Annotated in this window: 104 protein-coding genes, 6 pseudogenes and 1 riboswitch; of the genes and pseudogenes, 31 read left to right on the plus strand and 79 right to left on the minus strand. The window is 36.8% G+C overall.

From position 1 onward, the window contains the following. Positions 1 to 5: 5 nt before the first annotated feature. Complete coding sequence (locus tag MKX57_RS13615; protein WP_342529639.1) at positions 6 to 851, minus strand: alpha/beta hydrolase; 846 nt, start codon at positions 849 to 851, stop codon at positions 6 to 8. Between the two features lie 317 nt (positions 852 to 1,168). On the opposite strand from MKX57_RS13615, the gene MKX57_RS13620 reads away from it, so the two are divergent. Continuing rightward, positions 1,169 to 1,654 carry a tetratricopeptide repeat protein gene (locus tag MKX57_RS13620; protein ID WP_008177214.1) on the plus strand — a complete coding sequence of 162 codons (486 nt, stop codon included), beginning with the start codon at positions 1,169 to 1,171 and terminating at the stop codon, positions 1,652 to 1,654. 38 nt (positions 1,655 to 1,692) lie between these two features. On the opposite strand, the gene MKX57_RS13625 is transcribed toward MKX57_RS13620, so the two are convergent. From MKX57_RS13625 to MKX57_RS13645, 5 genes are all read right to left on the minus strand, one after another. After that, a complete protein-coding gene (locus tag MKX57_RS13625; RefSeq protein WP_164908723.1) occupies positions 1,693 to 1,905 on the minus strand; it encodes a DUF3955 domain-containing protein in 213 nt (70 codons plus the stop codon). Positions 1,906 to 2,246: 341 nt separating this feature from the next. Beyond that, entirely contained in the window at positions 2,247 to 3,290 is a 1,044-nt protein-coding gene (locus MKX57_RS13630; RefSeq protein ID WP_008177211.1) for a phosphotransferase family protein, read from the minus strand. A 12-nt stretch (positions 3,291 to 3,302) separates the two neighbouring features. Continuing rightward, entirely contained in the window at positions 3,303 to 4,079 is a 777-nt protein-coding gene (locus MKX57_RS13635) for an SDR family oxidoreductase (RefSeq protein WP_008177207.1), read from the minus strand. Then, a complete protein-coding gene (locus MKX57_RS13640) occupies positions 4,076 to 5,311 on the minus strand; it encodes an acyl-CoA dehydrogenase family protein (RefSeq protein ID WP_089987412.1) in 1,236 nt (411 codons plus the stop codon). Before MKX57_RS13640 ends, MKX57_RS13635 begins: the two co-directional genes overlap by 4 nt. A 158-nt stretch (positions 5,312 to 5,469) precedes the next feature. Then, positions 5,470 to 6,363, minus strand: a complete 894-nt coding sequence (locus MKX57_RS13645; protein ID WP_008177197.1) for a LysR family transcriptional regulator — start codon at positions 6,361 to 6,363, stop codon at positions 5,470 to 5,472. Positions 6,364 to 6,503: 140 nt separating this feature from the next. On the opposite strand from MKX57_RS13645, the gene hutG reads away from it, so the two are divergent. Both hutG and gltS read left to right on the plus strand, forming a co-directional pair. Next, positions 6,504 to 7,472 (plus strand): formimidoylglutamase, encoded by a 969-nt coding sequence (gene hutG, locus MKX57_RS13650; protein ID WP_342550359.1) that lies wholly within the window; start codon positions 6,504 to 6,506, stop codon positions 7,470 to 7,472. Next, positions 7,469 to 8,653 carry a sodium/glutamate symporter gene (gltS, locus tag MKX57_RS13655; protein WP_008177195.1) on the plus strand — a complete coding sequence of 395 codons (1,185 nt, stop codon included), beginning with the start codon at positions 7,469 to 7,471 and terminating at the stop codon, positions 8,651 to 8,653. The genes hutG and gltS overlap by 4 nt, the downstream gene beginning before the upstream one ends. Before the next feature lie 203 nt (positions 8,654 to 8,856). On the opposite strand, the gene MKX57_RS13660 is transcribed toward gltS, so the two are convergent. From MKX57_RS13660 to MKX57_RS13700, 9 genes are all read right to left on the minus strand, one after another. Continuing rightward, a complete protein-coding gene (locus MKX57_RS13660; protein ID WP_090003299.1) occupies positions 8,857 to 10,125 on the minus strand; it encodes a polysaccharide deacetylase family protein in 1,269 nt (422 codons plus the stop codon). Positions 10,126 to 10,413: 288 nt separating this feature from the next. Next, entirely contained in the window at positions 10,414 to 10,809 is a 396-nt protein-coding gene (locus MKX57_RS13665; RefSeq protein WP_107922744.1) for a VOC family protein, read from the minus strand. Between the two features lie 43 nt (positions 10,810 to 10,852). Next, positions 10,853 to 11,302, minus strand: coding sequence for a GNAT family N-acetyltransferase (locus MKX57_RS13670; RefSeq protein ID WP_107922743.1), 450 nt, complete (start codon positions 11,300 to 11,302; stop codon positions 10,853 to 10,855). Between the two features lie 108 nt (positions 11,303 to 11,410). Then, the gene (locus MKX57_RS13675; protein ID WP_096365451.1) at positions 11,411 to 12,247 is read right to left on the minus strand and encodes a serine hydrolase; all 837 of its coding nucleotides are present in this window, start codon (positions 12,245 to 12,247) and stop codon (positions 11,411 to 11,413) included. A gap of 100 nt (positions 12,248 to 12,347) precedes the next feature. Further along, positions 12,348 to 12,959 (minus strand): histidine phosphatase family protein, encoded by a 612-nt coding sequence (locus MKX57_RS13680; protein WP_008177182.1) that lies wholly within the window; start codon positions 12,957 to 12,959, stop codon positions 12,348 to 12,350. A 56-nt stretch (positions 12,960 to 13,015) separates the two neighbouring features. Beyond that, complete coding sequence (locus MKX57_RS13685; protein WP_174804748.1) at positions 13,016 to 13,438, minus strand: DUF3995 domain-containing protein; 423 nt, start codon at positions 13,436 to 13,438, stop codon at positions 13,016 to 13,018. A gap of 100 nt (positions 13,439 to 13,538) precedes the next feature. Further along, entirely contained in the window at positions 13,539 to 14,045 is a 507-nt protein-coding gene (locus MKX57_RS13690) for a TetR/AcrR family transcriptional regulator (protein WP_043990266.1), read from the minus strand. A 272-nt stretch (positions 14,046 to 14,317) separates the two neighbouring features. Further along, positions 14,318 to 14,809: a DinB family protein gene (locus tag MKX57_RS13695; protein WP_008177176.1), complete on the minus strand. Its 492-nt coding sequence runs from the start codon at positions 14,807 to 14,809 to the stop codon at positions 14,318 to 14,320. Positions 14,810 to 14,956: 147 nt separating this feature from the next. Continuing rightward, positions 14,957 to 16,645 (minus strand): AAA family ATPase, encoded by a 1,689-nt coding sequence (locus tag MKX57_RS13700; protein ID WP_089987358.1) that lies wholly within the window; start codon positions 16,643 to 16,645, stop codon positions 14,957 to 14,959. A 93-nt stretch (positions 16,646 to 16,738) separates the two neighbouring features. Between MKX57_RS13700 and MKX57_RS13705 the strand changes: the two genes are divergently transcribed. Continuing rightward, the gene (locus tag MKX57_RS13705; protein ID WP_089987359.1) at positions 16,739 to 17,170 is read left to right on the plus strand and encodes a hypothetical protein; all 432 of its coding nucleotides are present in this window, start codon (positions 16,739 to 16,741) and stop codon (positions 17,168 to 17,170) included. A 645-nt stretch (positions 17,171 to 17,815) separates the two neighbouring features. Here MKX57_RS13705 and MKX57_RS13710 read toward each other — a convergent pair. Genes MKX57_RS13710 through MKX57_RS13720 form a run of 3 tightly spaced genes read right to left on the minus strand, consistent with a single transcriptional unit; the run spans position 17,816 to position 19,066 of the window. Further along, positions 17,816 to 18,130: a YbjQ family protein gene (locus tag MKX57_RS13710; RefSeq protein WP_008177171.1), complete on the minus strand. Its 315-nt coding sequence runs from the start codon at positions 18,128 to 18,130 to the stop codon at positions 17,816 to 17,818. Between the two features lie 17 nt (positions 18,131 to 18,147). Next, entirely contained in the window at positions 18,148 to 18,621 is a 474-nt protein-coding gene (locus MKX57_RS13715) for a nucleoside 2-deoxyribosyltransferase (RefSeq protein ID WP_008177169.1), read from the minus strand. 10 nt (positions 18,622 to 18,631) lie between these two features. Continuing rightward, on the minus strand, positions 18,632 to 19,066 hold the full coding sequence (locus MKX57_RS13720) for a GNAT family N-acetyltransferase (RefSeq protein ID WP_090003305.1): 435 nt from the start codon (positions 19,064 to 19,066) through the stop codon (positions 18,632 to 18,634). Positions 19,067 to 19,305: 239 nt separating this feature from the next. Between MKX57_RS13720 and MKX57_RS13725 the strand changes: the two genes are divergently transcribed. Continuing rightward, a complete protein-coding gene (locus MKX57_RS13725) occupies positions 19,306 to 20,340 on the plus strand; it encodes a YdcF family protein (RefSeq protein ID WP_089987361.1) in 1,035 nt (344 codons plus the stop codon). 128 nt (positions 20,341 to 20,468) lie between these two features. Here the strand turns inward: MKX57_RS13725 and MKX57_RS13730 are convergent, their stop codons facing one another. The 8 genes from MKX57_RS13730 to MKX57_RS13765 form a co-directional block, all read right to left on the minus strand. Then, complete coding sequence (locus tag MKX57_RS13730) at positions 20,469 to 20,900, minus strand: hypothetical protein (RefSeq protein ID WP_090003306.1); 432 nt, start codon at positions 20,898 to 20,900, stop codon at positions 20,469 to 20,471. Between the two features lie 312 nt (positions 20,901 to 21,212). Continuing rightward, the gene (locus MKX57_RS13735) at positions 21,213 to 21,575 is read right to left on the minus strand and encodes a hypothetical protein (RefSeq protein WP_342529658.1); all 363 of its coding nucleotides are present in this window, start codon (positions 21,573 to 21,575) and stop codon (positions 21,213 to 21,215) included. A gap of 176 nt (positions 21,576 to 21,751) precedes the next feature. Then, positions 21,752 to 22,552, minus strand: a complete 801-nt coding sequence (locus MKX57_RS13740; RefSeq protein ID WP_089987363.1) for a hypothetical protein — start codon at positions 22,550 to 22,552, stop codon at positions 21,752 to 21,754. A gap of 16 nt (positions 22,553 to 22,568) precedes the next feature. Continuing rightward, the gene (locus tag MKX57_RS13745) at positions 22,569 to 23,264 is read right to left on the minus strand and encodes a DUF4274 domain-containing protein (RefSeq protein ID WP_342529659.1); all 696 of its coding nucleotides are present in this window, start codon (positions 23,262 to 23,264) and stop codon (positions 22,569 to 22,571) included. A gap of 13 nt (positions 23,265 to 23,277) precedes the next feature. Further along, positions 23,278 to 24,936, minus strand: a complete 1,659-nt coding sequence (locus MKX57_RS13750; protein WP_089987364.1) for a DUF6138 family protein — start codon at positions 24,934 to 24,936, stop codon at positions 23,278 to 23,280. Between the two features lie 60 nt (positions 24,937 to 24,996). Then, positions 24,997 to 26,058 (minus strand): suppressor of fused domain protein, encoded by a 1,062-nt coding sequence (locus MKX57_RS13755; protein WP_008181442.1) that lies wholly within the window; start codon positions 26,056 to 26,058, stop codon positions 24,997 to 24,999. A 251-nt stretch (positions 26,059 to 26,309) separates the two neighbouring features. Beyond that, complete coding sequence (locus MKX57_RS13760) at positions 26,310 to 26,858, minus strand: hypothetical protein (RefSeq protein ID WP_008181440.1); 549 nt, start codon at positions 26,856 to 26,858, stop codon at positions 26,310 to 26,312. Between the two features lie 567 nt (positions 26,859 to 27,425). Further along, on the minus strand, positions 27,426 to 27,713 hold the full coding sequence (locus MKX57_RS13765) for a hypothetical protein (protein ID WP_089987365.1): 288 nt from the start codon (positions 27,711 to 27,713) through the stop codon (positions 27,426 to 27,428). A gap of 405 nt (positions 27,714 to 28,118) precedes the next feature. On the opposite strand from MKX57_RS13765, the gene MKX57_RS13770 reads away from it, so the two are divergent. After that, entirely contained in the window at positions 28,119 to 28,568 is a 450-nt protein-coding gene (locus MKX57_RS13770; RefSeq protein ID WP_089987366.1) for a GNAT family N-acetyltransferase, read from the plus strand. Between the two features lie 720 nt (positions 28,569 to 29,288). Here the strand turns inward: MKX57_RS13770 and MKX57_RS13775 are convergent. From MKX57_RS13775 to MKX57_RS13790, 4 genes and pseudogenes are all read right to left on the minus strand, one after another. Beyond that, positions 29,289 to 30,056: pseudogene (locus MKX57_RS13775) on the minus strand (GNAT family N-acetyltransferase). A 574-nt stretch (positions 30,057 to 30,630) separates the two neighbouring features. After that, positions 30,631 to 31,062 carry a hypothetical protein gene (locus MKX57_RS13780; RefSeq protein WP_089987368.1) on the minus strand — a complete coding sequence of 144 codons (432 nt, stop codon included), beginning with the start codon at positions 31,060 to 31,062 and terminating at the stop codon, positions 30,631 to 30,633. 38 nt (positions 31,063 to 31,100) lie between these two features. Next, a pseudogene (locus tag MKX57_RS13785) lies at positions 31,101 to 31,326 on the minus strand (phage portal protein); the annotation flags it as partial. A gap of 71 nt (positions 31,327 to 31,397) precedes the next feature. Continuing rightward, positions 31,398 to 31,508: pseudogene (locus tag MKX57_RS13790) on the minus strand (phage terminase small subunit-related protein); the annotation flags it as partial. On the opposite strand from MKX57_RS13790, the pseudogene MKX57_RS13795 reads away from it, so the two are divergent. Then, positions 31,502 to 31,633: pseudogene (locus MKX57_RS13795) on the plus strand (spore coat protein); the annotation flags it as partial. The pseudogenes MKX57_RS13790 and MKX57_RS13795 overlap by 7 nt on opposite strands. Before the next feature lie 310 nt (positions 31,634 to 31,943). On the opposite strand, the gene MKX57_RS13800 reads toward MKX57_RS13795, so the two are convergent. Both MKX57_RS13800 and MKX57_RS13805 read right to left on the minus strand, forming a co-directional pair. Next, on the minus strand, positions 31,944 to 32,054 hold the full coding sequence (locus MKX57_RS13800) for a RusA family crossover junction endodeoxyribonuclease (protein ID WP_309598893.1): 111 nt from the start codon (positions 32,052 to 32,054) through the stop codon (positions 31,944 to 31,946). A 226-nt stretch (positions 32,055 to 32,280) separates the two neighbouring features. After that, positions 32,281 to 32,646, minus strand: a complete 366-nt coding sequence (locus tag MKX57_RS13805; RefSeq protein ID WP_008181425.1) for a hypothetical protein — start codon at positions 32,644 to 32,646, stop codon at positions 32,281 to 32,283. A 751-nt stretch (positions 32,647 to 33,397) separates the two neighbouring features. Here MKX57_RS13805 and MKX57_RS13810 point away from each other — a divergent pair. Further along, positions 33,398 to 34,348 (plus strand): annotated as a pseudogene (locus tag MKX57_RS13810) (SDR family oxidoreductase). Positions 34,349 to 34,641: 293 nt separating this feature from the next. Here MKX57_RS13810 and MKX57_RS13815 read toward each other — a convergent pair. Both MKX57_RS13815 and MKX57_RS13820 read right to left on the minus strand, forming a co-directional pair. Then, positions 34,642 to 35,199 (minus strand): GNAT family protein, encoded by a 558-nt coding sequence (locus tag MKX57_RS13815; protein ID WP_089987371.1) that lies wholly within the window; start codon positions 35,197 to 35,199, stop codon positions 34,642 to 34,644. Between the two features lie 105 nt (positions 35,200 to 35,304). Further along, on the minus strand, positions 35,305 to 35,604 hold the full coding sequence (locus MKX57_RS13820) for a CD3324 family protein (protein ID WP_089987372.1): 300 nt from the start codon (positions 35,602 to 35,604) through the stop codon (positions 35,305 to 35,307). 270 nt (positions 35,605 to 35,874) lie between these two features. Between MKX57_RS13820 and MKX57_RS13825 the strand changes: the two genes are divergently transcribed. The 4 genes from MKX57_RS13825 to MKX57_RS13840 all read left to right on the plus strand — a co-directional run bounded on the left by MKX57_RS13825 (position 35,875) and on the right by MKX57_RS13840 (position 37,507). Further along, positions 35,875 to 36,099, plus strand: coding sequence for a hypothetical protein (locus MKX57_RS13825; protein ID WP_025117363.1), 225 nt, complete (start codon positions 35,875 to 35,877; stop codon positions 36,097 to 36,099). A 188-nt stretch (positions 36,100 to 36,287) separates the two neighbouring features. Next, positions 36,288 to 36,347, plus strand: coding sequence for a YjcZ family sporulation protein (locus tag MKX57_RS13830; protein WP_272898258.1), 60 nt, complete (start codon positions 36,288 to 36,290; stop codon positions 36,345 to 36,347). A 312-nt stretch (positions 36,348 to 36,659) separates the two neighbouring features. Then, the gene (locus MKX57_RS13835) at positions 36,660 to 36,938 is read left to right on the plus strand and encodes a hypothetical protein (RefSeq protein ID WP_008181928.1); all 279 of its coding nucleotides are present in this window, start codon (positions 36,660 to 36,662) and stop codon (positions 36,936 to 36,938) included. Between the two features lie 92 nt (positions 36,939 to 37,030). Further along, positions 37,031 to 37,507 (plus strand): GNAT family protein, encoded by a 477-nt coding sequence (locus MKX57_RS13840; protein ID WP_036126585.1) that lies wholly within the window; start codon positions 37,031 to 37,033, stop codon positions 37,505 to 37,507. Between the two features lie 88 nt (positions 37,508 to 37,595). Here MKX57_RS13840 and MKX57_RS13845 read toward each other — a convergent pair whose 3' ends face one another. Continuing rightward, positions 37,596 to 37,952: a YolD-like family protein gene (locus MKX57_RS13845; RefSeq protein WP_089987373.1), complete on the minus strand. Its 357-nt coding sequence runs from the start codon at positions 37,950 to 37,952 to the stop codon at positions 37,596 to 37,598. Positions 37,953 to 38,243: 291 nt separating this feature from the next. On the opposite strand from MKX57_RS13845, the pseudogene MKX57_RS13850 reads away from it, so the two are divergent. Next, positions 38,244 to 38,777: pseudogene (locus tag MKX57_RS13850) on the plus strand (cupin domain-containing protein); the annotation flags it as partial. Positions 38,778 to 39,025: 248 nt separating this feature from the next. Beyond that, complete coding sequence (locus MKX57_RS13855; protein WP_008178489.1) at positions 39,026 to 39,502, plus strand: DUF3231 family protein; 477 nt, start codon at positions 39,026 to 39,028, stop codon at positions 39,500 to 39,502. A 149-nt stretch (positions 39,503 to 39,651) separates the two neighbouring features. On the opposite strand, the gene MKX57_RS13860 is transcribed toward MKX57_RS13855, so the two are convergent. From MKX57_RS13860 to MKX57_RS13870, 3 genes are all read right to left on the minus strand, one after another. Continuing rightward, positions 39,652 to 42,258, minus strand: a complete 2,607-nt coding sequence (locus tag MKX57_RS13860) for a cation-translocating P-type ATPase (RefSeq protein ID WP_342550360.1) — start codon at positions 42,256 to 42,258, stop codon at positions 39,652 to 39,654. Positions 42,259 to 42,507: 249 nt separating this feature from the next. Further along, positions 42,508 to 42,795: a hypothetical protein gene (locus MKX57_RS13865; protein ID WP_008178492.1), complete on the minus strand. Its 288-nt coding sequence runs from the start codon at positions 42,793 to 42,795 to the stop codon at positions 42,508 to 42,510. A 90-nt stretch (positions 42,796 to 42,885) separates the two neighbouring features. Next, the gene (locus MKX57_RS13870; RefSeq protein ID WP_025117356.1) at positions 42,886 to 44,076 is read right to left on the minus strand and encodes an MFS transporter; all 1,191 of its coding nucleotides are present in this window, start codon (positions 44,074 to 44,076) and stop codon (positions 42,886 to 42,888) included. Positions 44,077 to 44,281: 205 nt separating this feature from the next. Further along, a riboswitch (purine riboswitch) is annotated at positions 44,282 to 44,381 on the minus strand. Between the two features lie 160 nt (positions 44,382 to 44,541). Here MKX57_RS13870 and MKX57_RS13875 point away from each other — a divergent pair. After that, positions 44,542 to 44,778 carry a hypothetical protein gene (locus MKX57_RS13875; RefSeq protein ID WP_008178497.1) on the plus strand — a complete coding sequence of 79 codons (237 nt, stop codon included), beginning with the start codon at positions 44,542 to 44,544 and terminating at the stop codon, positions 44,776 to 44,778. A gap of 7 nt (positions 44,779 to 44,785) precedes the next feature. Here the strand turns inward: MKX57_RS13875 and lepB are convergent, their stop codons facing one another. The 3 genes from lepB to MKX57_RS13890 form a co-directional block, all read right to left on the minus strand. After that, on the minus strand, positions 44,786 to 45,346 hold the full coding sequence (gene lepB, locus MKX57_RS13880; protein ID WP_036126595.1) for a signal peptidase I: 561 nt from the start codon (positions 45,344 to 45,346) through the stop codon (positions 44,786 to 44,788). Between the two features lie 151 nt (positions 45,347 to 45,497). Next, on the minus strand, positions 45,498 to 45,608 hold the full coding sequence (locus tag MKX57_RS13885) for a hypothetical protein (RefSeq protein ID WP_008178501.1): 111 nt from the start codon (positions 45,606 to 45,608) through the stop codon (positions 45,498 to 45,500). A 345-nt stretch (positions 45,609 to 45,953) separates the two neighbouring features. Next, entirely contained in the window at positions 45,954 to 46,892 is a 939-nt protein-coding gene (locus tag MKX57_RS13890; protein WP_089987376.1) for an LCP family protein, read from the minus strand. Positions 46,893 to 47,194: 302 nt separating this feature from the next. Between MKX57_RS13890 and MKX57_RS13895 the strand changes: the two genes are divergently transcribed. Next, on the plus strand, positions 47,195 to 48,280 hold the full coding sequence (locus MKX57_RS13895; protein WP_008178505.1) for an aminopeptidase P family protein: 1,086 nt from the start codon (positions 47,195 to 47,197) through the stop codon (positions 48,278 to 48,280). A gap of 14 nt (positions 48,281 to 48,294) precedes the next feature. Continuing rightward, entirely contained in the window at positions 48,295 to 49,509 is a 1,215-nt protein-coding gene (locus MKX57_RS13900; RefSeq protein ID WP_342550361.1) for an aminotransferase class V-fold PLP-dependent enzyme, read from the plus strand. A gap of 23 nt (positions 49,510 to 49,532) precedes the next feature. On the opposite strand, the gene MKX57_RS13905 is transcribed toward MKX57_RS13900, so the two are convergent. The 3 genes from MKX57_RS13905 to MKX57_RS13915 form a co-directional block, all read right to left on the minus strand. Then, complete coding sequence (locus MKX57_RS13905) at positions 49,533 to 50,306, minus strand: IclR family transcriptional regulator (RefSeq protein ID WP_008178508.1); 774 nt, start codon at positions 50,304 to 50,306, stop codon at positions 49,533 to 49,535. Between the two features lie 318 nt (positions 50,307 to 50,624). Next, positions 50,625 to 51,026, minus strand: coding sequence for a MarR family transcriptional regulator (locus MKX57_RS13910; RefSeq protein ID WP_008178509.1), 402 nt, complete (start codon positions 51,024 to 51,026; stop codon positions 50,625 to 50,627). An 80-nt stretch (positions 51,027 to 51,106) separates the two neighbouring features. After that, positions 51,107 to 51,862, minus strand: a complete 756-nt coding sequence (locus MKX57_RS13915; protein WP_008178510.1) for an SDR family oxidoreductase — start codon at positions 51,860 to 51,862, stop codon at positions 51,107 to 51,109. A 216-nt stretch (positions 51,863 to 52,078) separates the two neighbouring features. Here MKX57_RS13915 and MKX57_RS13920 point away from each other — a divergent pair, with 216 nt between their 5' ends. Beyond that, positions 52,079 to 52,447, plus strand: a complete 369-nt coding sequence (locus MKX57_RS13920) for a hypothetical protein (RefSeq protein WP_008178511.1) — start codon at positions 52,079 to 52,081, stop codon at positions 52,445 to 52,447. Positions 52,448 to 52,660: 213 nt separating this feature from the next. Here the strand turns inward: MKX57_RS13920 and MKX57_RS13925 are convergent. From MKX57_RS13925 to MKX57_RS13935, 3 genes are all read right to left on the minus strand, one after another. Continuing rightward, a protein-coding gene (locus tag MKX57_RS13925; protein ID WP_085961709.1) for an IS3 family transposase occupies positions 52,661 to 54,018 on the minus strand; the annotation gives its coding sequence in 2 pieces (ribosomal slippage) (positions 52,661 to 53,565 and positions 53,565 to 54,018; 1,359 coding nt in all). A gap of 110 nt (positions 54,019 to 54,128) precedes the next feature. Then, a complete protein-coding gene (locus MKX57_RS13930) occupies positions 54,129 to 55,862 on the minus strand; it encodes an ABC transporter ATP-binding protein (protein WP_090002630.1) in 1,734 nt (577 codons plus the stop codon). Further along, entirely contained in the window at positions 55,859 to 57,601 is a 1,743-nt protein-coding gene (locus MKX57_RS13935; RefSeq protein ID WP_008178515.1) for an ABC transporter ATP-binding protein, read from the minus strand. Before MKX57_RS13935 ends, MKX57_RS13930 begins: the two co-directional genes overlap by 4 nt. A gap of 1,004 nt (positions 57,602 to 58,605) precedes the next feature. On the opposite strand from MKX57_RS13935, the gene crcB reads away from it, so the two are divergent. From crcB to MKX57_RS13950, 3 genes are read left to right on the plus strand one after another with little or no spacing between them, the layout of a single operon-like run. Beyond that, on the plus strand, positions 58,606 to 58,968 hold the full coding sequence (gene crcB / locus MKX57_RS13940) for a fluoride efflux transporter CrcB (RefSeq protein ID WP_008178520.1): 363 nt from the start codon (positions 58,606 to 58,608) through the stop codon (positions 58,966 to 58,968). After that, entirely contained in the window at positions 58,965 to 59,294 is a 330-nt protein-coding gene (locus MKX57_RS13945) for a CrcB family protein (protein WP_008178522.1), read from the plus strand. Before crcB ends, MKX57_RS13945 begins: the two co-directional genes overlap by 4 nt. Positions 59,295 to 59,308: 14 nt before the next feature. Further along, entirely contained in the window at positions 59,309 to 59,656 is a 348-nt protein-coding gene (locus MKX57_RS13950; protein ID WP_089986375.1) for a hypothetical protein, read from the plus strand. A gap of 317 nt (positions 59,657 to 59,973) precedes the next feature. Here MKX57_RS13950 and MKX57_RS13955 read toward each other — a convergent pair whose 3' ends face one another. From MKX57_RS13955 to MKX57_RS14010, 12 genes are all read right to left on the minus strand, one after another. After that, the gene (locus MKX57_RS13955) at positions 59,974 to 60,729 is read right to left on the minus strand and encodes a class I SAM-dependent methyltransferase (RefSeq protein ID WP_036222005.1); all 756 of its coding nucleotides are present in this window, start codon (positions 60,727 to 60,729) and stop codon (positions 59,974 to 59,976) included. Positions 60,730 to 60,743: 14 nt separating this feature from the next. Next, entirely contained in the window at positions 60,744 to 62,132 is a 1,389-nt protein-coding gene (gene ablA, locus MKX57_RS13960; RefSeq protein ID WP_089986374.1) for a lysine 2,3-aminomutase, read from the minus strand. After that, positions 62,122 to 62,910, minus strand: coding sequence for an alpha/beta fold hydrolase (locus MKX57_RS13965; protein ID WP_008178530.1), 789 nt, complete (start codon positions 62,908 to 62,910; stop codon positions 62,122 to 62,124). Before MKX57_RS13965 ends, ablA begins: the two co-directional genes overlap by 11 nt. A 2-nt stretch (positions 62,911 to 62,912) precedes the next feature. Further along, entirely contained in the window at positions 62,913 to 66,110 is a 3,198-nt protein-coding gene (locus MKX57_RS13970) for a condensation domain-containing protein (protein ID WP_342550362.1), read from the minus strand. A gap of 22 nt (positions 66,111 to 66,132) precedes the next feature. Continuing rightward, entirely contained in the window at positions 66,133 to 70,989 is a 4,857-nt protein-coding gene (locus tag MKX57_RS13975; protein WP_342550363.1) for an amino acid adenylation domain-containing protein, read from the minus strand. A gap of 22 nt (positions 70,990 to 71,011) precedes the next feature. Continuing rightward, positions 71,012 to 72,265, minus strand: coding sequence for an ACP S-malonyltransferase (fabD, locus tag MKX57_RS13980; protein ID WP_342550364.1), 1,254 nt, complete (start codon positions 72,263 to 72,265; stop codon positions 71,012 to 71,014). Positions 72,266 to 72,306: 41 nt separating this feature from the next. Then, entirely contained in the window at positions 72,307 to 76,155 is a 3,849-nt protein-coding gene (locus MKX57_RS13985) for a beta-ketoacyl synthase N-terminal-like domain-containing protein (protein WP_239355157.1), read from the minus strand. Next, positions 76,133 to 77,446 (minus strand): MFS transporter, encoded by a 1,314-nt coding sequence (locus MKX57_RS13990; RefSeq protein ID WP_008178539.1) that lies wholly within the window; start codon positions 77,444 to 77,446, stop codon positions 76,133 to 76,135. The genes MKX57_RS13985 and MKX57_RS13990 overlap by 23 nt, the downstream gene beginning before the upstream one ends. Beyond that, a complete protein-coding gene (locus tag MKX57_RS13995) occupies positions 77,443 to 84,840 on the minus strand; it encodes a condensation domain-containing protein (RefSeq protein WP_342550365.1) in 7,398 nt (2,465 codons plus the stop codon). The genes MKX57_RS13990 and MKX57_RS13995 overlap by 4 nt, the downstream gene beginning before the upstream one ends. Then, positions 84,833 to 85,555, minus strand: a complete 723-nt coding sequence (locus MKX57_RS14000) for a 4'-phosphopantetheinyl transferase superfamily protein (protein ID WP_043990493.1) — start codon at positions 85,553 to 85,555, stop codon at positions 84,833 to 84,835. Before MKX57_RS14000 ends, MKX57_RS13995 begins: the two co-directional genes overlap by 8 nt. 504 nt (positions 85,556 to 86,059) lie before the next feature. After that, a complete protein-coding gene (locus MKX57_RS14005; RefSeq protein WP_008178546.1) occupies positions 86,060 to 86,653 on the minus strand; it encodes a TRIC cation channel family protein in 594 nt (197 codons plus the stop codon). A 241-nt stretch (positions 86,654 to 86,894) separates the two neighbouring features. Next, positions 86,895 to 87,815: a helix-turn-helix transcriptional regulator gene (locus MKX57_RS14010; protein WP_008178550.1), complete on the minus strand. Its 921-nt coding sequence runs from the start codon at positions 87,813 to 87,815 to the stop codon at positions 86,895 to 86,897. 158 nt (positions 87,816 to 87,973) lie between these two features. On the opposite strand from MKX57_RS14010, the gene modA reads away from it, so the two are divergent. Next, entirely contained in the window at positions 87,974 to 88,759 is a 786-nt protein-coding gene (gene modA / locus MKX57_RS14015; protein ID WP_107922485.1) for a molybdate ABC transporter substrate-binding protein, read from the plus strand. Between the two features lie 3 nt (positions 88,760 to 88,762). Continuing rightward, complete coding sequence (gene modB / locus MKX57_RS14020; RefSeq protein WP_008178554.1) at positions 88,763 to 89,419, plus strand: molybdate ABC transporter permease subunit; 657 nt, start codon at positions 88,763 to 88,765, stop codon at positions 89,417 to 89,419. A 36-nt stretch (positions 89,420 to 89,455) separates the two neighbouring features. On the opposite strand, the gene moaD is transcribed toward modB, so the two are convergent. Genes moaD through MKX57_RS14045 form a run of 5 tightly spaced genes read right to left on the minus strand, consistent with a single transcriptional unit; the run spans position 89,456 to position 92,966 of the window. After that, positions 89,456 to 89,689: a molybdopterin converting factor subunit 1 gene (gene moaD / locus MKX57_RS14025; RefSeq protein ID WP_008178556.1), complete on the minus strand. Its 234-nt coding sequence runs from the start codon at positions 89,687 to 89,689 to the stop codon at positions 89,456 to 89,458. Then, the gene (locus MKX57_RS14030) at positions 89,686 to 90,162 is read right to left on the minus strand and encodes a molybdenum cofactor biosynthesis protein MoaE (RefSeq protein ID WP_342550366.1); all 477 of its coding nucleotides are present in this window, start codon (positions 90,160 to 90,162) and stop codon (positions 89,686 to 89,688) included. Before MKX57_RS14030 ends, moaD begins: the two co-directional genes overlap by 4 nt. Beyond that, positions 90,159 to 90,683, minus strand: coding sequence for a molybdopterin-guanine dinucleotide biosynthesis protein B (gene mobB / locus MKX57_RS14035; protein ID WP_052301741.1), 525 nt, complete (start codon positions 90,681 to 90,683; stop codon positions 90,159 to 90,161). The genes MKX57_RS14030 and mobB overlap by 4 nt, the downstream gene beginning before the upstream one ends. Beyond that, on the minus strand, positions 90,647 to 91,936 hold the full coding sequence (gene glp / locus MKX57_RS14040) for a gephyrin-like molybdotransferase Glp (RefSeq protein WP_008178562.1): 1,290 nt from the start codon (positions 91,934 to 91,936) through the stop codon (positions 90,647 to 90,649). Before glp ends, mobB begins: the two co-directional genes overlap by 37 nt. Before the next feature lie 13 nt (positions 91,937 to 91,949). Continuing rightward, on the minus strand, positions 91,950 to 92,966 hold the full coding sequence (locus MKX57_RS14045) for a thiazole biosynthesis adenylyltransferase ThiF (protein ID WP_089986383.1): 1,017 nt from the start codon (positions 92,964 to 92,966) through the stop codon (positions 91,950 to 91,952). Positions 92,967 to 93,141: 175 nt separating this feature from the next. Here MKX57_RS14045 and MKX57_RS14050 point away from each other — a divergent pair, with 175 nt between their 5' ends. The 3 genes from MKX57_RS14050 to moaC are packed head-to-tail and all read left to right on the plus strand — an operon-like array spanning position 93,142 to position 94,698. Then, entirely contained in the window at positions 93,142 to 93,636 is a 495-nt protein-coding gene (locus MKX57_RS14050) for a MogA/MoaB family molybdenum cofactor biosynthesis protein (protein ID WP_089986366.1), read from the plus strand. Beyond that, positions 93,633 to 94,223 carry a molybdenum cofactor guanylyltransferase gene (locus MKX57_RS14055; protein WP_089986365.1) on the plus strand — a complete coding sequence of 197 codons (591 nt, stop codon included), beginning with the start codon at positions 93,633 to 93,635 and terminating at the stop codon, positions 94,221 to 94,223. The genes MKX57_RS14050 and MKX57_RS14055 overlap by 4 nt, the downstream gene beginning before the upstream one ends. Next, complete coding sequence (gene moaC / locus MKX57_RS14060) at positions 94,216 to 94,698, plus strand: cyclic pyranopterin monophosphate synthase MoaC (RefSeq protein WP_008178569.1); 483 nt, start codon at positions 94,216 to 94,218, stop codon at positions 94,696 to 94,698. Before MKX57_RS14055 ends, moaC begins: the two co-directional genes overlap by 8 nt. Positions 94,699 to 94,744: 46 nt before the next feature. Here moaC and moaA read toward each other — a convergent pair whose 3' ends face one another. From moaA to MKX57_RS14075, 3 genes are read right to left on the minus strand one after another with little or no spacing between them, the layout of a single operon-like run. After that, positions 94,745 to 95,761, minus strand: a complete 1,017-nt coding sequence (gene moaA / locus MKX57_RS14065) for a GTP 3',8-cyclase MoaA (protein ID WP_043990494.1) — start codon at positions 95,759 to 95,761, stop codon at positions 94,745 to 94,747. Further along, complete coding sequence (fdhD, locus tag MKX57_RS14070) at positions 95,762 to 96,580, minus strand: formate dehydrogenase accessory sulfurtransferase FdhD (protein ID WP_342550367.1); 819 nt, start codon at positions 96,578 to 96,580, stop codon at positions 95,762 to 95,764. A gap of 13 nt (positions 96,581 to 96,593) precedes the next feature. Further along, positions 96,594 to 96,941 carry a DUF2294 domain-containing protein gene (locus MKX57_RS14075; protein ID WP_008178574.1) on the minus strand — a complete coding sequence of 116 codons (348 nt, stop codon included), beginning with the start codon at positions 96,939 to 96,941 and terminating at the stop codon, positions 96,594 to 96,596. Positions 96,942 to 97,520: 579 nt separating this feature from the next. On the opposite strand from MKX57_RS14075, the gene fdhF reads away from it, so the two are divergent. Genes fdhF through MKX57_RS14090 form a run of 3 tightly spaced genes read left to right on the plus strand, consistent with a single transcriptional unit; the run spans position 97,521 to position 101,999 of the window. Next, entirely contained in the window at positions 97,521 to 100,457 is a 2,937-nt protein-coding gene (gene fdhF, locus MKX57_RS14080; RefSeq protein WP_089986363.1) for a formate dehydrogenase subunit alpha, read from the plus strand. A gap of 4 nt (positions 100,458 to 100,461) precedes the next feature. Next, on the plus strand, positions 100,462 to 100,941 hold the full coding sequence (locus tag MKX57_RS14085; RefSeq protein WP_089986362.1) for a DUF1641 domain-containing protein: 480 nt from the start codon (positions 100,462 to 100,464) through the stop codon (positions 100,939 to 100,941). 11 nt (positions 100,942 to 100,952) lie between these two features. After that, positions 100,953 to 101,999 (plus strand): Mrp/NBP35 family ATP-binding protein, encoded by a 1,047-nt coding sequence (locus MKX57_RS14090; RefSeq protein ID WP_342550368.1) that lies wholly within the window; start codon positions 100,953 to 100,955, stop codon positions 101,997 to 101,999. Between the two features lie 94 nt (positions 102,000 to 102,093). Here MKX57_RS14090 and MKX57_RS14095 read toward each other — a convergent pair whose 3' ends face one another. The 4 genes from MKX57_RS14095 to MKX57_RS14110 form a co-directional block, all read right to left on the minus strand. Continuing rightward, entirely contained in the window at positions 102,094 to 102,381 is a 288-nt protein-coding gene (locus MKX57_RS14095) for a hypothetical protein (protein ID WP_008178582.1), read from the minus strand. 126 nt (positions 102,382 to 102,507) lie between these two features. Next, complete coding sequence (locus MKX57_RS14100) at positions 102,508 to 103,620, minus strand: PA2928 family protein (RefSeq protein WP_043990496.1); 1,113 nt, start codon at positions 103,618 to 103,620, stop codon at positions 102,508 to 102,510. A gap of 27 nt (positions 103,621 to 103,647) precedes the next feature. Continuing rightward, the gene (locus tag MKX57_RS14105; protein WP_342550369.1) at positions 103,648 to 104,478 is read right to left on the minus strand and encodes a CbrC family protein; all 831 of its coding nucleotides are present in this window, start codon (positions 104,476 to 104,478) and stop codon (positions 103,648 to 103,650) included. A gap of 35 nt (positions 104,479 to 104,513) precedes the next feature. Further along, positions 104,514 to 104,816 (minus strand): antibiotic biosynthesis monooxygenase, encoded by a 303-nt coding sequence (locus tag MKX57_RS14110; protein ID WP_089986358.1) that lies wholly within the window; start codon positions 104,814 to 104,816, stop codon positions 104,514 to 104,516. An 86-nt stretch (positions 104,817 to 104,902) separates the two neighbouring features. Here MKX57_RS14110 and MKX57_RS14115 point away from each other — a divergent pair, with 86 nt between their 5' ends. After that, positions 104,903 to 105,589, plus strand: a complete 687-nt coding sequence (locus tag MKX57_RS14115; RefSeq protein ID WP_008178590.1) for a helix-turn-helix domain-containing protein — start codon at positions 104,903 to 104,905, stop codon at positions 105,587 to 105,589. 29 nt (positions 105,590 to 105,618) lie between these two features. Here MKX57_RS14115 and MKX57_RS14120 read toward each other — a convergent pair whose 3' ends face one another. The 4 genes from MKX57_RS14120 to MKX57_RS14135 all read right to left on the minus strand — a co-directional run bounded on the left by MKX57_RS14120 (position 105,619) and on the right by MKX57_RS14135 (position 109,808). Then, positions 105,619 to 106,491: a DMT family transporter gene (locus MKX57_RS14120; protein ID WP_008178592.1), complete on the minus strand. Its 873-nt coding sequence runs from the start codon at positions 106,489 to 106,491 to the stop codon at positions 105,619 to 105,621. A 144-nt stretch (positions 106,492 to 106,635) separates the two neighbouring features. Further along, complete coding sequence (locus tag MKX57_RS14125) at positions 106,636 to 107,577, minus strand: alpha/beta hydrolase (protein WP_089986382.1); 942 nt, start codon at positions 107,575 to 107,577, stop codon at positions 106,636 to 106,638. 201 nt (positions 107,578 to 107,778) lie between these two features. Then, on the minus strand, positions 107,779 to 109,137 hold the full coding sequence (locus tag MKX57_RS14130; protein WP_090002621.1) for a HAMP domain-containing sensor histidine kinase: 1,359 nt from the start codon (positions 109,135 to 109,137) through the stop codon (positions 107,779 to 107,781). Next, on the minus strand, positions 109,134 to 109,808 hold the full coding sequence (locus tag MKX57_RS14135; protein WP_089986356.1) for a response regulator transcription factor: 675 nt from the start codon (positions 109,806 to 109,808) through the stop codon (positions 109,134 to 109,136). The genes MKX57_RS14130 and MKX57_RS14135 overlap by 4 nt, the downstream gene beginning before the upstream one ends. Positions 109,809 to 110,018: 210 nt before the next feature. Here MKX57_RS14135 and MKX57_RS14140 point away from each other — a divergent pair, with 210 nt between their 5' ends. Beyond that, positions 110,019 to 110,903, plus strand: coding sequence for a hypothetical protein (locus MKX57_RS14140; protein WP_090002620.1), 885 nt, complete (start codon positions 110,019 to 110,021; stop codon positions 110,901 to 110,903). Positions 110,904 to 110,995: 92 nt separating this feature from the next. On the opposite strand, the gene MKX57_RS14145 is transcribed toward MKX57_RS14140, so the two are convergent. The 4 genes from MKX57_RS14145 to MKX57_RS14160 all read right to left on the minus strand — a co-directional run bounded on the left by MKX57_RS14145 (position 110,996) and on the right by MKX57_RS14160 (position 115,306). After that, positions 110,996 to 111,784 (minus strand): lipid II flippase Amj family protein, encoded by a 789-nt coding sequence (locus tag MKX57_RS14145; protein WP_090002633.1) that lies wholly within the window; start codon positions 111,782 to 111,784, stop codon positions 110,996 to 110,998. 189 nt (positions 111,785 to 111,973) lie between these two features. Next, positions 111,974 to 113,242 (minus strand): MFS transporter, encoded by a 1,269-nt coding sequence (locus MKX57_RS14150; RefSeq protein ID WP_090002619.1) that lies wholly within the window; start codon positions 113,240 to 113,242, stop codon positions 111,974 to 111,976. Positions 113,243 to 113,312: 70 nt separating this feature from the next. Beyond that, positions 113,313 to 113,963, minus strand: a complete 651-nt coding sequence (locus MKX57_RS14155; RefSeq protein ID WP_090002618.1) for a metalloregulator ArsR/SmtB family transcription factor — start codon at positions 113,961 to 113,963, stop codon at positions 113,313 to 113,315. 155 nt (positions 113,964 to 114,118) lie between these two features. Further along, positions 114,119 to 115,306 (minus strand): MFS transporter, encoded by a 1,188-nt coding sequence (locus MKX57_RS14160; protein ID WP_008178607.1) that lies wholly within the window; start codon positions 115,304 to 115,306, stop codon positions 114,119 to 114,121. Positions 115,307 to 115,343 lie beyond the last annotated feature (37 nt).

Raw genomic sequence — 115,343 nt, forward strand, 5'->3', positions numbered from 1 at the left:
TAAAATTATCCTTCGTTTATCCAATTAATGAGCTGTTCATCAAATGACTCTGGCTCTTCAAACATAGGGTTATGACCACTTTTTTCAAATATAACTTTCTTAACCTGAGAAGCATCCTCTGCTGCCGCCCATAATGAAACAGGGGCAACTAAAAAATCATACCTACCTAGTCCAACAAAAACTGGTTTAGGGAAAGATCGAGTTAGTGGTAAAAGATCCTGCTCAGCGAAAGCTCTCCCCCACAGATAATCTATGACTTCCATATTCGTATAAACGCCTTCCCACATAGCTGTAGCATTAAACGAATAATCATAGAAACTATGTGCACCCATACGAATACACATATGAACAAAACGTCGTTCAGGTTCCTTCTTTAAATCTTGCGCTAAGAAAGCAATCTCTTGTTCAAATTGTTTTTTTCGCGCGACACTGGCATTCGCATCAAAAAAGGACAGACTTTGCTGTTGTCTTTCTTGGCTATTTGTTGTAGCTGTATTTAATAGAATCACCTTCCGAACATGCTGAGGGTATGTGTTAGCATACGCCATCGCCATAAATGCATGCCCTGAGTGCCCTAAAATAATGAAATGTTCCACCTTTAACAATCGTCGAGCTTGTTCAATATCGTCGACAATTTTCTCTAAAGTATAATCCTCTTGTTTTAAAGGACGAGGAGGCTTCACAAATCCACGATGATCTAAAAAAATAAGCTTAAAATGCTGGGAAAGGTTTTCTGAGAACAATCGCGGGTAATACACACTGCTTCCTACGACTAAAATAGGCTCACCTTGTCCCTTTATACAATAGTGCAATTCAAATCCGTCACAAATAATCTTTTGGTCTCTTGTCATTTTTTATCCTCTTTTCTTATTAATCTATCACTCCCTTTCCTCTTTGCATTCCCGTGTCTTTTCCATCGAACGCTCTAGCATTCTATTCACCTCATGGATTTACTTTTACACAAACAATACCATTACTACTGGTTTCTAGCAAATTATTGATTATATAATAAGGGAAGCATCTAAAAAAGGGTGGGAGGAAATGAAAGAAAGTTTATTAGAACGTTTGAAGGTATTTCAACTCAATAAGAATCTTTCTAGCAGCTGTAAGAAATTTTTTTGAATGGTTACCATATGATGCGAAACATTACAAACAAGGGGTTTAATCAATGGATAAACAATTAGAGCAAGTTCTAATATTAAGAGAAAGTGGCCAGCTTAAGGAAGCCAACCAATTAATGGTGGCATTGGTCAAAGAAGAACCTGGAAATGCTTACTATCAATTTCAATGTGCCTGGACCTACGATTCTTTAGGACAAGAAAAAGAAGCTGTTCCCCACTATGAAAAAGCCATTCAATTAGGATTGGAGCCAGCTATTCTAGTGGATGCCTATCTAGGTTTAGGGAGCACGTATCGGACATTGGGGCTGTACGAACAAGCAAAACGGACATTGGAACAAGCTATACACGAATTTCCTGAAGCCGAGCATGTAAAGGTTTTTTATGCCATGACACTTTATAATCTTGGTGAACATGCAAAATCTATGGAAACATTATTGAATACTTTAGTCATCACAACCAACCATCAGGGCATTAAAGATTACAAAAAAGCTATTCATTATTACAGTGACAAGCTCGATCAAACATGGTCTTAACAAAAAAACAGGCTTCTATGAAAAGCCTGTTTTTTGCGTTATTTTGCGATATTTTGTTTTTTTAGCATAGAAAAAAAGATCAATGTTAGTATGCCACTAAAGAAAAATAAATAGCTCAATGGGATTAAAAAGAAGTTCTTCTCCACAATTACTCCGTTTGCTAGTACCTCATCACCAATAATTCCTTTTATAAATAAACATAAAACACCTATCATCATAGGTATTGTTGCTAATAAATATTTCTTCATCATCGTTTCCTCCATATAATTTGTCTATTGTATGTGATCCATTTCCAAGCATATCGTCTGATTTCCTATAGCTATAATAATACCCATCACATCTTAAGTCAATATTTTTTTATCGAAAAACAATAAATCGTTATTGTTTTCAGTTTTAGCAAAAAGATAGAATCTATGATAAAATAAGAACATACATTCCATCTCTCTTAATTCTTTTACGTGTGGTAGTTGAGTCATTTGAATAATCTTTGTGCGAGTGGCATTAAATAATACTATTATATAATGTCGGATAATCTGTTATAGGATTATAAAAAAACAGCTACTTCAATGAAAAGTAACTGTTTTTTAAACGGTTAAATAGAAGCTGAAGCTTGTTTTATTAAGGCAGCGACCATTTTATCCATTTGAGCAAAGCGATCATCCTGGGTTTGCCCTTTGGCATAACGATAATAGATTTGCTGACAAATGACTGCTAATTTGAAATAGGCAAATGTACAGTAATATTGAATGTCTGAAATATCTCGCCCACTTTTTTCAGCATAGCGTTCCATAAATTGCTGACGGGTATAAAATCCTGGCAATACCGTAACAGGTGGGTCGCCTAGTGCATGTAATAGCATTTTTGGATCATCCGCTTGCAGCCAGTAACTCATTGCGACACCTACATCAGCAAGTGGATCCCCTACTGTGGTCATTTCCCAATCAAATAAACCAATCATTTCGGAGTAGTCCTCAGAAAACATAGCATTATTCAATTTATAGTCATAGTGAATAATGGTTGCCTCCTCATTATGAGGAATATGTTTTTTTAACCAATCTGTTAGAGCTTTTACTTCAGCATACTCGGCTGTTTTAGCCTTATCATAGCGCTCGATCCAACCATGTACCTGTCGTTCCATAAATCCGTCAGGCTTCACCATGTCCTGTAACGGCGTGTCCTCATAAGGAATTGCATGGAGTGCTACTAATGAGTCAACCATCTTTTCAGACAGCTGACGGGCCAGTTCCTCCGTCGGTTTTATTCCTTTTGGAAAATAGGTATCGAGGACGATGCCTTTTTTTCGCTCCATTAAAAAGAAATCACTGCCAATAATGTCTAGGTCCTCCACATAAACATAAGGTTTTGGAACCACAGGTAAAAATGGATGCAAGGCCGATAAAATGGTAAACTCTCTCTTCATATCATGGGCCTTCTTAGCAACTGGGCCAAGTGGCGGTCTACGAAGGACCACTTCAAACTCAGCTATTTTCAAGCAATATGTTAAATTGGAATGACCAGCACTAAATTGTGAAATTTCCAATTGCCCCTGCGGTAGTTCAGAAAAATGGCTTTCTAAAAATGCGCGCAATTTGACTACATCTAGTCGTTCACTTGCCCTTACTTGCATTGTATCCATCTTATCCCTCCTTTAAATAATGGAGCTCATGCCCCCATCAACAACAATGACATCACCTGTCACATAATCTGATGCTGCCGATGCTAGAAATAACGCCACACCCTTTAAATCATTTTCGGAGCCAAGTCGTTTTAATGGTGTAGCGCCCATCAAATAATCTTGACCACGTTCAATTAATACATTGGACATTTTGGTTGGAAAAAACCCAGGGGCAATGGCATTGACATGGACACCATGAGGTCCCCATTTGACGGCTAAATCCTTCGTTAATGTTATAACAGCCCCTTTGCTGGCATTATAGGCAATGGTATCCATAAATGCAGGTAGTGTACCACCAAGCCCTGCGATAGAAGCAATATTAATAATTTTCCCGCTTTTCTGCTCTAACATGATTTTGCCGACGGCTTGGCTCATTAGGAATGTTCCATTCACATTGACATCAAATACTTTTTGCCATGCTTCATACGGCATATCGATAGCAGGTGTTCCCCATGAGGCCCCACTGTTATTGACTAAAATATCAATTTTACCGAACGTAGTCATCGTTTGCGCCACAACATTGGCAATATTCTCTGGTTTTGTCACATCACAGGCTAACGCTAATGTTTGAACCCCTAATTTTTCAAGAGCTGTAGCAACCTCCTCACATGCCTCCACTTTTCGCGAGCATAAGACAACATTGGCTCCAGCCTCGGCAAAGCCTTGGGCAATTTGTGCTCCGAGTCCACGTCCCCCACCTGTCACAATGGCTGTTTTCCCCTGTAAGCTAAATAACTCCATTACAGTCATTTCACCAGCTCCTTATGTTTTTTCGCATGCTTTTTTAATTCCAGCTTGGCAACTGTATTACGATGTACTTCATCTGGCCCATCTGCTAAACGCAATGTTCGAGAATTTGCCCACTGTGCAGCAAGTGTTGTATCAGGCCCTACACCAGCAGCTCCAAATGCTTGAATCGCTCTGTCTATAACTCTCAGTGCCATATTTGGCGCAACTACCTTAATCATTGCAATTTCTGCTTTTGCCTCTTTATTGCCAACCGTGTCCATCATATAAGCAGCCTTTAATGTTAAAAGTCTTGCTTGCTCAATATCAATACGTGACTCGGCAATACGTTCACGCATCACACCTTGATCTGCTAGAGGTCGATGAAACGCATGACGCTCCTGTACCCGTACACACATTTCCTCTAATGCTCGTTCAGCTGCGCCAATAAGACGCATACAATGATGAATTCTTCCTGGGCCTAAGCGACCTTGGGCAATGGCAAAGCCTTTTCCCTCTCCCCATAAAATATTGTCTACAGGTACGCGTACATTCGTAAAGATAACCTCTCCATGTCCCTCTGGTGCATGATCATAGCCAAAAGCCGTTAACATGCGCTCCACTTTTACTCCTGGCGTATCCATTGGTACAAGAATCATAGATTGTTGCTCATGAATAGGCGCCGTTGAATCTTTATGTTTGCCCATGAAAATAGCTACTTTACAGCGCGGGTCGCCAGCACCAGTTGTCCACCATTTATGACCATTTAAAATATATTCATCGCCATCTCGTTCAATACTTGCCTCAATATTCGTAGCATCACTCGACGCGACTGCAGGTTCAGTCATCGCAAAGCAAGATCGTATTTCCCCTCGTAATAACGGTTCAAGCCATTGCTTCTTTTGCTGTGTGGAACCATAGCGAACTAGTACCTCCATATTACCTGTATCAGGTGCATTACAATTAAACACTTCTGGTGCCAAAAGTGAACGTCCCATAATTTCACATAATGGAGCGTATTCTAGATTTGTTAAACCCGCTCCGTATTCACTATCTGGTAGAAATAAATTCCATAAGCCTGCTTCCTGCGCTTTCTGCTTTAGCTCATCCATAATGGGCGGAATCGCTCCCCAACGATCCTCCATCGCCTCGATTTGTGCAGCATAAACGGCCTCATTCGGGTAGATGTATTGCTCCATAAAATTCGTCAGCTTGTCCTGTAACTTCACAACTTTTTCACTATAGGAAAAATTCATTGGAAGAAACCCCCTTTGCTTGAACTCCGAAAAAAATGAATGATTGTTCATTTTTATTCTTACATTAAATGTTACCGCTATTTTTCTAGTAAATCAATTCCATTTCATGAATTTTCTAATTAAAAGGAAAATTTCATGTATATAGCAATTGGATTAGTTTACATTGGTTTCGTTTCGAAAAATTGCAGCACATCTTTCAGTAATTGACGGATAGCAAATGGTAAATGGCGATTTTTTAAGTACACCAAATAAACATTCCGACATAGATTCGCTCCTTCAATTTCCTTTTTAACAATGGTTTTAGCTGTCGGACCTTGTAAATAGTTTTCTGGTAAGATGGTTATCCCTAAATTTTCTCTTACAAGAGATACAGCCGTTTCAAAACGTTCAATTTCAAATTGAATATCAATGCTCTTCCCTGCTTGTTCAAAAGTATTCAAAATATCACGTCTTGTTTGAAACCCCTCTGTACTTATAATAAAAGGCTCTGCACTAATGTCTGAAATCGATAAAGTCTCTTTCTTTGCTAACGGATGATGGAGGGGTAAAACAGCTACTAAACGTTCCTCATATAAGGTCTTAACTTCAAGCTCAGGATCATCCATTAGCTGATTGGTAATAATTAAATGGGTTTTATAGCTTTTCAAGGATTTTTTTACACGTTTACTGCCTAAAATATCTACTAAATGGATCATCATTTGCGGATAGTCTTTTTTATAGTTAGCAATTACTTTAGGAAGCCAATGCTTGATTGATTCCATCACACCAATGGTGATTTCACTCGTGCCATGTACAACGACTTCATCCATTTCTATTTTTAACACTTCCATATTTTTCACAATAACTTTTGCACGTTCAAATAGCACCTCACCAGCTTCCGTTAACTGCAGATTTCTAGTATTTCTGTCTAACAAGGGAGTGCCAATCTCATGTTCTAATTTTTTGATGGCATTGCTTAAGGAAGGCTGCGAAATATGCAGTCTTTCTGCGGCTTTTGAGAAATTCATATGCTCTGAAACAGCAATAAAATATTGTAATTGTTTAATATCCAATACGGTGATCCTCCCTCATTTATAGTTTAAAGCTATAGATTAATATTAATTATATATTAGTAAATATAATTATGTGAATATATAATGAATTACAACAATATTTTTTCTACAATAATATTTGCAATGGGGATGATAAGATTATGTACACAATGACAGATCAAAAACAATGGAAAGGCCGTATAGACTCAACAACCAATAAAAGCAGTTTCCGTTTACATCAACAAGTAAAACGAATCGCGATTAATGATGTAAGCGCTTCAGATAAGAAAAGTGCTGCAATGATTGGCTTTATTTGCGATGAGGGTGTACGTCGAAATCAAGGTCGAGTAGGAGCAGCAAGTGGACCAAACGCACTACGTGAAGGATTATCTAGTTTACCGTGGACGTTTGAGAAGGAGCAACAAATCATTGATGTAGGGAACATTATTTGTCTCAATCACGCCCTAGAGGAGGCACAGCGAGAGCTTGGTGATGTTGTTAGCACCCTCCTACAAAAGAAATTACAATGTGTCGTGCTCGGTGGTGGTCACGAAACACTGTATGGTCATTATTTAGGTGTTCGTGCGGCATTACCAAAGGAAGCGAAAATCGGCATTATCAATATCGATGCTCATTTTGATTTACGACCATATGACGAGCAGCCTTCTTCGGGTACAATGTTCCGTCAAATTTTAGAGCAAGACCCATATGTCAATTATTTTGTTGTTGGCATACAACGCTATGGCAATACAAAAGAGCTGTTCGAAAAAGCGGATGAGCTACAAGTGAAGTATGTAGTAGAAGATGACATGACATCATCGGTCAATCTTCAACCATTATTGGATGATTTACAAAATTATATGGATCAACACGATTATGTGCTTTTAACATTATGTATGGATGTATTAAATGCAGCATCGGCACCAGGCGTAAGTGCACCTTCACCGTTTGGACTTGAACCGACAACTGTGCGTACAATTCTTCAAAAGGTAACTTCGCATCCACATACACACTCTTTTGATATTTGTGAGGTTAATCCGTCATTAGACGAAAACGGACGTACGGTGAAATTAGGTGCTTATTTTGTCTATGAAGCACTAAACAACTTACTTGGGGGGCAAGGTTCATGATCGAAATTAATCAAATTACAACGGTGTTTCTAGCCGTTGCACTCTTTGCATTAGGTGGCTTTCTCATTAATAAAATTGGATTCTTAAAACGTTTTTGTATTCCAGCACCAGTGGTCGGTGGCTTGCTGTTTGCTGCACTTGCGACCATTTTAAAGACTACAGGAACTTTAGAAATATCACTGGATACATCATTACAAAGTTTATTTATGATTACGTTTTTCACAACTATCGGCTTAGGAGCAAGCTTTAAGCTAGTTAAGCTGGGCGGAAAATTACTTATTATTTATTGGCTAGCATGTGGCTTCCTTGCCCTCATGCAAAATGTTATTGGAGTTTCTCTTGCGTCACTGATGGGGATTCATCCTCTGATCGGTATGATGGCCGGTGCCGTGTCCATGGAAGGCGGCCATGGTGCTGCAGCAGCATTTGGACAAACATTAGAAGATTTGGGTATTTCCTCAGCAATGACAATCGGTGCTGCGGCTGCAACTTGTGGTTTAGTAGCTGGTGGTTTAATTGGTGGGCCAATCGTTAAATATTTAGTTGGTAAATACAATTTAACACCCAATGAACAAGAAGCTGAAGAAATCGAATATGAAAATAAACATGAACAAATTACATCTGATTCATTCTTTACACAAGTCTTATTAATTACTTTCTGTATGGCTGTGGGTACCTATGTTGGAACATTATTCTCAGAAGCGACAGGCTTCGTTCTGCCAGGCTATGTAGGAGCTATGTTTGTAGCTGTCCTAGTCCGAAATATTATGGATAAATTTAAACCAGAAGCAATCAATATGAAGAGTATCTCATTAATTGGAGATGTAACATTAGGTGTTTTCCTTTCAATGGCTCTAATGAGTATTAAATTATGGGAAATTGCAGATTTAGCGCTTCCATTATTTATCATCGTCTTTGCGCAAGTATTCTTTATTGTTGTATTTAGCACTTTCGTCTTGTTTAAATTACTCGGCAAAAACTATGATGCGGCCGTGATGGTTGCTGGTTTCGCAGGACATGGTCTAGGAGCAACACCGAATGCCATGGCCAATATGTCAGCCGTTGTCCAACGCTTTGGTCCTTCTAAAAAAGCCTTTCTCGTTGTACCAATTGTAGGCGCCTTTTTAATTGACGTGTTTGGTATTCCTATTATTATTACAACTATTAATTTATTTAAATAAAAACAAGCCGTACTTTGGTCTCTAAAAGACTAGTACGGCTTTTTCTATGATTATTCCACTTCACGTAAACTCGACTCTAAAAGTTATTACAGCTGAAATAACTAGCTGCGCGTCGCCCCTATTGTATACAAGGTTCACAGAAAGGATTTCATCGAAAAAAATCTAAGTCAGCAAAATATCAGACTTAGATTTTAGGTCGTATATTATTGTAAAATCTCACTAACCGTAACAAATTCATAGCCTTGCTTTTGTAAGTAGAGAAGGACATTATCTAAACCATTGGCAGTCGTTTGATGGATATCATGCATTAAAATAATACTGCCGTCTTTTACAGATGCTTTCACATACGCTAAAATTTTATCTGGATTATGATGCTTCCAATCAAGCGTATCAATTGACCATAAGATCGATGGAATTGTCATTACCGAACGAACTTGATCATTTGTCGCCCCATATGGTGGACGGAAAACAGTCGGATACTGACCAATTGCTGCATAGATGGCATTGCTTGTGCCATTTACTTCTTGTTTGACACCAGCGATGGATAATGCAGTTAATTTTTTATGGTTGGATGTATGATTGCCAATTTCATGCCCAGCGTCATAGATTTGCTTGACGATTGTAGCATTTTTTGAAACATTTTTCCCTACCATAAAAAATGTTGCCTTTGCATCGTATTTTTGTAATGTAGCTAAAATTTGTGGTGTTACTTTGGCATCTGGTCCATCATCAAAGGTTAAAGCTACTCGTTTTTTTGAACCCTTTGGTGCTGACACCCCTTTATTATAAACTTTATTATTAGTAAGCTGGATATTGGCTAATTCAGAAGCTTTGACATACCCTTTTTGTTCGCCCGCTTCTACATAAGCCCAGCCAGCCAGCGTTATGTAATGCTGCACAGTCATCTTATTAGCAATTGTTCCTAGAACTTCTCCATTTGGACTAGCCGTCAAGCGTAACTCAGCACCGTTTGGAGCATTAATTTGTTTCTTTATTGGTACAGGTTTCTTTAGTGCAATTGTTGCTACATAGCCTATATCCTCTCCATATTGGACGAAAGACCAACCACCAGGTGCTGTGCCATAGACATAGACCATGCGTCCTTCATATAGTTGACCAATATGCTGAGCATTTTGACTTGGTGCCGTAAATAAAGTTGTGCCACCCTTCTGAATAACTAAGTAGCCCTCCGACTTTACCTTCACTAAAACGTCAGATGTTACATAGCCTGCCAGCTCTGGCGTTTGAATATGTGTCCACCCTTTACTTGCTTGTGTCACTTTGAGGAAGCTCCCTTTCGCAACTTCACCGATTTCCGCGCTATTTGTGGATGGCTCCTCGTAAATAACCGCATCTTTATTGATCTTTTGAATCTTCACTGATCCTTCAGCACTTGCTGACAGCTGCCCCACCATTAAGCCTAGTAAAAACGTCAAGCAAAAAGCATAAACATAAGGTAAAAATTTTTTCATTATTCTACACCGCCCTTGATGTCTTTCCATGTCTGTAAATTGCTAAGATTTAACTTTAATTATAGAGGAATCGTCTATACCAGAAAATAGTTATAATCAACCAGATTCCAAATTCATGTTTTTTAGAAAGGCATGGATACAGTACTACTACCCTATTTTCTATAAAACTAGTCATCAATCAAGTTGATTTCAGTACCATGTGTGTTGCTTCGATAAAGGATAGTGATTGCCTATTATAGTTGCGCTTTAACAATTCGAACAAACGATCGCCTGTCTTGCGCACAACAATTACGGTGCTACTAATTCAACCTTTATTCTATCAGGGTCCTCAAAATAAACAGCGTAATGCTCTTCTCCCCCTCCAAATGGATGCTTATTAGCATAAAGAATAGGAACGCCCTTTTCTTCTAATTGCTTTGTTATACCATCAACCTGTTGCCTCGAATTTGCGTGGAATGCCAAATGATTTAAACCTACACGACTTCGATGATAGGTGATATCCATAAACTTTTCGTTCGTTTGGACAAAAACAATATAGGTGTCGTCTATTTTCCAGCTCCGACCACTTTCCCATTCCTGATAAGGTTGATAACCTAATTCCTCTAAAAACCATCCCCAAAAATGTATGGTGTTTTTCAGATTAGAAACATTTATTTCTATATGGTGAATAAGTCCTTGTGACAAATGGATAATCTCCTTTTCAACAAAGTTTTGAACTGCTAAATATTCATTTATCTATCCATTCATATTGAATATCTGGTAAATTCTCTTCATTTTCATGTCCTTTTCCAATGATGGTAAATCCATTCTTTTCATAAAACCGCTGTGCGTTTTTATTTACTTCGAACGTAAATAGCGTTAATCTTCCACTTGATTGTTTTTTTACATGGTCTAATAATGTTTGGCCTACTCCTAATCCTTGATAATCAATATGAATATATAGCTGACTAATCTCCTTCTCATTATAAGCAATCATTCCGATTACTTGATTATCCATGAACGCTAAATCGATTTGAAATTCTTCAAGTAATATATGGTTTAAAAAATAAATGTGGCTTTCCATGCTATGCCGCTCTTCCTGCCCAATAGCCTGTTTCTTGCTGTCTCGCCACATCACCACTGTTTGTTCCGCATATGTGGGATCATATGGGATGATTTTAAATGGGTGTTGGTTCACTACGACTCTACCTCCATGGCATTTGGTCACTGCTAGATAATTTCTTCCATTCCTTGCAAACAAGTATAGCTTAACATAAATAGCCAATCATTCGTGAGTTAAGCCCTATTAAAGAGCATCGTAGGCTGTCAAAGCATCTTCGATATGTGGGGGTGGTGTCCAAGCATAACCTGGAGCATTTGTCGTAATGAATAGAAATTTACGTCCATCTTTTTCCATTAATGATGCTAGACATAACCCTGCTTCTGGCGTATATCCCGTTTTTCCACCCAAAATAGTTCCATCCATGCTAGGCATTCTCGTAAATAATGAATTTGCTATTAGCAATTCTGTTGGAACATGTGTCGTGTAAGCTTTCGAAGTAAAAATTTGATAAAAGGTCGGGTTTTCTAATGCATAACGGAGAAGCTTACTCATATCCTGTAAGCTTGATACATGTGCCTCATCATGTAGGCCGCTTGTATTGATAAAATGCGTAGCGTCCATGCCAAGTTCCTGTGCCTTATTGTTCATGTAAGTGACGAATTCATCCTCGCTGCCAGCAATGGCTTCAGCCAGTGTAGCCGTTGCATCTGCACCTGATGCTAGCAATGTGCCGTATAACAAATCTTCAATCGTGACAAAATCTCCTGCATGAAAGCCTGCCATAGAGGCATTTTGAGCAGTATATTTGGCGATTGTTTGAGGTTTGACGATCGTTTGCATTTGTAAATCATCCGTCATTTCAATTGCTACAATAGCGGTCATAATTTTTGTTAATGAAGCAGGATATATGATGGCATCCGCATTTTTTTCATATAATACGTCGCCCTGTTCATTAAGTAGCAAAGCATTTTGACTATGTAAGGACGGCAGCTCAAGATGTGCAAACTCTTGTGTTTTGTTTGTATCATATAAAACGAAAATCACGATAACCAAACAGCAAAATAAGACCCATTTTTTCATAAAAAAACGCCTCCTACACAATTATAATAGGCGGCAATTTTGAATATTCCTTAAGTTTGAATAAAAGCAAAGAAGGTAAGGCTCCATACGCTTTAACCCGTTAATAGATATCTTCGAAATTAGAACAAATTCTTGTCACTTCTTGATTAGCTAATTTAAAAAACACATCTTGAGAAACCTCTAATTTAAGTGCATCTTCTTTATGAAGCCCTGCATAAATCCCCCGTAAAATACGACCCGTTAGACCGTGTGAGACAACGATCACCTTTGGATGATGTTGGATTTCTTTAAGCCAAGAGGACAGTCTGCTCACTACTGCTTCATAACTTTCCCCATCTGGCGCATGGAAATACCAATTAAAAGCATCTGTGTTCGTCAATAAATCTGGCCACGTTTGCTGAATGTCTGACATTTTTAAACCAGCCCATTGCCCAACTGCCACTTCTGTTAATCGTCGATCAAACTCCACCTTATTGTAATTGTAGCCGATCGTTTCACAAAGTATTTCTGTGCTCTCCACGGCTCTTCCGAGTGGGCTTGATATAATTTTCCAATCATGAGCATGATCAATGAAGGTTTTCAGCATTCGAGCATTTTGTTGCACTTGCTCACGACCAAGCTCCGTTAGTGGCGAATCTAGTTGTCCTTGATATCTTCCCTGCGTATTATATTCAGTCTCGCCATGACGAAGTAAGTAAATCATTTGCTGCATTAATTGGTTCCCCCTATTCATTAGCTTACTCTCATCATGTTAGAGGATTCATTCTTTTAAAGCAATAACATGATATAGACTAAGCCCAAAAACAAACATAAGGGGCTGTATAGCTTCGTATCATTTCTAGCAAATTGAGAATGCTTGATTGTTTTAAAAAACCCAACATATTTAAAATCGCCCATTGCTCGTATACTAAAAACAATGGCACAGGCGATACATCCTACTTTAGAATAGGTAGAGGCAGGTAAAGCTGTCATATAACCCCCTTGGACAAGAATGATAACACTCGCTGATAGAAGTAGCAAAGCCACACAGAATGTCCCCCATTTCCTAGGACTGAAAACTTTTTGTTGACTGCCATCTTTAATGGGTATAACTGCTCCAGTCCCCCATTGCCCACCGAATGCCCAATACACATGAATGATACTAATCAACCATAATAGACACACTGAAACTAATGATAAAATAAACATAATCAGTTCCTCCTTTTCCATCAATAACATACGCCACCGTATGTTTAGGGGATAAATAGGGTCCCTAGAGATTTGTTTCACCCTCTTAGAGACATATAAATTTCTATAACAGCAGCTTCACCATTTTCTCTAAATCAAAATGGGGGTTGGCTTCATATCGAGTCATCCAGCCAACATAGGTTAAATAAGCTAGCCTTGCTCGATCGATTGATTGTTCTCCATCCATCCCTTTTTTTTGATAAAGCTTGGCGACACAGTCAATTCGTTGTTCTTCAATTTGAACAATTCGAGTAGCGACATGCGCATCATACTTAGACCAAGCATAGATACCCATTTCTATTTTTTTATCTTTATGAAAGCTTATGCGTAAGAGCTGCTCTAAAGTAGCCCCTTCCTGCTCTATACTTTCAATAATGGCTTTTGTCGCATGTGTTTCCCAATAATCAAGGATGGCATCTAATAGTTCTTGATGATCACGAAAATAATGATAAAAGCTACCTTTACTAATGTTTAAGGATCGAGCTAGTGCCTCGATACGTACTTTATGTATGCCGTCTTCCCCTAATTGTTGTAGGCCTGCTTTTATCCAATCATCTCTCGTTACTTGCATGATCATTCTCCTTAAAAATACGATGGCGTATGTTTTGTCTTATATTACCACCTTATTTTTAATTCTTCAACTTTTCTCTCCTTTATGATGAACATTGATATGATTATTCACTGTAAAGTTGATGGTGATTACACGTGGTAAGATAGCACATACTAGCATAATAGCTATGAGCTTTTTCATTCATTTCCCCCTTTTTTTCGGCATTGTTATTGCTCTGGTATAAAATATAGGAACATCCGATTTGGACATTCCTATTCTCTACAGAATCCTTTTTAACAGTCGTGTTGCCCTGGCCAAACATCCTGCATTTTACTTAGAAAGACGATTTGCCCAATATGATAGGCGTCATGCATGGCTATACTTTTCAGCTCAAGCACTAATGTTCGTTCTCCACGGACCTCTCTATCTAAATCCTCTTGTGCTGATTTTGCTAGTATTTTTTCAAGTTCGCGGTGTACATATAAATATTCCTCTTTCGTTTCCTTCCAATTTTGCAACGTCAAAGTTGGTAAACGGAAAGTAGCATCATTATTTTCTGCCTGCGGTTCATTCTCTGTTTCATCAAGATATCGCACGAGAAGTCGCTTTTTATAGAAAAGTAAATGACAAACTATTTCCCAAATGGAATTCGTTGTCCCCTTAGTTGGTTTCCAAGTCGCCTGTTCAAGCGTAATATCCTCTAGCACTTTTTCAAGCGGTGGAAACCAGTCTTCTTGATCTAAGCAGCTTGTCCATTGTTGCAATAAAAGTGTCTTCACATCCATTTTCTTTTCCCTCCCATTGGGTGTTTAGTATAAGTGACTATGAATATTTGTTTGCTTTTGCTCATCACACTTTACACTAGCTAAGGCTTTTAATTTGATTATCCGCTAGCCGACTTGCTCTAGAGCAGACGTACAACCATACTATCTTTAAAAAGTATTATCAAATAAATTTTCTGCCATGCCCAATAAGATATCATGCTCCTCAAATGTCATCAGCTGTTCTTTTGTTATCGATGCCTGTTGAATTAGTCGGTTTGATTGAATGGTTACCAGTTTTTCAAACAAGTTTCGAATATAACGACCGTTCGAGAAGTTAGTGATGCTTTCAATTGGTATTTGATCTAGCTGCCTTTTCATATGATGTGCAAAGGATTCACCATATTGATAGTCATTATTATGACAAAGCATAGCAAAAATCTCATAGAGTTCCTGTGTACTAAAATTATCAAATTGTACAAAATGATTAAAACGTGATTTAAAGCCTGGGTTGGATTGTAAAAATTCCTCCATAAGCTCTGTATAACCGGCAACGATGATTACTAAGTCATCTCGTAAATCTTCCATAGCTTTTAATAAACTATCAATGGCTTCCTTGCCAAACGCATCTTGTTTATCATTGATCAAGGAATAGGCTTCATCAATAAAAAGAACACCTCCTTTTGCTTTATGGACCACTTCTTGAACCTTTAACGCTGTTTGTCCCACATATCCTGCCACAAGCCCTGCACGATCTGTTTCCACAAAATGACCGCTTGATAGGACACCCAGATGCTTATAAATTTGACCAATAATACGTGCAACTGTTGTTTTACCTGTGCCCGGATTACCAGAGAAAACAAGATGATAGGTAATAGGAAAACTTGTTAAGCCATGATCCACCCGCAAACTTTGAATTTTAATAAAATTGATTAAATTATGTAGTTCCTTTTTGGCATTTGGTAGACCTACAAGGCTATTTAGCTGCATTTGTAGTTTCTCTATCTCCTGCTCGATTTCAGGTGTAATCCGCAGCCGTTCATCATCGATAAATTCGCCACTGTAAATGATCTTTCCTTTTTCATTATAAAAGTCCCCACGTCCATGCTTTTTGCCATGCACGAGCTCTCCTATATAAGAGGCTTGTCCATTTGCATAATAAAGTACCCCTTGTCCGGTCATCGCATCCTCTTTAAATTGCCCCTCCGCTTCTAGAACCCCTTGCCGAGAATAGATTTTCCCTTTACCATGCTTCGTATCTTCAAAAAAGTAGCCATCATATCGGAGCGCTGTCACACCAATGGAAAGCTCCTCGGCTGTCGGTGATTCAGTAGGATAATAGAGCTTCCCTGCCCCCTGCATATGATGCCAAATAAAATCACCCTCGTATTGTAAAAAACCATTTGGATAGTATTGTTTGCCTTTGCCCTTTTTCATGCCATGAACAAAATCACCCTCGTATTGAGGCTGATTTAAATGGGGATATCGTTCGCGCAAAGCTTGATAAGGGGCAATAAGATCCTCTTCATAATATAAAATGCCGTAACCATCCATTAAATCATTCCGGAAATGACCTTCATAATGAATGGCACCGTCCTTATATAAAATGCCATGACCTTGTTTTTTATTTTGAATAAATTCGCCCTGATAAATAAGCTGCCCTTTTAAATACATAATGCCATTTCCTTGTTTCATATGATTGACGAATTCACCCTCGAATAATCGTTCACCATCTTGGTCAAATAATATGCCCTTGCCGTCATAAATATCGTGGCCGAAATCATTTTTTTTGACACCACCTTGATACATGATCGTTCCGTCTGGGTAAAAAAGTTCTTTTTCTGCATGATTATGTGTCATTTTATTGCCTTCCTTTATCATTTCAGTATATGCTCAATTATAGCGTGGATAAGAATACATATGTGCGAATTTTTAGAATTTAAGGAGAAGAGCATGAAAAAAAGATATAAAATACTTCTAGGCATTTTACTACCTCTACTTATTCTGTATATCTCTACAATGCTGTTAACGCGTGACACGGATTTTTCAAAGGAGGTTACGGAACGTCTTGATGTAGAGGCAATTAAGTCGATTGAAATTATTCGTGCCTCAGATGAAAAAACAATAACGATAACAGATGAAGCTGAAATGAATCAAATCATGCAGCAATTAAACGAGCAACCATTAAAAAAGGTATGGTTTACTAAATCTAATTTTAAAGAGGCTTATTGGATCACTTTAGCGATTAATGGCGACCGAGAAGTTGGCTTACGTTTAGATGATGCCGAGCATTTATTCGTTTATTTATATGAAGAAAATTACATGAAGGATTACAAGCTTACTAGTGATTTCGATACGTCATTCATTGAACAGCTTTTTCAATAAAATAAACATAGACACCACTCCATGCTAATGATGTTTCATGTCCATGATATACGTTCAAATACCATTTGAAGGATGTATAAGATAAGGAGTAAACTTTTTACTATTTCACCTTGTATGTTGTTCTTATCAGGTTGTAAACCAAAGGCTTTGACTTTTTCAGATGAAAATGAAAACGGGTACGTACAATTTGAGGTTACTTATGACAACAGAATCGATACCTTTAACAGGTAGGCACAAAACAAGAAAAAGAGAAATCGCAGTCCGATTCCTCTTTTTTGTTTTATCTACTTATATTCCATACAACGATAATTTTGCTGCATAGACAGAATGATCTCAATCAGCTCTACTCTAAGCTTAAGAGGATCCATTTCTTCTATATGAGCTCCTTGACTAAGCAAGTGAATCCAACATATATCCCACTCTTTCTTTCACGCCAAACTTTAAATAACCTTTACATATTTAGCCTATTTCACCATAAAATTTCTAGTTAATTGGTATAATTGGTACTATACGCCTTCTATCCGAAAACTTCATTAAACGAAATAGGTTGAATTTTTGACATAAATAACAAAATTTTCACATTAAATGACAGAAATGCGGAATAAAAAAGGACTTTAATCCATTCGATTAAAGTCCTCTTACTATTTATTTTAATCTGACAGCAGTGCCATATACTAATACTTCTGATGTGCCATCCATCACGGAAGACGTTGCATAGCGTACGCCAACCACTGCATCTGCGCCTAGTTGTTTGGCCTCTTCCTCCATTGCCTGTGTGGCAATTTCACGGGAGCGCACTAGCATTTCAGCATACTCTTTCATCTCTCCGCCCACAATATTTCGAAGTCCAGCCATCATATCACGCCCAATGTTTCTTGACTGTACAGAATTCCCCTTCACTAAACCTAATGTTTCAACCACTTCTTTTCCTGCCACCACATCGGATGTTGCTAATAGCATCGTTTTTCCTCCTCGTATTACAATTTTTGAATAGCTTCCACAGCCTCTTCAATAGAAGCTGTAATAACCCCATTACGTTTAATTAAGCCAATTACAAATAAATTACGGTAGACAAATTGATTCTCCAGCCCATCTCGTACCAATGCCTCTATTTTTTGCATATTGTCTCGCCCTTGTTGACGAACATCTGTCAGTACACCAATAATAGGACGATTCAGCATAGAAAACGCCCCAATTTCAGCGGCTACACCAGAATCAATCTCAACCCCATCTAATACAGCAATTAATACATCACTATTTTGTAGCATTTCTAAGTCTGCCTGAGCAATCGCTAAACTATCCGCATAAGCTGATTTATCATTGATAGCATCATTCTCCTGCGGAACATATAAGGCAATGCCTGGTACTGCTTCACGAATTGCTGCGGCTAGTTGTTCATTTACTAAACGATCCCCTAAAGAAAATAATCCATTTGCTAAATATGCTTTCATGTTGAACTCCTCAATCTATCGATTTTTCAAAAATGATTTTATGTCTTCCCATTTCATCCACAAATGTGGAAGCAATATCAAAACCATGCTTGAGATTGGTGATGAGCATGGTTTTGAATGTATTTCTGCCATATGTACGAACTTTGTCAAAGCCTAGTGTTTTAATATGTTCATGCTGTTTTTTCATTAATTGGCTAGCAATCCCCTGACCTCGCTTCGTGACATGAACACCACCCAACCAACTATAAAATACACCATCTGGATGTGGATATCCTAGTTTAAAGCCAATGACATTTGCATCCTCCACCGCCAAGAGGCAAAGGAGGCCCTCTTTCTTGGCTAGCTTTTCAACCGTTAGCTTAGCACCATCAAAGACATGGGCATGTAGTTCTTGCAATGAGCCGAGCCAATCATAGGGTAGACCTTCTATCGTCACAATATACATGTTCATCACCTCTATCTGTTTGATAGTATAACAGAAATACTTTACCTTCGTGATACTTGAACAAACAGAGCGAGAGCAAGAATCGTTTGTTGTGGATATACTTTACTAGAAATCAATGCTATGCCATTCCTTCATTGAAGGTCTAAGGCATTCCTCATGCTGGAAGTTAGTTGATTTCAGCTAATAATTCCTTATAATAGAAAGATACCATCCACAACATCACTAGAGGTGTATTTTTTATGTATTTTGGCATTATTCCACTAATTTTATTGTTCATTTTTCTATTTTCTTATTGGAAAGACCCAAGAAAGATGATTAACGGACTACTATTTAATATGTTTGTCTGTTCATTTCTGTTATTCTGCTTCATTGTTTCCTTTTCATCGGATCTTTACTTTTTAAGAATGGCTGTCGTTATTCCACTAATTGCCCTTTTTCTCCTTATTCCCTTTGCAATTATTGCTTTAATGTTTGGCCTATTTTTAAATGCTAGAGTTTTAATGAAACGGGAAGGTAGACGCTTGGCTAATTCATTAACCTTGCTAGTAGCCATTGGCATTTTATTATTTATGCTGTTACCGATAATCAATCCAGCTAGCTTGTTTTCAAGCCATCTCCAACCGATATTTGCAGGGGTATCCCTTATTACATTTTATTTCTTTATCCATTTATCTAATTTCTTATCAGCTTATTTTCTCTATCAATTTAATCGTCCCAAGTATAATCAAGATTTTATCATTGTACTGGGAAGTGGCTTAATTAATGATAAGGTACCGCCCCTGTTAGCTAGCCGCATTCAAAAAGCGATCGATTTCTATCATAGACAAGCTGCAGTAAGTACCCCTCCAACGATCATCTTGTCTGGTGGTCAAGGATCTGATGAGAATCTACCTGAAGCAGAAGCCATGCAAAGGTATGCGATTGAAAAGGGGATTCCCATTGAGCATACGCTACAAGAAAATCGTTCTGTCAATACGTATCAAAACATGTTATTTTCGAAACAAATAATGGACGATATTAAACAAGGCGAGGCATATAACAGTATCTTTACAACCAATAATTTCCACTTATTTCGTGCAGGAATTTATGCCAGACTTGCTGGCTTAAACAGTCAGGGCATTGGTTCGAAAACGGCCTTTTACTATTGGCCTAATGCCATGATTCGTGAATATGTAGCGATTGTTGTTTTAGAACGGAAACGACATATGAAACTGATTGCCCCTATCATTATTATGACCATCTTATTAGCTCTATTCAGCTTTTTCTTTGTCTAAACTGTTGAAAGGATTCAATACATTTACGTATTTGAATCCTTTCATTGTGTTTATAGCCAGGACTTCTAGATTTTTTTATCTCAAGTAAATGGCGTTTGTTATCGGTCATTCACTATTTAATTTTGGGCTTATTCAGCAGCCTTATACGACCTTGTAGCTGTTTTATCCTCAAAAACGGTCTTAATGCGTTGGCTTGTTCTTAATTGCACTAAAACATTTATTAAAATAACTAATAATGGATGCAGAATAAAGACTATGGCTATTTGAGCATATGAGGCATCAAAATATTCAGCATCCGTATTGAAAAGATAAATATTCAGCACCATAAATACCGTTAATACAGCTATTACAGTGTATCGAATGGTATTTCGAGAGATAATCATTGAGCCACAAATATATAACATTGTAGAAATAAATATGAGTACATGTAGAGTAACGGCTTCATCTATTGCATATGAAACGGGTATATCAGAAGTAATCAATAACCGATAAGCGAAAGCCCCTAGTAAAATAAACGTGCCAAACAAAAGTAATAGATTAGAAATTAAACTTCTTCTCATGTTCTCACCTTTTTTTAAAATTTAGGTTGTTGTTTTGCTTTTAAATCTCCCTTTATAGAGAGATGCAATATTGAATTCGTAATAACAACAGTAGATGGCTAAAATAATACGTTTAATAAAAAGACTGCGTAATGAGTATTAAAAAACAATGCAGTGTTTTGCTGCACAAAATAAACTAGTGACACCAATTGCAGACAATAATAACGTAAGAAACACATACGCTTCCTGTAGTGGCGCTGTTTTAGGACTTGTATAAAAACAGAATCACAAAGCTTTTAGAATCTCACTTTACAATAGTAAATGGTGGACTCTTTATTTAGTTACCTTTTCTAATATGCTAAAAAAATCGTTATCGTTTACCATGGTATAATTTTCTTCCGTCCTATTAACGGTCAATGACCTTTTTTCTGAAACAAGGTACATAGTATAACCTGTATTTAATGAAATGGTGATTCGGTAATCGTAATCAACTGGATTTATAGTTGCTTTATCAAATTTTGCATTCTGAAAAGCTTGTAAAATCCTTTTTTGCGTTTCTTCTGGAATTTTAATTCGGGTATATATATCTTCTTTGTCTGTATCTACGGTATGAATGGTTATAGATGGATTTTCAACAGTAAAATTAGCGTTCTCTAAATACGTCTGTTGCAGAGTATCCTTCGTCTTACTTTGCAATCAAAAAGCCAATAGCGATGACGATTATAAGTAAAGACAAAATAATTTTGATTTTTTTCATATAGCCCCTCTTTAATTGTAATGACGTGAACTTTTGAGTCATATGTAAAAGGTATTACAGCTCTGCTGACGCCATTGCACGAACCATTCTATATTCATTGCAAAAAAGCTTCTTTTTATAAATAAGAGCCAAAGTAGAAATTCACTTTTTCTTCTGAATAGCCGTCCTGACCTCTCCAAGTTGCCATAGACATAAAATCAGTTCCCCGCCCGCGTTCCTTGCGATAATCGTTTGTCGATTCTAGTAGGCGAGCATACCCCCATATTTCCATAACGGCATCTCGCTCATATTGATTGGACTTGAAAACATCCTTCCAACGCTTTTCTAATTGTCTAGCAGCATCCATATCTTTACAGGACTTTATAGCCTCTAGCATCTGTTTGAAAATCTCTATATCTGCCTCACAAACGATTAATGACTCTTGTTCTTGTATTAAACATTCAAGATCGAGCAAACAATACACTAGCCAGTTTAAGCGAACACCTCCCCACTTCACTCGTTCAAAATTAAGGACATTTAGATCTTCGTTTATATAGTTTTCATTCGACATTATTTTATGTTCATTACAATAGCCACAGGCACTGTAGGATACTAACTCTTCAGGTCGCTCATGATACGTATGGATCGGTAGTTGTGCAGTAAGAGCCCAGCTTGATAACGCACTCCGTAAATATACTTTACGGGTCGAGAGGCTGTGCAAAAAAGCCTTCACCACAAGATCCTTAGTTAGCCTGTCATCATGAAGCTGTCGCAGTCTTTGTATACATTCATCATGGGAAATCGTTAAACGATCAAACATCAAGCCCATCCTTTTCGCATACTGAAAATCCTCCTCTGTATACGTATACTCCCCATCTCTCCATCTACCAGATTGCCAAAATGTTTGCATTAAAATTTTCTTTGCCTTTTGATCCATTAAAAATTTCCTCCTACTAAAGTTCTAACTTGACCTGTAGTTTCTCCGCCATCTCTCTCCACTGCTGCTTCCAAGGCAAGCCATCCAGTTCCTCTTCTGTTTGCGCGAGCCAATAATCACCCTCCATTAACTCAAACATGTCCATAAAGGTTATCACCGCACATACTGGATTGTTTAATGCCTCTAGCATCGGCTCTGGCCCATCATCCCAGTTGTAATGATTGACAATGGCATGCAAAATAATAGACGAGGAAACCTTGCTAATTTGTTGACACATCTTCTCGAGATTTTCTTCATAAAGGATGGTATCCACTTGTCGCTGTTCTTCCGAATTCAAGGTCAATCTGATGGCGCCTGGTGTATCCAACAATAAATCGGCTATTTCGCTTTGCGCTCTTGCGGCATACCAGGCAGTGGCTGTCATTCCTTCTGTAGCCTGTAAAGAAATGCCTCTAGCAAGGAGTAATGAAATAACTTCTTTTCGCTTAAATTTCACGGCTTTTTTAAGTGCTGTATCACCCAGCTTATCTCGTACCTCCAAGTCTATATTTTGCGCAAGCAGAAGCTCAATCCCTTCCATTGACATTCGATTTGTGATGAAAAGCATTAACGGTGTTCTTCCTCGCGCATCGCGTTCATTTACATCCAGCTTGCTCACAGCTTTTCGCACCGTCTCCAGATTTTTAGATTTGCTAACCTCTGCCCATTCCATTTGGCTTCCCCTCCTAATTGACCCATTGTTGTAATTTTTCTAGCACTTCCTTCCTTTCTGAGGTTTCTTGTTTTATACGCTGTGCAAGCTTCTTAGCACCGCCAAATATTCGGTACAAAAGAAATTCACGCTCATAGCTTTCTTTCGTTTCTAACTCCTGAACAAGTGCCTTTAGTAGTTCTACTTCCATATTTTCAATCCCTTTTAGCGGCTTTGCTGATTCATTAGCACCAAGAAGAATGCCTACAAACACAGGAATAAGCTCTACCGATAAGCCGTGAGCTTCAATAAAAGCCTCCCCATAGGAATCCTGTACAGACTGATGCTCAGAATCGACCAGGGTCATGTAGCTTTGCACAAGCGGAAAATAATCCTTACTATATAGCCCTAAGCCCAAAACCGCATAGGTTCCAGGCATGGCTGATTTTTCACTTGGCTCTACATCCTGGTACCATGCATATTCCTTCATTGCCACCTGAGCATAGTCTGCTAATAAAGGAAAAAGGCTAGGATAAGCTAGGCAATTAGCAAAAAACTGATGAAGCTTCGATTTGGCTAGCTTTTTAAGCGGAAGGAAATTTTTCACTTTCGTCTTTAAAGTCATTTTATAGCCCTTCGGAAAGCCTTCCTGTAAAAGATGAATGATATAATGAAGCGCTTCACGATAAGCCGCTTCCTCTTCCTTTTTTATTTGTATATCAATCGTTTGCAAAATATCATTTGCTCTCCCCTCAATAAAAGCACTTTTGCACTTACTTTCAAAACGACCACTCCCATTTCGTAAATACTCTGTTGCCTGCTGTGAGCCAAGCTCTTTAGCTAGAGTAAGGTATTGTAAACGAGTAGCTGGTTCTTTATAACCGATTTTGACCGCCACATAGAGAAAGAAATCTAGCTTTTCCTGCTCCATAGAAGGTTCTATGTCTTCGTTTTTAAGTAACCACTCATTGGTGTAATCATCTGTTTGCTCAAAATAGCTCTTTAAAAAGTGGTCTTCTGCCCAATGTTTAAAAGCATTTGTAAAATAATAGCTCCACTGATTTAAACGCTCTTTATTCGCCAGATGTTTTTCCTGTAGCTGACGAATAATCGGTTCGATCTCCTCTGCTGTTTGTTGGAAAAAATGTGGATTGACTAAATGCTGTGCTAAGAAAAACTCATCATTGTCGCTTGGAAGCACAGGAAGCTCTGCCATAACTTTCGTTTCCATAAAAGACGCTAATTCCTGTTTCATGAACGCTAGCTTCTGAACATTAAGCAGCTCCTTTTGAAATGCCCACATCGTCTCACCATACTCAAATTCAAGCAACACCTGAAAATGATAATCAAAAAATCGAGGACCATATGACTGTGCCTGAAACATTTGCTCCATCTTCGTACATAAAGCCGAAAAAAGATCCTCCACATAGTTTTGTTCTATAATTTCCTGTATGTATGTCCCTGCATCCACCTTATAAGCACTATCACTCCAGCTAAATGGTTCATAGACATCTATACAAATAGTCCCGTATTGACTTTTGCCTTTTTTCCATGTGATTTTTAAATAGTTAAAGATACCTGCTTGTAGTCGGCTTTGATGTTGAATACCATCAAGACGTTTACTTTCTTGCTGATAGACTTTGGTAAGTTGATCCCACACATCCGCTAAAAAATATTGTATAGACTGCTGCATCTGCTCCATCCTTTCTTAGAGAAAAATCTCTCGCCAAAAAATATTTAGCGAGAGATTACCTTATCCGATTGTTTTCACAACCGCTCCTTCTTGATTCTTTATATGTGTTTTCATAATTTGGAAACTTATACCTTCTAATGAAGATAGGGCAAACCGCTTTTCTTGCGGCACTAAATTTTGACTTAACTCCTCAGCTGCCTCTTTGTTCAATGTAATGGTAATTTCCTGTTCATTTTCCTGATAACCCACTTGATGATCTGGTTTAAATACTATAGTTAAATCTTGACCGACTAAGCTAAGATTTCTTTCCTTTACTATTCGCCCACGTAATAATTTGCCGATGACATCGGCCTGCTTCGCCCCTAATTGAATAACATGGGATTGTTTGTTAAACCAGCCCTTTTTCCCTACCTGCCAAGCCAGCTGATCGACAAATAAAAAGCCTGTACTTGAACCATCTTCCATCATTCCTCGCTCTACCGCCTCTACAATCTCAGGGCTTTGTAATAGTGAGGGGCGTGTTAAGTCCGTTATATAGCTTGGAATTTGGTTAATACCAGCCTGTAGTACACCAAGAGTTTTCCATGTCTGCATTGCTTCTAGTTCATCCTCTGTAATGCCGACCATTTGGATAAACTCCACCTTGCCATTCGGCGTATCCATTTCAGCAAGCTCAGGATCATGCGTAAAGGCTAGCGCTGTTAATTGCGTATCAGCATCCAGACAGATCGGACCATTTGCATCTAAATAATCACCCGCTCTAAAAACATTCCCACTATTAAAAACATATCTACCCATATTCTGTAATAGATTCAACGCCCACGCTGGTGGTTCATCCTCCTCTTCGGAGCGCACTAAGCGAAACGTCAATTCAAATCCATAACCACTATAGTCTTTATTTTCAAGCTCTTTTTCATATAGTTCCGAGAACCCATATGTGACAAAATGCCAATGGGGAACTGGAGTTTCACTTTTATAGGCACTTATACCATCCAAAGGGTCTTGTCCACCTAATGAATAAGGAATCATGGTGCCGTAATGCTTTGGCTCCTGCTCCCCATGTACCTGTGATACAGCTTCATCAATCGCATCCCAGCCTACCGCCATAACCTCTTCACTCATTTACGTTTCCTCCTTGCAATTGTCGCTATCGACTCTACTAACCTATTCATTATGATACCAATTTTATGGTAGCTCATTAACAGCATTAGGACTCATTTTCACTTATCGTGCAACTAGGTTTATTTTCATTCTACATGAGGAAAATATTACTAACGCAAAAAAATCAGGCCATCTTCTGGATTCCAAAAAGATTGCCTGAATAGCCTTCTATTCTGCCATTTAAATTTATACGTTCTATCAATCGGAATAGGTTAGCCATACATCATAGCTGGCTCACGCACAACATGTAAATAATCTGCCAGCTTCCCTACAAATACTTGCTCTAAATATGGTAATTGTCCTAGGCAGTGAGGCGTCATTAATGCTGGATTTTGATAAATCTTTAAACCTCCCACCTTTAATAGCGTCGCTACAAACTGGGAACAAAAATAAGCGCGTTCTCTTCTTACCTCCTTTTGCATCATCACGCCAAAAAGCCCGATAAAGTTGTATTTATAACGATCTCGATTCCAATACATATAACGCACGATTTTAGCCATTTCTAAATATTGATAATGAGAAATTCTACAACGATAAATGACACAATCCGCTGACTCAAATAGCCCTCTTTCCGCATCCTCTCGCAAAAAGCCACCACTTAAAGGATTGTTTAATTGCCTACGTCCAAAGCTAAACATTTCGTATAGCCTCTCATCAAATGCGATTGACGCATGATTCATCTCTTTACCAGTATACATACCTATCGCTTTCGATAATAATGTCCCTGTTTTAGTTAATACTATGTAAATCGTATGTGCCACTTCTTCACCTACTCCAATATTCTTTCTACAACTACCAATACGTTTTAAAACTTCAAATGGTTTCGTGAATTTCCTTTTTTTATAAGTATATACTATAAACTTAAATATTTTCTTAGTAGAACCTGAAGAATTTCTTAAGATTTAGTTTTATTTACTAGTATTTTAAGTTAGTGAACTATCATTAAATCAACGTTCTGAAAATTTTATTTTTGAACTACCTTTATTTATATGCCGTTAATTGTATTCTTATGTGGGGTACAAATGGGGTACAGAAGATTTTTTACTGGGGTACTTGGGGTACAGAAAAATAAATGGACAGATAACTAGAAAACGATAATAATAGTCACTTAGTTTTCCTGAATGACTAAATATTTTAATTTCTTTATATATTTATTACCCTGCCAACGGCTTAGAAAGCTGTTTATAGATTTTCTAGTTTTGATACATTTCTATAGAACCCTATCCTACAGGCTCACTAAATCTTTCTCTCTATTTATCTACTTTTATATTTATTTGGGCACCAGTTGAATTCTATACTAACAACACCTACCCAGTATTGATACAATTTTATTGTATTGCATTTGGAAGGAGGAATTCTGCTGTAGCTACATACACATCACTAAAATACTCGTCAATCTTTTCTACTTTGAATAATCTTATTTTCTCTTTTGCCAACAACCTTTTTGAAACGTAATAATCTTGGCCTATGTCTTTGAATAACTTATCGAGGATTGGTAAATAACCTTTACTCATTTTTAAATTTTCTATTACTGAGAAATCACTTTGCAATGATTGAACTGCCATTTCTAGAATTAAAAATTCATGAAATAGTCGCCGTTGCTCAGGATTCGACATACAACTCCATCCCCTCGATAAGAACATTCGTTTGTGTAATTACATAACAAACGTTCGTATTTTTACGAGTGTTAATTTATAGAAGTAAAAAAAGCACAGAATCAAACCTCAAGAGTTGAGGAACGGATTCTTCTTCAACTGACGGAGCAGGTTAGTGAAAGAAGGTGTTATTTTCCGCTATAGACAATGGTATAATTTGGGTAGGAGGTGAGATAAATAAGTCTTATTCTTTTTGCTTTTGTATTTTTACTATGAGTTTTCTTTACTAGGGAGTTGTTTTATTAAAGTAACGGTGCAGGTTAGTAAATAACTTAATGCAGTTTAGTTTAATAAGAACGAAAATGATTAGAATTAATTATGCTATAGAGCTGGTCAGTTATAATTTTATAAAGGAGTTGTGAGAAGTTGAAATATCGTAAAGCAAATGTCGATGATATTGATAAATTGGTCGAGTTAAGAAAAAAGCAATTAGTTGATGAGGGGATAGAACCTAATATAGATATTGATAGAGAACTATTTGTTTTCTTTAAAAATAAACTAAGTGATGGTACTTTAATTCAATGGCTAGTGGAAGATAATGAAGAAATTATAGCTTGTGGTGCAGTAATTTTTTATGAATTTCCACCTTGTTACACCAATAAGACTGGAAAAAAGGCTTATATCACAAATATGTATACTAATGAAAATTATCGTGGGCAAGGAATCGCAACAAAGCTGTTAACTAAATTAGTTGATGAAGCTAAGATTTCAGGTATTTCACAAATCTGGCTTGGGGCTTCAAAAATGGGTAGACCAGTGTATAAGAAGTTTGGTTTTATGGAAACTGATGACTTTCTAGAATTAAATATTTTTTAATAATTAAAGCCCATTACCAATTAAGGTAACGGGCCCGTAATGTTAAGCACTATGCTGTACAATGCTGATCTTCAAACCTTCAAAATCTCCACCTGTTAATGTGCCAGTGTCAAATTTATCTAGGTGTGACTTATCAAAATTTTTTATCTACTGCTTGTTTGCTTTAGTTGTATCGTTAGTGAATTCATTGTGCCATCATCCTTTTCTGTTGGTTTCTGTGTTTAAAAATATTGAACCGATTCAAGTGTCAACATAGCCCCTTGACCGTTTCCTCCTGGTGCTGGCTCCGATGTAGGTTCAAGCGGGCTCTGGATTAGGATTACCTTCTCCTACAAGCATCTGAATATCTTAAGGTATAAAAGTTTTTAGGTTAAATGGATTGGGTCTCATGTTTTCCTTCTTGCCCAATTTAGTTATTCGATTGACTAAATTGTTCGAAAATATTTTTGTGCCCGTTCTTTATAGCGTCTACGAGAAAAAAGACAAAAATAAAAAAAAGCCACTCAAAATGAATGGCTTAATCACAAATTTATCATTAACTTCACATACGATAAATTTGTAAAAAACTTGGATTAGATTAACCGTATAAACTTAATAAGATAACAAATCTACAAAGCATGTTTTTGAAATGTAAGATTGTCCAAATTACCCTATTATAAAATGAAGAAATTTAAAATCTTTGTTGCATAAAAGTGCCCTTTTGCTTAACAAGAAAACTATTTATTCAAAAACAACCATTTCTCCGATTTCTATAAAACCAAATCGCTTATAAATATTTTTCCCATCATTGGAAGCCTGTAATACAACCGGTTTTTGTTTATCCTTTGTTTGATTTAGAAGAATTTGAAACATTTCACTGCCATGTCCTTTACCTCTAGATGTTTCTTTTGTCATCACATCATAAATACCATAACTATCTTTGCTTTCTATTAATAAACCGGTAGTTACAGCCATTTCGTCTATACAACCAATAAACATTTGAACTTCTGAACCTAATTTTTTTAGTGAAAACTCGTTAAAATAACTTTTTAGTGCCTCTTCTTCTGGTGTACCTTCAAATAAGCTCTTAAATACCTCTATATATTTTAAAAGATCTTCATTATTTTTCACACTAGTAATCATAAGTTGATGGGAAATTCTTTGACCTATATTAAGAGTATTTTCAAGTTTCATCATTACATTACGTTCTGCTTCTTTTAGGTCATATTCTTCCATCAGGTCTTGCCAGCTTGCGTTCAAATACCGAGAGTCAATCCACGTACTAAAGGGATATTCTTTAAGAGTCATACTTTCGATGCTACTTCTAATGTTAAATTCATTTTTTATCTGTGAAGATTTCGGCAAAAGTATATTAAATGTATCCGTGGGTATTTCTGTATTCGTAAAAATGAAGTCCTCTTCATTGATAAGCTTTCAATTAACTGTGTGAGTGAATATTCTTATTTTTTCTTCAAGATTGTTTATAACTAATTGTTGATCTGCAATCATTTCGTTGCTCCTTCCAATTAAATACAGCGCGCACTCTTTTTATTATAGAAGCAATTCATTTAAAATTAAACATTGTTCACATTTTTTATATCCTCCCATAATTTTCAGAAAACTTAAAGCACACTTGTTTATTCACTCACCCTTCACCACTAAACTGTTGTCTCCATTCCTCAAAGCTTATGAATGGCACTGTGACCCTAGGCGGTTTCACCTCTTTGTAAGCCTTATTTAAAGCTTGTTTGTAGGTCAATCCTTAAGCAGACATGTAAGCTTCAATTAGAGTAGCTAATTTCTTTTGGTAAGTATCATCCATATAATCTCTGCCTCGTCTGTACTCAGGGAGTTTGCCATTGATTATGTAAAATTGTATGGCAGCGACACTGAATATCCATCGATGCTATGCCCCAAAGCCGTGGAGCTTTTGATTTCCACTTGCCATAATGATAATAGCCGTCTTTATCAGCTCTTTGCCCGTCTAGCTATCTATGAGACTTGCGAACTGTAGTATCAAGTGATGACATCCACACCTTGGTTAGCAGTGCTGTCTTGCTAGCCTGTTCCTCAATAGCCAAATCTACTTGTGATCTAACTCGACCACCCTCTGTACGAGCAACAAGGATAGCTTTCTTCCTCGTTCATCCCATAGCTTGCTCAATTCGTATTGCCATGTCTGTATAACCATTTCCTCGCCAGTAGACTGTTGTAAGAGGTAAGCTATCAATAAGTATCTCTCGATGTAAAGACGCTCCAGTGACGCTTGTATGAGCTTAATAACTTCTTTATAAACAGCATTTAACTGTTGAGCAATTAACTTCATCTCTTGATTAAAGCGATTGTACTTGTTAACGTCAATCCAGGTAGCTTGGCCGTTCTTACCAAACTTACGATGCCCCTCTAACATATGAGCGAGAATAGACTTTAAACTTCTTGCAAATACAACTTCAATATCCCTCTCTGCTTTAGCTCCCAGTTCATCTAAGATTTGATTGATTTCCTGTTGATTCATGACTCATCAACTTCTTTAGGATCAAGAGCAGTAATGAACTTTCGCTCCATTGTTTTGCAATTGTTCTCGAGCCGCATAAGCTTATACTTCATTGCCACACCTGTAGAATTACCTGCAAACGATTCATCACTGAAGTTCACGCTTTTGGCTATACGCATGATGTTCGCTTCTAAGCGATTCAGGTGTTTCTCGATCATTTGATCATTAACATCTTTTGTTAGATATTTAATGTCATCATCTTCACCCCATCAATTCAAAGATGCCAGTTTGAGCAACTTTCTTCGCATCTTCGTCATCCATCCCCATACATTACCTTTCGGAGCTCCTGCTTTATTCGGAGTACTCCGTTCTTCTGATTGGAGTACTCCATTAAGTTTCTCATTCCAATTATCCTTTGATTTCCATGAACCAATTGTTTTTTCTGGAACACCAAACATTTTCTTACTTTGTCATCTATGATTTAGAAAATGGCACTGATAACAATGTTTTATTAAGAATTAGTGCAGCTTTATTTAACTCATTAAGAAATTCTGGTGTTCGTGAATGCGTTCCTCAAGATTTCATTAATTAATAAATAATCCAACCTTCAGTAAAATTATTATCATCATATTTAAAATAATGTTCAGCAAGATTCCTCCTTCCTTGCTGAACATTTTCTTTTAACTACCACCTTCTTCTTACCTAACAACCCACCAGCTCTTGGCCCAATCCGTCCCGCCAACACAAGGTCCATAACAATTAAAGCTACATTAGCGTTACTGATTAAAAACCTTTGAGCTATCTTGTTGATTAAAAGCCCTAGATTCAAAAGTGCAATATGCTTTGCTGTAAAATCAAACTTAACCGTTTCATGAGCATCACCAGTAAACAAAATGTATTTTTCATTTAATCGTCACCTCTGCTCTAGACTGCTCTGAATAAAACTTCCGTACATTCATCTCAACTATTTGTGAATCATCATTCCAAATGATTTTATTGCACTCACCCTTAATGTTTTAAATCAAGTTATCGAGATCCGGCTTTTTAGTTGGACATAATTCACCACTAGCTAAAAGCTTTCTCTTTGGCCCTGTACAAAGATTCTGTGGTGGCGAATTCTGAAAAATAAAATATTTGCAATGTTTGCAATTTTATCCTAGCTTCTTTAATACGATTTTTCAGCTTGGTTATACTGTATTAGTAATAAAAAGACACTCCTTCATAGGAATGTCTAAACATTTATCTATAAATATCTAATAAATTTAATAAGTACATTTCTGTTTCATTAATCGAAAGCATTATTTCTTTATGCAGTTGATCCTCCATACTATCTTCAGAAATAAACTGTAAGTATTTATTTACTTCTACAAAGAATTTTTCAAACTCTTGTAAGAATTCATCAATTTTTTGATCGCCAGGTGTTACAGATAGATAAATAGTTTTGAATAAATTAAAGTCACTATATGCATTACTTAAAAAATAGATAGCCAATATTTTATCGCTAGTGACATATGATTTTACAAAGGTCAGATTTTGTTTTAATTTATTCAATGAATTTATAAGATTTGTTGTTTGTTTTATCATATTTGCAGTATTACTATACATCTACTAACCACCTCCAATTTAATAATAAGCAAAAAATCACCAAATTGGAATAATATTCTGCATTTTTCATCTTTTAAAAACTTTATAGAAACTGCCATTGAATGAAGACATCGGTCCAAACACCAATAATCAGTAATACAAATACCCATCCTACCAACTGGATGTAGATTTTTAATAATGGGCTTTCCGCAAATCCTCTTGAAAAGGGGCTCACCTTTAAAACATCATGAGGATATTTCAACATTATATATGAAAAACTGCCAAAAATGAACGTTACCCATACAGCGGTCATGAACATTTCCTAGTGTCACTCCTAAACATCAAGATTCAACAATCGCATACTTATTATATTGATCCCCCTACACTCTTGTGCCATCGATGCTATTATGTCAAATTCCTCATTTATAACAAAATAAAAATGAGCTCGATCAAAACGTGAGCTCATAGACTCCTTTATCCTAATGGATAATAAGGTTCGTAAATGGGATGCCAATAATATGGGGGTCTAACACCAATACTCGGTGTAAACCAGCTGTAATTTAAATAATGAATGTTTAATTAATATACGTTATTTTCTAGTAACCGTGTCACTTCTGGGAAAAATTCAATCTCCATTCTAACCATCCCCCTGCGATGATGGTCTTTTTCTTGCTTTAACATACGAAGGTAATCAATCATAGTATATGTTGAAAAGGAGGGATTGGTTATTAACAATCCAAGTGACGGGCCAGCTCAAGATAACCAAGATTTAATGGAACAAATTCGTTTTTATCAAAAATGGTTTGAGGACAGTAAAAAAGAAGATCCATACCCTCAATATCCTGTCTATGGAAAGATTACGCAATATAAAGAAGTACCTCTTACCCAACCTGAACAAAGGCAGCTTCGTCAACCAGGGCTCGAAAGCTTAATGGTGCCGAAGCCTATCATTGAAAACCCTCATTATAAAGGTAGTGGAAAATTAAAAGGGAAAGTAGCCCTTATTACTGGGGGTGATAGTGGGATGGGTGCAGCTGCTGCGATTGCCTTTGCGGAAAGAGGAGGCCGACGTAGCAATTGCTTATTTAGATGAGCATAGGACGCTACTCGAACTAAAAATAGAATTGAGGAACTAGGAGAAAAATGTTTACTCCTTCCTGGGGATCTCCGTGAAAAAAAACATTGTGCAAATATTGTTTATGAAACCATTCATACGTTTGGACGCTTAGATATATTATGTAACCATGTTGGCATTCAGTTTCAACAAAATGACCTGACTGACATTACAGATGAACAATTCGATGAAACGTTTAAGCTTAATATTTATTCACATTTTTATACGACAAGAGCGGCCCTCCCTTATTTACAGGCTGGTAGCTACATAATTGGTACCGCATCTGTAGTAGCTTATGCTGGTGAGCCTTTATTAATCGATTACTCTGCCACAAAAGCAGCTGTCGTCGGCTGGACTCCTTCTTTAGCAAAGAGCATGGCTAAAAAGCAGATTCGCGTCAATGCAATTGCCCCCGGTCGAATTTGGACACCATTAATCCCCTCCAGTTTTTCCTCTGACGAAAACGCATTGCACGGAGGGAATCTTTTTAACCGAATGGCACAGCCCTTTGAAGTGGCCCCGACATTCGTTTATTTAGCATCAGATGATTCTAGACATGTAATGGGACAGGTTTTACATGTGGATGGCGGAAAATCCACCAATTCGTAGCTACGTAAAGAAAACTCAGGCAACACGTAATTGTATGCTGAGTTTTTTTAATTTTTATTTTCAATTTTTTATAGATGGTTCAAAAAAGATGTTAACGATTCAACTTTGCCTCTTTATTTCATTTGCTTTTCAATTTATTGACAGTGGTTATGTTCATAACTACAACAACATACATTAATTGCGGGATAGCAACTTTAACATCGCCCCCAAGATGTTTTTGTACAACGCTATCCCAGCTTTACATCGTGGTTTTTGGCGATCATAATTCTCTCCTATCGGCTTTCTCTACGTTGTTATCCCTTCCGTAGTAAAGAATAAATCAACATATCTCTACATTCGCCAGTCACACTATGACATTCATATTGTCTTAAATAGCCCTCTTCTTTAAAATTGAATTTCGTTAATAACTTCCTTGATGCTATGTTTTCTTCAGCAACAATGGCTTGTATCCTCACTAACCCTAACTGATTAAATCCAATTGCCAATACTTCATTCATAGCTTCTGACATAATACCCTTATGCCAATATTTTTCTGATAACTCATAACCTATTTCAGCCCGTTTACCTTCAAATTCACTTAAAAATATAGTGCCTATCACCTCATCTGACATTTTATCAGCAATAGCAAAACGAATTATCCACCCCTTTTCAAAGCCCTCATTCCAAATATGAATGACCTCAATACTTCTTTCAATGGATTCTGGACCATTCCAATCCAAATAACGATAGATGTTTTCATTAGAATAATAATTGTATAATGATGGCGCATCGTCTCGTTTTAATTTTCTTAATCGAATTTGTTCTGTTTGGATGGTCTGAAATGACATGCCCAATAATTCAGTAAAATTCATCGCTCTCTCCCCTTTGGTAATTCTTGTTATACCTGTAATATAGCTGATTATTAATTTTGATAAAACCTCAATATTCCTTCATAAAAGAAAAAAAGCCATCGCGATTTAAAAACGCAATGACTGTTGATTTGCTGCTTTTCTTTTTTCATTTAAAATGATTCTCTGGATGCTCTTTAGTGATAAATAATATTTTTCAGCTAGCGTTTCTCTAACCATTCCAGATAAAAAATCATTATAAATATTGGCATTTCTCAAATCCAATTCAGCTTTTATAGTGGTACGAGATCCCCAGCTCATTTTATGTTGTTCTTTCCGCGGGATATAAATATATTCGCCATCCATATATTCCTGAATGGCCGCTAACAACTCTTCAGGTAAAATATGCTTTGCTTTTTTATAGCTCATGTTGCACTCCTAAATGTGTAGATTTTTTTAGGAAAAGCAACGGCTATGCTCAATATTTTTTTGCCATAGCCATTGCTATGCAAACATCATATATTTCCTCACGCAATTATCACCCCTTCATTCACGCCTTTTTATATCCATATTATAGCATATAAACCAATATATGAATGGTGTAATTAATAGTCCACTTTAAAGTGATCCCACCTTAGGCATTCCCCTATGCACCTTTGACCATTACATTCATATAATTAGATTGAAGGGAGTGGCATAGTGCCTTGGCAACATAAAATTTACTATTTAATCGGGCAACCGGTCGGTGTTTCATTGACGAATGGGCAAGGAACATCTGGTGTTCTTTGTGGCGTTTCAGGTGGGAAGCTTCTTGTCCTCGAATATTTGTATCAAAGTCAATTTGCTTTAAAGCAGTATGATTTTCATATGATTCAAGATGTCAATGGTTTTCCGCCTTGTCAAACGCGGCAGCCGTTATATTAAAAACATCCGTGTAGGATGTTTTTTTGATGGCACCATTTAATATTAGTTACTTAGATGATGATCGCTCCTCCATTTGAATCTGATACATACAATTGATATGGAGACCTTTGTGGGATACTGTGGAAATGTAGGCAATTTCAATAATTATTTGTGGCGGAAATGATGGCAGTGGTAACAGTTCAACTTTCGTGCTCATCGTTGTCCTATTCATTCTTCTCAATATTGTTGGTGCAAGCTTCATTTGCTAATGGTCATATGAAGGCTTTAGCTTCTGTTTATTTCTAATGATGAAAAAGCTTAAAGCCTTTTTTATTTCCCCTTCACCCAATTCTAACCTGTTATGAGATAATAAAAATATATTTCTTACACCATTGAAGATAGATAACTATCTCCAAATGATAACTTAACATAATAATAGTATTGTAAAGTTCTTTCTACTTTACATGACACTCCTTTATTGGTTCTAGGGGTCACTTTCATCCAAGTGGCCTCTTTTTGCATCCTTTTACTCTATTATAGATTTTCTAGAACTATCGTTTTAGTAGAGAGGAGGAAAACAAATGGGCATTAATTTAAATTTTTGGTCCTTTATTTTATCTTTAGGTTGCATCCTATTATTTTTTCTGTCCGGTTCCTTAAAAGACTTTTTTGTCACCTATGTCCATCTTCACCCATTGACACTGACAATGCTATTGTCAATCGTATGCTTCTACCTAAGTGTTGTAGGAATGAAAGATGTCAGAAATTTAGCGACCTTGCTGAGAGGCATTGTGACAATGGCTTTAACACTGATTCTAATTGTGAGTATTTCTTTTATTTTATTTTTTGGTAATTTATAAAGTAAAAGAACGCCAGCTTGCCTGATTATTAAACAAGCCTTCTTGACGAACATTTGTTCTATGTATACAATACTAAAAAAGGAGGCTTGTTTATGCAAGACACAATTAACATTGAATTAGTACATTTTTCAGAAGACTATGCAGACCAGTTAAATGAGTTTGAATTGCCCGTAGAACAGCACCAATTTACTGCCTTACCAAAAGAGATTACTATCGAAAAAGTGGGACAGTACCCTATTGTAATTTTAAGTAATAAAATACCTGTTGGTTTTTTCGTACTTCATACAACTGAAAGAGTACAGGAATATTCTAGCAATCCACAGGCGATGTTACTTACCGCTTTATCTATGGATCATAAACAGCAAGGCAAGGGTTATGCAAAAAAAGCAATGCTTTTACTGGCTGACTTTGTCAAGCATGAATTTAAAGAATTTAACGAAGTAGTGTTAGTGGTAAATCACAAAAATATCGCTGCGCAGAATTTGTATCTCAACGTAGGTTTTGAAGATAATGGTGAAAGACGAATGGGACCAATTGGTGAGCAAATAGTGATGCAATTGCACCTATAAGGAGACAGTCACTCATTTTCGATGTTCAAATGAGTGACTTTGTTATCCGCTGTCATTCGTACCATTCATTATTAGGCACTAAATTCACTCACTCGATTGTGCATTCAATACCGCTATTGCCATCCACCTCTATATAGCCAGCATAAATATATTTCAATGCGATATGTTTCGTTGTTGTAATCGTTTCTAGCAGAAGTTCCATCTCATTCATCTCTTTAATAATGCCACCATATTGAACAAAATTAGCCTCTTCCCAAATAGTTAACATAATATAGTTACGTTCTGCTAATGCACGTGTGATGGTTTGCTGTAATTCCTCCAGTTCCCATTCTGCACGTTCCCGTGGCGGTTCTGTCTGCACCTCTTGCTTCCACTTTTTCAAAAGCAGTAAATGTTCTGGAAGCATCATCGATGTCCATTTCATAGCTCCTCGATCTTTAATCATATTATCTCACCCTTTCAGCTCAGTTACGGGGGACGCTTGAGAAAACTAAAACGTTGAAAGTCATGACTGCTTTGCTAAGATTTCCACGCCGCCCTCAAAACAAAACATATGTTCTTTTTATTATACGCACATGCGTTCTTTAATAGCAGTGGTAATTTAATACAATTCCTCTAGCATATGCTTGCTACGAGTTCTAGACAAACGCTAGGCATTTGTATAAGTCTATAAACATTTCAATCATAATCTGTGATGATGATGAATATCACAATTTTAGTGAGAAAGGATGTAAGTATTAACACAAATGTCGATTATACATCGCCTTCTGCAGAGTTTACCTTTGATGTCAACAAAAGTACGCTTTTTAAAAAAGATGCACGAAATTACATTAATATCCTTGGCGTAGAACAATTAAATACATTAGAAAATACATCTTTACTGGATATTTTTTTAAGCAAAGATAATGTCATTGAGCCACACTATCACCAAAATGCAGCTGAGCTTGTCTATTGTATTTCTGGTGCAGCAACGGTTTCCCTATTAAATCCCTTTACAAAAAAACTTCAAAACTACCCGATTAAGCCTGGGCAAGTAGCTAATATCCCACAGGGCTGGTGGCATTATGAGGTTGCCACAGAGGATAACACCCATTTGCTTGCTATCTTTGACGCTCCAACACCAGAGGTTATTTTAGGATCCGATATATTGAAATTTACACCTGCCAATATTATGGCGCATACCTATTGTTTAGATGAGGAACAATGGAAGAAAACCATTGCACCCATTGTTCCATCTACTTATATTGGGCCACCAAAAGGCTGTAATCGAGTGGAATCGGCAACTGATAATTCTTCATGCAAACAAAAGAAGCCATCCATGAAACCATGTCCATACCCAAACCCATACCATTATCCATATCCATACCATTACCCTTCCCCACATATGTATCCGTATGGCACGTATTATTAAAATACCCCTTGTATTAAACTTTTATTGTAAAAGATGAATAGAATGTCATAAACTGTTCCATCCTAATCTTAGATAAATACTAGGAGTTAGGAAGTGTCACAATAACGATGATAAATGACAAACTAGCATCATTACAATTTAAGGAGATGTTTAGGCTTTGGTCGCAGCTCGGTGTCAATCAAAGCTATATTGCTTCAAGCCATGCCTTTTTTAACCATACCCGAGATAAAAAATTAAAGATTATGATTTTGGAATTCATTCAATGTTTAAAAGAGGAAAATAAACAGCTGACATTATTATTAAAGGAAAATGGTGTTCTTGCCCCCACTACAACTATGTCATACAGTAAAATGAAAATGACGGATATACGTGGAAAATCCATCATTAATGATAGTGAAATTAGTGCCATTTTATCTATGAATATTGCTTCCTCTTTACTTGCTGTAAGCCAAGCATTGGAATTGTCAGTAAAGAAAAAGCATCTTGCCAAATATGGTGAACTCCATATGCGCTATGCTATACTTGGGTCTAAGTTGATCGAACTGAGTAAAATTAAAGGCTGGCTTCTAGCACCAGCCCAATAAAAATGTTGGCTGAACAATCTAATCATTCATTACGTTGCACATTATTAAATCTACTTTTAATAGTGTGTTTTTTTGTACATTTTAAATATTAAACAATAGCAAAACCACCTACTCGTTATATGTAGGTGGTTTTAACATTCAATCATCTTCTATCGACTTCTTACAAACAGGAGCTTATACCATTGATTTACGAGGAACGGTAACACGGATAGACTATAAATAAAGCCTAATTGGGCAATTGTTAATGGAGCCACTTCAAAGACCGTTGTTAGCATTGGCATAAACAATACAATGTGCAAGCTTAGGACACCGATTAAAAATGCAATCCATGCATATTTATTCGAAAAGACACCAATCGTAAAGATCGATTGTTTAGCTCTGGAGTTAAAGCCATGCACTAATCTTGATAAACAAAGTGTTGTAAACGCCATTGTACTTGCCGTTAATGTATCGCCAGTTGATAATCCAATTTGAAAAGCAATGATGGTAGAGATGGCAATTAAAATTCCTTCTAGCACCACCTGTGTCGTAAATGATTTATTTAATAGAGGGGTATGAACATTTCTAGGCTTGTCCTTCATCGTTTTCTTATTATTCGGCTCTAATCCGATTGCGATTGCTGGAAGACTATCTGTTAATAGGTTGATGAATAATAGATGGACGGGTGCAAAAGGAACTGGTAAGCCGAGTACTGTAGCATATAGCACTACAAATATAGCTCCCGCATTCCCTGATAATAAGAACAAAATGGCATTTTTAATATTTGTATAGATGCTACGACCATTGGCGATCGCCTTGACAATCGTAGAAAAATTATCATCTGTTAAAATCATGGATGAGGCATCTTTTGCGACCTCCGTCCCAGTCACTCCCATTGCCACCCCGATATCTGCTTGTTTTAGTGCCGGCCCATCATTGACGCCATCCCCTGTCATCGCGACAACATGACCCTTATCCTGCCACGCTTTGACGATACGAATCTTTTGAGCAGGTGTAACACGCGCATACACAGAATAATCATCAACTTTTTCCTGTAGCTCTTGATCTGTGAATTTTTCGAGAGCATGTCCTTCAATGGCTTCATCTGGATTTTTTAAAATCCCAATTTGTTGGGCAATCGCTGTAGCTGTAATTTTATGGTCACCTGTAATCATAACTGGCTTAATGCCTGCCTTAATACAATTTTCTACAGCTTCTTTGGACTCTTTTCTTGGTGGGTCCATCATAGCCACTAAGCCGACAAATATTAAATCTCTTTCTACTCTTGTATCAATTGTTTGCTGCGGTAAAACATCTTTGTAGGCAATGGCTATCACCCGTAAACCATTCCTCGAAAAATCATGATTGACCGCTTCGATTTTTTGGCGATGCTGAGCTGTCATCTCAAAAATGCCTGTTGCCGTTTTTATTCTAGTCACTTTAGGCAAGAGAACATCTAATGCTCCTTTAGTAATCATAACAGGCTGTTTATCTATTTTATTTACAGTACTCATAAGCTTACGTGCCGAATCAAATGGAATTTCAGCTAGTCTTGGATATTGCTCGCGAATCATCAATTCATCTAAGCCGTAACGCTTTCCTAATTTCACAAGCGCTATTTCTGTCGGATCACCAATTTCCTTGTGCTCACGCTCGACAGCATCACTACATAAAAGTGCCTTTACCATCAGTTCTTTTTCCACTGAATTTGTTGGGTTTAGCCAATCATGAGGAATTTTTTTCTGATCGACAAAAACTTCCTGTACAACCATTTTATTTTCTGTTAAAGTACCCGTTTTATCAGAACAAATTACAGATACACTTCCTAAGCTTTCTACCGCATAAAGCTTACGGATAATGGCATTTTCCTTCGCCATCTTTTGTGTACCGAATGCTAAGACGATTGTAACGATGGAACTCAAAGCCTCAGGAATAGCTGCGACAGCTAGAGATACGGCAAACATAAAGGATTCTACTAATGCTCGTCCACGAATAAGATCAATTGTAAAAATGGCTAAGCAAATGATTGTAATACCTAATGCTAATTTTTCACCAAATTGATCCAGGCTAATTTGTAAAGGTGTTTTCTTTTCCTTAGCCGTATCGAGTAAATTAGCAATTTTCCCGATTTCAGTCTGCATCCCGATAGCTGTAACCATTACAATGCCTCGTCCATTGGTCACGAAGCTACCTGAATACACCATATTTTTCTTATCGGCAATCGTAACATTGTTTTTTCGAATAGGGTCAGTACTTTTGGCAACGGCAATTGATTCTCCAGTAAGAGAACTTTCATTGATATGCAAATTATGACTTTCCAATAGTCTGCCATCTGCATTGATGTAATCGCCAGCCTCTAACATAAGAAGATCCCCCACCACAATTTCCTCAGAAGGAATTTCCATAAGCTGATTATTACGCATTACTTTGGCAATCGGCGAGGTTAGCGCCTTCAGATTGTCTAAAGATTGTTCAGCTTTAACATGCTGTACCGTGCCTAAAATAGCATTTAGAAAAACAACAATCATGATGACAATTGTACTTTCTACCTCTCCAAGTAGAAAGGAAACGAAGGCAGCGACCAATAAAATAATGACTAATAAATCTTTGAATTGGCCCATAAAAACAGCCCATGTACTAGTCTTTTTACCTTCCTCTAATACGTTATAGCCATAGACTTGTTGCCTCTTTTGAACATCCCCATCGGTCAAGCCTTCTGTGGTGACGTTCAATATCTTCATGACTTCAGTAGACGATTGTTGATGATATTCAGTCATAGGGTTCTCCTTCCATTCACAAGATTTAAAGGTCACATACTATTTTCTGGAAAATAATAGGCACCATAAAATCTCAAACTTCATCAGTCTGTGTGAAATTCATTAACTACAACAATCTATTCCATAGTTAACTAGAGTATGATAATAAACTAGTGAGAAATTAATTTTTATAGAGAAAACTCAAATAGATTCACTTAGACAAAAAAAAGCACTGGGAATGTTTTATTTTCCCAATGCTTATAAAGGCAGTTATGATTGTATGGGTCTCTCTTTATGGGCCACTAATAAGTAATCCAAGGCACTCATGCGCGTAAGCTTGTGCGTGAACTTTATGGCATCTGCATGAGAGGCAAATGTAAAGTGTTCGAGTTCGTCTGTTGGTATAAAATGATCCACTGTTTTCCGAGTCAATTTTCGTACAGATAATGTGTGTGAATCCTCTTCATATAATATGATAGCACCTACATTTCTATAAAAAGTTTGATCAATCGTCGCGATGACTTTGACATTTTGAAAATCGGTTAAATCTACTTGCATCTATTACCAACCTCCTCTATCCTTACATTCGCTATCAGGCTGCTATTATCCTGCTATAGCAGGATCACTTTTGGATAATTTCACCATTTATTATGAGTGATGCTGCGCTGATGAATAATCCGCAGAATGCTCATGTGAGACAGGCGCTCTTTTAATGGAGAAGATAGCACATCCTAAAGCACAGAGAACTAATAGAGTTCCGAAACTTGCTAAATGCATGACAGAACCAGTAAAGGCAAATACGGCACCACCCAGCGCTGAGCCGATGGAAATCCCGATTTGAAGCGCAGCGGTATTTAAGCTTTGCTGTATATCGGATGATTGAGGATCTGCTTGAATTAAATAATTTTGTAATGGCGGTGTTAAAGCCCAGCTCAATGCTCCCCATAAAACGGTAAACAGTAAAAAGACCGGTAAGGCAATGACTGTATAAGGGATACTAAACAAGACAAGCGCAAATGTAGAGACGATTAAAATAAGGGCTTTACTTGTCCCGATTTTATCGCTCACCCAACCACCTACAGCATTACCGCTCACAGAGGCAATACCAAAGATTAAGTAACAAATACTAATCCATGAAGCATTCATATCAAAGGCTTCTACTAAAAAGGGTGTTAAATATGCGTAGAGCATATAATGACCTGCTAGCATAAACAAAGTCGTTAATTGCGCTGTAAGGATTTTTAAATTCGCCAATGACTTCATTTGCTTCTTCAGTGGTACGACTTCCCCGATTGGCATTTTGTCTAATAACAAAGCTATTAAAACCATTGAGATTGTTGAAAGAATACTAATGCCTAAAAATACGGCTCTCCAACCGAAAGCTTCCGTAATAAAAATCCCCATTGGAACACCGATAACAAGTGCAGAACTTACGCCCATAAAAACAAGCCCCAATGCTTTCGCACGGTGTCTAGGCTCTACAATTCTCGTTGTAATCGTTAATGATAGAACGATGACTAATGCTGTACTCATCGCTGTAAAAATTCGGGCAATTAGGACAACGGTGAACGTTGTACTAAAGAAGGTCATTAAATTACCTAATGTAAAAATAAATAAGGATATAAGGAATAAGCGTTTTCGTTCTACCTTCGCTGTCAAAGATAGTAGAACAGGCGCTGAAATCGCATAAACAAGTGCAAAAATAGTGATTAATTGCCCTGCTGTTGCTAAAGAAACATTCAAATCCTTTGCAATATTTGGTAGGATTCCACCTACGATTAATTCAACTAAACCTACTGCAAAGGTAGTCACCGCAAGAATATAAACTCTCCAATTCATTGAAATCTCCCTTTCGTTACATTTTCACTTTTATAGGAGATTTTTCATCAGCCATGATACCCCTGTCCAGATTTTGCAGAAGAACTTGCCACATAAGCTCTACTGCAAAATCTGTAACATATGTTTGAGGCTGCATGAGCTTGATTCAGCAGACATTTCTATTTCAACATCATGGGCTGCATCAAAATAAAAAAATCCTGACTACAAAAATGAAACAAAGTTTTGTAGTCAGGATTTTATGGTTCCTGGTAGAGACCCTCAATCCATATTATTGAGGTTATACAGTTCAAATATTTACTTTAGCTATAGTAGCACATGAAAAATTTATTGACAATATCTTTTTTTCATAGAGTTCATTTCATAAAAATTTCGTTTACTCGAGAGAAAATTTCGATTTTCTGCTTATATTTTGATGAATTTGACCATACATAATAACATACAATAACTATTTTACGAGGTGATTGTTTGCGAATAGTAGGATTTGTATGCTATTTTTTATTACTATTTTATGGTGTTGAATTAGTAGCCGAAGAGCTCACAATCGAAGAACCAGCTCTCAGTTCTCACATAAGAAGTAATCAAACCCCTATTAAAGAAACCGTTGAAAATTCAATGATTTGTGTTTATTATCCCTCTTATAAAATATGTAAAGATGTACCATCCCATAAAGAGAAAGAGGCCACTATTAAAGTAGCCTCTTAATCATTTCTTATTTTGAGCCAACGTGAAAATGCTTAAATGGATAGACGATTAATTTCGACTCGCCATAAACAGCATCCTCTGAAATTAAACCATAATGGCGACTATCACTACTTTTTAGGCGATTGTCCCCAAGCACAAAATACATGCCCTTTGGCACCTCTTTTTCATTCACTAATTGCTCTAATGTAAAGTTTTCAGTAATGCGTAATTGGTTAGGATCATCTGTTTCACGATTGACGTAATCTTCTTTGTAGGCTTTGCCATTCACATACAATACATCATCTTTCATTTCCACCTTATCACCTGGTACACCGATGACACGTTTAATATATAGTTCATCTTCTACAGGTGATTGGAAAACAATTTGATCAAAACGCTCGATTTTACTTGTTTTACTTACAATTATCACATCTTTATCATGGTAGGTTGGGTACATCGATGCCCCCTGTACTTTAATGGGGGCAAATAAAAATTGCTTACAGCCAAACACGACAATTGCTGTAATGACAATAATTTTGATGTAGGATAATAGTTCTTTTTTAAAGCTTGTTGTTTTTTCCTCTTGCATGTTCATTCCCCGATACTGTTTTTTTAATAGTATAACATTTTCTATACTTCATTGACGAATGAATCACACAAATTGTTTCATTCGCCATAAAAAATAGACAAGGCTACTATGTAGCATTGTCTAGAAATATCTGATTCTGTTTATTTGCCAATTAAGAATGGTTAGATTGTGGAGCAACCTGTTGCTGCTCGTTCAATAAATCTACTGCTAATACGATACCAACTGGTAATGCAATTGCTAATAAAATTGTGCCTATAATCATCACAATCACTCCTTTGAACCATTTCTAATATCAGTATACAGCGAATTTTCAGATATTTCAAGAAATATAGATAAATGATTCATGTCAAAAAAAATCATTCAACTAGGCATGCACCCTACATGAATGATTTTTTATGCACTACATAAATAATTTTAAACATAATATTTGTAGGCCTCTAATAGTTGAACGGACTGGATTTCTTCGCGTTTTGCGTTTAGGTACATAGCTTTGCATGCAATGATTAAGAGCTGTATACCTAAGGACCTGGGTCCTCCCATTCATTCATCTCCCTCCCTTCATGGCCAAAAATTTTACATATATATTATACTTGTTGTAAGCAAAAGCTTACTTGCTTTGTAAATGGTTTTTTAGATCGGCTTGTATTTTTTGAAGCTCTTCCTCGTTCGGAATGTAGTACCAAATGCGGTTAATCCTTTCACCATCACCTTGTTCAAATGATAATTGCTCAATACCCTTATCCATTTTCTTATAAATACCTTGAAGCTGAATAAGCTCTTTTACTGAGAAATTCATGCGAACGTTATCGCCTAAAACCGTCAGCATATCTGTTGCCTTTAATAATGTAGCCGGAGTTGAGGCCTTTTTCATAACCGCTTCAATAATTTGTCGCTGTCGAATTTGTCGTCCAAAATCTCCTCGTGGATCTTCATAACGAATACGGGAAAAAATAAGTGCTTCATTACCATCTAATGTGATTTCTCCTTTTGGGTAATGATATTCGTCATAGGTTAAATCCATATCATTGTTAATTGTCACGCCACCAAGCGTATCTATAATTTGTAAAAAGCCCTCCATATTAATAAACACATAGTAATCAATCGGTATATTTAGAAAATTTTCTACCGTATCTACAGCCATTGGAACACCACCAAAAGCGTAGGCATGATTTATTTTATCAACGGTATCATGACCGACAATTTCTGTACGAGTATCACGGGGAATACTAAGCATTTTCATTGTTTGCTTTTCCGGATTCACAGTAATCACAATCATCGTATCAGAACGTCCACTATCATCTTTTCGTTCATCTACGCCTAGCATCAGAACCGAGAAAGGTTCTTTTTTAATCACTGTTTTTTCTTCTAGCTGTGCTGCATCTGTTGTTTGTAAAAGTGGTGTATTTATTTTGTTCATTGTTTTTTGGATGGTAAAGTAGGCAGTTCCTATAAAAATTAAAAAAATAGTTAGTAGGCTACCAACGATCCACAGCCATAATTTTTTCTTGCTCTTTTTCTCTTTAGAGCGTTTCATGTTTTTTTCCATACGTTAGTCCTCTCTTGCTTAACAATTTTGCCCCTCTTTTTGACGTATTAAGTTGGAAAAAAGTTTATCTAGTCTACTTATATGCATATTAGACGAAAAAAAGACGTACACTAGTATTTACTTTATTTACCCCAAACTATTCCCACATTTGTTATTTCATTTCCTTTACTATTGTATGTTTCTCCGCTTTAATAAATTGAAAATTCATTATTGTTGATTTATACTATTTTTAAGATACAACGTCTCTATATTAGAAACGTTTTACCAACTTATTATTGCTTACCTTTAGGAGGAATCACCCTATGTTTCAAACAAGAAGAGAGAAGTTAGTTTCCCGTATGCAGCAGCATATGGATATAGCTATTTTGGTACCAGGGCCAAATATGCATTATTTTACTGGTCTTCATCTAAAGCAAAGTGAACGTCTAACATTTGCTGTTATAACGGCTAATAATGATTTATATTTTATTTTGCCACAAGTAGAACTAAATAAAGTTGATCTTAGCAATGGTGGCGTTATTTTATCCTATTCTGATGAGGAAGGGCCTACACTGGCGATTCAGCGACTAAAAAAGGAAATGGGAACATTGCAGACCATTGGTGTAGAATTTGACACTATGCGTGTCCATGAACAGAAATCGATTGAAATGCTTACATATGAAAACTTATCTGATATTGGCGAGTCCATTCGCGAATTACGCATGAAAAAAGATCTGCAAGAACTAGCCTACATGCGACAGGCTGTACAAATTGTCGAGGAAAGTCTTGCAGCTACTTTACCGACGATACAAGTGGGTGTGACCGAAATGGAAGTAGCAGCTCAATTGGAATATGAAATGAGACGTCGTGGTTCAGAAGGAACACCATTTGGCACTATTGTTGCTTCAGGTTATCGTGGTGCACTCCCACATGGCAGAGCAAGCACTAAAAAAATAGAAGCAGGCGAATTCATTGTCATTGATTTTGGTGCTATTTATAAGGGCTATGTGGCTGATATGACTAGAACAGTAGCTTTAGGAGATGTATCTCCAACGTTACAAAACATTTATAGCCTTGTTAAACAAGCCAATGAAGCAGCGATAGAAGCTATTAAGCCAGGGACGACTGCCCAAAGCCTAGATAGCATTGCAAGAGAAATTATTCGCGATGGTGGTTATGGTGACTATTTCACACATCGACTTGGTCATGGCATTGGTTTGAGCGCTCACGAAGAACCTTACTTAATGCAACGTAACTCACTTGTGTTAGAAGAAGGCATGGCATTTACTGTGGAGCCCGGAATTTATATACAGGATGTTGCCGGGGTTCGGATCGAGGATAATCTCATAGTTACGAATAATGGTTACGAGAATTTAATGACCTTTTCAAAAGAATTAATCATTTTATAAGGCTGGTGAATGCAATGATGGATATGATGACCATTCAAAAGGATATGCCCCTGCTAGAGCAATATATATATTTGAATACAGCTGCCGCTTCGGCCATGCCTCAGCCTGTAGTGAATGTTATGATAAGTTATCTTCAAAAACAGGCGAGTATCGGCCCTTATTTACCTTCTTTTCGTAAAGAAACGTATGAACAGGTAGAGCAAATTCGGGAAAAAACGGCTTTATTTATCGGTGCCAAAAAAGAGGAAATTGCCTTTGTACCAAATGGTTCAATGGCTATTAATTATATTTCAGGTGGCATAGATTGGCAATCAGATGATGAGGTGATCATACTTGATACAGAAATGTTAAGTAATTATGTACCTTGGCTTGCCCTTCAGCAACGAGGAGTTCACTTAAAAGTTTTGAAAACCAATGCGGACTATATAGTGGACTTACAAGAGCTTGAACAGCTCATAACGCCTCGTACAAGATTAATAGCCTTTGCCCATATGTCAAACGCTGCAGGTGCCCTTCAGCCAGCAAGGGAAATCTGTCAGCTTGCTCAACAATACAACGTGCTTACGTTCATTAATGCCAATCAAACAGTCGGTTTACTCCCTATCCATGTGGAAGAGCTAGGCTGTGATTTTTTAGTCGCTAGTGGGCGAAAGTGGCTACGTGGTCCAGAAGGCTCTGGTCTTTTATATGTGCGACAAGCCTTGATTCCAACCATTACCCCTATCATGATCGGCTGGGGTAGCACGAACTGGAATTATGAAAACAACGATTACTCATTCGTAGAGACAGCTAAACGTTTTGAGCCAGGCTGTCCTGTCATTCCAAGTATATTAGGGTTAGGGGCGGCCATCGATTACGCAAATGCGATTGGTATGCAGCCAATATATGAGCGTGTTCAACAGCTGACGAAGTATTTAATCGAGCAGCTTAAAACGATTCCAGGCATTGTCCTCTATGGCCCACAAAATAGCGAATATCGATTATCGGTTACACCCTTTAATATTGAGGGACTTGCTCCAGATGATGTTACTAATTTTTTAGCAGATCGAGGCATTATTATAGAAGCTGGTACTTTTATGGCTAATACTATCATGGAGCGCAATCATATTCGTAAAATGGCTCGCTTTTCACCTCATTATTTTAATACATTCGAAGAAATCGATAGCGCGGTAACCAGCATCAAGGAATTCATTGAGCTAACCATAACAAAGGCCCCAGATAGTCATTAACTATCTCGGGCTTTTTTACATCCTTATTCTTGGTACAATTTAAAGCTATATTGATCGAAATATCGTTGAATATTCATCGCGCCGTACTGAAGAACGTTAATCATTTCAGGTAGCTTCTCCTCTGTTGGTTTACGATAAATTGGACCCGCAATGGTTAGAGAAGCAATCACTTCTTTTTTGCTATTAAAAAGAGGGACCCCTACCCCAAATACCGAGTGAGAATATTCTCCCGTAGTAAAGCACCAGCCTTGCTGTTGAATTTTCTCCAAATCGGCTAACATTTGATCAGGGTCTGTAATCGTTTCTGGGGTTACTTTTTTCATGCCATGGTCCATAATCTCTTTTTTCTTCTCCTCTGGAAGAAAAGCCATGATTGTTTTACATGATGCCCCGATATGTAATGGGGTGCGTGTGCCAATTGACACAGAAAACTTAATAGTTTGAGAACTCTCTGCAATCTCTACTGTCACGCCATCTGTGCCATCTAGCCATGTTAGAAATACGGATTCCTTAATGGCTTCAGCCAGATTTTTCATAATGGGTAATACAAAATCAGAAAGGTTTAATTTATCCTTTACCATCTGACCGTACTCTAGAAAACGAAGCCCAAGTTCATACTTCTTTGTCTCAGGGTGTTGAATTAGAAAGCCCTGATTTTCAAATGTAGCTAAAATCCTATAAATAATAGAATGGCTAATGTTCATTTCTTTCGCTAATTCTCGAACACCCCATGTAGGATTTTCTTTATTAAAATATTTTAGAACCTCTAATGAGTTATCTAGTGTTTTTAATGTCATCTTACACCTCATATGTCTCTATAATAGAACCGTAATTGTATTATAAAATGAAGGCGGACAATTTTCAATAAATTCAACTATTTTACAAATTGATGCACATATTTTTTCTGCAAAGATACAACAACATTTAGTAAATGATCAGATGTACCTCTAGCTCGCTTTCCTGTTTATGGTATTTGACTAGTCTTGAGGCTATGCTTTCATTCCTTCTTGTTAGTTAATCAACAAATATACAATAAAAAATCAACCCACCTCTAAAAAATTGATCGAGGTGAGTTGATTTGGATAGGTCATCTTCTTACATAAAATAAATTTTAGTTATTCATTTTTATTTTGAATGCCCTGTACTAGCTTCTCTTGAATCTGTAAATATTGGGCAATTTCTGTATCATCTAATACTTCAAAAAGTTGTACAAAGACTTCTTTCCCTATAGATTGAGCCTTTGATAGGGCTACTTTTCCCTCATCAGTAATGTCCAGGCGAATGGTACGGCGATCAGATGGATCATACAGTCTTTCAGCTAATCCAAGCTTGACTAATTTTTCAGCAATGCTTGTCATTGCACCTTTTGTATAGCCAATGGTTTCAGCTAATTCTGCCTGTTTTTGAGGGCCTTTAACATGCAGCTCATTTAATACTAAAATTGGTGAAATTCCTAATGGATAAGGAAACGCTTTTGTAAAACGTATAATATTGGCGTTATTCACCTGTTCAATCATATGAATCAGTTTAAAAATACTTGTCTGTTTCAAAAAAATCCTCCTCAAACGCCTAGCATTAATGAAGCATTAATGAAGCATTAATGAAGCATTAATGAACCACCATCTACCATAATCGTTTGACCTGTAATGTATTGCGAATCGTCGGAAGCTAAGAAGACAGCTACTCGTCCGATATCCTGCTCAATATGACCAAAACGACCTAGTGGAATTTTATTTCTCACTGCTTCATAATACTCTGGCTGTGCTTTTGCCCATGCTTGTACACCTGGTGAATCTGCAAGTGGGCTAATGATATTGACGTTAATGCCATATCTGCCCCACTCATTTGCAGCAACACGAGAAATGCCTCGGATTGCTTCCTTAGCTGCAGCATAGGCTGCCTGTGTCTCGTGGCCTTGGATACCTGCTCCAGATGCAAAGTTAATAATATTACCTTGTGTTTCTTTTAAATGTGGTAATGCAGCCTGCATTAAATAAAATGTCGGATAGAAACCTGTTCCAAATGATAAGTCAAGATCCGCTTGTGTTGTTTCTTCTATTGTAACTTGTTTCGCAGCATGAGCGTTATTAACTAGCACATCTAGTTTACCGTATTTTTCTACAACTGTATCGATAATTTTTGGTAATTGATCTCGTTCCATTAAATTCGCTTGCAAGAACATAGACTTTGGAGAAATTTGTTGTAAATCTTTCTCCATGGCTTCGCCTGCTTCTGCATTTAAGTCAACAATCGTGACAATGGCTCCTTCCTTTGCCATTGCTTTAGCCATACCACTGCCAATACCACCTGCACCACCAGTAATAATGACTACTTTGTTATCTAATTTACCCATTCATACACATCTCCTTCTAATCTATTCAAAAAATAGTTTAACATTAAACTATTTATATTTAAACTATTTTACTTCCGTCACAGCTCCCATTCTATTTCTGTTAGAAAAAACAACAAAAGACATATATTTTCAAATACATACAAGCATCATTTTTATTTGACACGAATATACTGTAGCAGCTAGCTAAATTCACTTTCAGGAAAGGAGTTGTTGAAAATGGGTGCTAAATGGATAAAGCTCTCAGTCTTCTATTTATTGATTGTTTTTGCTTTTGGACTGTTTATGCATTATACTGTTCAACTTCAATGGAAAGCGACACATGCTCATATTGGTGTGGTAGGTTGGCTGACTACTGGATTCATTGGTTTAATTTATTCAACTTATAAAGATGCTGCGGAAACAGGTCTCGCTAAAGCACAGTTCTGGCTTTATAATATTGGTCTTCCATTCCTATTAGTTGGAATGATGATGGTCTATCTAGATGTGCCACGGTGGTTATTTGAGCTATTCGTTTCAGGTGGCGGCATTGCTGTAGCCCTTTCCGTACTGTTATTCTTTGTCAATGTCTTTAAATATGTGAAATAAATAAAATGCCCTAATTTAGTAGAAGTGGGATTAGACTATAGATCAACTCTAAAACTTTTGAGTTGCCTATAGTCTTTTTTCATTTCCATGACAATCCATCAAGAGCAGTAAAATTCATGAAGAAAAGTACTAGTCACCTCGAGAGCGTCCAGAAGGAAAATGATAAAAGCCATCGAGATTATGATCTGACCCAAAAAAGTTAGACATATTTAGTTAAGCAACTGCTAAGACCTGAGTTCGGTACTCCACCGGGCTTAGGTCTTTTAATTTTTCTTTCATTCGTTTGTGATTGTAGTAGTGAATATAGTCATTGAGCTCCTGTTCAAAATGTGCCATAGATTCAAATTCTTGTAGATACAGGAGTTCAGATTTTAATAAGCCAAAGAAATTTTCGATGACTGCGTTGTCCAAACAATTACCCTTACGGGACATACTCTGCGTAATACCATGTTGCTTTAATGTTTGTTGATACTTTTTCATTTGATAATGCCAACCTTGATCTGAATGAAGAATAACTTGATCACTTGATTCAAGGCGCTCCAATGCTTGTTCTAACATATTATGGACTAGTTTATACACTGGACGCTTCATAACCGAGTATGCAATGATTTCGCCATTACATAGATCAAGGACGGGTGATAAATAGCGTTTCTCACCAAATAGATGGAACTCTGTCACGTCTGTTACCCATTTCTCGTTCATTTTTTCCGCTGTAAAATCGCGTTGTAATATGTTTGGGGCAATTTTTCCGACGTTACCTTTATACGAACGATATTTCTTCATGCGGACTTCACACTTTATGCCAATGGCATTCATCAAGCAGTTAATCGTTTTCGGATCATGATGAATACCAAATTTTTTTAGTTCTTTGGTGATCCGACGATAACCATAACGTCCCTTATGTTCATGATAAATGGACTGAATTGCGACTTTCACATCAGCGTATTTATCATGACGATTCAAACGCTTTTCCCAGTAATAATACGTACTACGTGGAATATCAGCGACTTTGATTAATTCCACTACTTCATAGATTTCCTTTAGTTCATAAATTACTTGCGCTTTGATTTGATTGGTAATTTTTCTTGCATTTGAACTAAAGTATTCAACTTTTTTAAGTACGCATTCTCCATTTCTAATTGTTTGATTCGTGCTTCTAACGCCTCAACAGATCCTTCAGCTGGTGTTGATTTCGTTGTTCTTTTTGTCTCTTTTTTCATAGATAGATGCCCCTTTTTCTTAGAAACAAGAGCATCATAACCACCAACTTCAAACTTCAACTTCCAATTCCGAATCATGCCAGGAGATGAAATATTGAATAGTGCAGCTGTGTCTCTCGAAGATGTACCTGTCTCGTTCATATAATTAAGTACATTCATTTTATAGTCAGCTGAATAGTTTGTATAGGACTTTAAGAAAGTCTCTACGCCATTTTTTTGATAACGGCGAACCCATTCACTGACAATCTGAGCTGTAACACCGATATCATTCGCAATTTCGATCAAAGTTTCATTTCCATTTAAATATCGTTGAACTGCTTGAATACGTTGTTCAACACTTACTTTTGTCATAAAAAAACCCCCGTAAAAGTTAGATTAATGTCTAACTTTTACGGGGCAGTTCATTAGTATTCTCAATGGCTCTTATCTGCGGTCTGACCCGTGTTATTTTATTATCTAAATTATTGTAAGGAATTGGCTTGCATTTGATACATTTTTTCATAAATTCCACCAAGCTCAAGCAATTCATCATGTGTGCCATTCTCGACAATTTCCCCTCGATCTAACACTAGGATTCGATCTGCGTTTTTAATCGTAGAAAGTCGGTGGGCAATAATAAACGTTGTTCGTCCTTTTTTCAGGACATCCATGGCATGCTGAATAATCTCTTCTGTCTCTGTATCAATATTAGATGTTGCTTCATCCAGTATTAAAATGGCTGGATCGAAGGCAAGAGCTCTTGCAAAGGAAATGAGCTGACGTTGTCCTGAAGATAATGTACTTCCCTTCTCGATTACAGGCTCATCATAGCCATTTGGTAAATTCGCTAAAACACGTTCTCCTCCAACAGCATTTAAGGAAGCCTTAATCTTTTCTGGAGAAATGTTTGGGTTATTTAAGCTCACATTGGAGGCAATGGTTCCCGTGAATAAATACGGGTCTTGAAGCACAATTCCCATATGCTCCCGCATTGTTTGACGAGGGACAGATGTAATATCAACACCATCAATGGTTATTTTCCCTTTTGATGGATCATAAAAGCGGAATAGTAAGTTCATAATCGAACTTTTCCCGGAGCCTGTATGACCAACTAAGGCGATGGTTTCACCTTGATGGGCCTTGAATGAAAGGTTCTTAAGTACGTATTCATTGTCTTTATAGGCAAATGAAACATCCTCGAAAAGCACATTGCCCTTATATCTTGGTAAACTTTTTTCTGATACAGGCTCACCATCTGTATCTAGCACCTCAAACACACGTTTCCCAGCAATAAGAGAACGTTCAAGCTGAGAAAATTGGTTCACGATATTCGTAATAGGATTAAATAGCTTTGTTAAATAATCGACAAACGCATATAATGTACCCGCTGAAATCACTTCAGTGGCTGTATAGGATTGTGTACCAAAATAGACAATAAAGACTGTAAACATAATCATCCTTAAAGTATTCACCAGGTTAAAGGATGTGGCTGAATCAAGAACTAAAAGCTTTCGCTCGTAAGCGTAATGCTCATTATTCATATCATCAAATTCCTTCGTCATTTGTTGCTCACGTCGGAATGCTTGAATAATGGTCATCCCTTGAATAGATTCATTAATCATGGCATTAATATCGGCAATTTTCGTACGGATCACATCATTATATTTGGAAGCAAATTTTCGATACAAAATCATCCATAAATACACAATAGGAATCATCGTTAAAGCAAGCATTGCCATTTTCCAATTTAAAATAAAGAGTGCTATATAAACTCCAAAGATGGATATAAAGCTTGTCACAAAATTGGAGAGCACCTGTACATATAAATTCCGAACCGCCTCTGTATCATTTGTAACACGCGCAACAATTTTGCCCGCTGGTAAATTATCAAAGTACTGGATCGGTAATGTTTGAATATGTTCAAACACATCTTTACGTAATTTTTGAACAACCCGATTCGCACCTATTTGTAAGTAAATATACATAAAATAGCGTAATATCGCTGTAGCAATAGCTAATAGTAAATAAACAATTAATAACCAAGTAATCGGTTTGATTTCAATATGACCAATCGTCATGTAATTATCAATAATATGTTTAGCAATAAATGGCCCAACAAGCTCCGTAAAAACGGCGATTGTTAAGAAGAATAAGCCTAGAAAAATAGGCTTTTTAAAATACATTGCATAGCGCATTAAACGTTGACTCGTACTCATGAGGCACCTCCTTCTAGCTGCTGACGGTCAAATTGCTCCTTGTACCATCCTTGTCGTGAAAGAAGTTCCTCATGTGTTCCTTGCTCAACAACTTGCCCATCATCCAACACGATAATAATATCAGCATGTTGAATACCCGATAATCGGTGCGTGGTAATAATCGTTGTTTTCCCATCACGCTCTCGCTGAATATTTTCAATAATTCTGGCTTCTGTCTTTGCGTCAACAGCTGACAGTGAATCATCTAGCATTAAAATTTCAGGATCTTTAATTAATGCGCGAGCAATGGATACACGTTGCTTTTGACCGCCCGAAAGAGATACACCTTTTTCACCTACAAGCGTTTCAAGACCCATTGATAGATTTTCTAAATCCTTTTCAAAATACGCCGCACGTATCGCCTGCTGCAATTCTGCCTGGGTCGCATCTTCTTTCCCGAATAATATATTTTCACGAATAGTCCGTGAGAATAACACATGGTCTTGTGGTACGTAGCCAATCCAATCTAGAATCTGCTCCTTCGTTTGAGCCGTAATGTCAATACCGTCAATAGAAAGCTGTCCCTGACCGATTGGATATTCACGTAATAATTGACGGAGGAAGGTTGTTTTCCCCGCACCTGTCTTTCCAACAATTCCAAGTGTTTGACCTTTTTTCAATGACAATGAAACTTGTTGTAGATTTTTCACTTGGCTCATTGGATATTGGAATGTTAAATCATCAAAACCAATCGCTTTAGGTGTCGCAATCATTTGGGGATTCGGAATATTTTGAACATCCGCCTCATAGTTTAACGTTTCCTGTACACGATCGAGTGATGCATTCCCTTGTTGCATGACATTGATCAGCTCTCCAATGGCAAATATTGGCCAAACCGCTAATCCTAAATAAACATTAAAGGTAACAAGTTGCCCTACTGTCATGGCCTCCGTTGCCACTAAATGAGCACCATATCCGAGCGCAACAACATAGCTGATTCCTGTGCCCACTTTAGTAATCGGGCCAAATAAAGCGTTAATTTTAGCCGTATGAATATTTTTCTCATAAACGATTTCACTCATATCCGCAAAATTAGCCTCATCCTTTTTTTCCTGCACATAGGCACGCACTACTCGCACACCTGCGACTGATTCAAGAACACTGTCGTTTAATTCTCCAAAAGAATCCTGAGCCTTCATATAACGTTCATGAACAATCTTTCCTAAATATTGAATGAGGATGGCCATAATAGGAACGGGTAGCATAGCAAAGAGTGTTAGCTTCCAAGAAATCATATAGCCCATTGCAAAAATGATAAAACCCATATAAATCGTTGAGTCAATCAACGTCATAATCCCAAATCCCGCAGTCGTAGAAACGGCATTTAAGTCATTTGTTGCCCGAGCCATTAAGTCCCCGGTGCGATTTTTTTCATAAAAGGTTGGAGTCATTCGTAAAAAATGTTGCATCAAATTACGACGTAAAATTTTTTCAAGGTTAATAGCCCCTTCAAATAGTCGGAATTGCCACACAAAATTTAGCAGATAACCCCCAATAATAATCCCGACAAAAATAAACACATACTTTGTTAAAATAGCTGGCGTCATTTCCCCTGCAGTCAATATATCAATAATTGAGCCCAGTAAATACGGAGGGACAACCTCTAACCCACTGGCAATCATCAATAGCACAATCGCGACTGTATATTGTTTCCAATATCGTTTGAAGAACCAGCCTAATTTACTTAAAACATCAAACATACATGATAACCTTCTTTCTTCCGTACTGTTGTAGCATGGCTACCCACTTTCTAGAAATTCCTTTTTGAAAATCATTCGTCGTACAGTGTTTCGCATAAACATACACTCCTTTTTTGGTTTTCACTATAACCTTTTTAGGCACCAAAAAAGACACATACCCCTCCAAAGAGCATGTGTCTCTTATAAAAGGCAGGAACAAATCCATACCTTTATGTGCAATCTTAAATAAGCGTTAGGCATGGACAATGTATGTAGCTGTGATTGAATATGATACTGATGAAATTAACATTGTCATGCCCTCCTTTGGTTTATTTGTTATAGTGTTCTTGAAGATTATCACACTATAGAAATAATTGTCAACTATTCCCCAGTTATTTTTTATCATTTTCAGGGAAATAGTTAGCGCTTTAAAGCACTAAAATACAATTTTATACCAAAGACCCAAAAGGAAAGCATGTTCGTCATTTATTGCTTTTAACATTACATTATTTTTTGATAGCTTACATTAACCTAAAGACTGAAATGAACTGGCTGTGAGAAAAATTTTGCTACGAGCTCAGCGATCTTTTAAGAAAGTAGCATTCTTCTTTTTCTTTCTAGCTGTCTATATATCATCATTATTATTTTTTAGTTATTTATTATTTAGTTATTTATTAATTAGTAGTGGCGGGTTTTCCGTTACTGGTTTAGCCGTTTACGGATAAACCGTAAGCGGTGATTTTTGCATGTATTGCCTGTACCTCTTTTTTAGCTAGCAACTAGACTCCAAATTTTCTCAAACCTACCAAAAAAAACTATGTTTATATACTATATTTATATATTATATCGTTACAGCATAATCATTCACCCCTTCTATAGTACGATCTATCAACTATATAAATAGTTAAACATCTTCTAGGGACATATTCGGTCATTTATTGAATTTCCCACTATCGAATATTCCTAAAATTTTCTTCTCGTGATACACTTTTTAATAATAGTCATTTAAGTAAGGGGTCTTTACGTTGAAATCATTTTTCATTGTAGGGATTGGCGGCATTGTTGGAGCCATTTGCCGATATGGCCTGAGCCTTGCCATTCCAAACTCGGAAGGTTTTCCATCCACAACATTATGTATAAATTTACTTGGCTGCTTTTGCCTAGCATGGCTTTTCACTACTTTTACAAAGCGCACACCCGTTGTACTTGGGATTGGCACTGGTTTTTGCGGAGCCTTTACTACTTATTCAACATTTTCCTTAGAGACATTATTACTCGTTCAACAAAATGAGTGGCTCCTAGCAGTTCTCTATGTTGTCATAAGTGTTGTAGGCGGTTTAATATGCGCCTGGTTGGGTATTCGTCTTGCAAGGGGGCGACTGGCATGATTCTTGTCGGGATTGGTGGATTTTTTGGCGCCATTTTAAGGTTTTATTTAGGCAAACTATTGGCCCATCCGTATCCGTGGGCAACTTTTATTATCAATTGTACAGGTTCCTTTGCACTCGGTCTTGTTTTTGCCCTCCATCTCAGTGATTGGTTATGGCAGCTGATTGGCATTGGTTTTTTAGGAGCTTATACAACATTTTCGACTTTTGGATTTGAATCATTACAGTTAATTGAACAGCGAAAATGGGGGCAAGTAATAAGCTATATCGCTAGTACCCTGCTGTTTGGCATACTATTTGCCACCATTGGTTATTTTGCCGTGTAAAAGAGGTGATAGGAATGACACAGCCATCCAATGAGCTACTACAAGAATTAGAACTTGAGATTGAACATGCACTCTATACCCTGATCGACCTAGAATTAGCAGAAAATTATGCGGCGATGAACACACAATTTGCTCAACTACTTGCAAAGGTTCAGGCAGCACAGCTCATCGACTATAAGCTTGATGTTCTCGTAGAGCCCCAAGCCTTTGCCACGGAAACTTGTATTCTACTACAAAGCTTAATTGAAGCGAAGACAAGGCCCAATAAGCGGCATCGATTATTAACACATCGGATGATATTAAAAATATGGTTACGGAAAAATCAACGCTTCATGAAAGAATTTTTACCGCAAATGTTTTAGGCGTCTCTTAGTTTTATAAGGGCGCCTATTTTAAATGTATAGGTTCTTTTATTTTCCCATCCTCTGTCGAATCAAATGCAGTTGTCTGTTGTGAATCTTAGCCTTTTTCCTTCTGTCATCTTGTGCAGTTAATTGATGTGATTTACCTCAAAACTTGACTCACCGTATTCTTTTGCCCTTGCCCTACTGAAAACGTGTCCCATACTACTTTCAACAAAAAAGGAAAAAGTTCGATTGGTAAACAAATCGTTTACCAATCGAACTTTTAAGGACTTGAATAACAAACACCTTTTATTGCGGGTTATCATTATTAAGTGCTATTCTTTTATTGCTTCATACGTAAATACCTGTGAACCATTTGTTGGATATTTATTATACTCATAATCTGAAGAAATCGTTACATCCTTAAATCCAATATCTTGTAAAATTCCTCTAAACTCTTCTACTCCATACCACTTTAACGGGAAGATCTCTAACTCAGTATCAATTAGTTTAGTGTTTTCCCATTTCTGATATTTATTGTGAGTAATCGTAAATTGATTAATGTAATCCACATCTACCAATACTTCTTCCAATGTTATAGAGTCACCGTCTTGATTCTTAAATACTCTAGTTGAAACATACCCCTTCTCAAACGAATCAGGAAGGAAAGTGTCTACTATTAAACGGCCTCCATCCTCTAAATGATCATAAAAACACTTTAAGGCTTTTAAAGAATCTTCTCTTTGATGTAATAATAGGAATGAACCAGTCGGAATAATAATCGCCTCATATTTTTGTTCCAAAGAAAAATTGCACATATTTAATGAATATAGATTTGGTGTAAGCTCACTTTCTGCACAATTTTTTTTGCATAATTGTAACATGTCATCAGAAAGATCAAAACCTTCAATATTTAGTCCTTTATGCAATAAAGGTATTAGGATACGACCATTACCAACGGCAGGCTCTAATATCTTTCCCTTTACACCTTCTAACCTTTTTGAATAATACTCTACATCTCCAAATGATTTACCAATATATTTATCTATATCATATAATTCTGTAGATAAACTACCATAAAAGCTTACCATCACGATTCCCCTATCTAACATTTATTTGTTTTCTGTGCTTGTAACATTTTCTTTTGTTTTAAAACATCTCTATTCTCTCTTTTATCCTTTAATGTCTCCACTCCCTCTTCTTTATATCTTTCTCTTAATTTATACCGTCGAAGATTTGTAGGTACTAAGCTTTTCGAAGGTTCAGTCTCTAAAAGCTTTGAAACGCCTGTTGAGTCATATGATTTTAAATCATAAACTTCAGAAAAATAACTATCGGCTGTACCTGATTCATAGTGCTTTATCTCTGGATAAGAAGAAATAACGCCTTCATAATTTCTTAAAACTACTTTCTCAGGACTCTGGGAAAGTATATAATTTGGCTGTAACGCTATCTTCCCACCTCCGTTTGGTGCATCTACCACGAATGTGGGCACAGCATAACCAGAAGTATGTCCTCTTAAAGATTCAATTATTTCCAATCCTTTAGAAATAGGCGCTCTAAAATGGCTAATCCCCTCAGACAGGTCACACTGATAAATATAGTATGGTCTAACTCTGATTTTCACTAAATCATGTACTAATTTTTTCATTATTGGCACACTATCATTTATCCCTGTCAGAATAACAGACTGGTTCCCCACTGGAACCCCCGCATTGACTAACTTCTCGCAGGCTTCTTTCGCCTCATCAGTTAACTCGATCGACGTATTAAAGTGTGTATTTAGCCATACAGGATGATATTTTTTTAGAATCGAACACAACTCAGTCGTTATTCTTTGAGGAAATACGACTGGTGCTCTAGTACCAATCCGAATTATTTCAACATGCGGTATATCTCTTAAACTGCTTAAAATATATTCAAGAATTTTATCGTTAATTAATAAAGCATCTCCGCCAGACAATAAAACGTCTCTAATTTCTTCATTATTCCTAATATAATCAATAGCTCTATCAAGCTGCTTTTTAGGTACTGCCATCCCCACCTGCCCAGAAAATCTTCTTCTTGTACAATATCGACAATACATGGAGCATTGGTTGGTAACTAGGAACAATACTCTATCAGGATACCTATGAGTTATACCTGGTACAGGGGAATCTTCATCTTCATCCAATGGATCCTCTAGATCATAATGACTCTTCATAATTTCAGCAGATAATGGCACTGACTGCATACGTATTGGACATCGTACATCATCAGGATTCATTAAAGATGCATAATAAGGAGTTATATTTAAAGGAATCGTTTGTAGAGAAATTTTGACTCCTTCTTCTTCTTCCTCAGTTAAGTTTACAACTTTCTTTAAATCATCTAAAGTTTTAATAGTGTTCGTTAATTGCCAATGCCAATCATCCCATTGCTCTTTGGTAATATCTTTCCAAAGTTCAATTTCCCTATAATGTCTTCTTTCACCTGGTTTAAGTTTAGTTTGCATGAATCACCCCTCCTTTGATGTTGGTATAAATATTCATGAGTTCCTGTCTCAATTCTTTAGCAGGCTCCTCATTCTCACTCAAGTAAAAATGACCACCATTAAAATACCTACATTTATAGTCATTGAGCGCCATTTTCTCCCACAGTTTAACTTCCCCATCAGGAACTGCTGAATCTTGTGTACCTAACCAAAGTTCCATTGGATAGTTGACCAATGCTTTATCATCGAATTTAAATGTATCAAGCAAATGAAAATCTCTGCCTGTAACATCCACTATTGAATTGAATAGTCTCGAGTCAGACTCAAGCTCATTTGGCACTCCACCTAGCCTTCTAATATCTGCTATAATACTTTCCCTCGTTCGCCTCGTAAACGGAGCTTCAGGATACGTCGCATGATTAGCTACAGTTATGGGGGACCTAGCAGCTGAAATAATTAATTTTTTAATATATTGACTTTTCTCATCCAGTAAACTTGATAAAGCATAGACAAATAGTCCTCCCAAACTATGACCAAATAAAACAGCTGGGCGATCAATATAATGAAATACCGTTTTAAATAGATATTCTTTTGCCTCACAAAATGTTGATAGGAAGGGTAAATCATTTGTCATTCCTCTACCAGGTAATTCAAACAAACATACTTCTACATCTTCAGGTAAATCTCTCACTAAAGGAACCATTGAAAGTGCTGAACCTCCAGCATGATGAAAACATAGCAATTTTAATTTTGCATGTGGACTTGGGTTATATACTAAATATCCTTTTTCTTGTTTCATCTTCACAATCTATGACCACCTATTATTTTCATAGCTTCCTCTACTGTAAGCTCGCCTTGTTTCACTTTTTCAAGTACTTCAATTTTGCTGTAAGATGGAATAGTACTTTCTGCAATAGGCTCTGCCTCTTTTCTAGCTGTAATTTCTTCTACAAACCGATTGATAGTTGGATATCGGAAAAGATCACCAACTACAAACTCATATGAAGGTAACACTTTTCGAAGTAAGTTATATAATTTCAGTACAATTAAAGAGTGGCCACCTTGATCGAATAGACTCCGATTCAACTGTACTTTTTTTCCTAAAACTACTTCCCATGTCTCTCTTACCCTATCAACCATATCGCCTGACATTGAGATAGTCGACGTAGCGGTTAATTGATTCAGTAATTCTTCAGCTTGTTTCCTTAGCGACACTCTATCAATCTTGCCATTCGTATTGCGAGGTAGCTTTTCTAATGGAACGATTACATTCGGAATAGCAAAATCCGGAAGTATCTTAGAAATCCTACTATTAATTGTCTCAATACTTTGGTCTGTCCCACTGATAAAGGCAATTAAAGTATTTTCACCGTTATTACTTGGAAGACAGCTAACAAAGCATTCCATACCAGGTTGAAGTGATAATAACGCGTTCTCTACTTCTCCTAATTCTAATCGATAGCCTCGAATTTTTACTTGCTGATCACTGCGTCCATAAAATTCTATCACTCCATTAGCATTTAATCTTACTAGATCACCTGTCCGGAAGTAGCTAACACCATCCAGAGTATAACAAGTGGAGGTAACTAAACCCTCCTCGGTTACATAGCCTTTTGTTATTTGTTTCCCTCCAATGTGTAATTCACCTATCATGCCAGGAGCTACAGAATTACCTGTTTTATCAACAATTCTCAGCATTGTTCCCGGTAATGGTTTACCTATTGGACAAAGTCCTGAGTTAGAACTATCCTGATTGTTATTACACATATAAACTAGAGACTCAATTGTACATTCACTTAGACCATAACCATTATAAAAATTGACGCCTTCCCAAAGCATGTCACATATTTCATTCTTTTCTTCAAGTCTGAACGTATCAGCACCTACTACGATTGTTTTTAAATCTTTTAAGACCCTATTTTCTTCATTTAAAAAGTGGATAAATTCCCTTACTAAAACAGGTGTTGACTCTAAAAATGAAACATTATATTTAGCTGCCATTTCTGCTAAATAGGCCATATCAATTCTTTTTTCTTCCTCGCAAACAAACAAATATCCATTCGTTGACCATGCCTTCAGCAAATCACCTAAAAAAACATCCGATGTCCAACTCCCTAGTTGAAGAACATACTGTTCACTATCAAGGTGATAAAATTGTTTCCAGCTTTGTATGATTTGTGACAACCCTTCTGCTTTTAATGAAACAATTTTAGGTTCTCCTGTACTACCAGAAGTAGAAATATAATAAGCCACATCTCCCGAGTTAAACTTGTAGGCCTCACTTATTATTTCTTTCTCATCCGTACTACGTTCAATAATCGTTGGAATGTTATCTAGGAATAATAATGTTTTAGGCTGCAATATCTCTAATATACGTTTAGTTCTTGCTTCAGGTATACTCGTATCAATAGCACACCATGCAGCGCCTATTGTCCAAGCAGCAAAAATACCGATTGCTGTTTCAATACATTTTTTTCCTACCAATGCAACAGTATCCCCACTCTGTACCCCTTCTTTGAGTAGTTCATTAGCCACAATATTGATATATCTTTTCACATCTTGATAACTTAAATTTCTTTGTCCATCTGAAATGGCTAAAGAATCTTCCCTGTAGTCTCCTAAAATAGATTGAATCGAAAAATTTTCAGACGTTGCAGAAACATCTGTTGTTAAAACATTTTTTAAATATAGCACTTCGATTTGTGTTAAGTTAATATTTTTAACCAACATATTATTATAGTTATCTATATTTTCAAATATATACTCAAGAGAATCTAGAAGTCTCAGAAGCTCTGTTTGCTCATAACGTTGTTGATCCCAACCTAATCGTAAGCATATGGAGCCTTGTGTAATATCAAATGTTACTGATAAAGGATCAGAGCTTGTTCCATACTGGTGAACCAAATCACCATTCTTTTTATTATTTAAGCTTCCCTTGAAATTTTGGAAAATGACAGAGGTTTTAAAGATTTCTGTATTTCCAGATACACCACCAAGCTGTAATAATTTAGAATACGGAATTCCGCTATTTTCAGATACATCTTGCAGATGATCCATTGTCTGGAGGCATACTTCTTTTAACGTTAGTTCATCTTCTATACCTATTTTGACTGGTAATGTGTTTATGAGCATCCCATTCATATCACTCGACTCTATTAATTGATACGGTCTTAATGCAAAAGTCGAACCTACGTATAGCTTATTCGTATGTTGATATCGATTAATTAACACGCCCCATATTGTTAAAGCGATGCTTGAAGTAGTCACTCTGTTCTTAATGCTATAGGCATGAAGATTTTCTGCCGCTCTCTTACTTAACTCTTTATCCAAATACTTAAATAATGGTTTTTGACCCCTATGTTGTGATTTTTCTATCGCTAATGTTTCTGCTTCAGCTAAATCACTTAACACATTTCCCCAATATTTTTCCAGCCCTTTTTGATACATTGGATCATTAATATAATGTAAATATGGTTCGATATCTGGACGAATTGCTAATGAAGTGACATCCTTATTTAAAAGCTTAAAGAAATCTTCAAGTGTCTGAGCAATTGACCAACCATCCATAATAATATGATGATGCACCCATACTAATAGATTTTTAGAAGGTTTCCAGTTTTGAATAAGGTAAAATTGTTGTGTCTTATTTAGCAACGTTCGCTGTAGCCTACCAATCTCACTTTTAAACCAATTCTCTATATTCATAAATTCATCTTGAATCCATAAATAATTAACCTCTAATACATTAATTTCTTCTACATTGCTTTGAATAATTTGGATTGGTTCTATCTCTTGCTCCCACTCAAATTTTGTTCTTAATGATGGATTGGCTCTGGCAGTATTTAACCAAGCTTCTTGAATCTCTTTGAATGTAAATGAGTTAGGAATTTCATAAGACAGAATTTGCCAATACGCTTCTGACGCTGGGTCTTTTAATGTTTCCATTAACATAACCAATTGCAATGGTGTTAACGGGAGTTTTTTTTCATTTTGTACCATTCTATGCTAACCTCCTTCCACATTATTTAAGTATGAGAGACATCTCTGATACCGTAGGGTGCTTCAAAAAGTCTTTCGGAGTAATGTCAATACCATTGGTACGCAATTTAGATACTATTTGAAGTGATTTAATGGAATCTCCACCGATTTCAAAAAAGTTATCATCGATACCTATTTCGTTAACCTTTAGCACTTCAGCCCAAACCTCTACAATTGATTTTTCCAGTTCGGTCGTTGGCTCCCTAAATGTATTTTGAGCACCGTCTGCAAGGTATTGTGAAGCTTCTAAGCTAAGTAGTTTTCTGTCTCTTTTTCCGCTAGATGTTAATGGTAATTTTTCTAACTCAACGAACATCGATGGGATATACGTTACTGGTAAGTCTTTAGAAACAGCTTTTTTCAAATCATTTCTGCTTAGACTATCTTTCACATTTAAAGTGTAGAAGCAGACTAAGCATGGTTTGTTATTTTGATCATGCCCTAATACGACTGCTGCATCGTTAACTTGTGATTGCTGTATAACACAAGCTTCAATTTCTTCTATCTCAATCCTTACACCATTTACCTTAACTTGTGAATCTTTCCTACCTAGAAAATCTAAACTGCCATTCGTTGAAATTTTTACCAAATCACCAGACTTGTAAAAGGTTTTTCCATTTCGCTTTACAAAAACTTTGTCCGTTTCGATTTCATTCTTGAAATAACCTTTTGCTAAAGAAGGTCCTCCAATCATTAATTCACCTGGAAAACCTTTTGGAACTGGTAGCCCGGCTTCATCGACCACTTCCATTTCTACATACGGTAATGGAAAACCAATATTATAATGATCTTTTGTTACCTGTTGAACCGTAACTTCAATTCCTGCCTCAGTTGGACCATATAAATTGAATGCTTCGACTTGTGGTAACAACTCATTTATTTTTTTAGCTAATGGAGCTGGTAGTGCTTCCCCACTTAAATGAAGATACTTTAATGGCAATTTGTAATCTTTTTGAGAGTCCATTTCATTAAGCATTAATTGCAACACAGAAGGGACAAAATGACACAAATCAATTGACTCATCACAAATAAATTTCAGTAAACCTAAAGGATCACGATGCAAGTCTTTAGGAGCAACAATTAACGTAGCACCTGTACAAAGGGTATAAAATATTTCCCAAACAGATACATCAAATGTATATGGCGTTTTAAATAACGTTTTATTACCAGGTTTAATCTTATTTTGTTTTTTTTGCCATTCGATGCGTAAAGAAGCCCCTAAATGTGGACATACTACACCTTTCGGCTCACCCGTCGAGCCAGAAGTAAACATAAGATATGCTGGATCATCGACAGAGATAGGTCCCATTACTTTTACATTATTTTTAACTATATTTTTTTCTAGAGTATTTACAATTTCCCATTCTCCATATGGTATTTCATCTATTGTATTTACCATTAAAACCTTTGGATTTAATCGCTCTAATAATTTCTGTGTTCTTGCTATAGGATGCTCCGTATCTAAAGGAACATATACTGCGCCTGCTTTCAGAACACCTAGTATTACTGCAATGGCATCTATTCCTCTGTCCATATACATAGGCACGTAATCGCCTTTTTCAATACCCATTGATAGCAGTAATGAAGAATATTTTTCTGCTTCTTGATTGAGTTGTTCATATGTTAATGCTCTATCCAGCTCTTGAATGGCAATATAATCCTTATATTTTTTCGCTGCCTCTTCAAATTGACAGTGGAGTGGCTTAGCCTTTTGTAATAGTTCCCCATTATCATTGGAGGATATAATGGAACCTTTAGTAAATGCAGTACCCCATAATTGATCTGGTTCATTTATTAATGAGGCAAGTAAACTCAAATAATTCTTCGCCAACAATTGAATCTCTACTTCTGTAAAATGGGCAAATGAATATTCTATATGTCCTTTTACTTCTCCATTTTCCACATTGAAGAAACAACTTAAAGGGAATCTTGATCCACCAGTATCTTGCTCGATAAAGCTTGTGTTGATATTCTTTAAATCCATTTCAAGATTCACTTTAAGACTGAATGTATTATTTACTACATCAAGATACTCTCTTTTATCAATGTTAGCCGCAATGTCAACAATTGAAAAATCTCCATGAGCAATATTTTCATGAACAGTGTTACTAATTTCAAGCAGGAGCTCTTTAAAAGAGGCCTTTTTATTTAATGAAAGCGTTAAAGGAACTAAATTAACAAACATTCCAACATCATTTAAACTTTCATTTGTTCTGCCATGATAAGGAATTCCTATCGTTATTGTATCTTGCATGCAATATTTTGCTAAATTTAGTGCCCAAGCAGTTAGTAATATTGTAAACTGACTCAATTTCATTTCCTGTGAAAATTGATCAATTTTTTTACCTAGCCCTTTATGGCTTTCAATCTCTAAAATCTTTCCAATTCTTATATATTCTTCGGATTTCTCTTGAATAGGTAGTTGAGCAAGTTTAAATGCCTTAGATTGCTCAAACCAAAAATCCTTCAAATTTTGATCCTGTGATTTTTTAACCAATTTATTGATATTCTTATATAAATTTTCAGAACTACTTGATTTTATGTCATCTATAGTAATTTCCTCATTATAAACTTTAGCTATATTTTGCAGTATATTTTTTAAAGATAAGCCATCACATACAATATGATGAGATACAAGTACAAAAACAGCTCCTGCATTCTCTGTATGAATGATTGCCCCTCTAAACAATAAATCGCTCTCTAACTGGAAAGGTTGATTATAAATTGTCTTTGCAAGTGTGCGCGCCTCCTCCATATTTTTCACCTGTAAGATTTGTATGTGATGATCCAGATGCTCTACTATTTCATCTATATTTCTAATTTTTTGTTCAATTCCATAGGAGGTATTTTCTCTAAAATTCACAAAAAAGGCGGCATTTTTCTTTATGATATTGACAAAGGCACTATAAAACTTATGTTCATCAAAAAGACCGTTAATCTGAAAAGTAGCGCCTACATTATAAAATGGATTTCCTTCATTTGTTTTCCACAAATACCAAAGACCTTTCTGCATACTCGTTGCAGGAAACCACTCGTTTTGATTAAACATAGTAGGTTCATTATTTGATGATAAGGCTGGTAAAGTAGAAAGAATATCCAATAAATTACATGGTTTTCTCTGCTGCTGTACTTGCCATGGTAAACAATCAACATTAAATGCTTTTGAAACATTCATAGCAATTTGTGCTGCGTCTAAGGAATTTCCTCCAACTTCAAATAAATCTGTTTGTGATGAGCATTTTAAGTTTAAGGTTGAAGAAAAAATATCAATAATCTTTTGCAAAGATTCACTTATATTCGATGAAGATTCAAGTAATTGTTTACTATTGAAATATTCTATATGCTGTTTGTTCAACAATTCACGATCTATTTTCCCGTTTCTAGTCAACGGTAAATGTTTATGAAAAATAAGTTGAACGGGTATCATATTTTTAGGCAGCTTCTCTTTCAAATAGCTAAATAGTTCAAGTTCTGAAATCGATGATTCCTCTTCTAAGACAATGGATGCTGTCAATAGCGTATTTGAAGCTATATGTAATGGTAGTGCTATAGCTTGACTTACTCTATTATGTTTTTGAAGAGTACTTTCAATATCCCCTAATTCAATTCTCACTCCATTAATGCTTAATTGAAAATCTTCTCTACCATGGAAATTAAAATTCCCTTGAACATCTCTACTTACGACATCTCCAGTGTTGTAGACTCTTACATTTTCACCGTCAATTTCTAACTGTTTAAATTTTTCATTTGTCTCATGCGGCAAATTAATATACTCTCGCGCTAATCCATCACCAGATATCCATAGTGTTCCTCTTCTATCTACCTCATGAATGATTTGTAAATTTCGATCTAAAATAAAACACTTTACATAAGGTAAAGCGGAACCAATATGAGGTAGCTTTTTCACCTTGCCATCTGCTCTCTCTACAATCCCAGAAGTACTTACAACAGTCCCTTCACTTGGTCCATAATTGTTAACCACATGAAAAGGTAAATCTTTTGAAGGGTATTTTGTTAGTTTATCTCCCCCTACTAAAAGATATTTTAAAGCTACGTGACTATTATCCCAGTCCAGTTCCATTAGTCGCTCAGCAATAGGGGTAGATACAAATGAATGCGTTACTTGGTGCTTTATCCAAGTATTTTTTAGAAGCTCTGGATTAAGTCTTTCATCTATTGTCGTCATATATATAGACGCTCTGGAAGCTATTGCACCCCAAATCTCCCAAATGGAAGCGTCAAATCCAGGTGAAGAGGTTAAAGATACTATTGAATCTTTTGTCACATCAAACGTTTTTGTATGCCAATCGATTAAGCGATTTAAAGAATTCCATTCAACGACTACACCCTTAGGTTTGCCTGTAGTACCTGATGTAAAAACAATATAAGCAGCTGATTTCAAAGAAAAATGAATATTTATGTTAATATCCTTATGGTCCAGATTAAAATGCTGAAGAACATCATCAAGCTTAAAAGTGATCTGATCTTGAAAAGCATTTGCCTTATAAATATCTGGATGGGTAATGATTATGCTAGGTTTGATATCGTCAATGATGTTGTCGATTCTGTCCCTTGGTGTTTCTGGATCAATACAAACAATAACCCCACCAGCAATAAATGTTGATAAATGTGCAACAAGAAGAGCAGGTGACCTCCTAAGAACAATCAAAACCTTTTGTTCACAGCCCGGTTTAATCCCCTTCTCTTGCATAGCGGTTGCTAATTTAAACGATTTATGAGTCAATTGTTTTAAACTGTATTTTTTTTGATTGAACCATAAGCTTTGTCCGTCATAGTAATCAATTTCTTCACTAAAAAAACTTTCATAGAAATTTGACATTCTATTACCCCAATCTAACAAATTATTTACAACTATTAATTTTTAGATATTTAGAATATAAATTCGGATTTGCGATTGATAACTTTAAAATTTCTAATGTTTCATTTTTATGGAATCCTTTATGCGTTAAAATAGAGAAAAATTGTTGAGATAAACTTGCCACTCTATGAGAATCTACTGTAATTTGTTTGCTCTCTTTCATCTCTTTCAATTCCTGTTTAATGAGCTGATAAGGAGAATGGATTTCTCTTTCAAAGTCTTGCTTATCGATTTTCGCTTTAAAAGGTGTCCCAATGATAACTCTTAAACAGGCTTGTAAAAAGTGGATAGTCTCTTCTACTTTTAACATATTCTCATTAAGATTATTTAAAATAGAATGGATGCCATTTTTCTCGTTAACCGGTATCGCTCGATAATCAGGATATTCCATCTTCATAATATCCGTTAGAATTGTTTTAGGACCCATCTCAATAAATGTGTCAACATCTTTATTAATGAGAACGTTCATAACTTTTGGCCATCTAACACTTTCGGTAAGTTGTTTACTTAATTGATCTGCTATTTCGTCAGCCCTACTGTATAGTTGACCTGTAGCGCAGGAAAATATAGGATATTGACAATCATTCATCTTTGTTTGCTGTAGAGCTGCTTTAAATCTTATTTCTGCAGGCTTCATGAGTCTACTATGAGCTGGAACACTAACAGGTAGTATCTTTGTAACGGCTCCCTTTTTCTGTAACTCAATGGATGCCTGCTCCAATGCGCTTTTATGACCACTTAGCACAATTTGATTTGTCGAATTAAAGTTTGCAACAGTTACATGATTATTGTCAGTATCTAATCTTTGACATACTTCCTCCACTTCTTCTCCACTAAGTCCAAAGCAAACAACCATACCGCCTTCTTGAGTACATTCACTCATAGCAGTTGCACGAAGCTTTACTAATTCAACGGACTTTGCAAAAGGGATTCCGTCGGCAGCAACTACTGCCGACAGTTCACCTAGACTATGTCCAGTTAAATAGAGTTGTTTTACATCATTATTCTTTTTAAATATCTCCCAGCAGGCAATACTATAAACTAGAATTGCAGGCTGAACTATTACCGTATTACGAAGCTCTCCATTTTTGTTTTCACAAGCTTTCAATAAATCGTAGCCCAAAATATCGCTAGCCTCATTATACAAATCGCGAGCTATTTGGTAATTCTCGCATAATTCTTGTCCCATAGAATCATATTGTGAACCTTGACCCGGAAATACAATTGCAGTGTTCAAACGATATCCCTCCAAATGTTAATAGTCATTTCCCTTTCAACTCAATGCTTATTCAATAATAGAGACAGTGCCTCTTCTGATGAAATATCATCACTTTCAAATGCATCTAGAATATCGCTTAATTCATCTTTAGCGTTATAAAAATGATCACAGTATACAATTTGGTCTTGGAATGTAGGATTGCTATATAAATCAGAGATTTCAAATTTTAAACCAATGAATTTATTTTTAAATAAATGAACAAATCTTAGAGCACTTAAAGAACTTCCTCCTAAACTAAAGAAATTATCAATTTCTTTAATAGTTGAAATGCCTAAAACTGTTTTCCAAATTTCACGTATACTTGCTTCAATTTCAGATAGTGTAAACTCACTTTTCACTACTTCTTCTTCCATTGAAATACTTTCGTTTTGATTATTTTTTGAATGATTAAAGTGCTCTACTTCGCTCCAGAAACTCTCACCAAATGGGATTTTAATGACTGGTTTAAGATAATGGACTTGCTCTAAATCAAAACGTGAAATTAGACTCCATTCATAGCCCTTATTGAAGAATAAGTTCAATGAATTTTGGAAATCTACAAAATCAATCGGAGGTATGGCCGTATCACTTCCAAAATCTTTTTTATTATCTAGTATTAACGTAAAGTTCATCGTTTTACCTTTTATTCCTTTTTGATTCAAATACCCAGCCATTGAGTCTAAATATTGATTCACAGCGCAGCATTCACTTGCAGATTTCGTTCCCATTAAAGAAGAGATTGAAGAAAATAGTATAAAGAAATCTAATGGTTCTGGATTTAATTCCTTTTCTACTAAATAGGTGCCGATTACTCTGTTATGAATGCCTTTTTTGAATTGACTAAGCTTTAACTCTTTTATCCATAGATGGTAAAGTTGTTTGACCAACATAAACGCACCATTGATTTCACCGAAATCTTGTCTAATTTTCGCAAACGTTTCTTTAACAGCGTGTTCCTCAGTCACATCACACTCCATGATTGTAACTGTAGAACCTCGACTTTCAATTTCCATAATTGACGTCAGCTTATAAATCAACATGTCATCTTCTTCTTGATTATTCTCAATAATTTTTTCCCATTCCATTCGGTCTGGTAATAAATTTCTAGCCAATAAAATGATATTGACGTTTTGCTTTTCACTTAAAAACTTTCCTAATTGAACACCTAAATATCCTGTACCACCGGCAATAACATAATTTCCATTCTCTCTTACTATAATTTCATTGCCATTAAAGTCATCGCTTTGTCTTTCAATAACTTTTGTATATCTTTTTGATTGTCTAAATGCCACTAATTCTGGTCTATGATCTTTATCTTGTTGTAACTCTCTTAATAATTGGGAAGCAATGTCTTGAGAGCTTCCGTCCAAATCATGATCGATAGAGTAGGATGAAATAGTCGGTTGTTCCTGCGAGATAACTTTCGCTAAGCCAAAGGTTGTTACCCTAGCAGGAATTATTTTTTCATTGTTCTTAACTTGCTCAGTTAATGATGATATGACATTTAATTGAATTGGATGTGTCACCTCAAACTCTAATAACATTTTTGTTATATTGAATAGTGAGAAAATACCTTCTTCTTGGGATTTTTCCATATTTTCTTTTGATTCCATTGTTTCATCTAAATGCTTAAATGTGTAAGAGTGGATAATCCCTTTTAAATTTCTTAATTCTTCCAGACCTATATTTTCAAACAGCTTATACATATCTTTTTCAGAATTGATGTCAATACCATATTGTTCAGGTGTATATTGCACAAATTTATCTGCTTCAAGTACTTCAATTATTTTTATACCTAAAGCAGTCATTCTATTCTTTAGTGCAACTATATTTTCATCATCTTTATTCATAAAGTATAGCCAAGTCGTTCCTTCTTTTAATGCTTCATGTGTAGTCTCATTATCATGAGGATAATGTAACCATTTTTTCTCAAAGAACAGGTCTTTCGTCTGATTTCGGAATGTCTCTTTACTAGATGGCCATATTCTTTTTGTATTAAAAATACTGACTGGTAACGGTAGTAACTTCCCATCTTTAAATAATTCGCGACACTCCTCCATAATATTGTTACCTTCTAGATATCGCTTAATAAGTGCTTTATCTGCTGGAGATGTAGCGGTAAATTCATCTAAATTTTTAATACTATCAACTTTCGTTTCATGTTCATCAGCTAAAAATATACCTTGTGTATAAAAATTCCTCGGTACCTTTTCAAATGTTCTTACATTTAATAATCTTTCGACTTTTCGAAGTAGTTCATGACAATTGCTTGCAAAAATACATACTCTAGACTGCTCATGGCTTCTTCTATTATTGAATGTATAGGCTAAATCTTGAATACTGTAATTTTCATTATTTTTAAGATGAATAGCTAAGGTTTTTATTTGATCCCAAAGCGCTCTACGAGTTTTACTTGAAATAAACAATGGTGTCAATTTTTCAGTTAATTGCTCCTGTTTATTGTGTCGATACTCCTCCAGTATGACATGAACATTCGTACCACTTATGCCAATAGAATTCACACCTGCGCTTAAAATTTTATGTTCATCAAACGTTTTATTTTCTGAGCTAACTTTGAACGGCGTTTCTTTGAAGTTTATTTTAGGATTTTCTGCTGCAAAATGATTAAGACCAGGAACTGTTCTTTTTTCTATGGATAGTACAGCTTTTATTAATCCTGCAATACCTGCTGCATCACCCATATGGCCAAAATTCGACTTAATTGAGCCTAATTGACATTCCGTTGTCTTAGTTGATTTTTGTAGATAGGCCTTTTTAAGCCCCTCTACTTCGAGTAAATCACCTACTTGAGTCCCTGCGCCATGTGCCTCAACAAAATCAATATCATTAAATGATAACTTTGCATCGTCCAGAGCATCCATTATTGCTTTAGATTGTGCGTCAGGATTAGGGACTTGCATTCCATTTGATGCACCATCACTACTTATACTCGAACCCTTTAACACAGCATGAATGTGATTGTTGTCCTTTATAGCATCAGATAATCTCTTTACAACAATAGCAGCAACACCTTCACCTCCGATAATCCCATCTGCACTTTCATCGAATGGTGAACATCTATATTTTGTGCTCCTTACAACATAATCAGGTGCTTCCTCTTCCCAATACGGAAATAAATTCAAATTCACTCCCGCAACTACTGCTAAGTTACAATCCCCCTGCTTAAGCGCATTTTTAGCAACATGAACAGCAGCTAAAGAAGACGAACAACTCGTATTAATGGTCATAACTGGACCTTTAAGATCAAATGCATATGATAAATGATAGCCCAGATTAGCAGGTATGTTTGAAATAAAAGCTCGTTCATCTTTTTCTTCAAATAAATTTAAATAATCAAATGCAGGATGAGGTGTGTGTGCTATAAATACGCCAGTATTTGAATCCTTTAGATGATTTTCCTTGTAACCTGCCATGTATAAGGACTCTAATGCCACCTGTAAAAACAGACGCTCTGCTGGCCCCATAAATTGAGCTTCATGTTCATTCAATCCGAATTGTTCAGGATCAAACTGTTCAATGCTAGATAGCCATGAGCCATAAGATCTTGGATCATTTGTTATATTATTTTTCAAATGGCTATACAATTCATGTAATTTAGGATTAGAATTAACAATCAATTCAAAACGCTCTTTTGAAAATTCAGTCACAAAATCCTTTTTATTTATAAGACCTGTCCATAAATCATCCAGATTGGAGACATTGGGAAATCTTAAAGACATACCAACAACTGCGAGTGGTTCACTTGTTTCTTTTTCTATTTCATCTAGTAAATTTAATGCTAAATTTGTATCTAATTTATTTTCTTCTACTAAACTTAATATTTTTTTAGACATTGTGCTGTACATCATTTTCTTCTCTCCTATCCAATTCTTTAATGTATTTTAGTTGAGCGAAAATTGCCACAGTTACTATAATTAAGCCTCCAGCTAGTAAGAGTAGCGTCCCATACACTCCTCGTTCTCCACTACCTAAATAAGGGATAATATTTACGTTTGAGGCAACTAATTTATCAGCAAGTATTCCTCCTAGAATATAAGCGAGGGGTAATGAAATCCAAGCGAATGTTCTAGCAATTGAAAAAACTCTTCCTAATAATTTGGGTTCTGTATGGAGTTGAATTAAAGTGAGTGTACCTGTATTAACCACTGGCAGTAATAACCCTAAACCACCCCAAAAAACTGCAATTAGCAGCATATTATTGAATAACCCTGTTAGCGTTATAAATACACCGATACCAAAATTGGAAATCAGTACTAACCATATTATGTGCTTCTTCAGCTTGATGAATGACATTAGTACCCCGCCTAATACCATTCCTCCGCCATATATAGAGCTTAGTAAGCCAAATTGTTCAACAGTTCCAAAGCTCAATATATATGGCTGTCCAACTACTTGATTGAACCCTAGTGCAAAATTTAAAACCGTGAATAATAGCACTAAAGTTAGAAGAGATTTATGCTCGATTAAATAATTGAAACCATATTTTAGATCACCTAAAATGGAGTTATTTTCATGGCTATCTTCATTGTCATTGTTCACTTTTACAGTTAATTTTGTCCAAAGTATTAAGAGAATAGGAATAGCAATACAATAAGTAACTAGCTCTGCACCAATGATATAGACAATACTTCCAAACCCCATTATTACACCACCAATTACAGGACCCAGAACATCACTAGTCGATGATGCCATAGAAAATACACCATTTGCTCTTGATAACATTTCTTTAGGCACTAGATTAGGTGCTAATGTTTGTAATGCTGGCGTTTGCATTGAGCTAACTATCGAAAGCGATATAGCACCTGCAATTACATGAACCATACTTATATTCCCTAATAAAAGGGAGGAGAAAATTATTGAAGAAATAATTAGTCCAATAATATCTCCTAATAATATTAATAATCGTGGACCTTTCCTATCTATCCATATTCCTATAAAAGGCGATAACACAATCGCTGGAAGAAATCCTGCAACTAAAACGACCGCAAAACTAGATACTTGACCTGTACTTTGGTAAGCCCAGACACCAAGCCCAAACCTTGCAACAGAAGAACCTAATAAAGATATAAAGTGAGTAGCTACAACCATTAAAAAGATTGTAAATCCTCTGTTTGTTTGTTTGCTAAAAGAAGTTATCATGTATTTTGGGGCTCCTTTGCATTTCCACTACATTCAACCAAAGCTTCTTCAAATTTTGATAAGAGAAGTTGAGCTTTTTCATTACTAATAACTTGTGTATCTACCTCTAAGCTTAGATTAAGTTTTCCATCCAAAATAAAGATGTTTATTTCCAAAATATTAGAAAGCTCATTATCAGGATGAATAGCAGGAGCCTGAGGAAGATTTGAGGAGTATTGTAGCACCCCGTCCCCTCCATTTTTACTATTTGTAGAAGTACTAATATCGTTATCAAAATCCCCTAAATAATTGACCAATATGGATGGTTGAATATGCGTAATGTTGTTATTTTCTTTGATCCATCTTGCTATCATAAAGTCCAATCCACTGCCTATTTCGCTCAATGATTGTCCAACTGTGTAAAGCATTTCTTCTAGCGTATTAATTGTCACCTGTAGTGGATACATCGTAGTAAACCAACCTATTGTTCTACTAAGATCTAACGCTGATTGGCGACTATTTCGTCCATGCCCTTCAAAGTTAAATAACACATCTTGTTGACCGAATAGTTGACTAAACGCTTGAGCAAATGTTACTGCAATCAAAACATCAGGTTTATAAATTTCTGAATGTTCTCTAGCATTTAAAAATTGCTTTGTACTTTCCTCACTCAGAGTTTTGGTTACATGATATCGATCCTTAAATAGATAATCTTTTCTGACAGGCTGAATGCATAATGGATGTACATTTTCCACATCTATATTTTCCCAATAAGAATGATTCGTGTGTAATTCTTTTTTATATAATTCTCCTATCCAATCAGAAAACTGCGTCATAAGGAAGCTGATTTTATCTTCGCCATTTACTATAGCTAAATAATTATTTTCTAATTCCTCTAATAAAACCCTCCATGAAACTCCATCAACAACTAGATGATGAATAAAGAATGTCAAAATAGGCTTCTTAGCTGTTAGGAACACTACTGCTCCTATTGGTAATACCTTTCCAAAATTAAAGTTATTTTGTAATTGGAATTGAATGTTCTCAATTTCCTCTTTTAGCCTACCCGGAGGTGTTAATTTTAGATCCTTCACAATGAGCTTAAATGTGTTTACTAAGCTTGGTTCAACAAAAGCCTTTGGTTTGCTCTCGTTCACATCGAACCATGTCATCAAGCTCTCATTAACCGAAATAATTGATTGGAAAGACTTTTCTAAAGCAGCTATATCCACTTTCTTAGGCAGTTCTACTGACATTAATAAGTTCCAATAGTGGGCATGTTTAAATGTTTGTTGGAAGAACCATCTTTGCATTGGAGCAAGTGGAATCTCCTTAGAACTTAATTCCTGCCATTCTTTTTGAATGTCCATTTCTTTAGTAGTGTTCATAGCTATTTTTCGAATACTTCTACAATTAAAGATATGGTCAATTTTCAAATTAATATTTTTTTCCTTTGCCTTTGAGATAAACTTTAATGCCTTGATGGAGTCCCCTCCAATTTTAAAGAAATCAGAATCAATGTTAAATTGACGGTCACTTAAAATCCCTTTTAGTATGGACAGCAATTCTCTTTCAATCTCTGTCAAACTACTAATATCATCTATCTGAACTATTCTATCGTCGTATAATTCAGGACTTGGCAGTGAAAGTCTATCTACTTTTCCACTATTAGACATTGGAATTTGTTCTATTTTTTGATAATACGTTGGAATTAATGATTCTGGTAAATATCGTAAAAGATGTTTTTCAAAATCCCTTTGATTAATCTCTTGTTGACTGACTAAGTAAGCACAAAGCTGTTCACCATCTTCATTTTTATATAGTTTAACTACGGCATCTTTAATACTTGGAATTTCTCGCAAATATCTTTCGATTTCTTCGAGTTCCACTCTGTGGCCTCGAATTTTAACCATATTATCTTTCCGTCCATAACAAACAATTTTACCGTTCGGCAATACTTGTCCTAAATCCCCTGTCTTATATAAATATCCTGATTGTAAATGATTAATATGGTTAGCTATAAACTTATTTCTAGTTAAATTAGGCTCTCCCAAATAGCCTAGGGCAACACTCTCACCACTTAATACGATTTCTCCAACCCCGTATGAAGGGACTAGCTGATTCTGATTATTCAAAATGTAAACAGACGTGTTATAAATCGGTAATCCGATTGGCGCATGAATATAATCTGAGTGTAAATCTTCCTCTGTTACTTCATGATAAATCGTTCCAACAGTAGCCTCAGTTGGCCCATATTCATTAATGATACGAGCATGAGGGAATTGATCTCTCAACGTTTTACATAAAGTTATATCTAAAGCTTCTCCCCCTAGAATGAAGCATTCTACATTTGGTGCAAATCTCTCATCCTCAATTAAATATTGGATCTGTTTAGGTGTACCCTTTATCGTTATGGTTTCTTTTATCTTGGCTACACTTTCAAAAGCCTGATCGATTTCCCCTTCACAGCAAATGATTTTTCCGCCCGTTATCAATGGAATAAACATTGAAGTAATTGTTAAATCGACAGATATGGAAGTGAAAAATGGCATATCTAACGATTTTCCAGTAGGTGAATAGTATGCAGTAGCCCAGTTTAAATAATTATTAAGATTTTTACCTGAAACAACTACACCTTTTGGCTTTCCAGTACTTCCAGATGTAAAGAGAATATATGCAGGGGAAGTTTTAGCAAAAGAATTTAACTCAATTTCCACATGCTTATCTAGATGAATACCTTCACTTAGCATATTTTTAGAGCTGCTTCGTTTATATTTTTCGCCCTTATCTTTAACAATGATCACAGCATCAAATCTAAATTGATTGAGCTCATTGCTTACAGTGTATGTCTTCTCCGAACATTCAATTTGTATATCTGCTCCTACATCACTGAGAAGCTCTTTTAAAATTTCTTCATTAATAAATAAATCTGTATCCCAATCTAATTTAGTATTCTTATCCATATTTTCTTCTTTAAATGCTTGTAAAGAAGAGACAAATTCATCTTTTGTATCAATATTTAATAAATCCCCCAAGAAAATTATTCCGCCCTCTTTTAAAGAGTCAATAGCTTTTTGAAGGACTACCTTTAAATAGCCATAGCTTGGGAAACAATGAATAACACTATTAATGACAACTGCATCTAATGCTGTTTCAAACTTCTTAAAGGCATGAGCCTTCGAAATGTCAAATTTAATATTGCTAAAGTTAGATTTCTGAGCAATCTGTTTATTTCTCTCGATAATAGAGGAAGATAAATCCATAGCTGTATACGTTTTTGTATATGGAGCAAGTGCAAATGTTGTCAAACCTGAGCCACAGCCAAGCTCTAATACATTTGAATCTTGAGGTAAATACTTTCTTATTTTGTTTACTGCGTTTTCCGCATACTCCTGCATTTCTAAGGCACTGAAAGCTTCACCTGTATAACTACTATTCCAACCACTAGCCTCTATTTCTGTTTTCTGTCCTTCTGCAAAATAGTTCCACAATGATTCGTTCATTAAATCACTTGAATCAACAACAGCACACTGATCTAAATCTGTTTCTCCTAACACCATAACCGTTTGAATATTCTTATTTTCAAATAACAGCCTATTACACAAGGAATAGAATTTCTTTTCCGAAATAATAAAGTTAGCTTGACTTTGTTTGATAATAGATTCAATTCTAGCTCTTGGGTTTTTAGGTGATACAGGTATAAATGTGACATTACTCATTAAACAAGATAAAATACCTAAAATAGCCGTTCTATTATTGTCAGAAATAATGACAGCATTTTTAACTTCACTGTTGCTGTTCAACAATTTTTCTGCTATTGATTTACTTCTATCTACTAACTCTTGATATGTTAATGAACCTGCGCTATCTTTCAATGCTGTTTTTTGTGGGTTCTTTTCTGCCATCATTAATATAGTAGTTAAAAAGTTTTTGCCATCCTCGACAAATTGACCATTTATAGCACTTTTACTTTTTTCTACATCAATATTAGTTAATTCATGCTCATGTAAAATCATATCTAGTATTTTTAAATACGTTTCAATTAATGAATCAATAAATCTAGATGAATAGACACCGTCGTAATACTCAAGATTACAGAATAGCTCTCCATTTGGTAATTCAACAAATTCGAATTCAAGATCCCATTTACTAGTTTTGTGTTCAGAAAGAATAGGTGTTAATTCTGCTTCATCAAAAGCTGACGTCGTATTTTTAAATTTAAAATTTTGAAGTGCCACGTTTATATTAAATAAAGGTGAACGACTAGTATCCCGAGGTAAATCTAACTTCTCCACTAATAAATCGAAAGGATATTCTTGGTGTTTAAAGCTATCCAATAACATGGTCTTAACATTTCTTAATAAAGTAAGGAAATTATCATGTTCTTCGTAATTAACCCTTAATGGGATAGTATTCGTAAATAAACCAATGATTTTTTCCAGTTCTTCATTTACTCTTCCAGATACAGGTGTACCGATCACCATATCTGTATCACCAGTCATCTGATTAATTAGTTTAAATACACTCGACACTAAAACCATGTATAATGTACTTTCATTTGTATTTGCAAAAGCTCTTAATTTATCTGCTAAGCTAGCACTAATATCAAATCTTGTAAGCCTTCCAGTATATCGGAAAGTGCTTGGTCTTAATTTATCGCCCGTTATTTCTGTAATAGGTAGACTTCCTCTTAATGTATCAAGCCAGTAATCTTCATGTTGTTTAAACCTACCACCTTCTATATTTTCACGTTGCCATGCAGCAAAATCTACATACGTATTTTCTATTTCCGGCAAGGTTTCATTATTACTACTATTGTACAAAGTGAAAAGTTCATCCGATAATAGTGATAATGACCAGCCATCTACAATAATATGGTGCATCATTAAAGCAAACAGACTTTTATTTTTTTCTGTTTTATACACAAATACTCTTAAAAGTGGTCCCGCTTCTAAATCATACGGAGTTTCTTTCCAACGATTTAGTTGATCCATTGCTTTTGCTTCTGCGTTATCTTCTATACTGAAATCTTTGTATTCAAATAAATAGTTTGGTTTTTGCAGTATTTTCTGTTTATTTCCATCCTCATGCTTTACAAATACTGTTCTTAAAGATTCATGTCTTTGTGAAAGTACATCAAATGTTTGGCGTAACCTCTCAATGTCAACTAACCCGTTAACTTTAAAAATAAATGGAGTATTGTAAACCATTTTTTGGTCTGTTAATTGTTCTATAATGCTCAATCTGTTTTGACCATATGATAATGGAAATTCATGGTTTTCTACACTAATTTGAGGTATGACCTCTGTCGATTCTGAATGTTCATTGTTTACTTGTTTACTTAGTTGTTCAAATGTAAGAAATACATCATCTAAGACAAAGTCCCTATTAAATTGTTTTTTCAAACGGGTAACAAATTGTAGTCCTGAAAGAGAGTTTCCACCTACTGAAATAAAACTATCCGTTTGCTTAATATTCTCAGTTTCTAAGATTATTTCCGCTAAACTAATGATTTCTTCAAGAGCTGTTTTTCCTTTTACCTCTATAGCTTTTACGCTAGCATCACTCTGTAACCAATAAGATTTTTCATCAAAGTAGTATGTAGGTAAAGAAATTTTATGATTATTCTCATCCTGAAATTGTTTATGCCAACTACATTTTTCACCTGTAATAAAATTTTCTGCTAATTTTTTGATAGTGTTATCGTCATCGGTTGTCATATCAATAATTTTTTCCCAATTAGTCATATCAAGATTGACTAAATTTTTACAGGCACCTATTAGATCGTCCATTGTCTCAGCTATAATAGCTAATCTTATTTCATGATGCTCCCTACCTGTACACATCGTATATGCTAAATTACTTAGATTAATCGTATCCCCAGATAAATTAGAGAAATGTTCAATCGTACCTCGCAAAGATAATTCAGATTTTGCTGAAAAAGGAATGACATATGCTTTTCTTTTATGATCTTTGTTATGAATTTCAGCCTTCGTTGGAGCTCCCTCTAATAGTAAATGAACATTTGTACCATTAAAGCCAAAGCAACTTACACCAGCTATAATAGGTTCATTTTCTTTTTTATTCTCTTTAATGTTAAATGGTACTGTCGGAATAAAAACTGGCGAATTTACAAAATCAATATGTGTATTTGGTTCAACTAAATTTATTGTAGGTGGAACTACTCCTTTTTTTATTACATGTAGCGCTTTGATTACACCCGATAAACCTGCAGCTCCATCAAGTAAATGGCCAATATTTCCCTTCACAGAACCAATTGGTAAGAATTGTTTATCGTTATTACTTCGTTCAACTGCTTCTTGAATGCCTTTTATTTCAATAGGATCACCTAAATGAGTACCTGTGCCATGCGCTTCAATGTAGTCAATTTGCTCAGGCTTAATGCCCGCTAAATCCCATGTTTCAGCTAATAAATCCGCATGTGCTTTAGGATTTGGCGCCGTAATACCCGCTGAAGTCCCATCATTATTTACCTTAGAGGCAATTATAACAGCGTGGATATTATCATTATCTTCTATTGCTTGATCTAAAGGTTTTAATAACAGGGCTACTGCCCCTTCTCCTCTTCCTATCCCACTAGCTGAGTCGTCAAAAGGTTTACACTTTTGTTGCTCAGACATAATACCCGCAGCATTCATAAACAGTTTTTCACTATTTATTGGATAAGGGAAAATATTAACACCGCCGACTAATGCCGTTTCACAATCATTATTCATTAAACCCACACAGGCCTCATGAATTGCCAACATGGAGGAGGCACAGGTAGCATTCACAACATAAGACGGTCCTTTTAAATTAAAAATATAAGAAATTCTTGAAGCCGTAAAAGCAGGAATATTTCCTGGAACACTTAATGGTGTGAATTCAGCCAATCCTTCAGAGTAATTGGTCATAGCTGCTGAAATGTAAACACCGGTATTTGAATTTTTTATTCGACTCCCTGCGTATCCAGCATCTTCAAAACATTGGTAGGCGATTTGAAGAAATCTACGCTGTTGTGGATCCATTACTTTTGCTTCAGCAGCTGAAATATTAAAAAATCCAGCATCAAATTTATCAACTTCATCTAGCCACGCTGCATCCCAAAACGGCTTCTCTTTTGAAATTTTAAGTTTTTCCATATTATTAACAAGGAACCCCTCACACAACGATCTCCTACTATCACTTAATTCTGTTATTTTGTCCTGTTCATTGCTTAAAACATTCCAAAATTCATCAAAATTTTTAGCACCGGGTAATTCTGCTGAAATGCCGATTATGGCAATTTTTTTATCCACTTTCGGTTTAGACTCACTTTTAATTTCATTCACCGATTCAATGATTTGCTTCGCTGCGTCTTTTGTTAGTTCCTTATTTTTAAGAAGATTTAAAACTTGAGGTATTAATTTACTCATAATATTTATCCTCCTCTAATATTAGATTATTCAAAAAAATTTTTTCTAAGGCCGAAAACTCTTTTATCTTTAGTTGTTGCTCTGATGGAAATACATTTACTTTACTACATACGGAAATTTTATAACCATTAATCAAGTTATATTGCTTGAAATAATAAGGATACGGACTAATATCTTGTACAATTGAAATTTCATTATGACTAGTCTCAATGCTGAAAGAATCTAAAGGAATGCTTAAACCTAGTCCAATATTTTTCACAAAAGCTTCCTTCAAAGTCCATAAGTCATAAAAACGTTCTTTTTTCATTTCAGTTGGTGTTTGATTGTACGAAGCGTATTCTATACTCGAAAAATAATTTTTAATTATTTCGTCTTCGTAATTATCTTTCATTTCTTCAATATCAATTCCTACATCACAATTGCCAATGACACCTATAACCCATTCACCTGAATGAGAAATGTTAAATTCATAATCCCCATTGATACAATATGGCTTCCCATATGTATTCGTTTGGATATTTATGTCGGAAGGATGACATTTCAAATACTTCATCAATAAATATTTCATCAACAATTCGGATAGTAAGGACCTATATGCATCTATTTTATTTAAGTAAGCTTCTATTCTTCTTGCTTTTCTTGTACATACAAAATTCATTAGTTCAGAATAATTTGAAATATGTACAGGTACTTTAATTAAACAAATTTCTATCACATATCACGCCCCCAAAATTTTATTCATAACCTCAGAGTGATAATTCCTTAAAATTACAATAAAGGATATTAACTTGTAAAAATAAAGCTATTTTCCATTTATAATATTAAACACCATGGAATAAATAGTCAATAAATTACCCACCAAAATTTATAAAAAATACCAATTCAGTTATATTTAACACTCATTATTCTTAGTCTACGAGTATTTCCATAGCGTCTTGTTAACACTTTAAAAAATCACAAAAAAAAAGGATTCTACCCATATAGAATTCCTTTTAAAACAAAATTATACTATGTTGATAGTTATAAACATGAATGTTTATTGAACAAATATTAGAATGTTCGATTACTAAGATCTATTACCAATCCAACACCAGCAGAGGAATATCCTTTATGATGAAAAACAACATCATAAATTAAACGTTTAAATTTCCCTTCTTAAAACCATTTGTACTAGATACAGCAAATATTCTTTCATTTAAAGTCCACAAGAGAATTTGGGTTAATGCAAAAATTTCAAAGGAAACTTCAATTTATTATTCACAGATAACATTCGAATGACCACAATGAAAATAACGATAACTGATAATTCAAGCGGACTGCTCCACCCTGCCCAAATACAAAGCCCACAGACAAATGTTAAGACGGCATGAATCTCTTCTCTTAATGCAAGAGGCGTTCTACCAGCCAATAAGTCCCGAATCATGCCACCGCCAACACCCGTAAACATGGACGCTATAATAATGATCCCTAGATCGTGATCTAGGCTTTTGGCTAATAATCCACCCTGTATTGCGAAAGAAGCAAGACCAATTGAATCAAAGAAATAGCCCCAGCGGTTCCAGTGATGTATCCAATTTCTTTTCACAAATAAAATAGTTGTCAGCGTCACTAAAACGACTAGTAAGGATTGTCGCTCCCATATATCGGACACAGGTATATCAAGTACAACGTTGCGAATAATGGACCCACCATAAGAGGTTGTTAGGCCAAGTACAAATATACCAATAAAAGAGTATTTGGCCTGTAAGGCGACAAATGCGCCGCTAATTGCATAGGCAATAATGCCAATAATGTGTAACACTGTCCACGTCATCTGATCCAACTCCTTTTGTTTACAGCAAAAAGCCCACCATAAAATAGTTGCGCATCTTTGACGCCAACTATTTTATGGTGGGCTAATATCCTAGCAGTTTTACCTACTAAATTATCCATCTCACCAAATCTTCATTTGAAATTTCATAGACGTTCTGCAATGTACAGAAAACACAACGACCATAAAATTTCCAAGTAAAATTGTAAACCATTTATGCTAGAAATACAAACGATAATTTGAGTTACAGTGTTTCATAGATGACCTGACCCATTTGAGAAACATCATAATCTCCTAATGCAGCCACTTCAGATTGGAAATCTGCTGAAGTCAAAATCTCCTTCACCGTATCAATTAATTGTTGATTGTCAGGTGTTTTTAACAGCACAATATCATAGCGCTCTCTAATAACAGGAATAAAATCAACGTTTACTAGTTTAGCAATTTTCTCAACCCCTATGCCAACATCTGCATGCCCATTTGCTACAGCCGATGCGACATCGAGATGGCTCATTTCTTCTTTGTCATACCCATCAATCATAGACGGAGCTATGTGATGAATGCGCAATTGCTCATCCAATAAAGTACGTGCACCCGATCCTTTCTCACGATTGATGAGCGTAAATGACTTGGTCTTAAAGTCTTTAAAGGATTCTAGTTGGAGAGGATTTCCTTGCTGAACATAGAAACCTGCTCTACGGGACACTACATTAATGAGCAAAAAAGGATGGCTCACAAAAATCTTTTTTACATAGGGTGTATTGTAGTCTCCTGTGTCCCCATCAAACATATGTAAACTGGCTATATCGCATTCCCCGTTATACATCGCCATGATACCATTAAAACTACCTTCATGAGATCTCAATACTTTACTAGACTGTCTTTTTTCCATGTATTTTGCTAATACATCTAACACTACATCTTGTCCACTAATAATCATTTTTGGAAGTTTTTTTGTTTGCCTAGCTACTACTGGCGTCGATGCGGCATTACCTGTCTTACGTTTTTGTATATAGCCCTGTAAATCAGCACGGTCCACCCTCATTTGGCGTCCTACTCGGAAAACAGGCAAATCTCCTTTTTTCACTAAATCATAGACCGTTAATTTCGAAACCTTTAATAATTGTGCAACCTCTTCAATTGTATAGGATTGTTCTTGTGACATATCATTCTCCTCCTATAAGCCTCTTCTTACATGGTAACTTATTTATTTACGTGTGAACATCTTGAAATTTTCTACCAATTACAGGTTTCTTTTTCACTTATAACTTATTATAATTAGTTATGTCTTGTTATAACGAGTTATAAAAGGAGAAAAATAAAGTGAAAAAATTTTATAGTTTCTTTGCATCCATACTCATTCTAGTTGGTCTATTAGCTGCTTGTGGAAACGAAGAAAAAGATCCGCAAGTAAAAGTGCCAATTGAATTAACCATTTCTGCGGCTGCTAGTTTACAAGATGCCCTAGAAGAACTAAAAACAGCTTATGAAAAAGAACACGATACAATTAAAATTCTCTATAACTTTGGAGGTTCTGGCGCATTACAGCAACAAATTTTACAGGGTGCTCCTGCAGATCTTTTCTTTTCGGCAGCCGAAGATAAATTCGATGCGCTTGTAGAAAAAGAGATGATTGATCCTAATCAGGGGGTGGATCTTTTAGCAAATGAATTAGTATTAATCGTTCCTAAAAAAAATGACAAACAAATCCAATCCTTTAAAGATTTAAAACAAGCAGGAAAAATTGCATTGGGTACACCTGAAACAGTGCCTGCGGGGCAATACGGTGTGGAAACGTTAAAAAATATGCAATTGTGGGAGTCACTTGAATCCAAGGTAGTGTATACAAAAGACGTACGCCAAGTCCTTACTTATAGTGAAACAGAAAATGTAGATGCAGGAATTGTTTATAAAACAGATGCGCTTGTATCAGATAAGGTCGAAGTCGTTGCAACTGCAGATGATCAAATACACACACCAATTATCTATCCTGTTGGTGTCATTAAAAATAGTAAGCATGTACAAGAGGCTGAAGATTTTTATCATTTCTTACAAAGTGATGAAGCAATGGAAGTCTTTAAAAAGTATGGGTTTAAAGGAGCACAATAAAGGATGGGTACCGATTTTTGGTCTCCTCTTAGGCTTTCGATAGAAATTGCCTTTGTTGCTGGTATCATTGCTATATTGGCAGGTATTTTAATGGGCAAATGGATGGCGACCCATCATTTTAAGGGGAAGCTATTACTGGAAACGGTTTTGCTGATGCCCTTAGTATTACCTCCAACTGTAGTAGGTTTCCTGCTCATCGTTATATTTGGCAAGAATAGTTTATTAGGAAATCTAATTATTTGGCTTTTTGATCAGCCTGTCATGTTTACATGGTGGGCAGCCGTCATTGCCTCTACCATCGTTGCCTTTCCATTAATGTATCAATCGGCGAAAACGGGCTTTTCTTCGATTGATTGCGATATTGAGCATGCAGCACGTGTGGATGGGGCTAACGAATGGCAAGTCTTTATGTTCGTATCCATTCCACTTGCATTAAAGGCTCTTGTTTCAGGAGGAATTTTGAGCTTCACTCGTGCATTAGGTGAGTTTGGGGCCACATTAATGTTTGCGGGTAATATTCCAGGAAAAACCCAAACAACGCCATTGGCTATTTATATGGCCATTGATTCGGGGAACATGACCCTTGCCTGGACATGGGTTTTGTGCATGATCGCTATTTCTTTCCTAATGCTTCTTAGCATTCATATTCTAAAAGTATAAAAGAGGTAGCTGGTTTAAACAGCCACCTCTTTTTCGTCATCCCCCACTAATAGGTGGAATAAAAGCGATTGTGTCACCTGATCTAACAATGGTTGTATCCATTGCAAATTCCTCATTAATGGCTGTCATCATTTGCTGCAATGTCAATTGAGGATAATGCTGTTCCATCCATTCTTTTACTTGAGCAACCGTCACGTCTGACAGTTCTACTGATAGTGTTGACGCACCAACCGCTTCTTGTAAATGAGCAAATAATAAGATATTAATCACAATTTTCCCTCCTCATCAATCGCGGGTTTTCCTTCAGGATACGGGACATTTTCTAATTGATCCCCGATCCATTGTGTACCATCTTCCCAATGTTCTTTTTTCCAAATGGGCACAATCTGTTTAATGCGGTCAATTGCATATTCATTTGCCAAATAGGCTACTTTTCGATGTGGGGATGATACCGCAATGACTACGGCAATATCCGTAATATCCAATCGCCCTACACGATGTGTAATCGCTATTTCTGCTTCTGGCCATTGCAGCTTTAGTTCCTGTGCAATTTGCTCAAACATTTTAATTGCCATAGCTGGGTATGCTTGATATTCCAAGTACAATGTTTTCTTACCTTGTGTGATTTCACGTACAGTTCCGATGAACAGCGTAATCGCTCCCGCATTTCGACTAAGTACTTTGTGCCGTACCTCCTCCACATCAATCGGCTTATCAATAATTTCAAACATGGCTGTCGTCATAGTTTTTCCCTCATTTCATTCAACAAAAATTCCATATATTCTGTTTCTTCATTAATAGAAAAGCTTGGAATCCTTAGGTTTTGATCAATTGGATAGCTCGGCCAATAAATTACACAAAGGATATTAGACATTTGTTGTAGTAACAGATAGTCCTGTGCTGTTCGTAGTAATACGACTTTTGGGTAATCTTCTCTTTTATATCCTTCAATCAAAATAATATCCATTGAAAAGTTAGCATAAATCGCAAGTATATCAGCAAGCTGCCAGCTATGTTGGTGAATACTTAACCGTAAAGTACCTTCCCCTTCTACTGCTGAAACACGAGCACCTGCCTGTTCGTGTCGACTACTATCCTTCGAAGAATTTTCTACCGGTGCTCCACCATGCCCGTGATGTTTAATGGTCCCAACTCGTAGCCCTTCTGACGTGGCTTGCTTGATTAATTGCTCCATCAAAGTCGTTTTTCCGCTATTTTGATAGCCAACTATCTGTATGATTTTTCGATGGTGTTCCAAGGCCACTCACTTCCTCGCAAATCTTCTAGCAATAAAACTGCTACCTGCATGTCTTTTTCATAGCCACGGGAGCCACCAGGTAAGACAATAAATGCATTAGCTGACGCTAAAGACGAAACGGCACTCGATTTATCAAAACCAGATGGCACAGCTACTAGCTGACCATTTTCATAATATGCACGAGCTCTTACAAAGCGAGTAAATGGATTGGGCTTTGTAAAATCTGCCCCTAAAATAGCTTGCTCTCTGCGGACATGTGGCTGTTGATTGCCAAATGCTGTGCGAATAATAGGGCGTACAAATAGCTCAAAGCCCACATAGCATGCTGAAGGATTACCGGAAAGTCCAAATAATAATTGATCATTTCTAGCAGCAACTGTTGTTACACTTCCTGGACGCATCGCCACCTTATTAAATAATACCTTAGCGTCAATAGCTTGATAGATAGCCGGTAAATAATCATAATCTCCAACGGAAACGCCTCCCGTTGTCAGTAAAATATCGACTTCCTGTAATGCTTTTTCAACGATACGAATACATAAATCAAGATCATCGCTAAATTTGCCAAAGTATCGAACTTCTGCACCTGTACGTTCAATTTGTGCCATGATCATATAAGCATTGCTATTTCGAATTTTTCCTGGCTGTAAAGATTCCTCTGGCTCTAGTAACTCACTGCCAGTGGCAATGACACCTACCACTAATTTACGAAAGACAGGCACTTGCGCATAGCCGAAGGTAGCTAGTAAGGCCATGACACCGGGGTTAATATATTGTCCTCTTTCAATTAGAACAGTATGCTGCTGTACATCTTCACCTTTATAAGAAATATTAGTGCCTGCTGTAAACGCCCGTTTAATCGACATAAATGTTTGCTGATGTTCCACGAATGTCTGGGTTAATTCTAGCATTACAACTGCATCGCATCCTTTTGGTATTGGCGCCCCCGTCATAATGCGTACTGCTTGGCCATATCCAACTTCATCCTCGTAAACAAAGCCAGCACCAATTTCTCCAACGACTTGAAATATGGCTGGCTGTGCTGATGATGCTTCTTGACTATCGATAGAACGAATGGCATAGCCATCATAAGGGGATCGATCAAAGGCTGGTACGTCATGATCGGCGACAATATCCTCCGCAATAAAGCGTCCATATGCCTGTGATAATGGCACAAACTCCTTTTTGGCTTGAAAAGCATAATCCATTACACGATGTACAGCTTCTGACACTGGAATTGGTTGTCTCTTTTCTAACATTTGGCACACTCCTTTATCCTAATAAACGATAGTAGATGGTTTTTGCTTGTTGGATCTCCTGAATTCCATGAATCACTACACGCCCATCCTGAAAAATAACAATGCGATAATCTTCTGTTTGGCAAGATAGCAAATAAGGATTAATTTGAATATCACCATAGGTACGAAGTTGGTCTGCCAACTGCTCTAAATTGTAGTGAGTCGAATTTGGCGGTCGGATTTGTACCGCATCACGACCACAAAGCACCTCTAGTTTTGTTTGATTTTCATAAGCTAAAGATGGATACGTAGGATGGTGTCCACAGGTTGGACAATCATCCTGACGCATTTTATCTACGTTGATTTCATAATGTTGGTTTTGCCAAACATCAAACGTTAAATAGCTTTTTCGTAAGACCTTTTCATCGCCAACTAGCAGTTTTAACACCTCTGCTACTTGATATGCCGCTACTATTTGGACTGTAGGGCTAATAATTCCTACTGTATCACAGGTCATCCCTGTTTGAGGCATTACCTTTAACAAACATCGTAAACATGGTGTTTTTCCTGGCACAATCGTATAGGTAGCTCCATAACTACTTACACAGGAACCGTACACCCATGGAATACGATGCTGTTGTGCAAGATCGTTCATCAAAAAGCGAACATCGAAATTATCAGTAGCATCTACCATGACATCTATATCGTCTAGCAACGGTAGCAATGATTCTGTACAGGCATCCATAATAGCAACCTGAATGGCCACCTCTGCATTAATTTGTTGCAGTCGATTTTTCGCTGCGATCACTTTCGGCAATTTCTCTTGTGCGTCTTGCTCCGTATATAATTGTTGTCGTTGCAAATTACTCCATTCCACATAATCTCGATCAATCAGCGTCAATCTCCCAACACCTGCACGCACGAGTGCTTCTGCACTAGCACTCCCTAGGGCGCCAACCCCTATGATGAGGACATGTTTTTGTTTCATTGCCTGCTGCCCTGTTTGTCCAATAGGGCTAAATAATTGTTGTCTCGAATATCTATTATTCATGAGCATTTTGCCTTTCTTTCTATGAATTTTCGTTTGACCTTTTCGTCGATAGCATTATAATAAAGTGAAACTTACTCAGAAAATTTTTCTCTATTTCGTGTTCGTTCCTCACTTCACGAATGGAGCCTTTTTTGTGAAAAACTCCAATAACGCAAGAAAAGGAGGTCATTCTACCTTGCATCCTACACATCATCAACAACCCATCCATGCGGCCATTTTAACTGTGAGTGATACACGGACAAAGGCAGATGATTTAGCGGGTCAGCGCATTCTTTCTTTACTTCAAGAGGCTGCTTTTGAAGTAGTTGACTACCAAATAGCAAAGGATGAACCGCTTGAAATCTCAGAACTTATTCATCAATGGTGCAATCATGCCAACATCAATGTCATTATCGTCACTGGCGGAACTGGTTTTACACCAAGAGACCAAACCTACGACACCATTTCCCCTCTTTTTGAAAAAGAAATGATGGGGTTCGGAGAATTATTTCGAACGTTAAGCTATGAGGAAATTGGTCCAAAAGCTATGTTTAGTCGGGCCACAGCTGGCAGCCGCCATCAAACGGCTATTTATGTTTTACCGGGTTCTACTAATGCTGTGACATTGGCCATGACCAAGCTTATTTTACCGACCGTACAACATTTTGTTGGAGAATTGAATCGTCTATGAACGTTGCAGGTGTTATCTTAGCTGGTGGTCAATCCTCTCGGTATGGTCAACCGAAAATGTTTGAGACGTTTGAGGGGCTGCCTTTATATAAGCATAGCCTCAACGCTCTCCAAGGAAATCAGCTAAATCCTTTGGTGATCGCTACAAACGCTAGCCTGCAACCAAGTTTTGGTCCTGAGAATGTACAATGGATCATAGAACAGCAGCCCCATCAAGGGCCACTTTTTGCCCTGCATCATATACTGACAGCTTTTCCTGAGGTAGAATGGTTTTTTGTCGTCGCTAGTGATATGCCCTATATGAATGCACCTTTTGTTGAAGAGATGCTAGGCAATATCAATGATTCTTATGATGCGATTGTTCCAAAACAAAATTCACGCTACCAGCCATTAGCAGCCTTATATCGACGCACTGCCCTACCCTTAGCAAAACAATTGATGGAACAAAACAAACGGAGTATGAAAGTGCTTTTAGATCAGCTTCGTGTTAGTTATGTTCCTTTTAATGAGAACTGTCCAACATTTATTAATATCAATGCTCATCATGATTGGCTACAAACAGTTACAAAGGAGTCTAACAATGAATAATTTTACCCACTGGAACGAAGCAGGTCGTCCCAAAATGGTCGACATATCTGAAAAAGAAATAACAACGCGTTCAGCCATAGCACGCAGTACCATTACATTATCCAATGAGGTCTATCAGGCCATCCAGCAAGGGGGTATCAAGAAAGGTGACCCTACACAAGTCGCTCAAATTGCAGGTATTATGGGCGCTAAAAAAACGGCAGATATCATCCCAATGTGCCACCCTATTATGCTACAGGGCACGGATCTGCAATTTGATTATCAGAAAACGGATCTTGGTTATGAGCTACACATTCAAGCTACTGTAAAATGCAATGGAAAAACTGGTGTCGAAATGGAGGCCCTTACAGCTGTGTCCATCGCTGCCCTCACTTTTTACGACATGTGTAAGGCGGTTGATAAAACGATGGTCATTAAAGAAACCTATCTTGTAGAAAAAACAGGCGGAAAAAGCGGTGCCTTTACGCATAAATAAACAGAAAAAATTCGGCATCTTGCCGATTTTTTTCTGTTTTTCATGTTTACCCCCCGATATGAGACATTTCAACTTTAGCCTTTTTCCTGCTTGCCATCGTCTGTTCGTTCCGCTCGTCTGAATAGCGATCATTTCTTTTTGTCCAGACATTTTTTATACAATTAATAATTGCTGTATCATCTTGTCCTGATCTTAATAGCTCTCTTAAATCCGTACCTTCTGTAGCAAATAAACAAGTATATAATTTGCCCTCTGCTGAGAGGCGGGCACGTGAGCAAGAAGTGCAAAAGGAATCTGTGACGGATGATATAATACCAATCTCCCCCTTATTGTCCTTGTATTGGTAACGTGTCGCCACTTCCCCGTGATAATTAGGAGCAATCGGTTGCAGCGGTGAATGCTGATGGATTTGCTCAATGATGTCTTTTTTAGCCAATACATCATCCATGCGCCACCCATTCGAATTCCCAACATCCATATACTCAATAAAGCGTAAAATATGTTGTTTTTCTTTAAAAAATCGTGCCATTTCTAAAACATCCTGGTCATTTTTTCCTTTTTGAACAACCATATTAATTTTTACTTGTAAACCTGCTTCTGCTGCCTTTTCAATACCCTCTAACACCGTTGACACCTTCCCTCGATGTCCATTCATCTCAAAAAAACGCTCGTCGTTTAGTGAATCTAAACTGATTGAAACTCGGGATAAGCCTGCTTGTGCCAATGGCTGTGCATATTTTTTTAATAAAGTGCCATTTGTTGTTAAGGCGATATCCTCTACACCTTCTAGGCGATGAATTCGGGCAATTAATTCCGTTAAATCACGGCGTAATAAAGGCTCTCCACCTGTTATACGAACTTTTTTAACACCTAATGAGACGAAGATTTTGACTAATCTTTCAATCTCATCGAAGTTTAATATTTTATCAGACGGTAAAAATGCATAATCTGGACCAAATACTTCTGCTGGCATACAATAACGACAGCGAAAATTACAGCGATCTGTCACGGATATTCTTAAATCTCTTAACGGTCTGCGTAGTTGGTCTTGTAGATCCGTCATTTAATCTCCTTCTTTCCGTACATTCTGTGCTGGCATGATGATGCGTTCTGGATGTGTATAAATATTCAATGTTTGTTGTCGAATAAAGCCTACAGTCGTAATGCCAAGCTGCTCAGCCAATTGCAAGGCTAATTCGGTTGGTGCCGATTTAGACAATACTATTTCACAGCCTATTTTAGATACCTTTAGTAATATTTCTGATGATATCCGTCCACTAAAAACAATAATTTTATCGTGCATACTTATATTTTGACGTAAACAATAGCCGTAAATTTTATCTAAAGCATTATGGCGACCAATATCCATGCGACTTAAAACAATGCCATTGACATCGCATAGCGCTGCATTATGCACACCACCTGTTTTTTTAAATATATCAGCCGTCTCCTGCATGGCGTGCATTAAACGAAAGCAATCTTCAGTCGTAATTTGGACATGAATATCTTCCATTTTTTTTGCTACTAAAGCATCGTTTGTGAAAATAAAGCCTTGTCGACTCATTCCACAGCAAGACGTTATATAGCGTTTGTTTTGCGTTTGCTGATAGTAAGGATTGACATGCTTGGTTTTAATGTGCACAAAGCCTTCTTGTTCTTGATGCCAAATATCCTCAATATCCTCGTAATTACGGATCACCCGTTCAGACGCTAAATAACCGATGACCATATCCTCGACATATTCTGGCGTACAAACCATCGTGACAAATTCTTGTTGATTAATTTTCACGGTCACAGCATATTCTGAGACAATTAAATCATCTATTTCCTTCACTTGCTGCCCCTGAACCCGCACAATCTTCCTCGTAACGGCTCTCTCCATAAGGCATCCTCCTTTATTCACTTATATGCTTTTCAAAAACAAAGACTGAAATCGCAAAATCCTCTTCAATTTTAATATCTGAAAATAAATGGAGTAATTTACTGCCCATTAATTCTTCCATGCCCTCAGGTGGCGATTGTGCATATAAATCTTGAATCATGCTCGTCCTTGCGGCATGAACCATTTTCAATCCTTCGGGTGAACCCGCAATGAATTTTTCAGTTGGGGTGATATTCCCGTATAAAGTGGAGACAGCCATATTTTCAACAAAAACAGTATGAATACGTTCTGGTCCTTTACCAAAAACTTCTTTTCGTAATTTACGAATCATATCGTTAAATTCATGAACTTTTTTAGACATCGTAATGATTCTCCCATCATCATTATACTTTTTTAGGCAATCACTATGGGGTCACCCTTACAGTTTGTTAATCATATAGTAACTTTTTAAAAAATAAAAGGGAAAATGTTTTTGATAATCATTCTCATGTAAAAATATTTATGATTTATATTGTTCCTTTTGCGGCAAAGGGCTATAATAATAGCACAAATGGAATTTATGTATTTTGATCCCTATGTCGCATCTACTTAGAAATCGCATAGTGTTTATGAATATTTGAATTCTATTATGACCCAAAAATAAAAGCTGATTGAGTTTTTAGCAAGGCCTGCTAAGAATTTTATCCACCATGAATGTATTAGCATGTCTTGGACGTGCCATTTCATGGTGGATTTTTTTATTTTTTAATCCGGGACATGGATAACTTGTTATGTTCTAGCAATTACCCTATTTTGAGGTAGCTTCAAGGCCATTTGGGAATTACAATGATAACAAGACAATCTTTTCATCATTAATAAAAACTCGCAATGTAATTCCCTTTTGTCTTAAGCCGTAACAGGTTGTACGAGTAGTCTCATAGTGTAAAAGGAGGAAGTTACCTTGACTCAAATTCATATTAATGGCGTAACGTACGATGTAAAAGAAGGAGCTACAATCCTTGATACCATTAATCAACATGACATCCCACATCCACAAATTTGTCATGTACCTACCGTTGATCCAATCGAGACTTGTGATACATGTATCGTTGAGGTGAACGGCCAATTAGTTCGGTCATGCTCAACGAAGGCAGTTGATGGCATGAATATATTATTAACTTCTGACAAAGCAAAGGCGGCACAAACGGAAGCGATGGATCGACTTCTTGAAAATCATTTATTGTACTGTACAGTTTGTGATAATAACAACGGGAATTGTACTTTACACAACACAGCTGAGTTAATGGAAATCGAGCATCAAAAATATCCATACAAACCAAAAGTGGAGCCACATGAAGTGGACATGTCACACCCATTTTACCGATATGATCCAAACCAATGTATCGCATGTGGACAATGTGTGGAGGTTTGTCAAAGTTTACAGGTGAATGAAACGCTATCTTTGGATTGGGAGGCAGAAAGACCTCGCGTAATTTGGGATACTGGCGTTGCGATTAATGATTCTTCCTGTGTCAGCTGCGGTCAATGTGTAACCGTTTGCCCATGTAATGCGTTAATGGAAAAATCCATGCTCGGAGAGGCTGGATTTATGACTGGTCTTAAACAGGATATGCTAGATCCAATGATCAGTTTGATAAAAGAAGTAGAGCCCGGCTATAGTGGTATCTTTGCTGTTTCTGAGGTGGAAGCAGCGATGCGTAGTAAACGGACGAAAAAGACAAAAACAGTTTGTACCTTCTGCGGTGTAGGCTGCTCGTTCGAAGTGTGGACAAAAGATCGCAAAATTTTAAAAGTACAACCTTCCGATGGTCCTGTAAATGCAATTTCTACTTGTGTCAAAGGGAAATTCGGTTGGGACTTTATCAACTCTGAAGAACGTATAACAAAGCCATTAATCCGTAAAGCTGATGCCTTTGTGGAATCTTCTTGGGAGGAAGCACTTGATTTAATTGCCACTAAACTGGGGGGCATTCAACAACAATATGGCCCTGGCTCTGTTGGCTTTATCTCATCATCTAAAATTACAAACGAAGAAAATTACTTAATTCAAAAAATGGCACGTCAATTGTTTAAGACAAATGATGTTGATAATTGCTCTCGCTATTGCCAATCACCAGCGACGGACGGTTTATTGCGCACTGTAGGTATGGGTGGCGATGCAGGAACAATTAAAGATATTGCCAAGGCAGGTCTTGTCATTATTATTGGGGCTAATCCGGCTGAGGGTCATCCCGTTTTGGCTACTCGTGTCAAACGTGCCCATAAATTACATGGTCAAAAGCTGATTGTTGCTGATATACGTAAACATGAAATGGCTGAGCGTTCAGATATATTTATGCGTCCGAAGCAAGGTACTGACCAAGTATGGTTAATGGCTGTAACCAAATATATGATGGATCAAGGATGGCATGATGAAGCCTTCATTCAGGAAAATGTCCTACACTTGGACGATTTCAAACAAGTTCTTGAAAAATATACACTTGACTATGCACAAGAAATGACTGGAATTTCAAAAGAAACCATCATTCAGGTGGCAGAAATGATTCGTGACGCAGACGGCACTTGCGTTCTTTGGGGTATGGGCGTCACACAAAATACAGGTGGATCTTATACATCGGCTGCCATTTCTAATTTACTTTTAGCAACTGGTAACTACCGTCGTCCAGGTGCAGGTGCTTACCCTCTTCGCGGTCATAATAATGTTCAAGGCGCATGTGATATGGGTACACTACCAAATCTATTGCCGGGCTATCAAAAAGTAACAGATGATGAAGCCCGTGCTAAATTCGAAAAAGCATATGGTGTCAACATTCAACCACAGCCAGGTCGTAATAATATGCAAATGTTAGATGCGATTATGGAAGGTAAAATGAAGGCGATGTATTTAGTAGGTGAAGATATGGCGCTTGTTGACTGCAATGCGAACCATGTGGATGAGGTGCTATCCCAATTAGACTTCTTTGTGGTCCAAGATTGTTTCCTATCACGCACGGCACAATATGCGGATGTAATTTTACCAGCTGCTCCTTCCCTTGAAAAAGAAGGTACATTCACTAATACAGAGCGTCGCGTTCAACGTCTATATCAGGTTTTGCCGACACTTGGTGAGTCGAAGGCAGATTGGGAAATTCTACAAGCAGTTGCTCATCGTCTTGGTGCTGACTGGCATTACAATCACCCAAGCGACATCTTCGACGAAATGGCTAGCCTATCTCCCCTTTTCTCGCAAGCCAACTATGATGTTTTAGAGGGCTGGGGTAGCTTCTGCTGGGGTAGTCATGATGGGAAAGATACTCCTTTACTATATGAGGATGGATTTAACTTCCCTGATAAAAAGGCACGCTTTGCATTAAATGACTGGAAGGAACCAGTTGAATTTGAGGCACAGTATGATTGTCATATTAATAACGGTCGTATGCTTGAACACTTCCATGAAGGCAACTTAACGAATAAATCAAAGGGTATTCAATCAAAAGTTCCTGAGATTTTTGTAGAAGTATCACCCGAACTAGCGAAAGAACGAGGCATCGAGGATGGTGCCCTACTCCGTTTAGTATCGCCATATGGTGCATTAAAGCTAAATGCTCTTGTTACAGATCGCGTACAAGGTAACGAGCTATTCTTACCAATGAACTCTGTTAGCAAGGATTCCGCAATTAATTTCCTAACGGGTCCAGCCGCAGATGTGAATACGTCAACACCTGCCTATAAACAAACGAAAGTTCGAGTAGAAGTGCTAAAAGCAAAAGGAAAATCACCACTTCCTCGAACAAACCCACGCTATAAAAAGCGTCATCCTCAAAATGGCGTCGAGGTACAACGGAAATGGAATCGTCCTGGCTACGTTCACTTAACAACTACTAACGAAAGAGAGTGAGAGCATGGCTGTACCGATTACAAGCATAAAAAAGCAACAATTTACGGAAGAACAACTAAAAGAACAAAAATTAGATAATCTAAAACAACTACTTTCTGATCATGAAGAAGCAGTTCAGCAAGTATTTACCATTATGGCAGAATTAAATGATATTGGTGCATTAGAAGCCGCTACTAAGTTACTTGAAGCGAAAGAAGATGTTGCTCATATAGCACTTGGACAATTGACACGAAAGCCTGTGACGAATATCATTAATAATTTGATGGGTGTTGCAGGAGCCTTGACAGAGCTAAATCCTGAAACGACAACAAAACTTATTGAAGGCTTAAATACTGGAGTAGACGAAGCGAACAAAGCTCTAGAAACTGATGAAAAAGTGAGTGCTTTTAAGCTAGTTAAAATGTTAAATGATCCAGATGTTAATCGTGCAGTCAATTTCGGTGTCCATTTCTTAAAAGGACTTGGTAAAGGCTTAAAAGATTAGGTGGTGCCTACATGTTAACGAAAGAAAATATACTAAACGCCTTGAAACAGGTAGAAGATCCAGAGCTTCACCAAAGTATTATAGACTTAAATATGGTGCGTAATATTCAAATCAATGGTACACAAGTATCGCTTGATATCATTTTGACTATTCCTGGCTGCCCTTTAAGAGCAAAAATTCAGCAGGAGGTGGAGGGGGCATTAAAAGCGATTGGTGTCTCCCCTGTTATCATTAGCTTTGGGGCAATGACTGAAGAGGAACGTCGCACCTTAATCGCCTCTCTACAAGCGAAAAATGTGACAGATAAAGGGATGCCAAAAATGCTATTGCCCCATTCAGGTGTTCGATTTATTGCAGTAACTAGTGGTAAAGGTGGTGTTGGTAAGTCTACCGTAACGATCAACCTAGCTGTTGCTCTTGCCCGTCTTGGGAAACGTGTCGGTATTTTAGATGCAGATATTTACGGCTTCAGTATACCAACGATGATGAATGTTGACCAAAAACCGACCATGCTGGACCAAACTGCTATTCCCGTGATGGTTCATGGCGTCAAAATCATGTCGATGGGCTTTTTTACAAATGACAACCAGCCTGTCATGTGGCGTGGACCTATGCTCAACAAATGGATTCGAAATTTCCTGGTCAACACCCATTGGGGAGAATTAGATTATCTTCTCATCGATTTGCCACCAGGTACAGGTGATGTGGCAATTGATATGGCGGCGATGATTCCTCAAGCACAGGAAGTGATTGTCACAACACCGCATCTTGTTGCATCTCACGTTGCTTCCCGAGCAGGTTTAATGGCTCAACATACCAAGCACACCATACTTGGTGTCGTTGAAAATATGGCCTATTTTGAAGGGACAGATGGTCAAAAAAACTATCTTTTTGGACAAGGTGGCGCTGAGCAACTAGCCGAATTATTGCAAACTAATGTTTTAGCACATATTCCTTTTGCTCAACCTGAAGAAAATACGGGCTCCTCCGTATACGATGCAGATACAATTATTGGTGAAGTGTTTACTCACCTAGCAGAAGATATACTTTATCAATAAAAAATCATCCCTTGATTTGTTTATACATACACAAATCAAGGGATTTTATTTTTCCTGTTATTTTTTTTAAGCATTCACCGAATTTAACGGATCACTAATAGCCAGCCTTTTTTAATACTTGCATGAAATAAAAACGATACGTATTTTGGACAAAAGTATCTAATGGGAGCCCTACATTCACCTGATATTTTGTAAAAATAAAATAAAATCGTTTATCCCATTTTAAACGTAATAACTGTCCCGCCTCTTCACCATGCTTCTCTGTAAATTCCTCAATCAAAGGTTCAATCATCGCAAAGCAATAGTCTTTTAAATGCGCGAGAGCTTCGATATCTTTATCCCTTTGAAAGCGAATAATCCAATCTATTATTTGCTCATTCATTAGCTTACTCCATCCTTATTTTACAGAGTTTCTTCCTATTTAATTATACTCTTTTTTATTAGAAGCAAATAATGCTTTCCTGAGCTAAATCATTTTTTGCCACAAGTTATTTCATCACACTGTCATTTACATTTCATCAATTGGTCGATTCCAACGTAGGTGATATTGAACAACCCTATCCCTTGAATGTTTATCTAGGACTAAAAGCTGATCCCCTGTTTGGATGATATAGCCCTTCTCCACTGTTCGTACTTTAGGCTGCTGTTGATAGGAATTAATGGCACCAATCTTCTCTTCCCATAGTAATTGATGCTTTTTCATATCGTACAGCACGAGCAGATGATCTGCACTCTCTCGCTGAGTCCTTCGATATGAAAGGAGGGCAGTGCCGTTGGCTAAATCTACATCCATCACTTTTGGCTCTAAATTTTGATAGGTTCGTATAGCAGTCTCTGACAACACCTGGTGACTAAAATCTTGAATCTCCTCATAATTATCTAAGGGATGCTGATGCGTAGCAAAATAACCTGGCAAATCCGACTCAATAAAGAAACGAGCAGCTATATAATTTTGGGCTTTATCATCTTTGTTTAAAGTCTTACCATCATAATGATAAAAATGACCATCGACACCTTCTAAATAAAGTTCGTGTTGTAAAGCTACCATCTGTTGCGCACCATTGCTTAAAATATCTATTAATGGCTGGTGCTGCTGGCGAAATTCCTTTTCAGAAAGAATTTCTTTTCCCGTTTCTATATCTAAAAGTGACAATTGCCCATACTCACCATCTCGATGGTGAATAAGTAAGCCACCCATAAAGTTTCCAATAAGCGTTTCTTTATAAGAAGCCGATTTTGTCCATTGCTTTTCACCTGTCTCCAAATTCACAGCTACAATAAGATAATGTGAAATCAAGTGTGTAATGCCATTGGATGTTCCATTATTTTCAGAGCCCTGCACCATTTGGACAGCAATTTTTTGTGATTCATCTGTATAAATAGAGGAGTCCGATTTGATCGGAAAGCCTCGTCCTGCTAAACCGAAAACTATCATTAGTGCATTACTTACTACTATATAAATGACGAGCAAGCTGATAGAAATAATAAGACGCTTCCGTTTAATAGCTATAAATAATAGCAGGAACAATCCCAGTCCAAAGATAACCTCTAAAAAAATATCGTGAACAAGCCAGCCGTTTAAGCGCCAAGAATACATGTACCGTTGAAGAAATTGTTCCACTTTACTACCTCCTTTACCAAACAACCATTAGCTAAAATCTGAATAAAGCACATAGCTGTCACATTCCAGGCATTGAAATAAATACCCCTGATGATGCCCATTATTCATTAAGGAGGCAGAAAGCTCTTCTAGCGAAAAGCCCGTATAATTGTCAAACTTATCGTCTATGCCTAGCTCCACCATATCACTCCAACCAACATAGCCAATAAATGCACAGTAATCTGAACAATGGGCTACCCAATTATTCCCTTGCCAGCTCACATAACCTGGCGTTCGATATAGCACTTCCTCTGCTAATGTAGGATTTGTAATCTGTTCATCATGAATTAAATCTTGCTGGTAGGAACCATCATATTTTCGGGCAGCTTCTCCACTATGAATACAAGAAGGACAAAGATAATCAACATCCTCTATCGCGTAAATACCACCTGTATAATAGACATCCACTTCCTGTTGACAACAATCGCATTCAACGATGTCATCTGTTTCAAAAATTTTCGCCTCTATTGGATTTGGTAAATATTTAAACGTAGGGATGAACGTTTGGATAGTCCGTTGATCTCTTATCTTTTGTGGCATCAACGGAACCACTGAATTTGGTTGATTTATGTAGGTTTGTAGCGTTCCTAATTTTTTTCGATCTTTTTTATCTTTATTATTCATAATAGCTGTAAATAGTCGATACGCCTCTGGATACATCCTTAGTAAACAATATACCTCGACTAGTATTCTCAATGTTTCTTGCGTTTGTGGCTCATTCTTTAATTGCTCTTTAAAAATATGCATCCGTTTAACCGTTATTGGTTGAGAAGGATTAAAATTATTTCTAAGCTCCTGCCATTCTTCAGCAATTGTCATCAAAATCTACCTCCTTCGTTTACCTAATTTTAATATTAAAAAGAATACTCTTTCATGACTTGGCAAATTTCAACTTGATAATGTGTGTACCATTTCTCTTTTCCTAATTGCTGGGCCGTTAAATGCTTGGCATTAGCTTTCCAAGCTTGAATAGCCTCTAGTGATTCCCAATAGGATACGGTAATGCCCTTTCCGTCCTCATCCCTTACACTTTCAACACGTAGGAAGCCAGGCTGTTGCTTGGCTAAAGCATCTATTATTTCGGCCATCTTACCATAGCCCTCCCCATCATGTTCGGTTCTTTGTGATGTAAAGATCACTGCATAATATGTTTCCATTTATTTCTCCCCCTCTATAACTTTTATTGTAAACGATAATGACTTTGACTAAAATCAAAATATAGCAAACGAAAGGATTGTGACAAATGGGAATTAATCCAAATATGGCTGAAGTCGCAGCGCTCCTCGGCGAAACTTCAAGAGCTACAATACTCGCTAGTATGATGGACGGTCGTTTCCATACGGCTAGTGAATTAGCCTATATGGCTGCTATTAAACCTCAAACAGCTAGCTTCCATCTAGCTAAATTAGTAGAAGGAAAACTAATAAAGGTGGAAAAACAGGGTAGACACCGCTATTTTCAATTAGCAGACGAGGAAATTGCTCAATTTCTTGAATCCTTCCTAGCCATTTCACCTCCTCCTGAAATACGATCTTTAAAACAATCTAGCCAAATAAAATTGTTGCAGGAGGCTCGAACTTGCTATGACCATCTGGCTGGTAAATTAGGTGTTCATTTGACAGAATCGATGATGCGAGCGGGCTATTTAAAATTAGAAGAAAAGCAGTTTGTTTTAACAGATGAAGGCACATTATTTTTCACATCATTTGGTATCGATTTACCTGCATTAAAAAAGAAAAGAAGATCCTTCTCACATGCCTGTTTAGATTGGAGCGAACGGCGTTATCATTTGGCTGGTGCTCTTGGTAGTGAGCTATTCAATCATTTATTCCAGCTTGGCTGGCTTACTCGTGTCCCTTCTATTCGCGCCATTCAGGTGACGGAGAAAGGTAAAATTGGATTGAAAGAGGTATTTCAAATAGAGCTATAAAGAGTAACTAGACTTGAGGTAGGTCGCTATTACCTCAAGTCTTTTCCTCTACTAAAAGTGCGATTTACTAAATAAATTCCGACCAGTATGAATAGCCCTCCTATCATTAAAGATGGTTGTAATGGCTCATCTAATAACAGCCAGCCCGTTAAAACTCCGAAAAAGGGCGCTAAAAACAGATAGGCACTTGTTTTTCCAGGATCGCTATTTTGAAGTAGATAGTACCAGCCAGCAAATTGAATGATGGAAGAAAAGATACTAAGCCATATTAAAATCAATAATGATTGTTGATTGACAATGAAAAATGGTTGCTCTAACAAGGTACTCGCAAGGAAAAGAAGGAAGCCCCCAAACAGCATTTGATAGGCTGATAAAACCCAAGTATCAAATAATAGACCCCATTTTTTGGCTAATAATGTTGCAATGGCCCAAAAAACAGCAGATAAAAATCCAAATAGAATACCTATCTTCCATTCAACTTGGGTACCCATTGTGATGATCACGCCGATTAAACCGAGCAAAACACCTATCCATTGATGGAACCTGTAACGTACTTTGGTAAAAATAGTGGCAAATATGACAACTAGTAATGGGTTTGTGAATGTTAATATAGAAGACTCACTTGCTGAAATGGTACGTAGACTTAGAAAAATACACCCCATCACTCCAGCCGTTTGAAAGACTCCAATCATCAATAACTTGAACCACCCTTCCTTTGTGGTTGGATGTGGTCTTTTAAAGAACCTAACAACGATAGCCATAATGATCCCTGCCAATATAAAACGCAATGCAGCCAATAATAAAGGGGATGAATAGGGTAGCCCTAGTTTTACGATGGCAAAAGATGAACCCATTAAAAAGGTCGTAACTACTAATAGTGCAATAAATTGATAGTTTTTCATACAAATTTCTCCTTACCTGATTTAATCACTTTATATCGATTATAAACAGGAAGTAATTCAACATTTATCGAAGTATGGATTACAAAAAAAGCATGTAATAAAAAATCTTACCTCTAATAACTAAGAGGTAAGATGCTATAAATATCAATTTTCCATAAATATCTTCAAGTTTTCAGCAATTTCTCGTGATTTTGTATGGTGTAAGTAATGATCTCCATCCATTATAATGACTTTGCCATGCACTGAATTTTTGACTTGCTCTTCATGGAGTGGTATCCAATTTTTCTCAATTCCATCATTGTTGTTCGCCTGAACAAATAACAATAGAGGTAAATCTTTAGGGAATGTAAGGTTTTCTGCTTCTTTAAATTTTTGATATATCCCCTTTAGTTCATTGGAAGTACTCGTATTATAAAAGTTTTTAAGGGTAATCATCCTAATTTGCTCTTTTGTTTCATCGTCATAAGGTAATCCAGCATATGGATCAGTTCCCGATAATTTTAGAGCTACTCGAGCAATGCCTGATTTTTTTAGAAACTGTAACGACTTAATTGGGAACTCCGTATCCATACCACCCTGAGTAGGGACACTGCTATCAATTCCGATAAATGCAGTTACCTCATCCTGATATTTATTGACATAATCGAGTCCATAGATCCCTGCTATCGAATGTCCCATTAACATATACTTGTCAATTTTTAATGTCTGTAGCGCTTCATGAATCTCACTAACTATATTCTCTGTGCTGCGCTCTTTCTTAGTATCATCGCTTAGCCCATAGCCAAAAGGCTCTACAGAAACTACCTTATAGTGTGGAGCTAGTTCCTCAATCAGTGGCTGAAAATCAAGCGTTGGAGCTGCTGTTCCGAAGCCTGGTAGTAAGACAATGGTTTCTGTCCCCTTCCCTTGAATAGTAATATTCATATTTTCTCCATTAACAGCAACGAGCTGACCATAGGGTTCTATTTTACCTTGTTCTATTTTGTTGCAAATAATGTTAACTGTAAAAACAATAGCGAGTAGTAGCAATCCTATTGCACCTATAATCGCTATCGATTTCAATAAGATTCTAGTAAATTTTTTCATGTTTGACGCACGAGGGGGTTCACCTTTACTCGTGCCTGCCTCCTTTACACTGTTGTTAACAGCTACCTTATGAGCCGTTAACAACAGTGTAAAGGACGAAGATGTCTTCCCAATGACGGTAATATGAACACAATATGAACAATAAAAAAATGTTACGATATCCTATGTGAATAGCTACATAGGAATCCTAACATTTATCTTTTAAAGGGCTGTGATAGGCAATGTAACAATAAATGTCGTTCCTTGTCCAAGCTCACTCTCCACCCGAACGTCCCCTTTATGCAAGGAAACGATTTGTTTCACAATAGCAAGTCCCATCCCACTTCCCTCATATTTTGGACTGTGGGAACGATCCGCCTTAAAAAATCGCTCGAATACCCGCTTCTGATCCTCTTGAGAAATGCCAATGCCCGTATCTGTTATGCGAACTAACACTTGATGAGCCTCTTGTGACATGCTGATCTTTATCGTGTCGCCATCCTTTGAAAATTTAATACTATTCGTAAGAAGATTTGTCCATACCTGATTTAATTGGTCGTAATCTGCCATGACATACATCGACTGCAACTGGAGGTTAAAATGGATGTTTTTAGCCATCCATTGTGGCTGGATTGCGACGATTACACGTCTAATTTGTTCATCTAGGCTCAACGACACAGGCTGCATCGGCGGTGCCTTAGATTCAAGTAAACTTAGTTTTAATAGACTATCACTCATTTTAGACATTCGTTGAGCTTCAGCCATAATAATATCAAGATAACGGTTTTTTTCCTCATCCGTTAAGTCTACCTGCTTTAGTGCCAGAGCATAGCCAGATATTGAGGTAAGGGGTGACTGAACCTCATGGGATACGTTCGAGACAAACTCTTTCCTCATTTGCTCTAATTGCTGCAAATCGTAAGCCATTTCTTCAAAGCTTCTGGCCAAAACACCTAATTCTCCTGATTGTTTAATGTTGAGCTCGACATTAAAATCTCCACCTGCTATATGTCTCGTGGCTTTTGTTAATTTTTTAATCGGTCTCACTAAAAACATAGCCGCTATTAGAAATACTACACTGCCTATAACTAGCGCATATGTGGAAAAATTTAAAATTACCGTGAGCGCAAAAGAGGCAGAGGAGACAGCTTTTGGTTCGATAAACATCGCTTTGGTTCCTTTGTCAGTTGTTAAAGGCATACCGACAAGTCCTGAAGAAACGTTCGGATTCACTTGCACAACTTTACCATCCAACACGTCTCGAACTTGCGTCTTAGTCACGTCAACTAATTTATCGCTTGGAGCATCTCCATAAGCCTTCATCTTCCCTGCTTCATCATAAACATAGACATCATACGATTTCAGTTGATTCATTTGGCTAAGTAAATTGTCTGCCTCCTGAAAAGGCATTGTGTCAAAAATTAAGACAATGTCCTGTCCAAAATTCAGCAAGGGGATTTGTAAGTACTCATTCAATTTATCTTTAAATAGCCATGTGGCTACGAAGAAGGAAACGACTGTCCCCCCAATGACCGCAACAAGAAATGTCAACACTACACGTGTATATAAAGATTTAATCATTCATCAACCTCTAACCTATACCCAAGACCTCGTATCGTCTCAATATGAAAATCAGCTATCATCGCGAAGCGTTCACGCAAGCGCTTTATATGTACATCAATTGTTCGATTATCGCCAGCATAATCTATTCCCCAGATTTGATCGATCAGCTGTTCACGTGTATAAACCTGTCCAGGCGTTTCGGCTAGCTTATATAATAATTCGAACTCTTTCAGTGGCAACGTAATCGAATCCGTTCTTGTCATAACTTTATAGGTCTGACGGTCAAGGGTAATAGCACCGAGCTTAATGGTCTGCGAGTAGCCAATCCTGTAGCGCTTTAATAAAGCCTTTACACGTACCGTCAATTCTAAAGGATCGAATGGTTTGGTCAAATAATCATCTGTACCGAGCTCAAAGCCCTTGACTTTTTCCCATGTTTCACCTCTTGCCGTCAGCATAAGTAATGGGATTTCAGCATTTGCTCTCCGTAGCTCCTTACATAAAGTCCAACCATCCATCGTTGGCATCATAATATCAAGCACTACAAGATCAACAGGTGTTGAGTGATAGATGGATAATGCTGCCTTACCATCTTCGGCTTCCACTGTTGCGAATCCTTCCTTGCGCAGAAACAGGCATACAAGCTCGCGAATATTCGCATCATCGTCAGCAACAAGTATAGTCGTCATACATCCGTTCCCTCTTTTCCAATATAAAAGTCAACCCTATTATACTATAAATGAACTTCACTTCTCGCCTACATGACTCTCCTTTCTAAGAGAAAAACTTCCATTAAGAAAAAGAACACCCTTCTCTAATTCCTTTTATTTTTACATAAAATGAAACTTTTGGTTTTTCGGCTCGTATTATTAGAAAATACTGATTTTTCTGGAGGTCATATGTTTAAAATTAGAGGCTTTTCCCTTATCTTTATTATATGCTTATTAGCAGCCTGCTCTCAGGAGAATGTAGTTCCTAAAGAGCAACTACAAGAAGAAAAAATGGATGAAAATATCGTGGTAACAGCAGATGGTAAACTTACCTTTAAAATTATGAATAACATCGAGGCTCCGAAAGAAACTGTGGATACGATAAAAGATGAAATCCTAAAGGCTTATGATGATATTATGCAATCCATCCATACATCATATGTTCCATCTGAGCAAATAACAATATTTCTAAATGGGGAAGACACTGAATCATGGGGTTTTGCATCGAGAATAGAATTAGCTATCAGTCAAGAAGGTTTTTATCCACTTGTTCATGAAATGACACATTCCTTACTTGGTTATGGGGGCAATTTTGATACTGATCATGGTTATTTTACACAAGAGGGTTATGCGGTCTATATGGACGAACAATTTAGTAAAAGTGAATATGATATCGAAAAGTATATGAAGTATTTTATGGATTCAGATAAATTAATTCCCATTAGCAAATTAATAGATCCATATCAAGACGATGCCTATTTCCGCCCAAATCTTACAAATCTAAATGAGTTGAATACACTTAGATGGATGAGCTATACTCACGCAGCTTCATTTGTTAAATATTTAATTGATACCTATGGACTCGAAAAATTTGAAAACATATACGATAAGAAGGACTTGGCAAATAAAATAGAAGAAGTATACGGAAAAGGAGTACATGAAATTGAAATGGATTGGTTAGCCTTTATTAACAATCAACCCGGATTTACCTATGAAGAAAAGTTTAAATCGCCTGATTTCTATGATAAAAATACAATTATTCTCCAGCTTGATCCTACATATTTTAAAAAGTAGTAAAGAGCCCTACGTTCAGCACAAAAGATCTAAGTTCGCAACATACCGGACTTAGATCTTTCCTTTTTGCCTATACATGCTCTCAACTTCAATTAGGCAATTAGCTTGGCAAACCATGCCACATAATGCGCTCCAGGAATGAATAATAACTGTGCCACAATCGTCCCTAAAAATCTTGAAAACATCATCATGACCGAGGCTTTTTTTAAATCTAAATAGCTTCCCCTTTTATTAATTACATCATCGGCTAGAATGGAGATTTTTGGATCAATGAATAAAATTAACAGAATGGTCGCTATGCCATTAATTAAACCAGATGCCATAACGGCAGTTGTTTTTAATTCCGGTACTAATAAAGTTGCATACAAAGCAGATAAAACGCCGATAGTATAGATTGCCGTAATGACTATATTCGTAATAAATAATTGTAGAGGGATATCTCGTAATCCAATATCTTTTAAATAGGTAAATCGTGGCGTATGAATATGCTTCAAGCCACGTCTTACATATTCATACGTAAAACCCTTTTTCATTAATGCTGGGATGGAGCCCCTTTCCTCAGCCAAATGGACGATAGCTCTTGAAAAAATGGCTACGAAAGTTGGGATGAGTAAGATACCTATGAGTGTACCAAGAGATGCCGCTCCAATAATGATTCGAAACTGCTGTTCTACATGTGTCAAGGCATCGTCCACAGGTGCAGTATCGACCAAACTACCCGTAAATGGCTGTTGCATCATATTAGCGAGCCGTGAAACCATGACCATTACATTAAAAAGAGCTAAAGCAGATGCTAGTAACCTGACACGCGCTCCAGATAAACGTACCGCATAGGCAAGCGTTTCAATGGCATGAATGATTAAAATAAACAAGGCAATCATTATTAATTTATTTGTTATTAAATCCACACTGTGTACCTACTCTTTGCTTTCTAACGATTTTACATACTGACGCAAAACAATCAAAATAGTTCCGATAGAAAAATCTTACCCCACAAATGAAAGGGTAAGATTTTTTTCCACTAGGCGTAAGGAGTACTAGTTTAGTTCTAGTCTCCTTCTCCCATTATATTAAACTGCTCTTCTAGACCAAATCACTACGGGAATGAGCAGTAACGACAATAGCCCTCCTGCTAAGGACAATGCCGCATAACTAGCATTCGCTACGACCATCCCTGAAAGAGCACCCCCAGACGCCCCTGCCAATGCTACAAAAACATCCATTTTTCCTTGTGTTTTGGCTCGTGTAGACGGCTCGGTCGCATCAACGATTTGTGCGGTACCACTAATTAAACCGAAGTTCCAGCCTAACCCTAGTAAAGAAAGTGCTACTATTAATAAAATCATTGAATCGCTTGGAGCGAATGCCGCTAATAAACCCGCTAGTAGCAACGTAACACCGGCGGCAATACTCATGGCTGTTCGTCCAACTTTATCAACAAGAATACCTGTTACAAGCGATGGCAGATACATAGCACCTACATGAAATCCAATAACAATGCCTACTTCCGATAAACCATGACCATGATGTTTCATATGTACGGGTGTCATCGTCATAATCGCTACCATAACAATTTGTGTTAAAACCATCACGGTTGCCCCTACTGCCAGGCCACGTTTATTCCCTATTGGATGTGTGGACTGTACTTGATGTTCCTGAGCATATTTTTGCTTATGTGCCTCTATTCCTTTAGCAATTTCTAAGGGATCAGGACGCAGCATCACAAATAGAACAAGTCCTGCTACTATAAAAGCAGCAGCAGATAATAGAAAAGGACCAGCAAGCGCGGGAATACCAATCGATAGCGCCACTTTTCCCATCAATTCTACTAAATTGGGACCTAAAACTGCGCCGAATGTTGTCATAAGCATAGTCGTACTAATAGCTGTCGCACGTTGTTTGTCATTCGCTAAGTCTGTACCTGCGTATCGTGCCTGTAAATTGGTTGCAGTTCCAGCTCCATAGATTAATAGAGAGATAAACAGCATACTAACACTATTAAATATCGCAGCCATGACGACTCCAATGGCTCCTAGCCCTCCAACAATAAAGCCAGTAGATAATCCTGTTCGACGGCCATAACGTTGTGATAATTTACCAACAATGAAAGCTGCACCAGCTGACCCTAACGTAAATAATGCGGATGGTACTCCTGCATAAGCATCAGTTCCAAGCATTTGTTGAGCTAATAAAGCACCTACTGTAATACCAGCTGCCAGCCCTGCTCCCCCAAATATTTGAGATAGGCTCACTACGATTAATACACGCCTGTATAAGCTTTTTAGTTTTTCTGGTGACTCTATATATGATTCTATCGTGACTTCCACTTTTCCAGACATTCTTTACCCCCTCTTTCTAGTTTGCACAAGATTTTATTTGCCCCTATATTTCATTCCAGCTAGCACTACGTTATTCTCCAGCCAACCTCTGCCAATCTAAAACACCCTCTTCTAGCCGGAAAGCCTTGATCCCTTTTTCCTTCAACATTTTTACAGCTTCGGCTGACATTAAGCAATAAGGCCCTCTACAGTAAGCTACAATATCAACATGAGTTGGTATTGTAGCTAATTGATCCTCTAACTCTTCGATAGGCATAGAAACGGCTCCTGGAATATGTGCTTGTTCAAATTCTTCTTTTGGTCGAACATCGAGTAATAGCACTTCTCCCTTATCCATCCGTGTTACGAGATCCGAAAGCGATACCCCCTCTATGCCAAGATGCTCATTAAAAAATTCTTCTTTTATTTGTTGAACCTGAATCAATTGCTTTTCAGATAGTGCATGTAATGTTGTTAAGAATTTAGCAATCACTTCATCTGCCAATTCGTAAATAACAAAATTACCTTCCTTTGAAAACTTTACTAATCTGGCATTAAAAAGTGTCTTTAAATGCTGAGACACATTAGCTACGGACATATCTGTACTTTTAGCTAATGCATCAACAGACTTTGGACCTTGAGAGAGAATATCAAGTATTTCTAATCGTTTAGGACTGGATAAACTTTTGCCAATTCTAGCGAACTCTTGATATAACAAGTCCTTTAAATGTCGTTCATGCAATTTCGAGTCCCACCTTTCAACTATTCAATTAATTTATTGAATAGTTGAATCTTAATTCTTTATTTTACCATTGTCAAGTACTTAATGTTACGAAGAAAACCATTATTTAAGCACAAAAAAAGAACATGTTTTAAAAACATGTTCTTTCAATAGGACTAGAGGGCATGCATAACGACTTTCTTCTTCTTAGAATACAATAAAAATGTCGTCGTTAAGCTTAAACTAATAATGCCGAACACAAGCCCCATTCCACTTAAGCCAATTAAATCTAGCATCATACCTGTAGACAACAGCACGACCTGAAAGACCACCGAATCGATCATATTTCGGAAAGAGAAAAAACGCCCATGGAATTGTTTAGGAACCTGTTTCTGAAAAATAACCATAGTAGTTGGGAAGAAACAGCCTACTGTAAAGCCAAATACCCCAAAAGCTACTAAAGCAAAAAGTTTGATATCTGCTAGTAACAGCAAGAGCTCCATAGATCCAATAATAAATGCCAATGTAAAGAGGAGCGTACCCATTTGTACTCGATCAGCAATTATTTTTAAGCCTGCAGCACCTAGCATAAAGCCAATCCCCTCCACTGTATACAACAAACCTGAAATCGTTGTAGATTGATGCATTTCCGAAATTTTCATAATGACTAAATTAAAAGAGCCTAAAAATAACGTTGGAATTAACATAAGAACCAAAGTCATTAGAACCATTGGATGCTCTTTTACCATCGGTAATACCTCTTTAAAGTTTCCTTTTTCTTTATTCGTTACTGTTTCATTTGTCGTTTCATCTAGTTGTAATAAGCTAGTAATCACAAACATGACGATATAAACGATGAATGAAATGATATATAACCACTTTAAATCAAAAAAGCTTAGCATAAATCCTGCTGCGGCCGTGCCGATGATTCTAGAAATAGTTCTAGCATTCATTTGCCAAGCATTTAGCGTAATTAAATCTTGCTCCTTTGCAATCATTGGAATAATCGATTGCAGTGCAGGCATATAAAAGGCAGCTGCTATTTGCAATGTAATTAAAAATAAAATCATCCATACGACCGAATTGGTATAAAGTGCGATAAACATAAATAAAACACTCACGATTCGCCCAATACTTGCCATTTGTACAACTGTTTTTTTCTTCGATTGATCAATAATGCGACCAGCCATAGGCCCTACGACCAAGCCCGCTAAAATCCCACAAGAAATAATTAATGATTTGTGAAAGTCTGAAGGTACTACCTCTTGCATAAAGGCGAGATTTCCAATAATACCAGCCCACAAGCCTAGACCTACGACAAATTCACCTAATAAAATAATCCATACATTTCGATTTCGCCACATGCTGTTCTCCTCGTTGATCTTACAATGTCATAAAACC

This window comes from Lysinibacillus sp. FSL M8-0216 (assembly GCF_038595555.1).
Classification (GTDB): Bacteria; Bacillota; Bacilli; order Bacillales_A; family Planococcaceae; genus Lysinibacillus; species Lysinibacillus fusiformis.

Excerpts from the sequence above, each read along its gene's own strand:
- MKX57_RS13615 (WP_342529639.1), bottom strand. The coding sequence starts at position 851 with ATGACAAGAGACCAAAAGATTATTTGTGACGGATTTGAATTGCACTAT.
- MKX57_RS13620 (WP_008177214.1), top strand. The coding sequence starts at position 1,169 with ATGGATAAACAATTAGAGCAAGTTCTAATATTAAGAGAAAGTGGCCAG.
- MKX57_RS13625 (WP_164908723.1), bottom strand. The coding sequence starts at position 1,905 with ATGATGAAGAAATATTTATTAGCAACAATACCTATGATGATAGGTGTT.
- MKX57_RS13630 (WP_008177211.1), bottom strand. The coding sequence starts at position 3,290 with ATGGATACAATGCAAGTAAGGGCAAGTGAACGACTAGATGTAGTCAAA.
- MKX57_RS13635 (WP_008177207.1), bottom strand. The coding sequence starts at position 4,079 with ATGACTGTAATGGAGTTATTTAGCTTACAGGGGAAAACAGCCATTGTG.
- MKX57_RS13640 (WP_089987412.1), bottom strand. The coding sequence starts at position 5,311 with ATGAATTTTTCCTATAGTGAAAAAGTTGTGAAGTTACAGGACAAGCTG.
- hutG (WP_342550359.1), top strand. The coding sequence starts at position 6,504 with ATGTACACAATGACAGATCAAAAACAATGGAAAGGCCGTATAGACTCA.
- gltS (WP_008177195.1), top strand. The coding sequence starts at position 7,469 with ATGATCGAAATTAATCAAATTACAACGGTGTTTCTAGCCGTTGCACTC.
- MKX57_RS13660 (WP_090003299.1), bottom strand. The coding sequence starts at position 10,125 with ATGAAAAAATTTTTACCTTATGTTTATGCTTTTTGCTTGACGTTTTTA.
- MKX57_RS13675 (WP_096365451.1), bottom strand. The coding sequence starts at position 12,247 with ATGAAAAAATGGGTCTTATTTTGCTGTTTGGTTATCGTGATTTTCGTT.
- MKX57_RS13680 (WP_008177182.1), bottom strand. The coding sequence starts at position 12,959 with ATGCAGCAAATGATTTACTTACTTCGTCATGGCGAGACTGAATATAAT.
- MKX57_RS13690 (WP_043990266.1), bottom strand. The coding sequence starts at position 14,045 with ATGCAAGTAACGAGAGATGATTGGATAAAAGCAGGCCTACAACAATTA.
- MKX57_RS13695 (WP_008177176.1), bottom strand. The coding sequence starts at position 14,809 with ATGGATGTGAAGACACTTTTATTGCAACAATGGACAAGCTGCTTAGAT.
- MKX57_RS13700 (WP_089987358.1), bottom strand. The coding sequence starts at position 16,645 with ATGACACATAATCATGCAGAAAAAGAACTTTTTTACCCAGACGGAACG.
- MKX57_RS13705 (WP_089987359.1), top strand. The coding sequence starts at position 16,739 with ATGAAAAAAAGATATAAAATACTTCTAGGCATTTTACTACCTCTACTT.
- MKX57_RS13710 (WP_008177171.1), bottom strand. The coding sequence starts at position 18,130 with ATGCTATTAGCAACATCCGATGTGGTGGCAGGAAAAGAAGTGGTTGAA.
- MKX57_RS13715 (WP_008177169.1), bottom strand. The coding sequence starts at position 18,621 with ATGAAAGCATATTTAGCAAATGGATTATTTTCTTTAGGGGATCGTTTA.
- MKX57_RS13720 (WP_090003305.1), bottom strand. The coding sequence starts at position 19,066 with ATGTATATTGTGACGATAGAAGGTCTACCCTATGATTGGCTCGGCTCA.
- MKX57_RS13725 (WP_089987361.1), top strand. The coding sequence starts at position 19,306 with ATGTATTTTGGCATTATTCCACTAATTTTATTGTTCATTTTTCTATTT.
- MKX57_RS13730 (WP_090003306.1), bottom strand. The coding sequence starts at position 20,900 with ATGAGAAGAAGTTTAATTTCTAATCTATTACTTTTGTTTGGCACGTTT.
- MKX57_RS13740 (WP_089987363.1), bottom strand. The coding sequence starts at position 22,552 with ATGGATCAAAAGGCAAAGAAAATTTTAATGCAAACATTTTGGCAATCT.
- MKX57_RS13745 (WP_342529659.1), bottom strand. The coding sequence starts at position 23,264 with ATGGAATGGGCAGAGGTTAGCAAATCTAAAAATCTGGAGACGGTGCGA.
- MKX57_RS13750 (WP_089987364.1), bottom strand. The coding sequence starts at position 24,936 with ATGCAGCAGTCTATACAATATTTTTTAGCGGATGTGTGGGATCAACTT.
- MKX57_RS13755 (WP_008181442.1), bottom strand. The coding sequence starts at position 26,058 with ATGAGTGAAGAGGTTATGGCGGTAGGCTGGGATGCGATTGATGAAGCT.
- MKX57_RS13765 (WP_089987365.1), bottom strand. The coding sequence starts at position 27,713 with ATGTCGAATCCTGAGCAACGGCGACTATTTCATGAATTTTTAATTCTA.
- MKX57_RS13780 (WP_089987368.1), bottom strand. The coding sequence starts at position 31,062 with ATGAATCAACAGGAAATCAATCAAATCTTAGATGAACTGGGAGCTAAA.
- MKX57_RS13805 (WP_008181425.1), bottom strand. The coding sequence starts at position 32,646 with ATGTATAGTAATACTGCAAATATGATAAAACAAACAACAAATCTTATA.
- MKX57_RS13815 (WP_089987371.1), bottom strand. The coding sequence starts at position 35,199 with ATGAATTTTACTGAATTATTGGGCATGTCATTTCAGACCATCCAAACA.
- MKX57_RS13820 (WP_089987372.1), bottom strand. The coding sequence starts at position 35,604 with ATGAGCTATAAAAAAGCAAAGCATATTTTACCTGAAGAGTTGTTAGCG.
- MKX57_RS13835 (WP_008181928.1), top strand. The coding sequence starts at position 36,660 with ATGGGCATTAATTTAAATTTTTGGTCCTTTATTTTATCTTTAGGTTGC.
- MKX57_RS13840 (WP_036126585.1), top strand. The coding sequence starts at position 37,031 with ATGCAAGACACAATTAACATTGAATTAGTACATTTTTCAGAAGACTAT.
- MKX57_RS13845 (WP_089987373.1), bottom strand. The coding sequence starts at position 37,952 with ATGATTAAAGATCGAGGAGCTATGAAATGGACATCGATGATGCTTCCA.
- MKX57_RS13855 (WP_008178489.1), top strand. The coding sequence starts at position 39,026 with ATGATAAATGACAAACTAGCATCATTACAATTTAAGGAGATGTTTAGG.
- MKX57_RS13860 (WP_342550360.1), bottom strand. The coding sequence starts at position 42,258 with ATGACTGAATATCATCAACAATCGTCTACTGAAGTCATGAAGATATTG.
- MKX57_RS13865 (WP_008178492.1), bottom strand. The coding sequence starts at position 42,795 with ATGCAAGTAGATTTAACCGATTTTCAAAATGTCAAAGTCATCGCGACG.
- MKX57_RS13870 (WP_025117356.1), bottom strand. The coding sequence starts at position 44,076 with ATGAATTGGAGAGTTTATATTCTTGCGGTGACTACCTTTGCAGTAGGT.
- lepB (WP_036126595.1), bottom strand. The coding sequence starts at position 45,346 with ATGCAAGAGGAAAAAACAACAAGCTTTAAAAAAGAACTATTATCCTAC.
- MKX57_RS13885 (WP_008178501.1), bottom strand. The coding sequence starts at position 45,608 with ATGATTATAGGCACAATTTTATTAGCAATTGCATTACCAGTTGGTATC.
- MKX57_RS13890 (WP_089987376.1), bottom strand. The coding sequence starts at position 46,892 with ATGGAAAAAAACATGAAACGCTCTAAAGAGAAAAAGAGCAAGAAAAAA.
- MKX57_RS13895 (WP_008178505.1), top strand. The coding sequence starts at position 47,195 with ATGTTTCAAACAAGAAGAGAGAAGTTAGTTTCCCGTATGCAGCAGCAT.
- MKX57_RS13900 (WP_342550361.1), top strand. The coding sequence starts at position 48,295 with ATGATGGATATGATGACCATTCAAAAGGATATGCCCCTGCTAGAGCAA.
- MKX57_RS13905 (WP_008178508.1), bottom strand. The coding sequence starts at position 50,306 with ATGACATTAAAAACACTAGATAACTCATTAGAGGTTCTAAAATATTTT.
- MKX57_RS13910 (WP_008178509.1), bottom strand. The coding sequence starts at position 51,026 with ATGATTGAACAGGTGAATAACGCCAATATTATACGTTTTACAAAAGCG.
- MKX57_RS13915 (WP_008178510.1), bottom strand. The coding sequence starts at position 51,862 with ATGGGTAAATTAGATAACAAAGTAGTCATTATTACTGGTGGTGCAGGT.
- MKX57_RS13920 (WP_008178511.1), top strand. The coding sequence starts at position 52,079 with ATGGGTGCTAAATGGATAAAGCTCTCAGTCTTCTATTTATTGATTGTT.
- MKX57_RS13930 (WP_090002630.1), bottom strand. The coding sequence starts at position 55,862 with ATGAGTACGAGTCAACGTTTAATGCGCTATGCAATGTATTTTAAAAAG.
- MKX57_RS13935 (WP_008178515.1), bottom strand. The coding sequence starts at position 57,601 with ATGTTTGATGTTTTAAGTAAATTAGGCTGGTTCTTCAAACGATATTGG.
- MKX57_RS13945 (WP_008178522.1), top strand. The coding sequence starts at position 58,965 with ATGATTCTTGTCGGGATTGGTGGATTTTTTGGCGCCATTTTAAGGTTT.
- MKX57_RS13950 (WP_089986375.1), top strand. The coding sequence starts at position 59,309 with ATGACACAGCCATCCAATGAGCTACTACAAGAATTAGAACTTGAGATT.
- MKX57_RS13955 (WP_036222005.1), bottom strand. The coding sequence starts at position 60,729 with ATGGTAAGCTTTTATGGTAGTTTATCTACAGAATTATATGATATAGAT.
- ablA (WP_089986374.1), bottom strand. The coding sequence starts at position 62,132 with ATGCAAACTAAACTTAAACCAGGTGAAAGAAGACATTATAGGGAAATT.
- MKX57_RS13965 (WP_008178530.1), bottom strand. The coding sequence starts at position 62,910 with ATGAAACAAGAAAAAGGATATTTAGTATATAACCCAAGTCCACATGCA.
- MKX57_RS13970 (WP_342550362.1), bottom strand. The coding sequence starts at position 66,110 with ATGGTACAAAATGAAAAAAAACTCCCGTTAACACCATTGCAATTGGTT.
- MKX57_RS13975 (WP_342550363.1), bottom strand. The coding sequence starts at position 70,989 with ATGTCAAATTTCTATGAAAGTTTTTTTAGTGAAGAAATTGATTACTAT.
- MKX57_RS13985 (WP_239355157.1), bottom strand. The coding sequence starts at position 76,155 with ATGATGTACAGCACAATGTCTAAAAAAATATTAAGTTTAGTAGAAGAA.
- MKX57_RS13990 (WP_008178539.1), bottom strand. The coding sequence starts at position 77,446 with ATGATAACTTCTTTTAGCAAACAAACAAACAGAGGATTTACAATCTTT.
- MKX57_RS13995 (WP_342550365.1), bottom strand. The coding sequence starts at position 84,840 with ATGAGTAAATTAATACCTCAAGTTTTAAATCTTCTTAAAAATAAGGAA.
- MKX57_RS14005 (WP_008178546.1), bottom strand. The coding sequence starts at position 86,653 with ATGACGTGGACAGTGTTACACATTATTGGCATTATTGCCTATGCAATT.
- MKX57_RS14010 (WP_008178550.1), bottom strand. The coding sequence starts at position 87,815 with ATGTCACAAGAACAATCCTATACAATTGAAGAGGTTGCACAATTATTA.
- modB (WP_008178554.1), top strand. The coding sequence starts at position 88,763 with ATGGGTACCGATTTTTGGTCTCCTCTTAGGCTTTCGATAGAAATTGCC.
- MKX57_RS14030 (WP_342550366.1), bottom strand. The coding sequence starts at position 90,162 with ATGACGACAGCCATGTTTGAAATTATTGATAAGCCGATTGATGTGGAG.
- glp (WP_008178562.1), bottom strand. The coding sequence starts at position 91,936 with ATGTTAGAAAAGAGACAACCAATTCCAGTGTCAGAAGCTGTACATCGT.
- MKX57_RS14045 (WP_089986383.1), bottom strand. The coding sequence starts at position 92,966 with ATGAATAATAGATATTCGAGACAACAATTATTTAGCCCTATTGGACAA.
- MKX57_RS14055 (WP_089986365.1), top strand. The coding sequence starts at position 93,633 with ATGAACGTTGCAGGTGTTATCTTAGCTGGTGGTCAATCCTCTCGGTAT.
- moaC (WP_008178569.1), top strand. The coding sequence starts at position 94,216 with ATGAATAATTTTACCCACTGGAACGAAGCAGGTCGTCCCAAAATGGTC.
- moaA (WP_043990494.1), bottom strand. The coding sequence starts at position 95,761 with ATGACGGATCTACAAGACCAACTACGCAGACCGTTAAGAGATTTAAGA.
- fdhD (WP_342550367.1), bottom strand. The coding sequence starts at position 96,580 with ATGGAGAGAGCCGTTACGAGGAAGATTGTGCGGGTTCAGGGGCAGCAA.
- MKX57_RS14075 (WP_008178574.1), bottom strand. The coding sequence starts at position 96,941 with ATGTCTAAAAAAGTTCATGAATTTAACGATATGATTCGTAAATTACGA.
- MKX57_RS14085 (WP_089986362.1), top strand. The coding sequence starts at position 100,462 with ATGGCTGTACCGATTACAAGCATAAAAAAGCAACAATTTACGGAAGAA.
- MKX57_RS14090 (WP_342550368.1), top strand. The coding sequence starts at position 100,953 with ATGTTAACGAAAGAAAATATACTAAACGCCTTGAAACAGGTAGAAGAT.
- MKX57_RS14095 (WP_008178582.1), bottom strand. The coding sequence starts at position 102,381 with ATGAATGAGCAAATAATAGATTGGATTATTCGCTTTCAAAGGGATAAA.
- MKX57_RS14105 (WP_342550369.1), bottom strand. The coding sequence starts at position 104,478 with ATGACAATTGCTGAAGAATGGCAGGAGCTTAGAAATAATTTTAATCCT.
- MKX57_RS14110 (WP_089986358.1), bottom strand. The coding sequence starts at position 104,816 with ATGGAAACATATTATGCAGTGATCTTTACATCACAAAGAACCGAACAT.
- MKX57_RS14115 (WP_008178590.1), top strand. The coding sequence starts at position 104,903 with ATGGGAATTAATCCAAATATGGCTGAAGTCGCAGCGCTCCTCGGCGAA.
- MKX57_RS14120 (WP_008178592.1), bottom strand. The coding sequence starts at position 106,491 with ATGAAAAACTATCAATTTATTGCACTATTAGTAGTTACGACCTTTTTA.
- MKX57_RS14125 (WP_089986382.1), bottom strand. The coding sequence starts at position 107,577 with ATGAAAAAATTTACTAGAATCTTATTGAAATCGATAGCGATTATAGGT.
- MKX57_RS14130 (WP_090002621.1), bottom strand. The coding sequence starts at position 109,137 with ATGATTAAATCTTTATATACACGTGTAGTGTTGACATTTCTTGTTGCG.
- MKX57_RS14135 (WP_089986356.1), bottom strand. The coding sequence starts at position 109,808 with ATGACGACTATACTTGTTGCTGACGATGATGCGAATATTCGCGAGCTT.
- MKX57_RS14140 (WP_090002620.1), top strand. The coding sequence starts at position 110,019 with ATGTTTAAAATTAGAGGCTTTTCCCTTATCTTTATTATATGCTTATTA.
- MKX57_RS14145 (WP_090002633.1), bottom strand. The coding sequence starts at position 111,784 with ATGATTGCCTTGTTTATTTTAATCATTCATGCCATTGAAACGCTTGCC.
- MKX57_RS14150 (WP_090002619.1), bottom strand. The coding sequence starts at position 113,242 with ATGTCTGGAAAAGTGGAAGTCACGATAGAATCATATATAGAGTCACCA.
- MKX57_RS14160 (WP_008178607.1), bottom strand. The coding sequence starts at position 115,306 with ATGTGGCGAAATCGAAATGTATGGATTATTTTATTAGGTGAATTTGTC.